Consider the following 106,381-nt stretch of genomic DNA (forward strand, 5'->3'; position numbering starts at 1 on the left):
GGCCGTCCTGCCGCCGCCGCGGCGGTCCTGCGCCGGGCGGCTGCGCCGTCCGCGGGAGGAGCCGGGGCTGCGCGGGGCGCGCTCCGAGACCGGGGCGGTGATGGTCACCGGCACGCCGGAGGGGACCTGGGCGCCCGTGACGCGGATCAGCTCGGCGTCGCCGGGGCGGACCGTCGCGGACTGCGGGGTGATCCCGGCGGCGGCCATGAGGCGCGTCATGTCCCGGCGCTGGTTCGGCGTGACCAGGGTGACGACGCTGCCCGACTCACCGGCGCGGGCGGTGCGCCCGCCGCGGTGCAGGTAGTCCTTGTGGTCGGTGGGCGGGTCGACGTTGACGACCAGGTCCAGGTTGTCCACGTGGATGCCGCGGGCGGCGACGTTCGTCGCGACCAGCACCGTCACGTGACCGGTCTTGAACTGGGCCAGGGTGCGGGTGCGCTGCGGCTGCGACTTGCCGCCGTGCAGGGCGGCCGCGCGGACGCCGCTCTGGAGCAGGTGCTCGGTCAGCCGGTCGACGGCGTGCTTGGTGTCCAGGAACATGATCACCCGGCCGTCGCGGGCCGCGATCTCCGTGGTCGTCGCGTGCTTGTCGGCGCCGTGGACGTGGAGCACGTGGTGCTCCATCGTCGTGACCGCACCGGCGGACGGGTCGACGGAGTGGACGACCGGGTCGGTGAGGTAGCGGCGCACCAGCAGGTCGACGTTGCGGTCGAGGGTGGCGGAGAACAGCATCCGCTGGCCCTCGGGGCGCACCTGGTCGAGCAGCGCGGTGACCTGGGGCATGAAGCCCATGTCGGCCATCTGGTCGGCCTCGTCCAGGACGGTGATGCCGACCTGGTTGAGCCGGCAGTCGCCGCGCTGGATGAGGTCCTTGAGGCGGCCCGGGGTCGCGATGACGACCTCGGCACCGGCGCGCAGCGCCCCGGCCTGGCGGTGGATCGGCATGCCGCCGACGACCGTGGCCAGGCGCAGCTTCAGGACGCGGGAGTACGGGGTGAGGGCGGCGGTGACCTGCTGCGCCAGCTCGCGCGTCGGTACGAGGATCAGCGCGAGCGGCTGGCCGGGCTCGGCGCGCTGGCCCGCCGTACGGGCGAGCAGGGCCAGGCCGAAGGCGAGGGTCTTGCCCGAGCCGGTGCGTCCGCGGCCCAGGACGTCGCGGCCCGCCAGCGTGTTGGGGAGGGTCGCGGCCTGGATCGGGAACGGCACGCTCATGCCCTCGGCGCCCAGGGCGGCCAGCAGCTGCGCCGGCATGTCGAGGTCCGCGAAGGACTCGACGGCCGGGAGCGCGGGGGTGAGGGTGACCGGCAGGGCGAACTCGCCCTGGACGGACGAGGGACGGCGGCCGAAACCACCCGGACGGCCCTGGCCGCCGGAGCGGGAGGGGGCGCCTGAGCGCCCGCCGGACGACGAGCCGAAGCGGCTGCCGCCACCACCCGAACCCGAGCGGGAACCGGCGAAGCCTTCGGAGCGGGAGCGGGAAGAACGGTCGGTACGGTCATTCCTGCGCGTGCTGCGGTTCATGCGAAACCTCCTCGATACGGCGCGCATCGAGGAATTCCCGGCAGCGGAAATCGAGCCGCACAAGGATTCACAAGAACGAGCCGAACAAAAGCGAATATGGCGCGGTCGGCGTATAGAGCGGACCGCATGCCAGGAAAAGTGCGCCACGCCGCGTGCCACCGGAAACGGGGATCGCGTGCGGGGAGTGGGGCCGAGGGAGACGTCCCGTCCGGCCGGTGTTCGACAGGGGTGCTGTCTCGTCGCTCACGCGGGCCGTCACGGCCGGCGGAGCGGGGGAAATGCAGCGAGCTGGGGCCCGCACCCCAAGGTGCGGGCCCCAGCTGCTCAGTACGCGTCAGCGTCAGGCGGTGACGATGTTCTCGGCGGTCGGGCCCTTCTGGCCCTGCGCGATGTCGAAGCTGACCTTCTGGCCTTCCTGCAGCTCGCGGAAGCCCTGCGAGGCAATGTTCGAGTAGTGGGCGAACACGTCAGGACCGCCACCCTCCTGCTCGATGAAGCCGAAGCCCTTTTCAGCGTTGAACCACTTCACGGTGCCATTAGCCATGTTAAATCTCCTTCGGGGCACAGCCCAGAGATCCGCACTGTGCGGATCTCGAGTTGCCACGATGATCGCCCCTACCGGAAACAACACCGGAAAAACAGAAACACTCACGGCCGACTCGTGAGAGTCAGGCCGGTGAGGCTCACAATTTTGGGAACCACAACTGCAACTGGAATGACAGTAGCACGCCGCAACCGGCCGGGCGCGGGGAATAATCGGGCCCCGGCCACCGCGCAAGAAATACTTACCCGGCCTTTCGTCGAATTCTGTCTCTGCCACCACAGGTTTGGGAAGGTGTGCGGCGAAGGGTTTCCGGGGTGGCCCGGACCGCTTGGCGGGCACGGCCCGGCCGTGCCAAGGGCACCGGCCCTCACGGCCCGCCCGCCGCCGAGTGGCGCAGCACCTCCCGCACCTCCGCGGTGATCGCGCTTTCGTTCCGCTCGAACTCCGTGTCGCTCAGGCGCGCCGGGTCGGCGGGCAGCCCCGTGAGCACCGGGGTGTGCAGGTGGCCGCCGGGCAGTCGGGGGTTCAGTTCCAGGCGGAGCCGGTTGGAGCGGTAGGCGACCTCGTTGGAGAGGTAGCCCCCGCCGCCGCCCGCCACGGCGCGGGAGCCGGGGCTCGGCCCGTCCTCGCGGTCCACCGTCTCCTCCTGGCCCGCGGGGATCTCGCTGACCTGGGTGTTCAGTCGCACCGGGTAGGGGCTCTGGACGGCCGTCATGGTGTCCGTGGGGAGGCTGGTGCGCAGGAATTGCGCCCCCGGGCCGAGGCCCGGCGCCGTGACGGGGTGCTCGTACGTGCCGCCCGAGAGGGCGTCGGCGTTGTCCGGGTAGGGGTCGGCCGACCGGGCCCGGCCGGCCCATGCCTCCAGCGTGAAGATCCCGGGGTAGCCCTGGCTGATGCTGGTGATCATGTCGGCGGCGCGCGGGCCGGGCGCGAGGCGGGGGCCGTACGCGCGCTCCACGATCCCGGCGTCGAAATCGGCGTAGCGGACGGGCAGGACGACGGCCCGGATCTCCGCGGGCGTGCCGTCGGCGAGGGTCACGCGGCGGCCGTTGAGCTGGAGGACCGCGGAGCCGGAGGGGTTGGCCCGGCGGGGCTCCGCGTCCAGGCCGAAGGGGTCGAACCCGCTGACGAACAGGCGCCGCACCCCCGCAGTGCCGCGGAAGTCGTTGGCGGTCAGGCCCCGGGAGGCGTCCTCGAAGCGGGTGCGCAGGGCCTGCCGGTCGACCGGGAACGCCGGTGTCCAGTCCGCGAGTTGGACGGTCATCCGCAGCCGGGTCCAGTAGAGCGGGCGGTCGTCGCCGGCGGCGAGGTCGCCGCCGGGGCGCAGGCCCTGGGCCCGGTTCACGGCGGCGCGCCAGAGCGCCTCGCCCCAGGCGTCGAGGAGCCGGCCTGCTTCGGCGGCGTCGCGCGCGGAGCAGAGGGCGGCCGGGAAGCGACGCACGAACTCGCCGAAGGCGGCCCGCTCCGTGAAGGCGGCGGTCCGCGGATCGGCGAGCCGGGCCTGCTCGGGGTCGGCGACGGACACGGCGAAGGAGGTGGCTGCGGGCCCGGCGGCGGCCTGGCCGGCCCGCCCGCACGCGGCCGGAGCGTCGGCGTGCGCGGCGGCGGGAGGGAGGACCGCGGTGACGCCGAGCAGGGCGGCGACGAGGGCCGTGCGGCGTAAGATCATCATGCCATGTGACATTACATAGAAGCGGAGTTGGTAGGTCAGTCGATTTCGGGGCATCCGTTGGGCATGGACAAGTCATCGCTCGACACGGAGCCGCAGCCCGCACCCGCGCGGGCGCGCCGCCCGCGGTGGTGGGGGCGGGTCATCGGCGCGCTCCTGGCGGCGGCGCTCGCGATCACCCTCGTCCTCGGGTTCGGCCTGGTCTCCGGGATCGGCGGATTCTTCGACGGCCTCTTCGGCACCGAGACCCACGACCGGTCGGGGCCCGTCCTCCTCAAGTCCATCCAGGACATGCACCGTTACGAGGGCGCGGTCGGCAACTTCCAGGTCGTCGCCGACCTGGAGAAGGACGCCCCCTACCTCCCGGACGCGATCCGCGGCACCCGGACCCTGTACGTCGGGGCGGGCACCGTCAGCGGTTACGTCGACCTCGGCGCGCTCGACGAGCGCGCCGTCACCGTGAACGAGGACCGCACCGAGGCGACGCTGCGCCTGCCGCACGCCGCGCTCGGCACGGTCACCCTCGACCTCGACCGTTCCTACGCCGTCAACCAGCAGCGCGGGATCCTGGACCGGCTCGGCGACTTGTTCTCCGACAACCCCGGCGGCCAGCAGGCCGTACAGCGCCTGGCCGTCCAGCACATCGCCGAGGCCGCGCGCGACAGCGGGCTCGCCGCGCGCGCCGAGAAGAACACCACCACCATGCTGGAGGGCCTGCTGCGGTCCCTCGGCTTCCGGCAGGTCACGGTCACCTACGCCTGACCCGGGAAGGCACCGCCCGCCCGGCCCCCTCCCGCGGGGAATGACCCGCGGGAGGGGGCTGCGGCTACGCGGAGAGCACCCGCTCGCGCACCGCCGCCGGGACGGGCGCGTACCCGGTGGGCCGGGAGGTGAAGGTCCCCCGGCCCTGGCTCCGGCCGCGCAGGCGCGACGCGTAGCCGAACAGCTCGGCGAGCGGGACGGCGGCCGTGACCGTCGTGGTCCCCGCCCGCGCCAGCGAGCCCGACACCCGGCCGCGCCGGGCCGCGATGTCACCGAGCACCCCGCCGACCGCCTCGTCGGGAACGGTGACCGCGACCTCGGCCACCGGCTCCAGCAGCTCCATGACGGCGGCGCGCAGCGCCTCGCGCAGCGCGAAGCGGCCCGCCGCCCGGAACGCCATCTCCGAGGAGTCCTTGGGGTGGGTCGCCCCGTCGGTCAGCGTGACGCGCAGCCCGGTCACCGGATGGCCGCCGAGGGGGCCCTCGGCCAGCGCGTCCCGGCACCCGGCCTCCACCGCGCGGACGTACTCCTGCGGCACCCGGCCGCCGACGACCGCCGAGCGGAAGACGAGCCCGGCGCCGCCGTCGCCGCGGGCCTCCTCGTCCAGGGGCTCGACGTCGATCACCACGTGGGCGAACTGGCCCGCACCGCCGTCCTGCTTCACGTGGCGGTAGACCAGCCCGGACACCCCGCGGGCGACCGTCTCGCGGTAGGCCACGCGGGGCCTGCCGACCTCGACGAGCAGGCCGTGGGCGCGCCGGAGCTTCTCCACCGCCACCTCCAGGTGCAGCTCCCCCAGGCCCGACAGCAGGGTCTGGCCGGTCTCCCGGTCCGTGCGGACGGTCAGCGAGGGGTCTTCCTCGACCAGGCGGCCGAGCGCCGCCGAGAGCCGTCCGGTGTCCCCGGCCGTGCGCGCCTCGCCCGCCACGGAGACCACGGGTACGGCGACCGCGGGCGGTTCGAGGAGGAGCGGCGCGTCCGGTGCGCACAGGGTGGCCCCGGCGCGGGTCGCCTTGAGGCCGACGACGGCCACGATGTCCCCGGCCACCGCCCGGTCCACCTCCGCGTGCCGGTCGGCCTGCACGCGCAGGATGCGCCCGATGCGCTCGGTCCGGCCCGCCGTCGTGTCCAGCACGGTGTCCCCCTTCCTCATCGTTCCCGAGTAGACGCGCAGGCAGGTCAGCCGCCCGGTCGCGGTCGCGTTCACCTTGAAGGCCAGCGCCGCGAAGGGCGCCGACGGGTCGGCGGCGCGTTCCTGCGGCTCCCCGTCGAGCGTGCCGCGCACGGGCGGTACGTCCGCCGGTGAGGGCAGGTAGGCGAGGACGGCGTCGAGCAGCGGCTCGACGGCCCGGTCGCGGTACGCCGATCCGCACAGCACGACCACGCCCTCCCCCGCGTGCGTCAGCTCGCGCAGGGCGCGGGCCAGCGTGGCGGGGGTGAGCGCCGCGGTGGCGCAGTACTCCTCCAGGGCGGCCGGGTGCAGCTCGGCCACCCGTTCCTCCAGCAGCCGGCGCCGCTGCCGCGCCTCCTCGCGCAGGTCCTCGGGGACGGCGCCGACCTCGACGGGGCGCGGGCCGGGGCCGCCGGTCCAGGTGAGGGCCCGCATCCGGACGAGGTCCACGACGCCGGTGAAGCCGTCCTCCCGGCCGATCGGCAGCTGGACCACGAGCGGGACGACGTGGAGCCGCTCGCGCAGCGAGGCGACGGCCGCGTCGAGGTCCGCGCCGACGCGGTCCATCTTGTTGACGAAGGCGATGCGCGGCACCTGGTGGCGGTCGGCCTGGCGCCAGACGGACTCGCTCTGCGGTTCCACGCCCGCGACGGCGTCGAAGACCGCGACCGCGCCGTCGAGAACCCGCAGGGAGCGCTCCACCTCGTCGGAGAAGTCGACGTGCCCCGGGGTGTCGATCAGGTTGATCCGGTGGCCGTCCCAGGTGCAGCTGACCGCCGCCGCGAAGATGGTGATCCCGCGGTCGCGTTCCTGCGGATCGAAGTCGGTGACGGTCGTGCCGTCGTGGACCTCGCCGCGTTTGTAGGTGGCGCCGGTGGCGTAGAGGACGCGTTCGGTGAGGGTGGTCTTCCCGGCGTCGACGTGCGCCAGGATGCCGATGTTGCGGACCGTCGCGTTCGTGGCGACGGCTGTGGCGGTGGTGGTGCCGGTCGTGCTCGCGTGCGGGGTGCGGTCGGTGCGCATGGCCCGGGGCCTTTCAGGGTGTACGGCGAGAGGGCGGCGCGATGACGGGCGGTACGGCGGCGGGCCGCTACGGCGGGCCACGGGGACCCGCGGGCACGCCGCGGGAACGGCTCGGCGGCCGCAGGGTCGGGAATTTCCGCGCCCTCGCCCGGACATCCGGTGACGGCCGCGCAGCGGTCACCGGGAGACGGAGGACACCAAGATCACGTCGTACCGCGACCGGGGGGCGCGGACGGCGGTGTGCTCACGCATGCCCGGCTCCCCTCGTTCGGTGGACCGGTGGCTCCGGTCGCTCGCTGCAGCGCGCACCGCGGTCCCGCGGCGGCGCACAGCAGCGAGTCTAGGGAGCCGGCCCGGCCACGGCACCGGATTTTCCGCCCCGCCGCGACGCGCACGCGTCGCCGGCCGCGGCGCCGGGGCCGCACCGGACGCCGCACCGGGCGACACGGGAAAGGCCGTCAGCCGTACCCCGGGAGCCCGGCAGTGCTACAAAGGGTTGGTGGCCCATCCTTGCAACCCGTACCGGGGACGTCGGTGCGGTCACTGAGCCGGAACCGCCCGCGCAGCGTCGCCCGACAGGTATTCGTCCTCCAGGTGGCGATCGTGGTGCTGCTCGCGGCCGGCGCGGTCCTGGCGCTCCTGCTCCAGTCCCGGCACGACGTCGACCGCGAGGCCCGCAACCGGTCGGTGGCGGTCGCCCAGACGTTCGCCCACTCGCCCGGCCTGCGCGCGGCGCTCCGCTCCCCCGATCCCTCGAAGATCCTCCAGCCCCTCACGGAGATCACCCGCCGGGATGCCGGGGTGGACTTCATCGTGGTGATGGACACCCGCGGGATCCGCTACACCCACCCCCTCCCCGACCGCATCGGCAAACGCTTCGTCGGGACGATCGAGCCCTCGCTGGCGGGCCGGGTGCGCACCGAGAGCGTCCGGGGGCCCCTCGGCAGGGAGATCCAGGCCATCGTGCCCGTCTTCGCCGAGGGCGACAGCGGCCCGGTCGTGGCGCTGGTGTCGGCCGGACTCACGGTGAACAACGTCACCGGCGTCTTCGACCGGCAGCTTCCCGTCATCCTCGGCGCGAGCGCGGCGGGCCTGGCCCTGGCCACGGCCGGCGCGGCGCTGATCAGCCGGCGCCTGCGGCGTCAGACGCACGGCCTCGGACCGCTCGAGATGACGCGCATGTACGAGCACCACGACGCGGTGCTCCACGCCGTCCGCGAGGGGGTGCTGATCACCGACGGCGGCGGACGGCTGCTGCTCGCGAACGACGAGGCGAAACGGCTGCTGCGGCTGCCCGCGGACGCCGAGGGGCAGCTCGTCGGGCAGCTGCCCCTGGACGACCACCTGGCGGCGCTGCTGCTGTCCGGCCGGGTCGCCACCGACGAGGTGCACGAGGCCGGCGAGCGGCTGCTGGTGATCAACCAGCGGCCCACCCGCCCCGGCGGCGGCCCCGAGGGCGCCGCGGTCACCATCCGGGACTCCACCGAGATGCAGGTGCTGAGCACCCGCGCCGAGGCGGCGCGCAGGCGCCTGAAGCTGCTGTACGACGCCGGAGTGGGCGTCGGCACCACCCTGGACGTCGAGCGGACCGCCCAGGAGCTGGCCGACGTCGCCGTGCCCCGGTTCGCCGACTTCGCGACGGTGGAACTGGTGGAGGCGGTCCTGCTCGGGGACGAGCCCACCAACGCCGCGCCGAACCTGCGCCGCACGGGATTCAGCGGCATCCGGGACGACGTCCCGCTCTACCCGCGCGGGAAGGTGATCGACTTCGCTCCGTCCACCCCGCAGGCCCGCGGCCTCGGGACGGGGCGGGCCGAGCTGATCCCCCGCCTCGCCGAGGCGTCCGGCTGGTACGCGCAGGACCCGGACCGGGCGCAGGCCATCCTCGACTACGGGGTCCACTCCCTGATCACGGCACCGCTCAAGGCGCGCGGCGTGGTCCTCGGCCTGGTGAACTTCTGGCGCTCCGAGAAGCCCGAACCCTTCGACGACGAGGATCTGTCGCTGGCGGAGGAACTCGTGGGCCGGGCGGGCATCACCGTGGACAACGCCCGCCGCTACACCCGGGAGCACGCCCTCGCGGTGACCCTCCAGCGCAGCCTGCTGCCGCGGGAGCTGCCCGAGCAGAGCGCCGTCGAGGTGGCCCACTTCTACCTGCCCGCGCAGTCCGGCGTGGGCGGCGACTGGTTCGACGTGATCCCGCTGCCCGGCAGCCGGGTGGCGCTGGTCGTCGGGGACGTCGTCGGGCACGGGCTGCACGCCGCGGCGGCCATGGGGCGGCTGCGCACGGCCGTGCTGAACTTCTCCTCCCTGGACCTGCCCCCCGACGAGCTCCTCTCCCGGCTCGACGACCTCGTCCAGTACATCGGCCAGGGCGGCGAGGGCGGAGCCGACACCGGGCTGCTGGGCGCGACCTGCCTGTACGCCGTCTACGACGCGGTGAACCAGCGGTGCACGGTGGCACGGGCGGGGCACATGCCGCCGGTGCTGGTGCGCCCGGACGGTTCCGTGGAGATCCCGGAGCTGCCGGCGGGGGCGCCGCTCGGGCTGGGCGGGTTCCCCTTCGAATCGACGGAGCTCCAGCTGGGCGAGGGCACCCGGCTGGTGCTCTACACCGACGGGCTCATCGAGGACCGGACCCGGGACATCGACGAGGGGCTGGCGCTGCTCCGCACCTCCCTGGCCGAGGCCGATCCCCAGGCGGGCCCGGAGGACACCTGCCGGTCGATCCTCAAGGCGCTGCTGCCGGAGCGGCCCCGGGACGACGTGGCGCTGCTGGTCGCCCGGACGTCGGCGCTGGCGGCCGAGCGCATCGCCGAGTGGGAGGTGCCGTTCCACGCGAGCGCGGTCGCGTCCATGCGGGCGCTGGCCGTGGCGCAGCTGGAGCACTGGGGCCTGTCGGAGCTGTCCTTCGGCACGGAGCTGGTGCTGAGCGAGCTGATCACCAACGCCATCCGGCACGGTGCGGAGCCGGTCCGGGTACGGCTCCTCTTCGACCGGGTGCTGACCTGCGAGGTGTTCGACGCGAGCAGCAGCTCGCCCCGGCTGCACTACGCCACCACGACCGACGAGGGCGGCCGCGGGCTGTTCCTGGTGGCGCAGATCAGCCGGCGGTGGGGAGCCCGGTACACGCCCGAGGGCAAGGTCATCTGGTCGGAGCAGCCGCTGCCGGGGCCGCCGGAGAGCGCGTGAGGCCAGGACGGCCGACGGCCGGGTGCCGGACGGGACGTCCCGTCCGGCACCCGGCACGGGCCGGGGGACCCTGTAATTCATCGCGCCGTTCTGTAATTCAATTCTGGATTACACCGGGGCGCCCGGGACGTTACTGGGGCTTGAACGAGCGGATCTGATAACTCCCCTGGAGGTTGCCGCTGCCGCCGGACGGGGTCGATCCCACGCGGTTGTTGTAATTGGTCCCGGTGTAGTACTGCTTCCGGTGGCCGGTGCTGTTGGCGACGGACCGGACGTTCTGGCCGTTGCGGATGAAGCTGCAGTTGTCGGCGGTGTTCGCGATCCGCTCGCTCTGCCACTGACAGCGGGTGCCGGTGCCGTCCCAGCCGCTGTAGATGCAGAACCAGCCGGTGGAGCAGTTGTAGGCGGTCGGGGCGGGCGGCGTGGCCGCCGAGGCGGCGGGGGCGGTGCCGAGGGCTGCCACCAGGGCCAATGACGCCATGACGAGGGGACGGACGATGCGCATGATGAGAATGCTCCCTCTTCCATTTCGCAGGAAATGTTCCGCGGATCGCCTGCATCATGGCGGCGCCCACGGCGCCGTGCCCAGGGCCCCTTTCGGGAAAGCGGTGAATTCGCGCCGCCCGCGGATCCTGCGGAAGAACCCCGGACCAGCCGCACAGCCGGTCCGGGGCATTCACATTCCGTCCAAAAACCTCTGCGCCATACGGGTTTCGCCCCCGTTTCGCGCGCCCCGCGGTCAGCCCGGCGTGCGCCGGGGAGCGCGGCGACGGGAGAGCGCCTCTGCGATGACCTTGCACAGCACGGTGGGGTGGAACAGCGAGGCGGGCGGGGCCACCATGTTGACCACGCCCACGAACCGGGTCCACACCCGCGGGTCGCGGACCGACACCGCGAAGAGGTGCGTGTTGTACCAGTGGGCGATCCGGGCCGCGAGCGGCTGGGCGTCCCGGTTCCACATCAGGTCGGAGTTGCTCGACAAGGTCCACGGGGCGACCAGCAGACGCGCCACCCGCCCCTGGTAGCACCGGCTCAGTCCGTCGAGGCCCCGCCCCTCGGACGGGGCACCCCCGCGTCGGCGAGCCGGCGGTCCAAGCCGCCGGCCCGTCCCGACGCGTCCACCACCAGGTCCGCGTCCAGGGTCACGAGCTCTCCCGCGCCCGCGGTTGCGGCCTCCGCGATACCGGAGAGCCGGTAGGTGACGCGGCCGACGCTGCCGGGGCGGCTCATCACCAGCCCCTCACACCGCGCCGAGGGCACCAGCCGCACCCCGGGCAGCGCCGTCACCCGCCGGCGCAGACGGCGTTCGAGTTCGGCCCGGGTGAACGACTGGACCCGTACGCCGGTCCGGCAGCGCGGGCCGAGTCCAGCGGGCAGCAGGAAGTCGATGCGCTCCCCGTAGTCGAAGACGGGCGCCCCGAGCTCCGCCGTCTCGGCGCGCAGGCCCGGGAAGAGCGCCTCCAGGACCTGCGACCCCCTGGCCGGGACGGCGTGCGCGTGGTGGCCCTGCAGGGCGTGCGGGTGGGCGCCGGTGTCCGCGTCCACCGCTCGCGCCTGCACCTGTGCGTGTCTCCATGACCCCCTCCCTCTTGACGAGGTGTTACCCGACGGTTACCGCACGCAACCTGACGGTGGTGCCCGGGGTCGGCTTTGCGGAGGGATTCGGTCAGTTACTGCCGTTTGCTTATGTCTGACATTCTTGTTTGGATTTGGCGGCGGGTCATAAGCGCGAGTTATGGACCCATAGATCGCCACCGGCTACCGGGGACCCGTCGAGCGAGCTTGTCTCGAACCATCCGTCCCCGTCGCCTGGAGGAACGTCTCCCCATGTCCCGCCCCATCCGCGTAGCGATCGTCGGCGCCGGTCCGGCCGGCATCTACGCCGCCGACGCCCTCCTGAAGTCCGACGCCGCCCAGGACCCGGGGGTCTCCATCGACCTGTTCGAGCGGATGCCCGCGCCGTTCGGGCTGATCCGCTACGGCGTGGCGCCGGACCACCCGCGGATCAAGGGCATCGTCACCGCCCTGCACCAGGTGCTCGACAAGCCGCAGATACGTTTGTTCGGCAACGTGGACTACCCCGGTGACTTCGGCCTGGACGAGCTGCACCGCTTCTACGACGCCGTGGTCTTCGCCACCGGCGCGACGGCCGACCGGGCCCTGGACCTCCCCGGCACCGAGCTGGAGGGGGCCTACGGCGCCGCGGACTTCGTCTCCTGGTACGACGGCCACCCGGACGTCCCGCGCGACTGGCCGCTGGAGGCCGAGAAGGTCGCCGTGCTCGGCGTGGGCAACGTGGCCCTGGACGTCGCCCGGATCCTGGCCAAGACCGCCGACGAGCTGCTGCCCACCGAGATCCCGCCGAACGTGCACGCCGGGCTGGGCCGCAACAAGGCCGTGGAGGTGCACGTCTTCGGCCGCCGCGGGCCGGCGCAGGCCAAGTTCAGCCCGATGGAGCTGCGCGAGCTGGACCACTCCCCCACCATCGAAGTCATCGTCAACCCCGAGGACATCGACTACGACGAGGGCTCGATCGCCACCCGCCGGGCCAACAAGCAGGCCAACATGGTCGCCTCCACCCTGGAGAACTGGGCCATCCGCGACCCCGGCACCCGGCCCCACAAGCTCTTCCTGCACTTCTTCGAGTCCCCCGAGGAGATCCTCGGCGCGGACGGACGCGTGGTGGGGCTGCGCACCGAGCGCACCGAACTCGACGGCACCGGGAACGTCCGCGGCACCGGCCGCTTCACCGACTGGGACGTCCAGGCCGTCTACCGGGCGATCGGCTACTACTCGGACGAGCTGCCCAAGCTGCCCTTCGACCCGCTGTCGGGCACGGTCCCGCACGAGGCGGGCCGGGTGCGCGCCGCCGACGGCGGCCACCAGAGCGCCGTGTACGTCACCGGCTGGATCAAGCGCGGCCCGGTGGGCCTCATCGGCCACACCAAGGGCGATGCCAACGAGACCGTCGCCTGCCTCCTCGACGACCACGCCGCGGGCCGCCTGCCCGGCGCGGCCGACCCGGAGCCGGACGCCGTGCCCGCCTTCCTCGAAGAGCGGGGGGTCCGCTACACCACCTGGGAGGGCTGGCACCGGCTCGACGCCCACGAGCGGGCCCTGGGCGCCGCGGAGGGCCGCGAGCGCGTCAAGGTCGTCGAGCGCGAGGACATGCTCCGCCACAGCGGCGCCTGATTCTGCGGCGCCGAGCGGCGCCGGACGACGTCAAACGGAATGCGCGCGACGACCGACCCGAGGCGGCGCGGGGGCCCGCCCGTCCCGTCAGGGGCGGGCCGCGCCGCCCGCGGCCGCGGCTCCCGCCGGGACGGCCCGCGCGTCCGGCCCCTCACCGGTCTCCACCACGCGGCCGTCGCGCATCTCCACGACCCGGTCGGCCAGGTCCATCAGGGCCGGGTCGTGGGTGGCGACCAGGACGGTCACGCCCTCGCTGCGCACGACGGCGCGCAGCAGCTCCATGATGGCGTGGCCGGTCTCGGAATCGAGCTGGCCGGTGGGCTCGTCGGCGATGATCAGGTCGGGGTCGTTGGCCAACGCGCGGGCGACGGAGACGCGTTGCTGCTGGCCGCCGGAGAGTTCCCCCGGCCGCTGCGCCGCGTGGTCGGAGAGGCCGACGAGCGCGAGCAGGGTGCGTACCCGCTCCTCCCGCTGCGCGGCGGGGACCTTGCGCAGCCGCATCGGCACGCCGACGTTCTCGGCCGCGGTCAGCACCGGTATGAGGCCGAAGGACTGGAACACGAAGCCGATGCGCTCGCGACGCAGGGCGAGCAGCCCGCTCTCGTCGAGCCCGGTCAGATCGGTGCCGTCGAGACGTATCGCACCGCGGGTCGGGGTGTCGAGTCCGCCGACCAGGTTCAGCAGGGTGGTCTTACCGGAACCGGAACGTCCCTTCAGTGCGGTCAGTTCACCACGGGGCAGCGTGAACGAGACGCCGCGCAGGGCGTGGACGGTCTGCTCGCCGGTCCCGAAGCTGCGGTGCACGTCCTCGACCACCACCATCGGCGTGGCATCGCTGCGGTCCTGCGCGGTCGTGGTCACGGCCATGGGTCCCCCAAGGTGGTTGTCGATATCCGCATTTGCTCATCCCTTTCCCCCGCACACAAGCCCCTTCCGCTGCACGTTCGAATCTGACAAGATCGCCCGCTATCCGGTACCTATGGTCCGGTAGTAGGAGGAATACCACGCATGTTCGGCTTCGTCATGCGTCGTCAGCGTGGGCGTGTACCCCTTGCTGCCGCCGTACTGTTCACCGTTCTGATCACTACGACCGTCCTCACCGCGCTCTTCGCCTTCACGCGGGGCGTGGGCGAGGCGGGACTGCGGCAGTCACTGCAGGGGCGGGACCACACCCGGTCCACCGTCCTGGTCACCGGCTACCACCCGGCGGCCGACCGGCCCAAGGACGACGCGGCCCTGCGGGGCTTCGGGCAGGGCCTGTTCGGTGCGCTGCCGTTCGCCGTCGACAGCGTGGCGCGCAGCCACGCCTACGGCCTGCCCCGAAGCGGCGCCGCGGCCGCGGAAGCGGACCTGACGCTGCTCGCCGCCTTCGACCGGGCCCGCACGGTGCTGGTCGCCGGGCAGTGGCCGCAGGCCGTCGGCAGCGGCGCCGTCGCCTCCCGCGTACCGGTGGCCGTGCCCGAGGCGGCCATGAACCGGCTGGGGCTGACGGCGGCGGGCCTGCCCGCCGAAGTGCGCCTGGACGACCGGTTCCAGGGGCCGCCGCTGACCGTGCTGGTCACCGGTGCTTACCGGCCCGCGGACCCCGCCGCGGCGTACTGGCGGCTCGACCCCGTCGCCGGCCGCGGGTTTCAGATCAGCACCTTCACCACGTACGGCCCGCTGCTCGTCGACGACTCCGCCTTCACCGTCGGCGGCGTGGCGCAGGACAGCCGCGTCACCCTCCTCACCCCCGACTTCGCGGGTGTCCACACCGCCGAGGCGGAAGCCGTCGGCGCGCGGAGCGCCGCGCTCACGGCGTCGCTCAAGACCTCCGCTGGACTCAACGCGAAGACCGAACTCCCGGAGTTGATGGCCGAGTTGCGCTCGGCGCGCACGGTCGCCCGGTCCACCCTGCTGATCGGCCAGCTCCAGCTCGTCACGCTCACCGCGGCGACCCTGCTGATCGTCGGGACCACCCTGATGAAGCATCAGGAGCCGGAGCGGAACCTGCTCCTGGCCCGCGGCGCCTCACGGCGCAGGCTGGGCCTGCTGACTGGGGTCGAGGCGCTGCTGCTGTCCTTGCCCGCCGTCCTCTTCGCGCCCCTGCTCGCCCCGCTGCTGCTGCGGTTCCTCGACGGCGACGGCGCCCGTGCGCGGGGAACCGCCGTGTCCGGCGCCTCCGGCGTGTGGTCGACCACATGGTCCCTGTGGCCGGTGGCGGCCGTGTGCGCGCTGGGCTGTGTGCTGCTGAGCACGCTGCCCGCCGTGGTGCGGGGCGCCTCGGCCGTCGTACAGCGGCACGGCGGCAAGCGGCAGGAACTGGTGGCGGGGGCCGCCCGTTCGGGCGCGGACCTCGCGCTGCTGGCGCTGGCCGCGCTCGCCTACCAGCAGCTGGACCGCTACGAAGGAGCGGGCCCGGGGGGCGACGGCGGCTCGTCCGGCGTCGACCCGGTGCTCGTCGCCGCGCCGACCCTGGCGCTGTGCGCGGGGGCGGTGCTCGTGCTGCGCGTGCTGCCCTTCGCGGCGCGGCTGGGCGGGCGGCTGGCGGCGCGCGGTTCCGGGCTCGGTCCGGCCCTGGTCGGCTGGCAGCTGGCGCGCCGGCCCCAGCGGGCGACCGGTCCGGTGGTGCTGCTCGTCCTCGCCGTCTCCTCCGGCGTACTGGCCCTCGGGCAGTACACCGGATGGTCGGACTCCCAGCGCGACCAGGCCTCGTACCGCACCGCGGGGGGCCTGCGGATCACCGGCAGCCAGCTGGCCGCCTTCGGCCAGGGCGGCCGGTACGCGGCGCTGCCGGGCGGGGACCGGGCGCTGCCGGTGCTCCGTGGGCAGCAGGCGCTGCCGGGCGGGCGCACGGCCGAACTGCTCGCGGTGGACGCGGCGGCCCTGGCGGAGCGGGTTCCGCTGCGTGCGGACCTCCGCAACGGGAAGCCGATGGACGAGGTGTTCTCCCCCCTCACCCCGGCCGCCGGGGCCGGGGCGACGGCCGGCATGACGCTGCCCGGCCGGGCCCGGCGGATCGAACTCGACCTGACGCTGCGCTCCACCGGCGCGCCGACGGGAGACCCCAATCTGAGGCTGCTGCTGCGCGACCGGTACGGCATGACCTACCGGACCCCCGTCATCCGGATGTCCGCCACCGAGGGGCGGACCACCGTCCCGGTGGATCTGGACGCGCTGGCCGATGCTCCGGTCGGACGGCCCTCGGGACCGCTGACGCTGCTGTCGGTGGTGTTCTCGTACGGCGCCCCGAACGGCGACGTGGCGCCGCCCCAGTGGGGCGGTGAGCTGACGGTCCACCGTCTCGCGGCCGTCGAAACGGCGGGCGGCCCCGCCGTCCCCGTCGCGCTGCCTGGATCCGGCGGCAACGGCTCCGACGGCTGGACCCTCTCGGCCCCGCCGAAGGGAACCGAGGCCGCGCTGCTCAAGGAGGCCCCGAAGGGCTCTCCGGCCGGGCCCGCGCTGCTGCGGCTGGCCTACGCGGGCCCGCCCCGCAGGGAAGAGACGAGCCTCGTGCTCACCGCGGGACCGGCGGGGCCCGTCGCAGAACTTCCCGGGGTCGCCACCCGCGGGTACCTCGCCGCCGTCGGCGCCAAGGCCGGCGACGTGGTGCCCGTCCCCTTCGGGCAGTCCACCGTCCGGGTGCGGATCACCCGCGTCGTCGGCGCGCTGCCCGTCGTCGGTGACACCGCGCTCGCGGTCGACCTGCCCGCCTTCGGGCGGCTGTCGGCCGCGGACGGCGCCCGCTCGCTGCCCGCGGTGACCGAGTGGTGGCTGCCCGGTTCCTCCGCGGGGGATCCCCTGCCGGGGCGGGCGGCCGCCGCGCTGCGGACCGGGCCCGGCGCCGGGAGCCAGGACGTGCTGCTGCGCGAGGAGGTGGCCGCCGGGCTGCTCGACGATCCGCTGAGCACCGCCCCGCAGCGGGCGCTGGTGGTCCTGGCCGTGGCCTGCGCGCTGCTGGCCGCGATCGGTTTCGCCGCCTCCGCCGCCGCGGGCGCGCGGGAGCGGTCCCGGGAGTCCGCGGTGCTGCTGGCGCTCGGCGCGCCCCGGCGCACGCTGGCCCGTACGGCCACGGCCGAGGGCGTGATCCTGACCGGACTCGGCAGCGCCGCCGGGGTGGGCATCGGCGTCGCCCTGGTCCACCTCGTGGTGCCGCTGATGGTGCGGACGCCCTCGGGCCACCGCCCGTTCCCCGCACTGCTGGTCGACCTCCCGGGCGGCTGGACGCTGCTGCTGACCGCCGCGATCGCCGTCGTACCCCTGCTCGCCGCCTCCCTCGGCGGCCGCCGCAACCGGAACACGGCCGCGCGACTGCGGCAGGTGGAGGAGTCATGATCCGCACGGCCCGTACGGCCTCCCGGGCCGCCCGTCCCGCGTCGTGGGTGCGCACGCGCCTGCGCGCCATGCCCTCGGCCGCCTTCCTGGCCGCCGTGCTCGCCTTCGCCGCCGTGTTCCTGAGCGCGGCCCTGCCCCGCGCGCTGGACCGGGGCGCCGACGAGGCCCTGCGCTCCTTCCTCGGCGACAAGGGGGTGGACCGGACGAGCGTGCAGGTGTCCGCCGACGCCGCGAAGGGGCCCCAGCTCCCGACGGACCTGGACCGGGTCCTGTCCCTGCTGGTGTTCCGGACCGGCGGTGACTTCGTCCTGGCCCCGGACGGCCCCGTGCACGGCACGCTGGGCAACGACCACCGCTCGCTGAGCACCCCGGGGCTCGCCCGGCCCGACGACGTGTCCCCGATGCTGAGCCTGGTGCATGTACGCGAAGCCTCCGCGCACGTGAAGCTGGTGGCGGGCCGCTGGCCGACCGGTGCCACCACCGAGGGGCCCGTGCCGATCGTCCTCTCCAAGCGGGCGGCCGACGCCGTCAACGCCCCGCTGGGCACGGTGCTGCGCACCGAACCGGACGGGCTCAAGGCGCCCACCGCCGACCAGGCCGTGGTGGTCGGGCTCTACACCGCCAACGACGAGGCCGACCGGGTGTGGACCGGCCTGCCCTGCCTCACCCACGCCTGTACCGCCTTCACCCGCGAGCGCGAGCCGCGCTCGTACTGGCAGACGGGGGCCCTGGTCGGCGCCGACGACCTGCCCCGGGTCGCGACCTGGGGCAAGGGGGCCACGGACTTCTGGCGGCTGCCGATGGACACCGCCCGGCTGCGCGCGGACCGGCTGCCCGAGACCGGCGCGCGGCTCGCCTCGTACGTGTCCGGGCCCACCGCCGCCGAGCTCCTCGACGGTTCGGGACGCCCCGACCTGACGATCACCTCCACCCTGCCCGGCCTGCTGACGGAGGCACGGGCCCGGCAGCAGGCCGCCGCCCCGGTCGGGGTGAGCGGTCCCGCCGGGGTCGCCGGGGTCGTCTTCGTCGTCCTGTGCCTGGCCGCCGCGCTCTCCGGGGAGCGGCGCGAATCGGAGCTGCGGCTGCTGCTGGCCCGCGGCGCCTCGCGCGGCGGGCTCGCCCGGAGGCTGCTGGCGGAGGGCGCGGTCCTGGTCCTGCCCGCCGCGCTGCTCGCCTCGGCACTGGCCTTCTTCCTGCTGCCGACGCCCCGCCTGCTGCCCTCGCTGATCGCGGCCCTGGTCACGACCCTGCTGGCCTGGCTGGCGTTCCCGGTGCGGGCGCTGATCCTGCTGGCGCCGCCGCGCCCGCGCAACCGGTGGCGGCGGCCGGTGGCGGAGCTGCTGGTGCTCCTGGTGACCGGCGCCGCCCTGCTGGAGGTGCGCGGGCGCGGGATCGCCCAGGCAGGCGCGGACGTCGATCCGCTGCTGATCGCCGCGCCGTTGCTGCTCGCGCTGTGCGGGGGGCTGCTGCTGGCCCGGATCCTGCCGCTGCTGGTCGCGCTGCCCGCCCGGATGGCGGCGCGGGGGAACGGGGTCATCGGCTTCCTGGGGCTGGCGCGCGCCGCGCGGGGCAACGGGGGCCGCGGCCGCACGCCGGTGCTGCCGCTGGTCGCGCTGCTGCTGGCGGTCACCACGAGCGGCTTCTGGACCACTGTGCTGAACGCCGCGGAGGCCGCGCGGGTGGCCGCGAACCGGGTGAGCATCGCGGCTGACGCGCAGGTCGCCGCGCCGGTCGGGCAGACCCTGTCGCCCGAGCTGGTCAAGGCGCTGGGGGCGCTGGACGGCGTACGGTCCTCCGTCAGCCTGTGGACCGAGGACGACGCGTTCCTGGACGCTCCGGCGCAGCGGTTCACCACCCAGGTCAGCGTGGTCGTGGTCGAGCCGAAGGCCTACGCGGAACTGTCCCGGTCGGTCCGGATCGGGCCGTTCGACCCGGCGCTGCTGGCCGACGGCGGCACGGGTACGCCCGAGGCGCCGCTGCCGGTGCTGTTCAGCAGCGGGCTGGCCGAGCTGGCGCCCGGCGGGACCTTCCGGCTGCGGTTCGGCGACGGCTCCCTCCAGGTCGCCTCGCGGGGCGTGGTCGACGGCACGCCGGTCCGGCCGGGCGCCGCCGGGGCGACGGTGATCGTGCCCGCGGGGGCGGCCACCGCCGCACTGCCGGAGACCCGGCAGCCCAACCGCTGGTACGGGATCGGCCGTCCCGCCGAGGACCGGCTGCGCGTGCTGGTCCGCTCCCTCGTACCGGCGGCCTCGGCCGCCGAGTACCGGGTGCGGACCAGCGCCGGGGTGGGAGACGAACTACGGCCCGACCCGCTCCAGGAGGCCGCGGTCCGGCTGTTCCGGGCCTCGGTCGTCGGGGCGGCGGGCTTCGCGCTGCTGGCTGTGCTGCTGTCGCTCGTCAGGGCCGCCCCCGAGCGGGCCGCGCTGCTGGCACGGATGCGCACCATGGGGCTGCGGCCCCGGCAGGGCGTGCTGCTGATGCTGGCCGAATCGCTGCCGCAGGCGCTGGCGGCGGCGCTCGGCGGGGCCCTGACCGCTACGGCGGCGGTGCTCCTACTGGGACCGGCCGTGGACCTGTCCGCGCTGGTCGGCGCGCCCGTGGCGGGCGGGCTGCGGTTCGGCGCGCGGCCCGTCCTGGTCCAGGCGCTGGGTCTGGCCGCCCTGGTGGCGGTGGCCGTACTGGCGGAGGCGGCGGTATCGGGACGACGCCAGATCACCACCGAGTTGAGAGCGGGAGACCAGCGATGATCGGCGAGCGGACGAGCGGCCCGGCGGGCCGGGGGGCGGTGGCCCAGGCGGCGGACGGCCGGGGACCGGACGGCCGGGAGGGGTCGGCCGACGGGCCCAGCTACGAGGAACTGCGGCGGCGTGCGGCGGCCGCCATGGCGCCCCCGCCGCCCGAGGCGGGGACGGCCATCGTGTGCGACCGCCTGGTGCGGGTGTTCAGCGGGGACGGGATCGAGGTACAGGCGCTCCAAGGGCTGGAGTTGACCGTGGCGCAGGGGGACCTGGTCGCCCTGGTCGGGGCCTCCGGCAGCGGCAAGTCGACGCTGCTGAACATCCTGGCGGGCCAGGACCGGCCCACCGCGGGCACGGCCCGGGTGGCGGGGTACGACCTGCTGGAGATGACCTCGCGGGACCGGCTGCGCTACCGGCGCGAGGCGGTCGGCTTCGTCTGGCAGCAGACCGCGCGCAACCTGCTGCCGTTCCTGACGACCACCCAGAACATTGCGCTGCCCCTCCAGTTGACGGGCGGCGGCGGGCGCGGGTCGGCCAAGCGGCACGCGGCCCGGACGGCGGAGCTGATCGACGCCCTGGACCTGGGGCCGCTCGCGGGCCGCCGCCCGGCCGAACTCTCCGGCGGGCAGCAGCAGCGGGTGGCCGTCGCGGTGGCGATGGCGGGCGCCCCGAAGGTCCTGCTGGCCGACGAACCGACCGGGGAGCTGGACTCGGAGACCGGCGCGGCGGTCTTCGAGGCCTTCCGGACGGTCAACCGGGAGCTGGGCGCCACGGTGGTCGTCGTCACCCACGACCCGATGGTCGCGGGCGAGGTGCGGCGCACCGTGGCCATCCGCGACGGCCGCACCAGCAGCGAGGTACTGCGCCGCACCGTCACCGACGAGCACGGCGCGGAATCGGTCAGCGAGCGCGAGTACGTGATGCTGGACCGCAGCGGCCGGGTCCAACTGCCGCGCACCTTCCTGGAAGCGCTCGGGATGGAACACCGGGTCGCCGTCGACCTGGCCCCCGACCACATCGAGATCCGGCCGGATTCCGCGGGGTAGTGCCGGGACCGCCGCGCAGCCCCGGGGCCGTGCGCCCCGGGGCGGCCTCCGGTCAGCGGGTTGCGGGGCCGCCGGGACCGGGCGACTCCTCACCGGCCGCGAGGCGGCCGATCTCCTCTGCGGCCGCGCCGGCCTGCGCCCGCCGCTCCATCCGGTCCAGCTGCTCCCGGTACACCGCGAGCGAGTCGATCAGCAGACCGACCCGACCGGGCTGCCGCGCGTACAACTCCCGTGCGACGGAGACGGATTCGGCGAGCAGGGCCAGGTGGACCGCGGGCCGGTGCGCGAACTCCCGCCGCCCGTACTTCCGCAGCGCCACCGCCAGCAGCGGCAGGTAGGCGAGCGGGCTCACCGCGGCGAGCACCCGGTAGGCGGCGACCCGCTCCGCGAGCGGTGGTTTCGCCGACCCGAGGAGGGCCACTCTGGCTCGAAGGACCGCGTCGTGACTGATGTGCGCCGAGTTCGTCATGACGGTGATTCTCAGAGCCGGACAGGGGCTCGAACAAGGGTGATCGGCTGTGCCCTTGGTCCTACGAAAACGGCCTCTGACCTGTCATGATGGATACGTATTCACCCTTGGGCCCTGGACTGACGCACCATCAGGCGGTGTCAGCGGTGCGCCGGGCGCGCAGGCCGAGGCCGATCAGGAGTCCCGCCGCGAGCAGGATCGCCGCGTCGATCGCCAGGACCGTGCGGACCCCGTCGAAGAGCGCGCCCCCCGTGGTCGCCAGCACGCCGAGCAGCGGGATGCCGATGGTGAGTCCGACCTGTTGGGTCGTGGTCACCAGGCCGGTGGCGAGGCCCTGTTCGCCGTCCGGCACGCCGCTCGTCACGGTGACGCCGTACGAGATGATCGCGCCGAGGTGGAACATGCTGGCCACCGACACGGCCACCGTGGCCAGGAGGGCGCCGGAGCCGGATCCGACGGCGAGCAGGAGCGCGGTGAACACGCCCTGGCCCAGCAGCGAGCCGACCAGGGTGCGCCGGGCGCCGATCAGGCCGATCACCCGGGAGGCGTACGTACCGGCGAGGGCCGACATCACTCCCTGGACGCCGAAGACCAGCCCCGTCCGGAAGGACGAGAGGTGCAGCGTCTCCTGGAGGTAGAGGGTCAGCACGAAGACGACGGTCGACATCATCGAGAAGGTCACCAGGCCGCCGATGTTGCCCCAGGCGACCGTGGACCGCCGCAGCATCGGCAGCGAGACCAGCGGGGCCGGGGACCTCGTCTCCACCACGACGAACGCGGCGAGCAGGGCGACCGCGACGGTCAGCGTGCCCCAGACCTCCACACCGCCGAAGCCCTGCTGGGCGGCGGTCGACAGGGAGTAGATCAGCGCGAGCAGGCCACCGGTGACGGTCACGGCGCCCGGTACGTCCAGCCGCGGGCGTTCGGGGGTGCGCGACTCGGGCAGCAGCCCGGGGGCGAGGACCAGCACGATCAGCGCGGCGGCGGTGAGCAGTCCCATCGTGGAGCGCCAGCCGAGCGTGTCCGTCATGACGCCGCCGAGCACCATGCCCACGGTGAAGCCGAGGGAGAGCAGGGTTCCGGAGATGCCGAGCGCCTTGTCGCGCAGCGGACCCTCGGGGAACGTCGTGGTCAGCAGGGACATCCCGGTGGGCACGATGACGGCCGCTCCGAGGCCCTGGAGGGCGCGGCCGGCCAGGAAGGACGCCGGGTCCCAGGCGAAGGTGGCGAGGGTGGAGGCGACGGCGAAGAGGGCGAGGCCCGTCACGAACAGCCGCTTGCGGCCGTACAGGTCGGCGATCCGCCCGAAGAGGAGCAGGAAGCCGCCGGAGGGCAGGGCGAAGGCGGTGACGGCCCACTGGAGCGCGGACCGGCCGAGGCCCAGGTCCTTGCCGAGCACGGGCAGGGCGACGTTCAGTACCGAGAAGTCCAGGGCCACCATGAACTGGGCGGCGCACAGGACGAAGAGGACCAGTGCGGCGCGTCCGGTGAGCCGGTCGCCGCCGGGCCGCGCGCTCCTGCCCGGGTCCTGGGGCGTCGTGGTGGGAGGCGTCGTGGCCGGGGACGTCGTGGCCGGGGACGGGGTCCGGCCGGCCGGTACCGCGGTGTCGGGGGCTTGCTCCGGGCGGGCGGAGGAGGTGGGTGTGTCGGTCGTCATGGCCCCACCCTCGCCGTCCCGCGCGGCCCGTGGAGAGTGGGAACTTATGCTGGTGGTGGCACCACCAGGCAGCCAGTAGGGGGATATCCGTGGCCACACCGATCGACCAGCACCGGCGTTCCGAGCTGCGCGAATTCCTGATGAGCAGACGGGCGAGGATCACCCCTCGCGAGGCGGGCCTGCCGGACGGCGGCGCCCGCCGCCGCACGCCGGGCCTGCGCCGGGAAGAGGTCGCCGTGCTCGCCGGGGTGGGGGTGTCCTGGTACCAGTGGCTGGAGCAGGGCCGCGACATCACGGTGTCCCCGCAGGTCCTCGACGCGGTGGGCCGGGTCCTGAAGCTGACCAGCGCCGAGCAGCGGCACCTGTACGTCCTGGCGGGGCTCAACCCGCCGGCGCCGAAGGTCGCCCCCTCCGCGCGCACCATGTGTGACGGACTCAAGCGGCTGATCGACGCGTGGATGCCCTTTCCCGCGCACATCATGGACGTCTACTGGAACACCGTGATGTACAACGACGCGGCGGCGATGGTGCTCGGCATGCGGCCCGAAATCGTGCAGAACTGCCTGATCGCCTTCTTCACCGACCCCCTCTACCAGGCGCGCAGCACGCACTGGGAGGAGATCGCGGCCAGCGTGGTGGCGCAGTTCCGGGCCGCGTGCTCGGAGTCGCCCGACGACGACGGGTTCCGTGCGGTCGTCGAGGAGGCCAAGGAGCGCAGCCCGCTCTTCGCGTCCTTGTGGGAGCGTCGGGACATCGAGCCGGGCGGTCAGATGCAGAAGGAGTTCGAGCACCCCGCGGTGGGCACCCTGTTCGTCGAGTCCACGCAGCTGCGCGTGCCGGCCCGCCCGGATCTGGCCATCATCCTGCACACTCCCCTGCCGGGCACGGACACCGCCGAGAAGCTGGAGTGGCTGACCTCGCCGGAGGGCCGCCGCGGGTCCATGTACCCGCTCGCGGGATGAGGCGCTACGCCGGCGCCGGTGCCCCGGGGCGCGTCCTGGGGAACGGACCGGGGGCCGGGCGGGCCGCCGGGCACCGCCCGGCATGCGCGTCGGGCGCCATGGCTCCCATCCCCTGCATGGGAGCCGTGGCGGCCCGACGCGGAACACCCGGCTGCCAGGAGACTCCCACCGCCCGCCAACGTCGTCCTAACGCACCGCTAACGCGGCGCGGGACGCGCGGCAGATAGCAGGCCGGCCGGTGGAGGGGAGCCGATTGGCCGGGTACTCACTCATGTCCCGAAATGGTCCGACGTATGCTCGGCCCGGGGCTCACAACGCTGAACAGGGTGGCGATTCAATGGAGTTCCGCGTGCTGGGGCCCGTGGCCGTGGTGACGGAGCACGGGGAGCCGCTCCCCCTCGGCCCGGCCAAACGCCGCAGTCTGCTGGCCGTGCTGGTGCGCTGCGCCAACGCGGCCGTCGCCGTCGACCGGCTGACCGAGGCGCTGTGGCACGAAAAACCGCCGCGGCACTCCCGCACCGTGGTGCAGGGCCACGTCTCCCAGCTGCGGTCCCTGCTGGCCGCGCACGGAGCGGCCGGGTACGGCGTCGAACTCCGCACGCACGGGGCGGCGTACCTGCTGCGGGTGCCCGAAACACTGGTGGACTCGCACCGCTTCGAGGAGCTGCTCCGGCTCGCGCGGGCCGCGGACGCGCCGCGCGAGGCCGTGCCGCTGCTCCGGGAGGCGCTGGCGCTGTGGCAGGGGCCCGCGCTCTCCGGGACGGTGCACAGCCCGCTGCTGGAACACGCCGCGAACGCCCTGGAGGAGCTGCGGCTCACTGCGGTGGAGGAGCTGGCCGCGGCGCACGCGCTCCTCGGGGAGCACGCCACGGCGGCGGCCGTCCTGGGCGCCGAGGCCGTCGCGCACCCGTTGCGGGAGCCGCTGATCGCCGCGCTGATGCGGGCCCTGGGGGCGGCGGGGCGGCAGGCGGACGCGCTGGACTGGTTCCAGCGCACCCGACGGTTGCTCGCCGATCAGCTCGGGGTCGACCCCGGAGCAGTGCTCACCGACGCGTACACCGCTCTGCTGCGCGCCGATCCCCCGCCGCCCGCCGCGGTCGCGGTCCCGGCCACCGCCACCGTGACCGCGGCTGCCCCCGATGCGCACCCCGTACCGGTACCAGTACCCACCACGACCGCGGCGGCAGGGGCCGTCCCGTGCCCCCAGCTCCTGCCCCGCCGCCCCCGCGCCTTCACCGGGCGCGAGAGCGAGCTGGCGGCGCTCGACCGGGCCGCGGCGGCCGCCCCCGGCGCCGTCGCCCTCATCACGGGCAGCGCCGGGGTCGGAAAGACCGCGCTGGCCCTGCACTGGGCGCACCAGCGGGGCGCGGACTTCCCCGACGGCCGGCTCTTCGTCGACCTGCACGGCTACAGCACCCTCCCGACCCGCGGGGCGAGCGCCGTGCTCCGCGAGTTCCTGCTCGCCCTCGGCCTGCCCGCCGAGCAGATGCCCGACTCCCCCGAGGCCCTGGGCGCCCGTTACCGCGAACTGACCGCCGCCCGGCGGATGCTGATCGTCCTGGACAACGCACACGCGTCCGGGCAGATCCGTCCGCTGCTGCCCGGCGGGGAGCGCTGCGTCACCGTCGTCACGAGCCGGGACCGGCTCGGCGGCCTCGTGGCCTCGGACGCTGCGCGTCCGGTCCCGCTCACCGCGCTGCGCACCGCGCAGTCCACCGCGCTCCTCGCGGCCGTCCTGGGCCGGGACGCCGTCGCCGCCGAACCCGAGGCCGCGACGCGGCTCGCCGCGCTCTGCGACGGCCTGCCGCTGGCCCTGCGGGTGGCGGCGGCCCGGCTCGCCACCCGCCCGCACCAGGGCCTGGCCGCCTTCGCGCGGGAACTCTCCGACGAGCACCGCAGGCTGGAGCTGCTCAACGTCGAGGACACCGGGGTCGGCGCGGCCCTCGGCCTGACCGTGCGGCAGCTTCCCGAACCGGCCCGGCGGATGTTCCGGCGGCTCGGCCCGCACACCGGCGCCACCCTCGACACCTGTACGGCCGCCGTGCTCGCCGACTGTCCGCCCGCTGAGGCCGCCGTGGCGCTGGACCAGCTGGCCGCCGCCCAGCTGGTCGTCGAGGCGGGTCCGCGGGGGTACGTCCTGCACGACCTGGTCCGCCTCTACGCCCGCAGTCTGACACCCGGACACGACGCCGAGGGGCTGCTGCGGCTCCTCGACCACTGGCTGCACACGCTCCTCGCCGCGAGCGCCGCCGCGGAGCCCGGCAGCGAGCCGTGCTGCCCGCTGCCCGCCGACGCGCGGCCCGCCGGCGTGATCCGGGCGTTCGCGGACCGTACGAGCGCGCTCGCCTGGTACTCCGCCGAGCGGGACACCCTGCGCGGGGCGGTCGACGCGGCCGCCGCGGCGGGCCTGCACGACCGTGCCTGGCGCCTGGTCCTCCTGCAGTGGCCGCTGATCGTGTGGCAGGTCCGCGACGGCTGGCTGCCGCTCCTCGAACAGGGCCTGGCCTGCGCCGAACGCGACGGCGACCCCGCCGCACAGTCGCGCGCCCGGTCCCTGCTGGGCTGGGTGCTCGCCGAGGAGGGCAGGTCCGAGGAGGCCCTGGGCCACCTCGAACGCGCCCCCGGCCTCGCGGCGCGGGCCGGTGACCGGGCCGGGGAGGCCGTCGCCCGGATCAACCTCGCCGTCGCGCTCACCCGGCGCGGTACCCCGGAGCGGGCCCGGGAGCTGCTCGTGCGGGGTCTGGCCCTGGCCGAGGAGGCCGGGCGGACCGAGACGGTCACCCTGGCCCACCAGCACCTCACCCAGCACCTCATCGCCGCGGGCGAGCCCGACGAGGCCGCCCGCCACGCGGCCCGGGGCCTGGCCCTGGCCGCACCGCCGCTCTCCGCTCCGCGGCGCGTGGTGCTGCGCACCCTGTACGGGGAGGCGCTGGCCGCGACGGGCCGTACGGCCGAGGCGCTGCGCCAGCTGGACGACGCGATCAGCGAGGCGCGGGCACACGCCTACGAGGAGGGCGAGATCGCGGCGCGCGCGGTGCTGGCGGGGCTGGTGCGGGGCTGAGGCGGGTCGTCGGTCTCCCGCCGGGGTCACCCGGCTGCCCCGTCCGGCGCGCGCATCGCACCCGGACGGCCCACCGTGGAGCGCACACGCCGCTTCGGGCACGCGGACGCGGCCCCGACGCCCAGGAGGCTGCATGGACGGCATGGCCGCGGACGGGACCGGAGACCGGGTGACGGGGTTCGTCCAGACCTACAACAAGGACCGCGGGTACGGGTTCCTCGTGCCCTGCGGCTCCCAGGACACCGTCTACGTCGAACGCGCCGACATCGCGTCCGAGCCGCGCACCCTGTCCGAGGAGCAACAGGTCACCTTCGCGATCGAGTTCGCCGACGGCCGCTTCGTCGCCCGGCACGTCCTGCCCTGAGCGGGGAGGCGCGGCGCCGGGACGACGCACCGTGACGTCGCCTACCGGCGGCGGAGGTTGTCGGCGATGGTCAGGAAGACGAGGAGGTTCGGCACCTTCTGGGCCTGCGGAGCGCTCCACGCCTTGCTCTGGCCGGTGCGCCAGACGCAGACCATGCCGCCGCGGACGGCGATCTCGCTGACCTCGCTCCAGGGCAGCAACCCCTGGGATGCGTAAACAACTCCGCTGCCGGACAGCTGCAACGGCCCGAAGCCGACCGTCCCGCCCTCCCGCACGAGCTTCCACACCTTCTCCACCTGGGCCCGGGCGACGGCCTCCGCGATCAGCGGCGCCCAGGTGGCCGATCCCCCGTAGACGTCCGTGATCTGTACCCGGTCCCCGCCCGGCGCCACGAGAAGGGAGACGTGCGAGCTCCGGAACGGCGTTTGCGTGCCCTTGTAGTTGATCACTTCCTGGACGGTCTCCTGGTAGAGCACGGCCCGTTCCCAGCGCACCGCGAACAGGGAGCGGCCGGTGGAGTTCACGATCAGCCCGTGCTCGTAGAGGTGCAGGCACTTGGACGCCAGGTCCCGGCGGAAGAGCGGGCTGCGCAGGGCCGCCCCGGCGGCCAGCAGGCCGATCCACAACGGGAATATCGCGAGCCCCCAGTGCACCTTCACCCATAACAGCGCCCCGCCGCCCAGCAGCGCGGCGATGCCCACCAGGGAGCCGATGACGAACCAGATCCGGTACTTCTCGTGGACGCCGAGTTCGGTCGCGGGGCGGAAGGTGTGTTCCAGCGCGCCCAGGCGGTGGCGGGCGGCCAGGGCGTCCGCAGCGGGGGAGGTCGGTGCGGGCACGGTCATGCGCGGCCTCGGCTTCAAGGTCACGGCGTGCCCGGGTAAGGCCGCCTGAACGGTACGGAATTCACCGGGTGACGCGGCGTCAGCGGCATCCCGCGGCCCCAGCAGCCAACACCACGATCACCACGCGGGCAACCCCCCTGGGCGGCCCCCGGCCCGCCCGTGCGACGGTGGCCGCGTGCGCGATCGTGCGTGCAACCAGGTGGTTTCGAGCATCTATTGACATGGACGCGGCGCTGCGCTGCACTGTGCCCGCACCCCGCATTCCGCTTCCCTCCCACCGCTTGGGGACTCACGATGCGCCTGCTCCGCCTGTTGACCGCCGCCGCCTTGGCCGCCGCCGCCCTCTCCCTGCCCGGCGCCACCGCCACGCCCGCGCAGGCCGCCGCGGGGCCGCCCCAGACCGTTCCGGCACTGCGGCAGTGGACGGCCGGCACCGGCGCGTACACCTTCACCGCCGGCAGCCGGATCGTCGTCGACCCGGCCGCCTCGGCGCAGCTCGCCGACGAGGCGGCGACGCTGGCGGAGGACCTGGGGGCGCTCGCCGGCCGTCCGGTGGCCGTCGTGACCGGCAGCGCCTCCCCCGGCGACATCGCGCTGGCCCTCGGAGACACCACCCTGCCCGCCGAGGGGTACCGGATGACCGTCGCGGCGGCCCTCTCGGTCCGGGCCGGGACCGACACCGGAGCCTTCTACGGCACGCGCAGCGTCCTCCAGCTCCTGCACCAGTCCTCCTCGATCCCTGCCGGGACCGCCGTGGACTGGCCGGCCAAGGCCGAGCGCGGGCTGATGATCGACCAGGGGCGGAAGTTCTTCACCGTCGACTGGGTCAAGCAGCACATCAGGGAACTGGCCTACCTCAAGCTCAACTACTTCCACTTCCACCTGTCGGACACCTTCGGTTTCCGGCTGGAGAGCGCCACGCACCCCGAGATCGTCTCCGCCGACCACTACACCAAGCAGGACATCGCGGACCTGGTCGCGCTCGGGCAGAAGTACCACGTCACGATCGTGCCGGAGATCGACACCCCCGGACACATGAACCCGGTTCTGGCCGCGCACCCCGAGCTGAAGCTCAAGAGCTCCTCGGGCGCCGTCAGCGCCGACTTCATCGACCTGTCACTGCCCGCTTCGTACGCCCTGATCAAGGACCTGGTCACCGAGTACCTGCCGCTCTTCCCGGCCGCGTACTGGCACATCGGCGCCGACGAATACGTCACCGACTACGCCCAGTACCCCCAACTGCTCGGCTACGCCCGCGCCCACTACGGCGCGAACGCCACCGCCAAGGACACCTACTACGGCTTCGTGAACTGGGCCGACGACCTGGTCCGGGCGGGCGGCAAGACCACCCGGATGTGGAACGACGGCATCAAGTCCGGTGACGGCACCCTCACCCCGCACGCGGGGATCCTCGTCGAGTACTGGTACAGCTACGGCCTCACGCCCCAGCAGCTGGCCTCGGCCGGGCACAAGGTCGCCAACGAGTCCTGGACACCCACCTATTACGTGCTCGGCGGCGCCAAGCCCGACACCAAGTGGATGTACGAGACCTGGACGCCCGACCGCTTCGAAGGCGGCGCGACCCTCACCGACCCGGCGGTGAACCCGGGCTCGCTCCTCCACGTGTGGTGCGACAACCCCGGCGCCGAGACCGAGGCGCAGATCGCCGCGGGCATCATGAGCCCGCTGCGGGCGCTCGCCCAGCAGACCTGGGGTTCCCCGAAGCCGGTAAGCTCCTACGCCGCCTTCACCACGCTCACGACCGCGATCGGGCACAACCCCGCCTGGCCGGGGCTCGCCCAGCCGGGTAACCTCGCCCGCAACCGCCCGACCACCGCCTCCAGCACCGAGACGACCGGCTTCCCGGCGGCCGCGGCGACGGACGGTGACCCCGCCACCCGCTGGTCGAGCGCCTACGCCGACCCGCAGTGGCTCCAGGTCGACCTCGGCTCCACCCAGGCGGTCAGCCGCGTGGTGCTGCGCTGGGAGGCGGCGTACGGCAAGGCCTTCCAGATCCAGCTCTCGGACGACGGCGCCGCTTGGCGCACCGTGTACACGACCACGACGGGAACCGGCGGGGTCCAGGACCTGACGGGCCTCTCCGGATCCGGGCGCCACATCCGGCTGTCCGCGACCCAGCGGGGCACCGCCTACGGCTACTCCCTCTACGAGTTCGAGGTGTACGGCGGCGCGCTCACCGGCACCCGGACCCTCACCACCGGAGGAAAGGCGCTCGACGACCCGGGGAGTTCCACCGCCTCCGGAACCCAGTTGATCACCTGGAGCCCGCACGGCGGCCCGAACCAGCAATGGCGGTTCGATCTCACCGCCGACGGCAGCTACACGCTGACCAACGCCGCCTCGCACCTCTGCGCGGACGTGTCCGGCGGCTCCTCCACGGCGGGCGCGGCCGTCGTCCAGGCCACCTGCACCGGCGGCGACAGCCAGCGCTGGCTGCTCACCGCACGCGGCGGCGGCGACTACTCCGTGGCCGGCAAGAAGAGCGGGCTGCTGCTCACGACGGCCTCCGCGGCGGACGGCTCCCCCGTCACACAGCAGCCGTCGGGCGCTCCCGGCGGCCAGCTGTGGCAGATCAGCTGACTGACCGCCCATCAACGATCGTTTCCCCCGACGAACCTGTGGACGACCGCCTCGGCCCTGCCGGATGAAACCCTTCAGTAGGTCAAGTGCCTGACCAGCGGCGGTTTCAGAGGGACAGCCACGCGAATCCACCCCTAGCGGACGAGGAGCTACCGGGAGCTGCCACTCAAGGATCGTTTCACTTGCGCAATCGATCATCCATCTGTTCTAGTGGCACAGAAGCCCGGGGAGGAAGCTCTCCGGCAGGAGACGGCTGGCGTTGCGGCACCGGTATATCGGGGGTGTGCCGCAGCGCTGCCGCTTCGCGGAAGGACCGCACGACGTCCGTGGACAGCGCCCGGGACATCCGCACCAGCCCGGAGGGGTCGTCGGGCGAGACGAGGACGGAGCGGTGGTTCTGGCGCAGCGGGTCGGCGCCGTCGGGCAAGGGGACGCGCCATGCCCACGCGACCACCGCGTGCGCGAGCGCGGCCGCGTCCGCGACGGCCGCTGCTTCCTCGGGGCACCCGACCGTCTCCCGCGCCCGGGCCAGGGCCCGTTGCCGTACACAGGCGTCCAGGTACGGGCTCACGGTGAGGATCCCGTCGTGTATGTCGGCTTCCAGCTGGGTCACGCGCAGCTCGATGGAGGCCCGCGGACCCTCGGCGAGTTCCCTCGTGTGCCGGGTCGCCGCGCTCAACTCCCTCCACAGGGGACGCAGTCGGCGCAGCCTCCGCCACAGGTCGAGGTGGTTGGTGAACCGCTGGGAGACCAGGGGCAGTACGAAGCCGCCACCGATGAGGACCACCGACATCGAGGCGACGACGGGCGCCAGGCCTGCGCTGAGGTAGTCCCGGTCGTGACCGAGCCAGCGGGATCCGATCGCGACGAACTTCAGCCCGTCGTAGACCAGGTTGAACTGGTGCCCGATGCAGATCAGGATCAGCCCGCCGCGCAGGGCGCCGTGCACCTGCCTGGCCCACACCCAGCACAGGCACGTGACGATGATCCCGTTCGCCGTGTGGGCCAGCAGGTAGAGCAGGAGCATCTCGCGGATGTAGGGCGTGTTCGCGTAGTAGGTGTCCATGTCCACGAGCCGCTCCACCGGCGCGTCGCCCAGCACGAACAGGACGTTGATCGCGGCGATGACCACCCCGGTGACCAGGTAGCAGCGCCGCGCCCACCGGGCCGACCACGCGGCTTTCTCCGGACCGCTGTTCCACCGGATGATCAGCACGATGCTCGCACCGCAGAAGGCGGTCAGGAACGAGTAGACGAGCGGCGCGGCGGCGTTCGGCACGCCGGTGAAGCGGTTGATCGCGACGAGCGAGGGCATGGCGGTGGCGAAGTCCACGCACACCGCGAGGGCCAGCACCGCGCAGACGGACCGCAGCAGTTCGTTGCGCGGGTCCCGCCAGAGGGCCGGGAGCCGCAGGCACAGGATGACGACCAGGAAGGCACCCGGTATGTAGAAATCGAGGCCTTGTGAGCGGTTCATCGTGCGACCTTCCGTGCGGGTACGGCGAGCCGGGCGGGCCCGGTGGTCACCGTCCGGCGGGAGGAGAGCACCCCATAGTGCCGCGCGACCCGGGCGATCGCGGCGCCGCCCCCCGCGAGCAGCAGGGAGACGGCCTCGAACCCGGCGGCCCGCTCGCCCTCGTCGACGGCCTCCGCCCCCTGCGCCCGGGCCGCGACCACGGCGATCGCCTCGGCGATCATGGCGGCCGCTCCGGCGCACCGGGCCTGCTCCGGCTCCATCCCCGCACGCAACGCGCTGTCCTGCCGCTCCGTCATGAGGACGGGGTCGCAGGCGGGCGCGAGGGCGATCAGCTGGTCGTGGACGTCCGTCTCGCGGTACGCGAGGCGCTCGTCCAGCGACGGCCTGCGCAGCGCCAGCGTCAGGTCGGGCTGGGGGGCGATCGCCCGCAGCGCGCGCCAGAGCGGGCCCAGCTCCCGGTAGCGCCGCCAGGTACCCAGGAGGGCGGCGGCGCGCTCCCCCTGGGGGAGGAGGAAACCGGCCGCGCAGAGCAGCGATCCGATGCCCGCCGCGGGTGGGGCGAGTTCGGTGCTCAGGAAGTCGAGGTCGACTCCCGACCAACGGGCCCCGAGCGCGACGCCCTTGGCCACCCCGAAGCAGGCGCCGAGTCCGAAACCGGCGACGAGGCAGCCCAGACCGGTCCGGAGCCACCCCCCGGTCTCCCCCAGCCACTTGAGGCACATGAGGGTGAGCGCGGCGTGGATCGCGGTGTGCCAGAGCAGGTAGAGGACGATCATCTCCCGGATGCCCGGGGTGGTGGCGTAGAAGGTGTCCATGTCGCGCACCCGCTCGCTCGGCGCGTCCCCGGAGGCGAAGAGCACCGCGATCGACACGATGACGAGCGCTCCGCCCCACAGCCAGCCGCGGACCTGCCGCCGCACCGTCTCACCGAAGCCGCTGCGCCAGTAGGTCAGGAGCACCATGGCGAGGGTGCTGCACCCGCTGAGGATCGAGTAGACGAGGGGGCCGGAGAAGTTGTCGACGCCGGTGGTCCGGTTCACGTACCCGATGGTGGGCGGCGCGGCGAAGAAGAAGCCCGAGCCGATCAGGAGGATCAGCCCGGCGACCCCCCGGACCATCGGGTTGTGCCAGGTGCGGAGCAGTGCGGGCGCTTTGACGAGGAAGACGAGGGCGAGCACCGCCGCCGGAACGTAGTAGTGCGCGCTGCGCATCAGTCCTCCGAGCCCCCGAGGGAGGACTGGATCCGCTGTCCGGGGCCGTTCAGGGGGCGGTGGCCGGGGTGGTGTTCCACGTGCCGGCGCAGCCTGCTGCCGAAGCGCCGGCCGAACGCCTCGGCCTCGGCCTCGTCGCCGGGCACCGCGTGCGTGCGCGCGGCGACGCTGAGAATGGCCTGGTCGAGCGGTCCCGGGCCCAGTACGTCCACCAGCAGCCGGGTCGCGGCCTGCGAGCCGTGTTCGTGGGTGCCGCAGTGCCCGCGGACCATGTGCCAGATCTCGTGCCCGAGGATGACCAGGGAGTGGAAGGGGCTCGTGCTCCGCACCACGACGATCACGTCCTCGTGCTCGCGGTCCAGCCACAGCCCGGACAGGCCCGGCGGGAAGTTGCGGCGCAGCACCCGGACCGGGCGGCCGCGCAGCCCGGTCAGATGGGCGGCCACCCTGGCGAACAGCTCGTCCACATCGGCCGGAGCAGGCCCGCGCAATGCGGCGTCCAGCTCGCCGCACAGCTTCGCCATCTCCTCTTCCAACTGGTGCTGCTGTCGCCTCTTGCCGAAGATCCCCACCCGCGAAACCCCTTGAAAAGCACACCGCTCGTCGGCGGTGTGCGGTGTGTCCTCCCGTGCTCGTGCCGATCGGCCGAGCCCACCTCACGCGTCGTGTGCGCCGCGCCTCACGCGTCCTGCTGGTCCTCTTCGATCGAGTCGATCAGGGCCTGCATCACGGCGCGCGTCTTGGGCGAGGTACCGCGCAGGGCGAAGCCGTTGAGCTGGTTCCTGCGCTTGAAGTCCTGGAGTTCGGCCAGCTGCCGCGCCCGTTCCTCCTCCAGTCTCTCCCGGAGCGCCCGGTCCAGGGCCTGCGAGGGGGTGGCCGTCAGGAACCCGCGCGGCACCTGGAAGAAGTCCTCGATCCGGGCCGCGTGCTCCAGCGAGGGCGCCTTCTCCCCGCGCAGGAACCTGCCGAACCACTGCGGCGTCAGCCCGGCTCCGTGCGCTATCTCGGCCTGCGTGTACGGCCGGCCCGTCGGGCCCATCCGGGTGCGCCGCAGGAATTCCAGCCGCTGGGTGACCTGTTGGAGGAAGTCGGTCTCGGGCAGCGGCCGCCGGTGCAGGCCCGCCACGACCACCGACTCGGGCAGGCCGGTACTGCGCGAGAGGGGCTGCGGGTCGAGGGTCACGGCCCAGTCCAGCTCCGCTTCCTCGATCAGTCCCTCGAGAAGCGCCAGGCTCTTCAGATGAGGGCTTTCCTCGTCGCTCACGTTCACTCCTGGCTGACTTGTCCCGTAAGCGGCCCACGGGGCCGCGCCCGTGCCGCCTCGTCACTGAATCAGATCAGCGATCGGTTCTACAACCGAAACGATCGTTGAATACTGCTCTCCACTCATCCTCATCACTCCTCATTTTCCTTTCCAGTCCCATTTCAAGGTTGTTTACGGTACGTTCCAGTCTCATGGAGAGTGATGAACGCGAGCTGTATTCGGTGGGCGAGGTCGCCGAGCGCCTGGGGCTCCACGTGCGGACCGTCCGGAACTACGTGCGCGACGGCCGGCTCAAGGCCGTCCGGATCGGCAAGCAGTACCGGATCAGCCGAGCGGACTTCGAGGCGCTGACCAGGCTGTCGCCCTCCGGCGCGGAAGCGGCCCCGTCGGCCGCCGCCACCGCGCGCGGGCACGTGGAGGTGTCCTCCATCGTGCAGCTCGACCCGGTCGGCCCGGAGGCGGCGAGCCGGCTGGGCACCCTCATCACGGCCGCCGCGCAGGGGCCGCGGGAGACGCCCCAAGCCCTGCGCGTCCAGACCGTCTACGACAAGGAGCGGGCCCGCATGAAGATCGTGATCCTCGGCAACGTCGCCGACACCGCCGACCTGCTCCACCTGATCGACGGGGTCCTCGGGCCGGAGAACGGCCTGTTCCCGTCGCCGAACGCCGCCGTGCGGTCCGACGCCCGGCAGGAGGCGCCCCGTGCCTGACGCCGTCGTCGAACACCACGGGGTACCGGTCCTGGTCTGCGACGCCGACGGCGCGCCGATCGCCACCGCGCAGGACGCGCTCGACCAGCTGATCGGCGGCGCCTTCTACCGGGCGGAGGTGGTCGCGGTCCCCGCGGAGCGGTTCGACGCGCGCTTCTTCGACCTCAGCACCGGGCTCGCGGGCGAGATCCTGCAGAAGTTCGTGAGCTACCGGGTCCGCCTGGTCGTGGTCGGCGACATCACGCACCACCTGCGGGCGAGCAAGGCGCTGCCGGACCTCGTGCGCGAGGCGAACCGGGGCCGCGACGCCTGGTTCGTGGACGACCTGGAGGCGCTCGCGGCCCGCCTCGCGTAGGAGCGCGGCGCGCACCCGCCGGACTCCGTCCCGCGATTGCCGCGCGCCGGGACGGAACCGGTCCTCCGCTTCCGTCCTCCTCCTCCACGACGACGGCACACCAACGACGGTGCGCGCCCCGGGGCGCGCATCGTGTGACGGGGGATCACATGACCAGGTTCAACAGGCGTACGGCGGCAGCCGCGTTCACCGCTTCCGTGCTCGCCGTGGCAGGTCTCGCGGCCACCGCGACCCCGGCCGCGGCCATCCACGGCGGGCGCAACGCCACGGCGGCGGACCATCCGTACGCGATGCTCATCGAGACGGCGGACGGGCGGCAGTTCTGCGGCGGCACCCTCGTCGCGCCCACGAAGGTCCTGACGGCGGCGCACTGCATCGAGGACGCTCCCGAACCCCGCGACCTGCTGGTGATCGGCGGCCGCACGGCCCTCGCGAGCACCAAGGGGACGGTCCGGCACGTCGCTTCGGTGAAGGTCCACCCGAAGTTCGAACGGAGCACGCTGACCTACGACGCGGCGGTGATCACCCTCTCGGCGCCGATGCCCTACGCTCCGCTGCCCGTGGCCGGCCCGAAGGACGGCGCCCTCTACGCCGCCGGCCGGGCGGCGCAGACGGCGGGCTGGGGGCGCACCGCCACCGGCACCGACGCCACCCGGCTGAAGTCGGCCACCTTGACGCTGGCACCGCTCACGGCGTGCGCGCCGTACGCCGAACCATGGGAACCGGGCGCCCTCAAGGCGTGCGGGGTCCCCGGCGCCGGCCGGCACGACAGCATCTGCCCCGGCGACTCCGGCGGGCCGCTGATCGCGGGCGGCAAGGTGATCGGCATCGTCTCCACCGGCAACAAGTACTGCGACGACCAGTACCCCGTCTCGCTCTATACGCGGGCCGACGCGGTCGCCGCGGGGCTGGGCCTGCCGGTCTGAGGTGCCGGCCTGAGGGCACCGGCCTGACGGGCCGCCGGCTCACGGGCGGCGGCCCGCCTCCGGCGCGTGCCAGCTACCCTTGCCGCATGCCGATGCCCAAGACCGTCCCCGTGAGTGTCGACGCGATGCTCGAAGACCTGCGGACACTCGTCGAGACCGAGTCCCCCTCGCGCGATCTCGACGCCTTGAGCGCCTCGGCGAAGGTCGTCGCCGCCGTCATCGAGAGCCGCCTCGGCGGGCAGGCCGTACTCGTCGAGACGGGGGCCGGTCCACACGTCCACTGGTCCGCCGGTGGCGACCCCAAGGTACTGATCCTCGGCCATCACGACACGGTGTTCCCGCTCGGCACCCTGGAACGCCGCCCGTTCACGGTGGCCGACGGCCGCGCGACCGGTCCCGGCGTCTTCGACATGCTGGGCGGCCTGGTGCAGGCGATCCACGGGCTCGCGGCCCTGGACGACCGGTCGGGGGTCGAGATCCTGGTGACCGCCGACGAAGAGGTCGGCTCCCACTCCTCCCGCTCCCTGATCGAGGAGCGCGCCCTCGCCTGCGGCGCCGTCCTCGTCTTCGAGGGCTCCGCCGACGGCGGGGCGCTGAAGACCGGCCGCAAGGGCTGCGGCACCTTCGAGGTGTCCATCACGGGCAGGGCGTCCCACGCGGGACTGGAGCCCGAGGCCGGAGTGAACGCCCTGATCGAAGCCGCACACCAGGTGCTGGACATCGCGGCCCTCGGCCGGCCGCGGCTCGGCACCACCGTCACCCCCACGGTCGCGTCGGCGGGCACCTTGGACAACGTCGTCCCCGCCGCGGCGACCGTGACCGTGGACGTGCGCGTCGAGTCCGCCGAGGAGAAGGAGCGGGTCGAGTCCGCCTTCGCGGCGCTGACCCCGCGGTTGGAGGGGGCGCAGCTCTCGGTGCGCGGATCAGTGGGCCGCCCCCCGATGCCCGAGTCCGCGTCGGCGCCGCTCTTCGCGGTGGCCCGGCGGCTGCTGCCGCACCTCGAAGGCAAGGCGGTCGGCGGCGGGAGCGACGGCAACTTCACGGCGGCGATCGGCGTGCCGACGCTCGACGGCCTCGGCGCCGTCGGCGGCGGCGCCCACGCGGACCACGAGTACCTGGTGATCGACGCCATGACCGAGCGGGCGAACCTGGTGGCCGGTCTGGTGCGGGCGATCCGGGGCGCGTAGGGCGCGTCTGCGGTGCAGGCGGGCACCCACCCGTAACCCCGCGGCCGCGGGGTCGTTGAACCTGCTGGTCAAGCGAAGTGTACGAAGTCCCGGGCCCCAGGGTCCGGGACTTCGTGCTGTCCGCGCCGGTCTCTGCCCGGGCGGCCGTCGGTGGCCGGCTCAGGTCGCGGCGTCGGCCGGGGCCGCGGCGGCGCAGTCCGCGTGGCCCCAGCGGGCACCGAGCTTGGCGATCATGTCCCCGGCCGCGTAGGGCTTCCCGCACGGGCAGCTGCCGGGGAACTTGGCCTTGATGGCCCGCGCCGCCCTGCCGGGCGCCGACCCGGAGGACGGCGCCGCCGTCCGCTTCACCGGGGCGCCGGCCTTCTGCCGCGCCGGGCCACTGCGGACCGGAGCCGGGACCGGCATGGCCTCGCTGCCGAAAGCCGTTCCGGCGGCCTGCTGCGTCACCGCGGCGTCGCTGGCGGCCTGGTCGGCGATGGCGTTGAGGTGGTCGCCGTCCTCCCGGTGGGCCGGGACGTAGCGGAACTCCACGTCGCGTTCCGCCAGCAGTCCGTCGATGCTCTCGACCAGTTCGCGGTTGGCCACCGGCTTTCCGGCCGCCGTCTTCCAGCCGTTGCGCTTCCAGGCCGGGAGCCACTGGGTCACGGCCTTCATCGCGTACTGGGAGTCCATCCGCACCTCGATGGAGGTCCCCGGCACCACGGCCTCCAGGAGCCGCTGGAGCGCGGTGAGTTCACCGACGTTGTTGGTGGCGCGGCCGAGCGCGCCGGACTCCCAGCGTTCCGGCCGGCCCGCGGCGTCCGCGATGACCCAGGCCCACCCGGCAGGCCCGGGATTCCCCTTCGCCGCCCCGTCGCAGGCGGCAATGATGCGATCAGACATCCCCCGATCATGCCGCACGGGCCGCGATATCACGGCATCGGCGGAGGACGGCGGGACGCGGGGGTGGCACTACTGCCACCGCCGATCGGGGTGGCAGTGGGATCGAAGCGAGGGCGGCCCGCGGGCGAGGATCGGACGACCGAGAACGTCCGACGGGGAGAGACGGGGAGAGACCACATGCATGTGTTCACGAAGAGGAAGCGGCCCGTACGCCGGGCCGCGGCGGCCGTCCTGTGCGGGCTGCTCGCGGCCGCCGCACTGCCGGCCGCCGCGGCCGGCGCGGCGGCCGCGGCGCCCGCGGCCGCTTCCGGGACGGCCCGCGCCGAGGCGCCTCCCGTCCCCGAGCGCTACCGCGCCCAGCGGCTCGACTGGCACCCCTGCGCCCCGGGCCCGCTGGAGTGCGCGTCGATGGCCGTGCCGCGGGACTGGTACCACCCGGACGCCGGGCCGGACCTGCGCGTGGAGGTCTCCCGCCACCGCGCCACGGACCCCGCGCGGCGGCGCGGGGTCCTGATGACCGCGGCAGGCGGGCCGGGCTCGCCGGGGACCGGCCGCGCGGCGACCCTGGCCGCCTACGGGCCCGAACTGGCGGCCGCCTACGACATCGTCAGCTTCGACCAGCGGGGCGTGGGGGCCAGTACCCGGGTGGTCTGCTCCGATCAGGACGGGGTCGACGCGCTCTTCTCCAGCGGCGACCTGCGCGACCGGTCCCCGCGGGCCCTCGCCGCCGCGGTGGGGCGCGCCCGTGACTTCGTGCGGGACTGCGAGCGCAACTCCGGCGGACTGCTGCCGTACATCACCACCGATCAGGCCGCGCACGACATGGACCTCTACCGCGGGCTGCTGGGCGCGGACACGCTCTCCTACTTCGGGGCGTCGTACGCGACCTTCCTCGGTGCGTACTACGCGACGGAGTTCCCGAGCCGGGTGGAGCGGCTCGTGCTCGACAGCAACGTCGACTTCACCAGCACCTGGCAGTCGTTCCAGCTGGGCCAGCCGATGAGCTTCCAGCGCCGCTACGAACAGGACTTCCTGCCGTGGCTCGCGGCGAACGACGCCACCTACCACCAGGGGAACACGCCCACCGCGGCGCGGGCGTCCTACGAGCGGCTGCGCGCCGCCCTGAGCGCGCACCCGCTCGTCGTCGAGGGCACCGCGGTCACCGCCAACCACCTCGACGTGGCCACGAGCGACGCGATGTACAACGGGCAGCGCTTCACGTCCTTCGCCTCCGTCCTCGGTGTGCTGGAACACCCGGAGCAGGCGTCCGCCGCGGACCGGACGGCGGTCGCCGCCCGGTTCAAGCACCTGATGAGCGCCGGTTTCGTCGCCGACTACTTCGCCGTCACCTGCGCGGACACCCCGTGGAACAGGAGCGGACGGTTCTGGCTGGAGCAGAGCGGCAAGGAGACCCGCGAGCATCCCGTCGTCGGCGCCCGCGCGCTTACCTTCGCCTCGATCTGCGCGAACTGGCCGCGCCTGGCGACCCCGCGCGTCGAGGTCACCGGGGCCGGGCTGACTCCGGCGCTGATGCTCAACTCGACGAAGGACCCGGCGACGTACTACGAGGCGGCCGTGCGCGCCCACCGGGCGCTGCCCGGATCCCGGCTGGTGACGGTCGACGGCGGCGACCACGGGCAGTACCAGAACGGCAACCCGTGCGTCGACGCGCACGTCGAGGCGTACCTGCTGGACGGCGTCCTGCCCGCCGGGGACACCCGCTGCCCGGCGACCGCCCTCCCCGCGCCCGCCCCGCGCGGCTGATCCGGGCGGGGTGACGGCCCCGGAGCACGGCCCGGCACCGCCCCGGCACCGCCGACCGCGGTGCCGGGCCCGCCCGTCAGAGGGAGTCGTCCAGCAGGGCGATCGCCCGTTCGCGCATCTCGACCTTGCGGATCTTGCCGGTGACCGTCATGGGGAACTCCTCCATCACGTGGACGTAGCGCGGGATCTTGTAGTGGGCCAGGCGGCCCGCGCAGTACGCGCGCACGGCGGCCGGGGTCAGCGGCTCGGCCCCCTCGCGCATGCGGACCCAGGCCATCAGCTCCTCGCCGTACTTCGCGTCGGGCACGCCGATGACCTGGACGTCCAGCACGTCGGGGTGGGTGTGGAGGAACTCCTCGATCTCGCGCGGGTAGACGTTCTCGCCGCCCCGGATCACCATGTCCTTGATCCGGCCGGTGATGCTCAGGTACCCCTCGTCGTCCATGACGGCCAGGTCGCCCGTGTGCATCCAGCGGGCGGCGTCGATGGCCTCGGCGGTCCGCTCGGGCTCGGCCCAGTAGCCGAGCATGACCGAGTAGCCGCGGGTGCACAGTTCGCCGGGCTCGCCCCGGGGCAGGGTGCGGCCGGAGTGCGGATCGACCACCTTGACCTCCAGGTGCGGGCCCACCCGGCCCACGGTGGAGACCCGGCGCTCCACCGAGTCGTCGGCGCGGGTCTGGGTGGACACCGGTGAGGTCTCGGTCATGCCGTAGCAGATGGACACCTCGGCCATCCCCATGCGGGCGATGACCGCCCGCATCACCTCGACCGGGCACGGCGATCCGGCCATGATCCCCGTGCGCAGGCTCGACAGGTCGTAGGTGGAGAAGGCGGGGTCCGCCAGTTCGGCGATGAACATGGTCGGGACGCCGTAGAGCGACGTGCACGCCTCCGCCTGGACGGCCGCCAGGGTGGCGGCCGGCTCGAAGGACGGGGCGGGGATCACCATCGCGGCGCCGTGGCTGGTGCAGGCGAGGTTGCCCATCACCATGCCGAAACAGTGGTAGAAGGGGACCGGGATGCAGACCCGGTCCTCCTCGGTGTAGTGGCACAACTCGCCCACGAAGAAACCGTTGTTGAGGATGTTGTGGTGCGAGAGGGTCGCCCCTTTGGGGAAGCCCGTGGTGCCCGAGGTGTACTGGATGTTGATGGGGTCGTCCGGGCTCAGGGAGGCCTGAACGCGGGCCAGTTCGGCGCGGTCGCCGCCCCGCCCGCGCTCCAGCAGGGAGGACCACGAGGGTCCGTCCAGCAGGACCACGGTCTCCAGGTCGGGGCAGCGCGGCCGGACTTCCTCGATCATGCCCGCGTAGTCGGAGGTCTTGAAGCGATCGGCCGCGGCGAGCAGCCGGATCCCGGACTGCCGCAGGACGTACTCCAGCTCGTGCGAGCGGTAGGCGGGGTTGACCGTGACGAGGATCGCGCCGATCTTGGCCGTGGCGTACTGCACCAGGGTCCACTCTGCCCGGTTCGGGGCCCAGATGCCGACGCGGTCGCCCGTGGTGATGCCGAGGTCCATGAGTCCGAGCGCGACGGCGTCGACATCGGCGGCCAGCTCCGCGTACGTCCACCGGCGGCCGGTGGCCATGTCGACGAGGGCGTCGCGGCCGGGGAACCTGCGCACGGTGCGGTCGAGGTTCTCCCCGATGGTGTCGCCCAGCAGCGGTACTTCGCCGGTTCCGGACGCATAGCTCGACGCGGCAGACACACGTACCTCCAGGCGGGGCGGCAGGCGCGGGCCCGGGCGGGCCCGCGCGCCTTCATGATCCCCGGCACCCGCGCGGGCGTCCATCGGCGCGCGGGTGCCGGGGATCACGGCGGGGCGGCGGGCGGTCAGCCGGCGGCCCGTTCCGCGACCGGGCGGCGGCGCCGGGCGAGGTCCGTCAATGCGGGCGAGCGCCAGGCGCCGTCCGGGTGGTAGAGGTTGGTGCCGGGCGGGACGATCTCGTCGATGCGGTCGAGCGCGGCGTCGTCCAGGGTCAGCGAGGCTCCCTTGAGCAGGGAGCGCAGCTGGTCCATCGTGCGCGGTCCGATGATCACGGAGGTGACCGCCGGGTGAACGGCCGGGAAGGCCACGGCCAGTTCGGGCAGGGTGGCCCCGATGTCCGCCGCCAGCTCGATCAGCCGCCCCGCCGCCTCCAGCTTCGCCGCGTTCCCGGGGAGCGCGGGATCGAAGCGGGCGGGGGTCAGCGCGGCGCGGCCCGAGGTGAGGTCGACGGGGGTGCCGGTGCGGTACCTGCCGCTGAGGAATCCGGAGGCCAGCGGGCTCCAGGTCAGTACGCCCATGCCGTAGCGGAGGGCGGTGGGCAGGACGTCGCGTTCGATGCCGCGTGCCAGGATCGAGTACGGGGGCTGCTCGGTCCGCAGCCGCGGCAGCGCCCGCCGCTCGGAGACGTGATGGGCCTCGGCGATCTCCTCGGCCGGGAAGGTGGAGCAGCCGAAGGCCCTGATCTTGCCCTCCCGCACCAGGTCGCCCAGGACGGACAGGGTCTCCTCGATGTCGGTCGTGTGGTCGGGCCGGTGCACCTGGTAGAGGTCGATCCAGTCCGTGTTCAGCCGCCGGAGGCTGTCCTCCACGGCCCGGACGATCCAACGCCGGGAGTTCCCGCTCCGGTTGGGCCCATCCCCCATCGGGAAGTGGACCTTGGTCGCGAGGACGACGTCGTCCCGGCGGCCGCCCGCCAGGGCCTTGCCGACGATCTCCTCGGACTCCCCCGCGGAGTACATGTCGGCGGTGTCGACGAAGTTGACGCCCTCGTCGAGCGCGGCGTGGATGATCCGCACGCAGTCGTCGTGGTCCTGGTTGCCCACGGCTCCGAACATCATGGTGCCGAGGCAGTGCACGCTCACCTGGATGCCGGTCCGGCCGAGGCTGCGGTAGGTCATGGTCATGACGGTGCACTGTAGGAGTTGGAGCGCACTCCAGTGCAAGCCCCTTCCACCCGGCACCTGTTAGCCTGCGGGCATGTCTCTCCTCTGTGCGTAGGGCCCCGCACCGACCGCCCGCCCGGGCGGTCCTCCGGCGTCCCCGTACGTGCGCGGCGCCCTGGTGCGCGCCGCCTTCCAGAGGAATACCTCCGTGCCGTTCGCTTCCTATCGCGCTGTCCTGCGCGCTCCTCACGCCTGCCGTACCTTCGGCGCCGCCCTGCTCGGGCGGCTGTCGTACGGCATGGTCTCCCTCTCCCTGCTGCTCGCCGTGAAGGACGCCACCGGGTCGTACCGCGCGGCGGGCGCGGTCACGGCCCTGTTCGGCGTGGCGAGCGTGTCCCTCTCCCCCGTCCGTGCGCGCCTGGTCGACCGGTACGGGCCGCGGCGGGCCCTGGTGCCGATGGCGGGCGCGTACGCGGCGCTGCTGGCGGCCCTGGCCGGGCTGACCTGGAGCCCAGGCGCCGGGGCGACCGCCCTCGGGGCCCTGGCGATGGCCGCCGGGTGCTGCACTCCGCCGCTCGGGCCGGTGATGCGCGCCCTGTGGAGCACGCTGGTGCCCGACCGCCTGATGCTCCAGCGCGCGTACAGCCTGGACGGGGTCGCCGAGGAACTGCTCTTCGTGAGCGGTCCGCTGCTCGTCGGTCTGCTGCTGCCGGTTGCCGGGGCGGCCTCGGGGCTGGCGGCCAGTGGGGCGCTGATCCTGGTGGGGACCCTCGCGCTCGTCTCCTCCCCCGTCGCACGGTCGGCGCGCGGGTCCGCCGGAACGGGGACGGCCGGAGAACCGTCCGGGGCCGGGCAACCCGCGCGCGGGCGGGGTGGGTTGTGGTCCTCGGGGCTGCTCGGTGTGGTCGTCGTCTCGGCCGGTGTGGGGATCGGGCTGGGCGCCCTGGACCTGCTCGTGGTGGCCTTCGCCGATCAGCGGCACCGGTCCGGGGCGGTGCCGTGGGTGCTGGCCGCCCTGTCTACGGGCAGCGCGCTCGGGGGGCTGGCGTACGGCGCCGTGGCGTGGCGGATGCCCGGACGGCGGCGCCTGCCGCTGATCGCGGCGGCGCTGGCGGTGGCCTTGACCGCGGCGGGTCTGGCACCGGACGTGTACGTGCTCCTCCTACTGGCGGCGCTCGCGGGCGTGTTCATCGCACCCGCCCTCACGACGGCCTACCTGGTCGCCGACGAGTCGGCCGATCCGGCCCACCGCGTCCGGGCGGGCGCCTGGGTCAACACCGCGCTCAACGCCGGCACGGCGGCCGGCAGCGCCGCCGTCGGCCTGCTCGTGGGCCGGCTGCCCGTGGCATGGTGCTTCGCGCTGGTGGCCGCCCCGGTCCTGCTGTCGGCGGCAGCGGTCGGCGTCAGGGGCCCGGGGCGGGGGTGGTCCCGCCCCCGGCGCGGGGCGCGGACCGGGGCGCCGCCGCGGACGGCGGCGGGCCCGGAAACGGAGGTGGCGCGCACCTGATCGCTTTGGCAGGATGCCGTGATGATCTCCCCCGAGCCGATACCTCCGGTCGTTCCCGCAGGCCGGATGGCCCACACCGATCAGCCCGTACTCGACCTGCCCGACGGCGGCGCGCTGCGCCCCTGGCGGCCGGACGACGCGGACGCACTGGTGGCCGCCGGTCTCGATCCGTCGGTCCGGCTGTGGAACATGCTGGGGACCTGGACGCCCGAGGAGGCGCGCGGGCGGATCGAGGGCATGCGGCGGCGCTGGGAGGCCGAGTCGGGTGCGCTGTGGGCGATCGTCCCCCGCGGCGGCGGCGCGCCCGTCGGGCTGGCCGGGTGGAACGACATCGACCTCGCGGCCGGCACCGCCGAGATCCTCTACTGGATCCTGCCCGCCGCCCGCGGAGGCGGTGTCGCCGCGGCGGCCGCCCGGCGCGTCAGCCGCTGGGCACTGGACGAACTGGGGCTCCACCGAGTCGAGTTGCTGCACGCGGTGGACAACCCGGCGTCCTGCCGCGTGGCGGACAAGGCCGGTTTCGCCCTGGAGGGCACGATGCGCAGCGCCGTGCTCCACGCGGACGGATGGCACGACATGCACCTGCACGCCCTGGTGCAGGGTGACATCTGAAATGGCTCCGTCCCCCACTGCCGACCTGCTTCGGAACAAGAGGTTCCGTACGCTGCTGATCGCGAGCCTCGTCTCGGCGAGCGGCTCGGCCATGGCGCCGGTCGCCCTCGCCTTCACCGTGCTCGGCTTCGACGGCCGCCCCGGCTCGCTGGCCGTCGTCCTCGCGGGCAGTACGGCTCCGCAGCTGATCCTGCTCCTCGTCGGCGGGGTCGCCGCGGACCGGTTCTCCCGCCGCCGGCTGATCGTGATCGGCAACCTCGTACCGGCCGTGACCCAGGCGACGGTCGCCCTGCTCGTGTTCCAGGGGGCGGCCACCACGGCCCGCGTCGCGGTGTTCGCGGCCGTCGCCAGCGGCGCCTCCGCTCTGGCCTCGCCCGCCATGAACAGTCTGCTGCCACAGTTCGTCGAGGCGTCCCGGCTCCAGCAGGCGAACGCCCTGGTGCGCCTGCCCACGAACCTGGTCCGCATCCTGGCGCCCGCGGTGGGCGGCGTCCTGGTCGCGCTGGTCGGGCCGCAGCTCACCCTCGCCTGGGACGCGGCGAGTTTCGCCGTCGCCGCGCTGCTGTACGGGCGGCTGCGGATCGCCGGTCCGGTCCCGGCGCGGGGGTCCGCACTACGCGACTTCCGTACCGGCTGGAGCGAGTTCCGCGGCCGGTTCTGGCTCTGGTCCTACACCCTGTCCGGCACCTTCGTCGTGGCGTTCTGGCTGGGCGGGTACGGGCTGCTGGGTCCGGTCGTCGCCCACGACACGGACCTCGGCGCGGCCGGGTGGGGCATCGTGCAGGGCTCCTTCGCGGTCGGGCTGGTGCTCGGCGGAGTGCTCTCGCTGCGCTGGAAACCGTCCCGCATCATGATCGCGTGCGTGGCCGCCAACCTGCCCCTGGCGCTTCCCCTGCTGGCGCTGGCCGTCCGCGCACCCCTGCCGGCCATCGCGGTCGCCGCGGCCCTGGCGGGGGTGGGGGTGGACATCTCGATCGTGTGCTGGAACACCGTGATGCAGCAGCAGCTCCCGGACGAACTGCTGGGACGGCTGGGTTCGTTCAGCTCGATCGGCGAACGGCTGGCCGTCCCGCTGGGCTACCTCCTCGTCGGCGCCGCCGCGGCTTCCTGGGGGACGGCGACCGTCCTGTCGCTGGCGGCGGCGGCGATGACCCTGGCCACGGTGGTGCTGTTCGCCGCACCGAGCCTGTGGACGATGCGCAGGGCACCCGCGGCCGAGAAAGCCACCGCGCCCGCCTGAGGCCCCGAGCCCCCGGTCGCGAACGGACCTTCGGGGCCGGGGTGGGCGCGGGGGCGCCTGGCGGGGTGGGTACTCTGCGGTGCCCTCGAAGCCCGGGGGCGTTCGACCCCGCTCAGGAGGAACCATGGCCGTCAAGAAGGCCACCATCACGCAGCAGGTGGCGCAGGCCATCGCCGAGGTGAACCCGGCCGACCGCCCCGTCGTCACCATCCAGGCCATCGCGGGCCCCAGCGTGTGGCTCATGAGCATGCTCGGCCTGATCGGCCAGGCGTTCCTCACGTACTACTTCATCACGGTCACCGAGCAGGCCGTGGTGATACACAAGGCCGGCCGGATGAGCAACCGGCCGCAGGAGATCGCCTTCGTGATCCCCGCCGAGCAGGCCGCCGGCATCGTCTCCGGCATCGACCGCAACGCGGTGTGGAGTTCGTTCCGCATCCAGCTGCCCCGACAGCAGAAGCCGACCCGGATGAACGTGCACCGGATGTGGCGCACCGAGATGGACCAGCTGCTGGGCCGGCTGACTGGACAGCTCACCGTCTGACGGGGCGTGGCGGCCGCGGTGCGCAGCGCCCGCGGCCGGCGCGATGCCCGCAGGTCAGGAGGCGGTCTTCGCCCGGTTCCTGCGTCCCGCGAGCTGGCCCTGCACGTAGGGGTCCGTATCCGGGGCGTACGGGCCGCCGTGGGCGGACAGCACGTCGGTGATCCGCTCCCACTCGGCGAGGGTGGCGCGGGTCCGCACGTCGGGATCGTCCGGGTCCCCCGCGGCCTCCGCGGCCTTCTCCGCTTCTTCGAGCGCCTGGGCACTCTCGTGGTGGGACATTCCGGTGGCGAGGCGCCGGACCTCGTCGCAGGCCTCGCGCTCCGCCGACGTGGGGCCGTCCTGCACGAACTGCGGATCGTCTGCCTCTGCCATGGGGTTCCCTTCCTCGCATCCTGGGCCGCGGTACCGGGGCCGCGGCCCGCAGTGCGCATTATGCGCGGGCCGCGCACCGCGCCGTCACGGGGGCCGGGGTCCCGCCGTACCGGCGGCCCGTCCGCGTCAGGCCGCGTGGCCCAGGGGGCGTCGGCACGCGGGGGCGCCCGGATCGGCGCCGGGGGCGTGGTTCTCGACGAACTCGGCCGCGGCGTCCTCCCGTTCGAGGCGGGCCAACAGCTCCTTTCCGCTCCGCGTGCGACGCGGGGCAGGCAGCTGGCAGCACTGCGACGGGCGTCGCCCCGTCACGCGTCGTCATCGGCGGCCGCCTCGATCACACCGCTGCCACCGGGCAGCCGGGTCACCCGCAGGGGCGTGAGGCCCGCCCGCTCCAGCAGGTCGGCGTTCTCCTCCCGGGTGCGCTCCCGGCCCCCCCGTCGAAGAGGGACATCATGTAGAGGTCCATCAGGCCGCCCCACCGGCCGCCGGACCCCCCGTCCGCGTCGTCCGCCGGGTCAGCGGCCGCGAGGTGGTCGATGAGGACCAGCCGGGCGCCCGGTCCCATCGCGGCGCGGCAGTTGCGCAGGATGGCGACACAGGACTCGTCGTCCCAGTCGTGCAGGACGTGGCGCAGGACGTAGCGGTCCGCACCGGCCGGTAGGTCCTCGAAGAAGTCGCCCTCGCGCAGCTCGCAGCGGTCCGCGAGGCCCGCGCCGGTCAGCCGCAGGGCGGCGGGCGGGAGGGCGGCCGCGAGGTCGCCGAGCTGATCCAGAGCAGCCGGCGGTGCCCGATGCGCAGGACCTGCCAGACCCGGCCGGGAAGGTTGCGGCTGTCCTCGGCGAGGTCGGTGTAGGCGTTGTAGGTGTTGGCCAGCAGCCCGTACACCAGGGAGACGGCCAGCCCGGCGAAGAACGGCCCGGTGACCCCGCCGCCCGCCACCGTCCAGCCGAGCGCGAAGGTCAGCATCCCGGGGACACAGGTCCGCGGCCGCCCCAGGAGCAGGGTGATCCGCGCGGTCTCGCCCCAGCCGGAGCTGCCGGGGGTGCGGCGCACCGCGTCCTCGCGCCGCTGCGGGCTGAGCGCGGCGAACTCCTCGGGTCCGGGCAGGGGCGCCGGCGATACGGGTCATCGGGCGGCGTTCACGCTCACGGGGGTCGTCCTCCATCCGCCGGGCCCGGCCCGCGCTGCTCTCGCGGGGCCCGGCCGTGCCTCACGGTTCGGTGGTCCGACCATGGCGGCGATCACTTGACGGCCACTCAGATGTCGCTCGAGACCCTGTCCGGAACCGGTCCGGAAGCCCTCCGGGCGCGCTGGAGGAGCGCCGTGGTGAGGCGGGCCGGGAAACTCGCGTAGAGTGGGGTTTACCGACGCGGGGTGGAGCAGCTCGGTAGCTCGCTGGGCTCATAACCCAGAGGTCGCAGGTTCAAATCCTGTCCCCGCTACTCATGGATGAGGCCCCCTCGACGTTCACGTCGAGGGGGCCTCATCACGTTGCCGGGCCGGACGCCGCTACGGGCCCGCGCCGGTCAGCCGTGCAGCAGGTCCGGGCCGATAGCACCGAGGGCGGGGGCCCCGGCCAGCGCCATCCGCAGCGAGAGCTGCTCCCGGTAGGAGTCGAACAGGGCGGCCACGCCGTCGGCGCCGCCCACGGACAGGGCCCACAGGACCGGGCGGCCCACCAGGACCGCGCGGGCCCCCAGCGCGAGCGCGACCAGGACGTCCGTCCCCGTCAGAACGCCCCCGTCGACCAGGACCGGCACCCTGCCCCCCACCGCGCGGACGATCTCCGGCAGCACCTCGGCGGTCGCGGCCGCGCGGTCGAGCTGGCGGCCGCCGTGGTTGGAGACGATCACCCCGGCCGCCCCGGCGGCCACGCACGCCGCCGCGTCGTCGGCCCGCAGCACGCCCTTGACCAGCACGGGCAGGCCGGAGAGCCGGTGGAGCTCGCCGATCACCTCGGGCCCGATCGAGGGGTCCTGTTCCCAGCCGGGCGTCCGGGTGCCCAGTCCGACCGAACGGCACAGCTCGTCGTCCTGGGGCAGCGGCAGCGCCAGACCCGCCGTGGCCTTCGGCGGGACGTAGGGCGCGTCCACGGTGAGGACCAGGGCCCGGGCCCCGGCCGCGGTGGCCCGTTCGACCTGGCGGCGGGTGATGTCCCGGTCCCGCAGGCAGTACACCTGGTACCACCAGGGCCCGGCGGCCGCCGCGACGTCCTCCGGGTGACGGGTGGCGCGGGAGGAGAGCACCATCAGGGAGCCGGCGGCCCGGACGCCCGCGGCCGTGGCCACCTCTCCCTCGTCGTGCGCCATCCGGTGGAAGGCGGTCGGCGCCGCCAGGACCGGCGCGGAGAGCGTGCTGCCGAACAGCTCCACGGAGGTGTCCACCGCGGACACGTCCCGCAATACGCGCGGGGCGAACCGCCGGGCCCGCCAGGCCGCCGCCGCCTCGCCCGTGCTGAGCTGCTCGTCGGAGCCCGCCGCGTAGAAGTCGTAGGCCGCCGCGGGAAGCACCGCCCGGGCGCGTTCCGCGAGCCCCGGACCCGCCGTGATGTCGTTCACCGGTGCCGCCTCAGACCCACTCGCCGGAGCCGGCCCGGTCGCCGCCGACGACCCGGACGGCGAACTCCAGCCCGGCGACCGCCTGCTGGGCGCGGGCGACCGCCTCCGCGGCGTCCGCGCCGCGGGCGCGCACGAAGGCGGCGCGGGACTCGGAGCTGTCGAGTTCGCCGATCGTGTCCCCCGCGTCCAGGAGGGCCTCGGCGACGACGACGTCCGGCAGGGCGGCCGCCTCGGCCAGCCCGTTGATGGCGGTGAGGGTGCCGCGCGCGTGGGGCACGGCGAACCAGATGGCCTCGGGGCGGCGGTCCACCGTGGGGTCCGCGAGGGTCTTGCGGATGTCGGCCAGCACAGGCTGCCCCAGGGTCTGGCGGACCACGCAGTCGACGAGGTCGACCCCGGTGACGTCCTGGACCAGGTAGGGGATCTCGTCCCCGGCGAGCCGGACGTGGGTCTCGATGACGCGCGGCCCGGCGTCGGTGAGCACCACCTCGGTGTGGGTGACGCCGTAGGTGATGCCGAGGGCGTCGAGCAGACGGCGCACGTAGGCGTGCACCGAACCGGTCCGCTCGTCGTCGAGTTCGGCGGGGACGACGTGGCCGACCTCGACGAAGCCGACCGGATCGGAGTACTTGCGGGTGATCGCCAGGATCTCGTGCTCGCCGTCCTCCGAGAAGGCCTCGACGCTGAACTGCGGCCCGACGTGGAAGCGTTCGACGAGCACGCCCGCGTCGGGGATCACCTCGAAGTCGCGCGCGGCGCGGGCGAAGGCCGCCTCCGCCTCCTCGGCGTCGCGGACGACGGAGACGCCGAAACTACCCGCCCCCTGGGCCGGTTTGACCACGCAGGGCGTGCCGTGTTCGGCGAGGAAGGCGCGGAGCTGCGCCGCGTCGGCGACGCGGGCGACCGGGGTGTCGTCGACGCCGGTCTCCGCGAGCCTGCGACGCATCGCGTGCTTGTCGTGGACGTAGGTGATGGTCTGCGGGCTGTGGCAGGGCAGGCCGAGCGCCGCGGCGACGGCGGCGGCGCGGTCCTGGTCGCGTTCGCCGAAGGTGCCGACCCGGGTGAAGGGGTGTCGGGCGTGGACGGCGGCCGCCAGGGCGATCCATTCCTCGTCGGGGGCCTCGCTGCGCAGGGCGAGCACCCGGTCGTGCTGACCGGGCTTGCGGATCTTGGGCACGAAGTCCATCCGGCACAGGATGGTGGTGGCCACCTCCGGACCGCCCGCCTCACGGATCAGTCCGGGGACCTCGCGGCCGCCGCCGACGATGAGTACGTGCTCGGTCATGTGGTCACCTCGGTGGTTGCGGGGGCGGGCGGGGTGGCGGGCAGCTTCCCGGGGGCGTCGGCAGGAGCGTCCTTCGGGCCGCCGGTGGCCCGTACGACGACTGCGGCCACCGCGAAGATCCCGGCGAGCAGCGCCCAGCCTATGCTGCCGAGCGGGAGCATGACCGAGGTCATCAGGACCGGGCCGACGATCTGCTGGCCGGTCACGCCCAGGCTGAAGGTGGCCAGGTAGCGGGAGCGGGCCGGGGCCGGGGACATCTCGTACGACAGGTTCCAGACGGCGACCGAGTGCAGGTTCTCGCCGACCGTGAGGAGCACCACCGCGAGCACGGCGCAGGCCGCGGCGGGCCAGACGGAGACGTGCTCGGCGCCCGCGAAGAGGCCGCAGGACAGCAGCAGCGGCAGCAGGGCGACCCAGACGAGCTTGAGGGCGCGCGCGGTGGTCTCGGCGAACTTGGAGACGTACACCTGGAGCAGCACGGTGAGGACGGTGTTCACGGCGAGGAGCACCGAGACGGCCGAGGCGGGTGCGCTGGTGGCGGTGGTGAGCCACAGCGGCAGCAGCACGAAGAGCACCGAGTCGTGCAGGGACAGGACGCCGTTGGAGAGGGTGAACAGCAGGAACCGCAGGTCCCGGAAGGGACTGCGGACGGACTGCCCGGACGCGGGCACGGCGGTTTCGGGCTGCGGAGCGAGCGCCGCCGCGGCGGCCGGTGGAGCGGTCTTCGGCGCGGCGGCCCCGGGGGCGGCGCGGCGGCGCAGCCGCTCCACGACGACGGCGATGACGAAGAAGGTCAGCGCGTTGCCGAGGAAGAGGGCGACGAAGGCGGCCCGGCTCTCGACCGCCAGCACGGCGCCGGCCAGCAGGAACCCGGCGGTCAGCCCGATGTTGCGGACCGAGCGGATCGAAGCCATCGTGCGGGTCTGGTTCTCGCCGCCCTCGATCAGCCCGACCACGACCTGCTGGAGCGGTGAGCAGCCCCGGTCCAGCGCGGTGAGGACGCAGGTCAGCAGCGCGTACGGCCAGAAGTCGTGGACCAGCGCGAAGCCCGCGTAGCCGATGCCGCGGGCCGCGAGCAGGGCGACGTAGACCCGGGCGGGGCCGACCCGGTCGGCGAGCCGCCCGAGCGGGACCGGGCTGAGCAGGCCGACGACGCTCGCGACGGCGAGCACCAGGCCGACCCGCTCGGCCGGGAAGCCGACGACGGTGACGAAGTACAGGGTCGACGCGGCGAGGAACATGCCGGAGCCGACCGAGTCCACGGCGGCGCCCGCGGCGAGCTTGCGCCCAGCGGGGGTCCTGGGCAGGATCGCGACCAGGAACCGGGCGAGCCGACCGGTGAGCGGGGACGGCGCGGCCGGGCCCGGCGCGGGGGTCCGCGGGCCGCTCATGCGCCACGCCCCGGGACGGCCGCGGGCGGGGCCCCGCGCAGCCACGCGGTGAGTTCACCGGTGCGCCGGACGTGGACCTCGGTGGCCGCCTCGGGCGGCGGCTGGCGCAGCCAGTTCCAGGTGTACCGGCGGACCGCGTTGACGTGCCGCTGCGCCTCCAGCGGGTCCGGCTGCCCTGCCGCCGCGGCCAGCAGCGCGGTGGCCAGCTGGATCCGGCCCAGGCGCTCGACCAGGACCCAGCCGCCCGCGGCGGTGAACGCGGGGTCCGCGCCCACCCATTCCTCCCGGGTCACGCCGAGGCCGCGCACGGCCTCGTCCACGAGGTCCCAGGCCGCGGCGGCCCGGCCGGCCGGGCGCGGCCCGAGCGCCGCGCGCAGCCGGGCGAGGGCGCCGTCGTAGTAGGCGGGGCGGGCCGCGAAGGTGACCACCGAGGTGACCAGGCGGTGCGCGGCGTCGGCGCTCTGCCCCTCGCGCACGGGCATCATGTCGGCGACGTAGGTGTCGACCCGGGAGCGGGTCCGTACGACGTCCTCCCCCACCACCCAGCGGACGCAGGCGTGCATCATCTCGTCGAGGTCGTCCAGGTCGTCCGTGCCGTCGGCGGCGGGGCCTGGCGCGGCGGCGCGCAGCCACGCCCGGGCCGCCGCCAGGTCGATCAGCCGGTCGCAGACCTCCTCGCCCCACGAGACGTCGCCGCCGGGCCCGGCCGCGGTGACCGGGACGTCCGGCAGGGCGAGGGCGGCCGCCTCCAGCCGGGCCACCGCCTCGCCCACTGCGGCCCGGGCCCGGCCGAGCCCCTGGCCCGGACGGGCCGGGGCGTGCTCGCCGCTCACACGCGCTCCAGCCAGTGCTCGTACGCCGCGTTGCGGCCGCGCACGACCTCCTGGAAGAGCCCGCGCAGGTCCTTGGTGACGGCGCCGACCCGGCCGTTGCCGACCGGGCGCTCGTCGACGGAGGCGACCGGCACGATCTCGGCCGCGGTCCCGGTCAGGAACGCCTCGTCGGCCATGTACACCTCGCTGCGCGGGATGCTGCGCTCGACGACGGTGAAGCCGAGGTCGCGGGCGAAGGTGATCGCGCAGTCGCGGGTGATGCCGGGCAGGATGCCGTCGCTGACCGGCGGGGTGACCAGCTCGCCGCCCCGGAGCATGAAGAGGTTGGCGGCCGACGCCTCGGCGATGTGCCCGTTGGCAGTCAGCATCAGCGCGTCGTCGTACCCGGCGCGCTGGGCGCCGACCTTGGCGAGGGCGCTGTTGACGTACGCGCCGGTGGCCTTGGCCAGCGGCGGCACGGTCTGGTTCGAGTTGCGCTGCCAGTTGCTGACGATGAGGCGGCAGCCCTCGTTCTCCGCCTTGTCGCCGAGGTAGGAGCCCCAGGGCCAGACGGCGATGGACATGCGGACGGCGTCGAGGTTCGGGGCCACGCCCATTTCGCCGTAGCCGAGGTAGGCGATCGGGCGGATGTAGCAGGAGGGCTGGCCGTTGACGCGGACGAGGTCGAGGACCGCCTGGACCAACTCCTCGTCGGTCCAGGGCAGTTCCATCAGGTAGACGCGGGCGGAGTCGCGCAGCCGGGCGATGTGCTCGCGCAGCCGGAACACGGCGGGGCCGGTCTCGGTCTCGTAGGCGCGGACGCCCTCGTAGACGCCCCAGCCGTAGTGCAGGCTCGGGGTGAGCACGTGCACCTGGGCCTCGTCCCAGGGGACCAGTTCGCCGTCCATCCAGATGAAGGGGGTCGGGGTCAGTGGCATGTCGGCTCAGTCTCCTTGTGGGGTGGTGCTGTTCGGGCCGAGGCTGCGCAGCCGGCCGTGTTCGCCGTCCCCCTGGAGGCGGACGGTCTCGGTGAGGACCTGGTGGCCCTCGCCGGTGAAGTGGAACCAGCCGTGGCGTGCTTCGAGGTCGCAGCCCCGCAGTCTCTTGGCGTCGTAGGCGGCGAGGCCGTACCAGATGTCGCGGACTCCGTTGGCCAGCGACCAGCGGATGGTCTCGTGGTAGGTGAGGGCGAAGTAGACGCCCTTGGCCCGGTCGTCGTCGAAACCGGCGGTGCGCCCGAAGAGGGCGTCGCCGGAGCGGAGGTAGAGGACGAAGCCGAGGGTCTCGCCGTCGCGTTCGGCACTGAGGACGAGGGCGCTGTCGCCGACGGTCTCGCGGATCGCCGCGAAGTCACGCTCGACGCGCGGACGGCCTCCCGGCAGGCCGTACTTGGCGCGCAGGGCGACCTGGAGGTCGACGACCGGCCCGGTGAGCGCGTCGGCTCCCTCGCGGACCACGGTGGTGAATCCGGCCTCGGCGTACTCGCGCAGTTCGCGGTTGGCGCGCTTGCGCTTGCGGCTGACCAGGGAGGCGAGGTAGGCGTCCCAGTCCGGGGCGTCGAGGCGCAGGACGGATTCGGCGCCGAGGACGGCCGGGACGTGGCCCCGCTCCGCCGCCGCCGGGCCGAGGATCCCGGCCTGTTCGTCGGTGGCGTAGAGCAGGGCGTGGCTGGCGCACCCGAGGGAGCGGGCCGCGTCGTCGAGCAGCCCGGGCAGGGCGGCGAGGACCTCCCGGCGCTCGCTCTCGCCGCGGTCGGCGGCGTGGACGATGCCGTGGTGGGAGCCGAAGACGGAGAGCGCCACCGAGGGGTACTGGGCGCGGCGGGCCTCGGGGAGGGCGGCCGCCAGCTCGTCCCAGCGGGCCCGCTCGGCCCCGGTGAGGTGCTCGGGGTCGCCGAAGGCGCCGAGGTCGCCGGTCATCTTGGGCGCGTCGTAGAAGAGCAGGCCGCCGCCGTCGCGGGTCAGGAGCAGCGGGGCGAGGGCGGCCAGGGAGCCGTCGGGGCCGTGGACGGCGAGGTAGTGGGTCTCGTGGAGGTCGGTGCGTTCGGTGAAGCGCCACCAGCGGTCGTCGTCCCATATGACCGGGGGCCGCTCCAGGGCCGGGAACTCCCGGGCGGTGGGTCGGCTCGCGGGGTCCAGGACCGTGGCCGTGTACGTCATCGCGCCTCCCCGGCCGTTCCGGTGACCAGGTCCCAGCCGAAGGCCGCTTCGGTGTCGGCCTCGGTCTTGGCGATCAGGGCAAGCAGTTCGCCCTCGGTCGTGGCGGTGACCAGCCAGGTGGCGATGAAGTCGCCGGACTTGCGCCCGGTGTAGCGGGCGCCGCTCCAGTCCTCACCGGGCTCGGCGAGGACGGCGAAGTCCCGGGTGCCGTCGGGGGCTTCGAGGGGGACCCGAGTGATCCGCCCGTTGCGCGGCGGGAGGCCGAAGTTGGCGACGAGGGGGGCGCTGCGCGCGTGCGCGCGGACGGCGTCGAGGTCCACGGGCAGCTCGCATTCGATGCGGGACCACAAGTGCCGTGGATCGAGGCCGAGTACGGCCTCCAGCATGGCCGGGATCGGGGTTCCGCCGACCCGGCCCGCGATCTCGCACAGCACGATCTCGTCGGCGTCGGTCACGAAGAACTCGGCGTGCACGAAGAGCGCGGGCGCCGCGGGCAGGGCGTCCACCAGCCGCCAGGTCTCCTCCACCAGCCGCCGGTGCAGAGGGTCTTCGCGCTCCAGGGTCCAGCTGCCGTTGCCGGAGTCGGTCCAGTGCGAGAGGCAGCCGCCGTCGGTGTAGAGCGAGGGCACGGCCACGACGGGCCCGCCGTCCGCGTGCAGGGCGTCGACGTGGAAGAAGCGGCCCGCGACGAACTCCTCGACCTCGTGCCCGCCGGAGCGGATCCGGTCGGCGACGGCGGGCAGGTCGTCGGGGGTGTCCAGGACGGCCACGCCGGTGGAGCCGGAGCCGCCGCGCGGCTTGACGACGACCGGGCCGGGGTGGGCGGCCATGAAGGCGAGGACGTCGGCCGACGAGTCGGCCGGGGCGAAGGCGGGGACGCGGATCCCGCCCGCGGCGGCGAGTTCCTTCATCCGGACCTTGTCGCGGTAGGCGCGGGCGCTCTCGGGGCGCTGGCCGGGCAGGGCGTACTCCTCGCGCAGGGCGGCGGCGCGTTCCACGTCGACCTCGGCGAGGGCGAGGACGCGGGTGACCCCGTACCGCGCGCACAGGCGGCGCGCGGCGTCCCGTACGGCGGTGTCGTCGAAGTAGTCGGCGACGGTTTCGACGGCGAGGAAGCCGGGGCCGGGGTCGACGCCGGCAGCGGTGACGGCCAGCAGTCGGCCGGACTCTTCGCCGAGCCACTCGGCGAAGGGCAGTCCGGCGTTGCGCGGGCTGAGCAGGACCAGGATCATGCGCCCGCTCCGGTTCCGTGCTGGGCGGCGAGCGCGGCGAAGGCGCTCGCGGTGTGCGGGTCGAGGGGGATGCCGTCGGTGGCGCGCCGTTCGGCGGTGCGGCGCTGCGGGTCGCCGGGGACCTGGACGGGCTGGGTCGCCTCGACGCCGGGCCGGGTGCCGCGGGTGGTGGTGACCAGGTCGGCGAATCCGGCGGCGAACCCTTCGGCCCCGCCGAAGGCGGCCGGGTCCAGGCAGATCAGGAAGTGGCCCACCTGGCGGCTGCGGCCGGGGGCGGATTCGCCGATGTGCTCCAGGTGCCAGTCCGCGGGCGAGCCGGTGAGGACGGCGCCGAGGAGGGTGGCGACCATGGCGAGGCCCTGGCCCTTGTACCCGCCGAGCGGGGAGAGGGCGTACGCGTCCTCGGGATCGGTGGCGGGGCGGCCGTCGGCGTCGGTGGCCCAGCCCGCGTCGAGGGCGCGTCCGTGCTTGCGCCGCTCCTTGATCTCGCCGAAGCAGACCTGGCTGGTGGCCATGTCGAGGGCGAACTCGTCGCCGTCGTCGGCGGCGGCCACGCTGAGCGGGTTGGTCCCGTACAGCGGGGTCGTTCCGGAGAACGGTGCGACGCGCGAGGCGGCGGAGGTGGTGACGATGCCGACCAGGCCCTGGGCCGCGAGGTGGCGGCTGTAGACGGAGGCGGCGCCGAAGTGGTTGGAGTTGCGGACGCCGACGGCCGCCACGCCGTGGGTGCGTGCGCGCTCGGCGGCGATCCGGGCGGCGGCCAGGCCCGCGACGACGCCGAGGGCGCCGTCGGCGTCGAGCATGACGGCGGCGCCGGAGTCCCGCAGCACGGTGATGTCGGGGCGCGCGGTGGCGATGCCCTGGTCGAGTTCGGCGAGGTACTGCGGGAGCAGCCGCAGTCCGTGGGTGTCGATGCCGCGCAGGGAGGTCTCGGTGAGGGCGGCGGCCACGTCGCGGGCGTCGTCGTCCGGGACGCCCGCGGCCCGGAGCGCGGCGAGCGCGGTGGCGGTGGCGGAGGCGGCCGTCACCAGGGCGGGCGCCCCGGCGGCGCCGCTGCGGGCGGCGGGCACGCCGTCGGCCGGCGCGGCGGGGGCCGGGGATGCGGGGACGCTGGTCATGCGGGTGCCTTCCAGACCAAGAGGGATGCGTCGGCGTCGTCGGCGGGCGTCGCGGCGAAGCCGGTGGCGCGGGCCGCTTCGCCGAGCGCGGCGACGGTGGCGTCGGGGCGGGTCCAGACGGTGTCGGCGCCGTCGGCGACGGCGCGGGTGACGGCGGTGCGCAGCAGGGCGGCCAGTTCCGCCGCGCTCGCCCGGTCCTCGACGGACAGTTCCGTCAGCCGGCGCACGGTGTCGCTCGGCTCGCGGCCGGGCAGCGGCCGGCGGCGTTCGGCGAGCGAGGCGACCGGGGCGGCGTCGCGGTAGGCGGCGATCCGCCCGCCGTCCCAGCCGGCCCGCCCGGCCAGCACGGGCCGGACGGTGAAGGCGGGCCCGTCGAAGTCGGGGACGAAGCCGGTGCCGGGAGCGTCCGGCAGGGTGATCCGGCCCTGCTCGTCGAGCAGCACCCCGGTGCCCGTGTCCACCGCGAGCAGCGCGATGGAGTCCGCGTCGAGGTGGTCGACGTACGGTCCGAGGTGGGCGGTGGCCGAGACGCCGGCGCTGGATTCGGGCATGCAGCCGAGCATCGTACCGAGGCCCGCGGCGCGGGCCCGGCGCAGCATGCGCAGCGCCGGGGTGATCCCGCCCGCCTTCATCAGCTTGAGGTTGACCCCGTGGAAGGCCTCGGCGCAGGCGTCGAGGTCGTCGGGGCCCGTGATGCTCTCGTCGGCGTACACCGGGATCGGGGAAGCCTCCTTGAGCGTGCGGGCGTCGTCCCACCGCTCGCGCGGGAAGGGCTGTTCCAGGAGTTCCACGCCGAGTTCGCGCATCGCGTCCAGGGCGCCGAGCGTACCGGCCAGGTCCCAGCCGCAGTTGCCGTCGACGAAGAACGGGGCGTCGGTGTGCTCGCGCAGGGCGCGCAGGACGTGCAGGTCGCCGGGGGCGGCGAGTTTGACCTTGTAGGCGGGCCAGCCCGGCCGTTCCCGGAGTTTGCGCACCATCACCGCGGGCTCGTCCAGGCCGATGCTGTAGCTGGAGTGCAGGACGCCGGGCGCCTCGCCGCCCAGGTGGCGCCAGAGCGGTACGTCCGCCAGCCGGGCCGCGAGGTCGTGCGCGGCGACGTCCAGCGCGGCCAGCAGGAACGGCGAACCGGCGAGCAGGGGGGCCAGTACGGCCCAGGCGCCCTCGGGATCGTCCCCGGGCAGCGCGCGCACGGTGGCCGCGACCCGGCGCAGGTCGTCGTGCATGGCCGCGAGGGAGGAGTTGTAGCGGTCGGTCATGAAGGCCGAGGCCTCGCCGAACCCCGAACGCCCGCCCGCGGACAGCTCGATGAGCAGGCCCGGCTGGACCGGTATGGCCTCGCGCGCGCTGCGCCAGACGTCGTGGTCGGTCAGCCGGATCTCGTGGACCGCGAGCCTCATGCGGAGAACTCCGGGAACGGCGGGAAGGAGGTCCCGGAGGCGGAGAGCGGCTTGAGGTCGTCGTACCACTGGGCGTGTTCGTCGTAGGCGGCGAAGAAGGGGCGGCCGACCCATTCGGGGCGGCGGGCCTGCAGGAAGCTGAGGACGAAGGCGCGTTCGCCGCCGACCTCCGCGGTGCCGTGGATCATCACCTTGCCGGGTCCGGCCGACATGACCGGGCCGCGGGCGGTGCGGGCCAGGCCCGAGACCCCGCGCAGGGCTTCGGTGTAGATGTCCAGGGCCCGGACCAGCGGCAGGCCGAAGTAGTTGCGCGCTCCGGTGTCCCGCTCGACGAACATGTAGTAGGGGACCATGCCGAGGTCGACCTGCATCTGCCACATGCGGGCCCAGGCGGCCGCGTCGTCGTTGACGTGGGCCACGAGGGGCGCCTGGGCGCGGATCACCGCGCCGGTGGACCGGATCCGGGCGACGGCTTCCCGTACCGCCTCGGTCTCCAGCTCCCGCGGGTGCGAGAAGTGCGCCATGACGGCCACGTGCTTGCCCGCCGCGACCGACTGCTCGAAGAGGCGCAGCAGGTCGTCGGCGTCGTCGCCGGTGGTGAAGCGGGCCGGCCAGTACGAGAGCGCCTTGGTGCCGAACCGCAGGGTGCGCACCGCGTTCGCGCCCGGTGCGAGCAGGGGTTCGACCCAGCGGCGGATCACCTCGGTGCGCATGATCATCGGGTCGCCGCCGGTGAAGAGCACGTCGGTGACCTCGGGGTGTCCGGCAAGGTAGCCGGTCAGGTCGGCCGGGTCGCGCAGTGCCTGGCGCAGCTCCGCCTGGCTGACGAACTGGGCCCAGCGGAAGCAGTATCCGCAGTACGAGTGGCAGGTCTGGCCCTGGGAGGGGAAGACCAGCACGGTTTCGGCGTACTTGTGCTGGAGGCCGTCCAGGCGGCGGCCGTCCAGCTCGGGGACGTTGGCCTCCAACTGGCCGCCCGGGTGCGGGTTGAGTTCGAGCTGCGCGGCCGCGGCGGCCAGGCGCAGTTCGCCGCGCGGGGCGCCGTTGTCGAGCAGCGCGGCCATCCGGTCGAAGACGGGCGCCGGGAGCATGTCGCGGTGCGGGAAGGTCAGCCGGAAGATCGGGTCGTCCGGCGCGGCCGACCAGTCGATCAGCTCGTCGGCGACGTACTCGTTGACCTTGAACGGCAGCACGCTGCCGACCACGCGCAGGTCACGCACGTACTCAGCGGGCATGCCGCGGTCCTGCGCGAGCTGAGCGAGGCGCTCATTGGCGTAGTGTTTCACCGGAAGTCTCGATTCCTCTTCTGCTGCGGCTGCTGCGGCGACTGCTCGTGCGGCGACTGCATCGGCGGGGCGTCAGCGGGCGACGTGGGACTTCGACCAGTCGAACTCGACGAGGTCCTGTACACCCATCCGCTCGATGAGGGTGTGCAGTCCGGTGTAGTCGCGCACGAGGCGCTTGCGGCTCGTCTCGGCCTGGCAGTCGGCCAGCATCGCGTGACCGCCCTGCACCTCGGCGAGGTCCATGATCCGGTGCCAGGTGGTGTAGTCGGTGGCGACGAACGCCTCCAGCCCCTCGAAGAGCATGTCCCGGAAGAACGCGCCCTGTTCGGCATCGAGCTTGTCGTGCACCATCTCGGCCAGGACGGCGGAGATCGACGCGTGGCAGTACTCGTCGCGGTTGTGGAGCTTGGCGGTGCTGCTGTTGACCGGCTGGATGTGCGGGTCGTCGGCCAGCAGGTCGAGGTAGGCGTTGATCGAGATCTCGGACACGGTCGCGAAGGCGAGCGTGGTCAGCGACTTCTGCCAGCGGTGCGCGGCCCCTTCGCGCAGCCGCAGGTGCTCGCGGGCCGTGTGCGAGATGGGCAGCTCGTTGTCGGGCATGGGCCGGCCGCGCCGACGGCGGGTCAGCGCGCTGGCGTTGAGGTGCATGAGCGTGTGGTACTGCTCGTCGACCATGGCCTGCGCCAGCGAGATGTTCAGCGCCTCGTCCTGGAGCATGGGGTACTCCCCCTCCATCACGAGGGCGAACGCCGGGTTGGCCACCTTCTGTTCGGCCATGATCGTGTGGCGGTTGTACGCGATCCACGCCCAGCTCATCAGCTCCGACTTCTTCGCCGGGTCCAGCGCCTGGTAGGTGGGGTGGTCGTGGAAGGGCAGGATGCCCTCGGGGTAGTCGGGCCGGTCCATCTCGAAGAGGTCGTCGAGGTCCGGCTCGTCGCGCTTCACCGTGGCCCGGCGGTGCCAGTTGTTGACCAGGCGGCGGATCACGGCGGTCTCGACCTGGTCGTCCGGGTTGTGGCGGGGCACGCCCTCGGGCAGTCCGCGCAGCTCCTCCGGCAGACCGGTGGGGAACTCCTCGGTGAACTCCTGCGGGGACCCGTCGTGCTGGTCCGGGAGCGGAACGTTCTGGGCGATGGTGGTCATGGTCCAGCCTTAGGGATCGGTGTTCCTGGATGCGCGACGCGCGGGCGTTGCGCGGCGCGGCGGCCGTACCGGTGCGGGGCGGGTCGGCCTGCCGGCCGGGGCGCCGGGACGGGGTGGGGGCCGCCGCATCCGGGTCCCGCCGCCGGGCCGCCTCCGGCCGGGCCGCGCGGCCCGGGGGCGCGCGGGGCGGACCGGTGCGGATGGCCCGGCGGACGGGGCCCGGCGGTGGGCGTGGTCCGGCGGGGTACGGGCGGTCAGGGCGCGGTGGCGGTCAGTGCGGGATGGCTGCCATCGCGCGGGGGCCGCCGGTGCGCGGCGGCGGTCAGTGCGGTGCCGCGATCCAGTAGCGGGTCAGGTGCCGCTTGGCGTCGCGGTACGCGGAACGGGCGTGCACCATGCGCTGGTTGTCCCAGACGAGGACCGCGTCCTCGGGGATGAGGACGGACCGCTTCTGCTCCCGGAAGAACGCCTCGGCCTGCTCGGCGAGGTGGATTCCGAAGCTGCCGAGGGGCAGCTCCGCGGGGTCGACGGTCGCGTCGACCGGCGGGTCGTACTGCCCGGTGGTGAGCAGGTTGTAGCTGAAGCGGACGATCTCCCGGCCGCCTTCGGTGCGTTCGATCACGGGCCGGCGTACGCCTTCGGTCCCGACGCCACCGGTGTTGTGACCGACCCAGTCGACGTCGCGCTCGTAGAGGGCGGCCCGCTCCTGGGCGGGGAGCGAGTCCACGAACCGGCGCATGTCGGCCAGTTCGGTGTGCCCGCTGCCGCAGGTCGCCTGGACCCGGCAGTGCAGGGCCAGGTAGCTGGGCGTGGGGTTCCAGCCCGGGGCTTCCGTGTGGACGAGGATGGTGTTGACGCTCTTGGAGTAACGGCGCTCCTCGAACCCGGGAGCCGCCTTCACCTGGTACCGCAGCGAGCCGTCGTACTGCGGGACGAGTTCACCGAAGGCGCTGAGCACTTCGGCGGCCTGCTCGTCCGTTTCAATGCCTGTGAGCAGAGTGCAACCCTGTTCCGCAAGTTCCCATGCGTGAAGATCAAGGGCCGTGGTCATGACGAACTCCCCCGAGAATCATTGACTTTGAGTTGCCTGGCGATCGGATCGCGATCGCGCCGGACTGCATCCCGGGTCGATATTCGGGCAGTGCGGCAAGCCTGGCAACGTTTCGCACAGTGAGATGGGTCACCGCCGCCACCTGCAACCGAAACGGCCATCACCGGCCCCGCAGCCTGCGATTGGCGCCCTTCGGACACTACGGTTCGTATACGGGACTGTCCGGATTACGGCGATCGAATGTCAGATTCCGCACCGCCGCGCGAGCCCGGCCGGCCGTCGCCGGATGCCGCGACGGCGGAGTCGTGGACGGCGCGGCGGCAGCGGGCGGGACGCGCGATGCGGCGCGCCGCGCCTTTGCCGTAGCGGAACGGTTGCAAACGGACGCCGGGATCGACCGCGGAGCCGGGGCCGTGGGGCGACGGGGCGGTGATCCACGGCTCGGGGGCGCCGCGCGCCCGGGTCGGCCCCCTGCAGGCCCCAACGGCCTCGTGCGCCTCTCTCTGTCCGGATCTCGCCGTTCCACTTGGTCCCATGGGCTTGACCCGGCCACTCCCGCACCGTCCGCCCCGACGGCGCGGCCACCCCCTGCATACGCCCCCGCCCCGGTACTCCGTGGCGAAGGTCACCGCCCCCCGGCGCCGAAGCCGGCCGAAGCGGAGGCGGGGCACCCGAAGCGGAGGGAAGGGCCGGAGCGGGGTGCGCATGCGTGTGGGCCCCCGGCCGGGATCGGCTGGGGGCCCACGAACGGCCGAAGCGGTGCGGGACTACCTCAGGCGCAACAGCTTGGTCGTGAAGGAGGGCTCCGTGAGGTTCTCCTTGAGGGCCAGGGGAACCGTCGTCGCCCCGGGGCCGTCACCGAGCACCAGTTCGCCGACCGGCGTTCCCGCCTTGGCCGCGCGCGGCAGCGCCTTGCCGCCCTCGGTGAGCGTCAGCCGTACGCTCTGGCCCGGGACGCCCGCCAGCTGGACGTCCCGGGTGGCCACGAGCGCGGTGCGCTTGCCGAGCCCGTCGTCCACGTAGCCGACGACCTGCCCCTTCTTGACGGCCGCGGCGGCCGTCAGGGCGCCCCGTACCGACTCGATGATCTTCTTGCTGTTCTCCTTGACCAGGGCCAGGCTGTTGACGGCGTCCTTGTCGGGTGCGGGGGCGCGCTGCTCCAGGGTGGCCCCGAGGACCAACTGGTCCTTGCCGCCGACCGACTTGTACGCCGCCCACATCAGCGCGCCGCCCGCGGGCGTGCTGGACCCGGTCTTGATGCCCTTGATGTTGAGTCCGGACTGCAGCAGGCTGGCGTTGTTGTTCAGGAGCGCTGCCGGCAGGCCCGGGACAGGGGCGGTCGGCAGCGCCACGATCGCCCGGAACGCGTCGAACCGCATGACCGCCTCCGCCAGTTTGACCTGGTCCTCCGCCGTGCTCTTGGTACCGGCGTCCAGCCCGCTGGGGTCGGTGTAGGTGGTGTTCGTCATGCCGAGCGTCCGGGCGGCGGCGTTCATCTTCTCGACGAACGGGGCCTCCGAGTCGCTCCGGGCGTCCCAACGGGCCAGGAGGCGGGCCGCGTTGTTCGCCGACGGAACCATCAGCATCTTCAGCACGTCCTGCTCGCTGAACTTGGTTCCGACGCGCAGGCCCTCGACGCGCGACTCGTCCTCGGCCGCGCCGTCCGCGACCGCCTTGGCGTCGATCTCGATCGGCGGGCCGGCCTCGTCCTTCTTCAACGGGTGCCCCGTGAGGATGACGTACGCCGTCATCACCTTGGCCACGCTGGCGATCGGGACGGGCTTCTGCTCCCCGAACGTGCCGACGGCGCCGGTCCCGACGACGCGGATCGCGCCCTGGCCGGCGGCGGGCCACGGGGCCGTGTAGCTCCCGTCGAAGGCGAAGGAGACCACGGCGTCCCCGGTGGCCAGACGCGTCGGCGGCACCGGCCGCACGGTCTGCGCGACGACGGCCGCGCCGACCAGCACGAGCAGCACGGGCGTCCAGATCTTGAACCGCCGCGCGACGGTACGCGCGGCCGTCCCGGTCGGCGCGGGCGTGTTGGTGAGCTCCGCGAGCAGATCGAGGGCCGACCGCTCGGGGAGGGGGGTGGGAGCGGGGGCGGGGGTGGGTACCGGTGCTGGGGCGGGGGGTGCGGCCTTGGCCGGGGGTGCCGCCTTGGCCGGGGTGCGGGGGCTCGGTGCCGGGGGTGCCGTGGCCGCGGGGGTGCCCTCGTCGGCCGCGGGTGCCGACGCCTTGTCCCCATCCTTGGTGCGGGCCGGGAGCGCGGCTCGCGCGGGGGCGCCCTGTTCCTTGGTCCCGGCCTTGGTCTCGGCACGGGGTGCGGGCTCCACCGGGGCGCGGGGGGCCTGCGCTTCGGCCGTAGACGCGTCCGGCTCGTCGTCCGGTGCGTCGTCCGGCGTGGTCGGCACGGTGGGCGCGTTCTTGGCCCAGGTCGGCCTGGAGGCCGCTGCCGGGGGCTTCGCCCAGCTCGGGGCGGTGCGGGCCGCCGGTGCGTCGGCCGTTGCCGCGTCCGCCTCCGGCGGCGCCTTGCGGGCGGGCCCGTCCCCCGACGCCGGTCCGCCATCGCGCGACGGCTTCTCGTCCGTCGCGTCCGGTACGGACGTACCCCCGGCGGGAGCGCCCTCCTCGGCCCGCGCGAGCGACGCGCTGGGCTCCGGCTGGGGCTCGGCCTCAACCTCGGGCTCGGGCTCGGCCTCAACCTCGGGCACGGGCTCGGCCTCGGGCTCCGGCACGGGCTCGGGCTCGGGCTCCGGCACGGGCTCGGCCTCGGGCTCGGGCTCGGGCTCGGGCTCGGGCATCGGCTCCGGCTCCGGCTCCGGCTCCGGCACAGCCTCGGGCTCGGGCTCGGGCTCGGGCTCGGGCTCGGGCTCGGGCTCGGGCTGCGGCACGGGCTCCGGCTCCGGCACGGCGGCGGAACGTTTCCGCGCGCCCGCATCCGCATCCGCATCCGCCTCGGCACCCGACGGGGAGGCAGGATCCGGCTCGGGCTCCGGCCCCCGCGACGGAGCCGCCTGGGCAACTACCCTCGGGTCGACGGCAGTCCGAACCGCCGCAGCGCCGGTTGCCGACCTGGGGCCGTCAACGGACCGCGGGCCGACCGAAGCCCGTACGCCCGCCGAGCCGTCGGCGGACCGGGGGTCGGCCGGAGCGGATGCCGCCGCCTCATCCTCGTCAGCGGCGGACCCGGAGTCGGCAGGCACGGACTCCGCCCCCGCATCGCCCTCGCCCTCCGTATCCGCATCCGCATCCGCATCATCGGACGCAATGTCGGTCGAGACAGCTTCGGACCGAGCCGGGTCCGGTTCCGAGGCCGGGTCGGGCTCAGGCTCAGGGTCCGAGGCCGCGGCCGAGGTCGGCGCCGGGTCGGGGGCCGGGGTGGCCGCCGCTTTCGCGGCCGGGTCCTGCTCGCTCTTGGGCGTGTCGGGCGACTCGCCCGCCACTGGTACCGCCTTCATCCGTCGTGCCACCTAGCTTGTACCGGCCGGGACACCCGCCCGCCCTCTGTCTCGTGGTGTGGGTGGCGCCCCCGCGGAGGGCCACTCGATCATGTAGAGACCCCGGGGCTCCCAATGGTTCCCCGGAAAAGGGCACTGATGTCCGGTGTCCGGCTTTCTCCGGGCAGTGGCGGTCGGCCTACGACGGCCCCGTCCCCAGCCCCGGTACGAAGAGGTGGGCGGCGCGGTGCTCCGCCGCCAGCCAGGACGCCCCCGCGCCCAGCAGACCGGACGCCGTGGCGCGCTCCAGGGCCGCCCGGTGGTCGGAGCACGGTGCGCAGCCGGGGGTCCAGCGCGGGATGTGCTCCAGGTGCATGTTGGCGAGGTGCCGGGCCAGCCGGGTGCGCGAGACCCCGGCCGCCGCACCGGTTCCGGCCCCGTCCCGGGCCCCGTCGGCCGCCGCGTGCACGCGCTGCACGGCCCCGTAGAGCCGCACGCATTCGGCGCAGTCGGACATCCAGGCCGGGGTCGGCGGCCACTGGGTTGCGGGGCTGACGCCGTGGGCACTCATGGGCCCACCTTAGTTGCAGGTCACGGCCGGGCCGGTCGATGACCGGCACTCCCACCCCGCTGGCCTACGGCGTCCGGGGTGACGGCCCCGGCCCGGAGGCGCGCGATCGGGCCGCTCAGGCGTCGTACTCGGTCAGGTCGATGGTGTGGACCTGGAGGAGGTGGCCGTAAACGGGGTGGTTCGCGTCGCGCTCCGAGACCATGCCCAGCTTGCGGATCACGTTCTCGGACTCGTCGTTGCCCGCCCGGTTGATGGCGATGACCCGGTCGAGGCCCCGGTCCTGGAGCGCGAACTCCAGCGTGGCGTGCGCGGCCTCGGAGGCGTAGCCCTGGCCCCAGAAGGGCCGGCCGAGCCGCCACGTGATCTCCACCTCGTGCGCGAACTCGGGCAGCGCGTCCGGGACGGTCAGCCCGACGGCGCCGATCAGCTCTCCCGAGGCCAGCAGCTCGACGGCGAACAGGCCGAAGCCCTCGTCGTCCCACTCCTCCTCCCAGCGCTCGATGTCACCGGCGGTCTCGTCCAGGTCGCGGACGGACCCGTCGCCGATCCAGCGCATCACCTCCGGGTCGGCGTTGATCTCCGACAGCGGAACGAGGTCGTCGTCGTTCCAGCGGCGGAGGAGGAGTCGGGGGGTGCGGATCTCGGTCATGCCCTCATCCTGCCGAACGTCGCCGGTCAGGGGTAATCGGCCCCCCTGCGACGCGTCGCCCTCGGCAGCCCCCGCTTCAGCGGGAACGGCCCCGGCCGACCGGCTCGTCGCGCAGGACGTGTGCCGGTCGGCCGGGGCCGCGAGGGGGCGGGGGCGGATCCCCGCGGGCGGGTGCGCGCGCCTCGCCCCCCGCTCAGGGAACGGCGCGGGCACCCCCGCTCAGTGCGCGGCGACCGCCGCCTTGCCGCCGATCTGCGGGTTCTCCTTCAGCCAGGCGCGCACGGCTTCCTGCTCCTTGCCCTTGCCCGTCTGCTGGATCTTCGCCTCCAGGCCGGTGAGCTGCGGCTCCGTCAGCTTGAAATCGCGCAGCCACGAGGCCACCTCGGGCTCGTCGGCGGCGAAGCCCTTGCGGGCGAGGCTGTGGATGCCGTCGCCCTTGCCCCAGGCACCCTGGGGGTCCTCGAGCTTGGTCAGGTCGTACGAGGCGTAGGCCCAGTGCGGCGACCAGAGCACGACCGCGACGGGCTCCTTCTTGTCGTAGGCCCGCTTGAGTTCGGCCAGCATGCCGGGGGTGGAGCCGTCGACGACCTGGTACTCGCCGTCGAGGCCGTACTCCTTGAGGATCTTGCTCTTGAGCAGTCCCATCGCGCCCGCGCTGGGCTCGATGCCGATGATGCGGCCCTTGAACCGGTCCCCCTTGCCCTTGAGGTCGGCGAGGGACCGGACGTCCTTCATGTACGAGGGAACGGACAGTTCCAGGGAGGTCGGCCCGTACCAGGAGCCGAGGTCGTCGAGCTTGTTGCCGTACTTCGCCCAGTACTCGGCCTGGGTGACCGGCAGCCAGCCGTCGGTCTGGAAGTCGACCTGGCCGCCCGCGAGGCCGGTGAAGAGCGCGCCCAGTTCGAGCTGGCGGGCCTCGACCTCGAAGCCGCGGCGCTCCAGGAGCTCCTTCCACAGGAACGTGGAGGCGATGCCCTCGTCCCACGGGATGTAGCCGATGCTCACCTTGCGGCCCTTGCCGACATCGTCGGCCGCGGCGACGGTGGTCTCCCCCGGGCTGCCGAAGGCGTTCAGACCGCCCGCGACCAGGGCCAGGACGACCGCACCGGTGAGGGCGTAGGCGGGCTGGGGACGGTGGTTCCAGACCCGCTTCGGGCCGGTCGCCAGGGCGCGGGCCTTCGCCAGCGTGCGGCGGCCGAGCGGCGAGACGTGCCGGCCGAGCGCGCCGGTCATCCGGTCGAGGTACATGGCGAGGATGACGATGGAGATGCCCGCCTCGAAGCCGAGGCCGATGTCGATGTTGCCGATGGCGCGGTAGACGGCGCCGCCCAGGCCGCCGCCGCCGACCATGCCCGCGATCACGACCATGGACAGGCTCAGCATGATCACCTGGTTGATGCCCGCCATGATCGTGGGCAGCGCGAGGGGCAGCTGCACCTTGATCAGGGTGTTGCGCGGGGTGGTGCCGAAGGCGTCGGCGGCCTCGACGAGTTCGCCGTCGACCTGGCGGATGCCGAGTTCGGTCATCCGGACGCCGGGCGGCAGGGAGAAGACGATGGTGGCGATGATGCCGGGGACCACGCCGACACCGAAGAAGATGATGCCGGGGATCAGGTAGACCATGGCGGGCATGGTCTGCATGAAGTCCAGGACCGGGCGCAGGACGCCGCTCACGCGCGCGGAGCGCGAGGCCCAGATGCCCAGCGGGACCGCGATGACGAGGGTCACCAGGGTCGCGACGAGCACCAGGGACAGGGTGGACATCGCTTCGTCCCACAGCTCGACGGAGTCGATGAGCGCGAGGCCGGCGAAGGCGAGCAGCGCGGCGAGCAAGCCGCGCAGCCACCACGCGCCGACGGCCAGGATGCCGGCGAAGAGCAGCGGGTGCGGGAAGGACAGTACGGCGTCGAAGCCGTCGTAGAGGCCGGTGACGACGGTGGCGATCGCGTCGAACAGCCAGGAGAGGTGGCTCTGGAGGAAGTCGACCGCGTGGTCGACCCACACACCGAGGTGGAGGCGGGGCATCAGAGCGCCACCTCCTGCTTCTGGCGCGGGACGGCCGTACGGTCGCACCGCAGCGGCGCGCGCTGCTCGTCGCCGATGAAGGCGACCAGGCGGGACTGCGGTACGCGCCCCACCACGGCGCCGTCGGCGCCGGTGACGGCCACGGGGTGCGGCACCCGGGCACTGACCGCGCACAGCTCGGCGAGCGGGGTGTCGGCGCTGACGGTGGGGCAGTCGCAGGCGCGGTCCTCGGCGCCGCCGGGGCGGCCGGGGGCGGTCATCACGGCGTCCGCGGTGAGCACGCGGGAGCGGTCCACGTCCTGGATGAACGAGGCGACGTAGTCGTCGGCGGGCCGCATGAGGATGTCCTCCGCGGTGCCGAGCTGGACAATCCGTCCGTTGCGCATCACGGCTATGGAGTCGCCGAGGCGCATCGCTTCGTTCAGGTCGTGGGTGATGAAGACGATGGTCTTCTTCAGCCGGGTCTGGATCTCCAGCAGCTGGTCCTGCATGTCGCGGCGGATCAGCGGGTCGAGCGCGCTGAAGGACTCGTCCATCAGCAGCAGGTCGGCGTCGGTGGCCAGGGCGCGGGCCAGGCCGACGCGCTGCTGCATGCCGCCGGAGAGTTCGTCGGGCCAGGAGCGCTCCCAGCCGGCCAAGCCGCACAGCTCCAGGGCCTCGGTGGCCCGGCGCTCGCGCTCGGCCCGGGGCACGCCCTGGACTTCGAGGCCGTAGGCGGCGTTCTCCAGGACGTCGCGGTGCGGGAACAGCGCGAAGTGCTGGAAGACCATGCTGATCTTGGTGGAGCGGACGTGGCGCAGGTCACCCGGGCTGAGCGCCGTGAGGTCCTGGCCGTCGTAGAGGACGCGTCCCGCGGTCGGTTCGAGGAGCCCGTTCAGCATCCGCAGCAAGGTGGACTTTCCGGATCCGGAGAGGCCCATGACGACGAAGATCTGGCCCGGCTCGACGCTGAAGGAGGCGTCGATCACCGCTGCCGTCGTTCCGTCGGCGCGCAGGTCGTCGCGGTCGGCGCCGGCCTCGAGGGACCGCACCGCCTCCTCGGGTCGTCTGCCGAACACCTTGTAGACGTGCTCGGTCTGGAGCCTGGACACATGTACCTCGCGGGTCGCAGTGAGCACGGCGCGGCGGTCCGGGGACCGGCGGCCGTGGAGCGATGCGGGATCCGCCCGCGTCGTCCCGGGCGGCAGACGGCACCGCCCGGGGTTCGCTCAAGGGGCGCAAATGCCCCGTCGGGGAATGAGCAAACACAAAGGTGATCCAGTTCACGTTTCGGGCGCGCGCCGGTCCGGGTCCGCGTCAACCGCGGCGCCAGGGGTAGGAGGGCGCCATGACACTGACCAGGAAGTGGAGTTGGGGCGGGAAGCCCCCGGCGGAAGTGCCCGAGGAGCCGCGCCGTCGCTCGACCCGGCATCTCATCATGCGGACAGCGTTGGTGTTGCTGGCTTTTGCGGCGATGGTCGCCTTCAGCGTGGTACTGGCCCGGCTCACCCTGGAGCCCTCGGCCGCCTCGGAGGGGCTGACGTACAGCAATGTCCACCCCGGCCGCTCGATCCGCGCGTACATCGACCGGGGCACGGTGCGCGAGGCGGCGCGCCAGCTCGGGGGGAACCTCCTCCTCGGTGTCCCGTTCGGCGTGCTGCTGCCCGTCCTGGTGCCGCGGGCCCGGGGGCTGGCGCGGGTCGCGGTCGCGACCGCGGCCGTCATGATCCTGGTGGAGCTGATCCAGGGCGCCCTGGTCACGGGCCGCGCCTTCGACATCGACGACGTGATCCTGAACACGTCCGGCGCGCTGCTCGGCTACCTGCTGCTCGGGCGCCGCCTCGGCCGGGCCGTCCACCCGCGCCGGCGGCACTGGTGGCACCGCTGGTACCCGCGGCCCGCCGAGGAGGCCGCGCTCAGCCCGCGGGATCCGAGGTAAGGACGATCTCCCCCACCCGCTCGGCGATGGCCGCGGCCTCGTCGGGCGGGAGTGCATCGGTGACCAGGACGTCGATCTGGTCGAGGGTGGCGAAGGTGGTCAGCCCGACCATCGTCCACTTGGTGCGGTCGGCGAGCAGTACGGTCCGGCGCGCCGAGCGCAGGAAGGTCCGGTTGGTCTCGGCCTCGGCGAGGTTCGGGGTGGTCAGTCCGGTCGCGGTGCCGAGCCCGTGGCAGCCGACGAAGAGCAGGTCCACGTGCAGGGAGCGGATGGCGCGGTCGGCCACGGGCCCGACCAGCGCGTCCGAGGGCGTGCGGATGCCACCGGTGAGCAGCACCGTGGTGGCGCTCGCACCGCCGCCGAGCCGCGCGGCCTCGAAGACCTCCGCGGTCCGGATCGAGTTGGTGACCACGGTGAGTCCGGGGATCTCGGACAGTTCCCGGGCCAGGGCGTGCGTCGTGGTCCCCGCGCAGAGCGCGACGGCCGATCCGGGAGCCACCAGCGCGGCCGCCGCCTTCGCGATGGAGTCCTTCGCCGCCCGCTCCCACTGCGACTTCGCGTCGAACCCGGGTTCGTGACTGCTGGGTTCACCGCCGAGCACCGCACCGCCGTGCACCTTCAGCAGCAGGCCCTCGCGGGCGAGGGCGTCCAGGTCGCGCCGGACGGTCATGTCCGAGACGTGCAGGGAGCGAGTCAGTTCGTTCACCCGGACCCCGCCCCGGCGGCGTACCTCCTCCAAGATGTGCGCGCGGCGCTGATGGGCCAGCAGACTGCCGGGATCGGCCATCCTGCGGCTCCTCTCCCCCGGGGCGCGGCGCCCCGGTCCCCCGAGCATCGTGACGGCACGCTCCAGCGTCAACACGTTCCAACAAAGCGGCACGCGCCGGGTGTTGACCGCATGCGCACGCCTTATTGACATGCTCACGAAACGGCAGTGTGATGTGGGCCGTCCGGTTGGATTCCGTTCGATCCTGATGACTTGGCCCCCGGGAACGCTCGGCACCTCCCGGTCGGCAGGGCCGTTTCCGCACATCTCGGCACGCCCCGCCACGTACTGGCACGTCTTCGCACACCTTCGCGCACCTCTCGCCCCCAGGAGCCGTCCGTGCACTCGTCGCCTACGCCGCCCTCCGCGCACTCGTCACGCCCCCCGCGCTCATTACGCCCCTTGCGCTCGTTACGTTCCGCACGCACCCCGCGCCCGTTGCGCGGCCGTACCCTCCGGCGCCTGACCGCGGCCCTCTCGGCCCTGCCGCTCCTGCTGCCCGCGGCGGGCGCAGCCGCGCTCGCCGGAGCCGTGGTGGTCACCACCGCGACGCCCGCCGCCGCCCTGCCCGACGGCCAGGCGCTCGTCCCGCCCATGGGCTTCAACAACTGGAACTCCACCCACTGCCGGGCCGAGTTCAACGAGAGCATGGTCAAGGGCATAGCCGACCTGTTCGTCTCCAAAGGGCTGAAGGCCGCCGGCTACCAGTACGTCAACCTCGACGACTGCTGGGCGCTGCCCAACCGCAACGCCCAGGGCAACCTGGTCCCCGACCCGGTCCGCTTCCCGAACGGCATCAAGGCCCTCGCCGACTACGTCCACGGCAAGGGGCTCAAGTTCGGCGTCTACACCAGCGCCGGCACCAAGACCTGCGACACGGCGGGCTTCCCGGGCGGCCTGGGCCACGAGCAGCAGGACGCCAACCTCTTCGCTTCCTTCGGCGTCGACTACCTCAAGTACGACAACTGCAACAACCAGGGCGTGGACGCCAAGAAGCGGTACACCGCCATGCGGGACGCGCTCAGGAACACGGGACGGCCCATCGTGTTCTCGCTGTGCGAATGGGGCCAGAACCAGCCCTGGAACTGGGGTGCCGACGTCGGCCACCTGTGGCGCACCACCGGCGACATCAGCGACAGCTGGACCTCGATGATCGGCATCGCGCACGCCAACCAGGGTCTCGCGCCGTACGCCGGACCCGGCCACTGGAACGACCCCGACATGCTGGAGGTCGGCAACGGCGGCATGACCGCCACCGAGTACCGGACCCACTTCAGCCTCTGGTCGATGATGGCCGCCCCCCTCCTCATCGGCAGCGACCTGCGCACGGCCGGAGCGGAGACCCTCTCGATCCTCTCCAACACCGACGTCATCGCCGTCGACCAGGACCCGCTCGGGCGGCAGGGCACGGTGGTCTCCGCCAACGGCGGCCTGGTGGTCATGGTCAAGGAACTGCAGAACGGCGACCGGGCCGTGTCCCTGACCAACGAGACCGGCTCCACGGCCACGGTGTCCACCACCCTGGACGCGCTGGGCATCGGCGGCCGCGCGCCGTACGCGCTCAAGGACCTGTGGACCAAGGCCACGTCGACGAGCAACGGCCCGGGCCTGAGCGCCTCGGTCGCCCCGCACGCCACCACGGTCCTGCGGATCACCCCCGGCGCCCTCCCGCTCCCTCCCGCGGGCACCTCTCAGCTCTCCGACCTGTCCTGGACCGGCGCCACCAGCGGGTGGGGGCCGGTGGAGAAGGACCGCAGCAACGGCGAGCAGGCCGCCGGTGACGGCCGCACGCTCACCATCGGCGCAGTGACGTACGCCAAGGGTCTGGGCGTGCACGCGGCCAGCACCGTCACCTACCACCTGGGCGGCCGGTGCAGCACGCTCACCGTGAACGTGGGCGTCGACGACGAGAAGAGCAGCAACGGCTCGGTGGTCTTCCAGATCTACCGGGACGGCGTCAAGGCCGCCGACAGCGGTCTGCTCACCACGGCCGACGCACCGCGCGGGCTGAGCGCCGATCTCAGCGGCGGCCAGACGCTGAAGCTCGTCGTGACCGACGGCGGCAACGGCATCAACTCCGACCACGCGGACTGGGCCGCTCCCCGGCTCACCTGCAACTGACCCTCGCCGCAAGGGAGTCCATAGGCATGCGCACCCGCCCCTCGCCCCGCACGATCCCGTCCCGCACACCCGCGTTCCGTACGGTCCACCGCGCCGCGGCGCTGACCGTCGCCCTCGCGCTCACGCTCAGCGTGGGCGCCTGCTCGTCCGGCAAGCCGTCCGGCGGCGGCGGGGGGAAGGGCCCGGCCGACGGCCCGCTGTCCATCGCCTACCTCCAGAAGCAGGGAGACCAGGAGTACTTCGTCTCCGAGGCCGCCGGCGCGCGGCGCAGGGCCGACGAACTGGGCATCAGGCTCCGGGTGGTCAACCTCGGCAACGACGCGTCCAAGACCATCACAGAGGTGAAGTCGGCGGCCGCGCAGAAGAACCAGGGCATCATCATCGTGGTGCCGGAGTCGGCGGTCGGGCCGCAGGTGGTCGCCGAGGCGAGGAACGCCGGTATCGCGCTGCTCACTTCGGACGACCAGGTGTGCGCGAACGGCCCCCGGCCCGCGGACTGCGACAAGGCGAACCTGGTGCCGAGGGTGGGCTTCTCCGGCGTCCAGATGGGCAACGAGGTCGGCAAACGGGCCGCCGCCGAGTTCTTGAAGGCGGGCTGGAGCGCCGCGGACACCCGGATCGTCTACGCCTGGAAGCAGGACACCACCGTCTGCACCGACCGGGTCAACGGCGCCAAAGCCGCGTGGAAGGAGGCCGGCGGCCCGGAGGTGCGGGCCGTCGAGGTCGGCACGGACAACACCCCGGCGGGCGCGCAGGCCAAGGTCGAGGCCACCGTGACCGCCAACCAGGGCGTACGGCACTGGGTGGTCATGGGCTGCAACGACGAGAACGTCTCGGGCGGGGTCAAGGGCCTCAACAACGCCGGGGTGAAGGGCGCCGACATCATCGGCATCGGCCTCGGCGCCTATCTGGCCTGCAAGGACTGGCAGGCGGGCGCCGACAACGGCATGAAGGCGGCGCTGTACATCCCCGGCGACGAGGTCGGGAAGCTGGCCGTCCAGGCCATGTACGACAAGCTCAAGAACGGCAAGGAGTTCGCCCCGGAGTCCTTCGCACCGACCCGGATGGTCGACGCGGAGCACTGGAAAGACGCCGGGTTGAGCTGCGCATGAGCGGCGTCGACAAGGACGGGGCGGACGGGCTGCGCGTGACGGGCCTCGCCAAGAGTTACGGCGGCGGCGCGGTACGGGCGCTGCTCGGGGTGGACCTGGACTTCCCCGCGGGCACCGTCACCGCCCTGATGGGTGAGAACGGCGCGGGCAAGTCCACCCTGCTCAAGATCGTCTGCGGCGACCAGGCCGCCGACTCCGGCACGGTGGCACTCGACGGCGTCCCGCTGCACCTGCACTCCCCCGCCGCCGCCCGCGCGGCCGGGATCCGGCTCATCCCGCAGGAGCCGGAGATCGTCCCGCACCTCAGCGTCGCCGAGAACGTCTATCTCGGCGCCCTGCCGACCCGGACCGGGCGTCGCTTCGACCGGGCGGGGCTGCGCCGGCGCCTGCGGGCGGACCTGCTGCGGATCGGCTTCGCCGAGGTGCTCGACGCCGACACACCCGGCGCCGATCTGACCGCCGCCCAGCGGCAGTTGGTGGAGATCCTGCGGGCCCTGACCGGAGAGGCGAGGGTCATCGCCTTCGACGAACCGACCTCCTCCCTGTCGGAGCACGAGGTGGCGGCCCTGTTCGCACTCATCCGCCGGCTCCGCGCGGACGGCCTGGCCGTGGTGTACGTGTCGCACCGGATGCGGGAGATCTTCCAACTCGCCGACCGGGTCGCGGTATTGCGCGACGGTGCGCTGGTCGGCGTACGGGACGCGGCGGCCACCGACGAGAGCGAGATCGTCCGGATGATGGTCGGCCGGGACCTCTCGGCCCTCTTCGCCCGCTCGCACGTGGCCACGGACCGGGTCGTCCTGGACGTCCGGGACGTGTGCACCGAGGACGTGAGCGGGGTCAGCCTGCGGGTCCGGGCCGGGGAGGTGGTGGCGCTCGCCGGGCTCGTCGGCGCCGGACGCTCCGAACTCGCCCGGGCCCTGGTCGGCGACCTCCCGCTGCGCGGCGGGACGGTCGCGGTCGACGGCCGCGCCGTGCGGCTGCGCCGCCCCTCCGACGCCGTGCGCGCCGGGATCGGCCTGGCTCCCGAGGAGCGCAAGGCGCAGGCGCTCTTCATGGACCGCTCGGTCCGGGACAACACCACGCTGGTGATGCTGGGGCGGCTCAGCCGCCTGCGGTTCGTCCGCCGGGGCGCGGAGCGGCGCCTCGCGCGGGAGTTCACCGACCGGCTGCGGGTGCGCGCGCCCTCCATCGAACACGAGGTGCGCGGGCTCTCCGGCGGCAATCAGCAGAAGGTGGTGCTCGCCCGCTGGCTGGCGCGCCGCCCGAAGGTCCTCATCCTCGACGAACCGACGCGCGGCATCGACGTCGGTGCGAAGGCCGAGATCTACCGGATCATCGCGGACCTCGCCGGAGCCGGGGTGGCGCTGCTGGTGATCTCCTCCGAGCTGCCGGAGGTGCTGGGCCTGGCGGACCGGGTGCTGGTCATGCAGGGAGGCAGGATCACGGGCGAGCTGAGCCGCTCCGAAGCCACCGAGGAGCGGGTCCTCGCGCTGGCCATGGCCGACGACCTGACCCCGGGCGACGGCGCGCACGACCGTACGCACGACAGCGGAGGACGGACATGAGGACGAGGACGGCTCCCCCCGAGGAACCGGGGAACCCGAACGGACCCCGGGCAGCCGCGGACCCCGAGAACCTTGAGAACCCCGAAGGCCCCGGGACCGCCGAGGCCCCTGGGACTCCCGGGGCCCGGCAGCCGGGCCGCGCGGCGGCCCGGCTCCGCGCCGTCGGGGGCCAGAACGCCGGGCTGATCGGCGGCCTGATCCTCGTGACGGCCCTCTTCGGATCGCTCAACCCGGCCTACCTCACCTGGGCCAACATCAAGGTGATCGGCGACGCGGTGACCATCTCGGGGCTGCTGGCGCTGGTGCAGACGGTGGTGATCATCTGCGGCGCCCTGGACATCTCCGTCGGCTCGCAGGTCGGCGTCGCCTCCGTCGTCTCCGCCATGGTGTTCACCTCGACCGGCTCGCACGCACTGCTCGGCATCGCCGCGGCGCTCGGCGTGGGCCTGCTCGCCGGTCTCCTCAACGGTGCGGTGATCGTCTACGGCCGGATCAACCCGGTGATCGCCACGCTGGCCACCCTGGCCGTGTACAAGGGCGTCGCGCAGCTCCTGTCGAAGGGTGCGGCGCAGGGCTACGTCAGCAACGACGACGTCTTCGTGTTCCTGGCCAACGGCGCCATCGCCGGCGTGCCCGTGCTGCTGTGGGTGCTCGCCGCGGTGACCGCGTGCATCCACCTGCTGCTGAAGTACACGGACATCGGCCGCAACATCTACGCGATCGGCGGCAACGACACGGCGGCCCGGCTGGCCGGGATCCACATCAACAAGTACCTCATCGCGGTCTACGGCCTGGCCGGGGTCGTCGCCGCCGTCGCCGGGATCCTGCTGACCGCCCGCACCGGCTTCGGCCACCCCGTCTCGGGCAGCGAGGGCCTGGAGCTGAAGGCGATCACCGCCGCCGCCCTGGGCGGCTGCCTGCTCACCGGCGGCCGCGGCGGGGTCGGCGGCACCCTGCTGGCGATCACCCTGCTGGGAGCCCTGGACAACGGCCTGACCGTCGAGGGCGTCAACCCCTTCTGGCAGAACGTCGCCCAGGGCACCTTGCTGGTCGCGGCCGTCGTCATCCAGAAGCGCCGCACGCACGAACGCCGCGTGGGCCTTCCCACCTGACGCCGCAGCCCATACCGGCTACCAGATCTGGGCGACCCATTCCGGGTGGTCGACGAACGGGTTGCGGTTGTGCTGGTAGGTGTCGAATATGACCTGGTTGCGGCGCTGTTCGAAGGCGTCCGGCGGGTCCTGCTGGCTCCACTGCTTCAGTACGCTGATCCGGCCGATCGCGGGGGCCGAGCCGTTGTTGACCAGGTCGTTGACTTCCAGGTTCGCGAAGCCGTCGCCGCCGTCGTAGCGGACCGCCATGTAGAGCAGCATCCGCGCGACGTCGCCCTTGACGGCGTCGCGCGGTTCGAAGGAGTCCGAGTCGGTGAAGCTGCCCGGGGCCTCGGCGACCGGGCTGCCGCCCTTGTCGAAGTCCTTGTTGCCGCGGGTGCTGTTGACCGTGACGTCCTCGGGGCGCAGGTGGTGCAGGTCGGTGCCCGGACCGGTGGCGGTGCCGAAGTCGCCGTGGCTCTTGGCCCACACGTGCTCGCGGTTCCAGTCGTTGGAGCCGCCGCCGTTGGTGGCCTTGGACTGCGAGCGGCCCGAGTAGACCAGGATCACGTTGTTGTGGTTGGCCGGGTCCTCGTCCGTCACCTTCAGGGCGTTCCACACCTGGTCGTAGGTGACCTTGGACTGGACCTTGATGATCTCGTGGAGCGCGCTCTTGAGCGCGGGGCCGGTCTTGCCCTCGGCGGAGGCGTAGTACGCGTCCACCGCGGTCGAACCCGCGAGGGACACGGAGGCGGGAGCCGCCGGGGCGGGCCCCTGGCCCGCGGAAGCGGGGACGGGGGCGAACAGCAAGGCGGTCGCCGCGAGGCCTGCGGCCAGGGGCGCCAGGCGCGAGAGTCTCATCACGTGGGGGGTACCTCTCCACACGCACCGCTCCCGCCCGGGGAATTGGCGGGACATCAGGTGGCAGAGCGAGGTTCACATTGTCATGTGCCCAACAGATTAAGAACACATGTCGGGAGCCTGGACCTTGCCCGCGCCGCTCCGGGGCGGCGCGGGCGGGCCGCCGTCCGGGTGACGCCCTCTTGGCAGAACCCCGCCGCACGGGCACGGTGGCTCTGGCCCCCTCGGGGCCCCAGTCCGTGACAGCCCCACCAGGAGCAGCCCATGGCAGTGAAGATCCTCATCGTGACCGGCGACGCGGCGGAGTCACTGGAAGTCATCTATCCCTACCAGCGCCTGCGCGAGGAGGGGCACGAGGTGCACGTCGCGGCCCCCAGCCGCAAGCAACTCCGGTTCGTCGTACACGACTTCGAAGAGGGCTTCGACACCTACACGGAGAAGCCCGGCTACTCCTGGCCGGCCGACCTCGCCTTCTCCGAGGTGGATCCGCAGGAGTACGCCGCCCTGGTCATCCCGGGCGGCCGGGCACCGGAGTACCTGCGCAACGACCCCGAGGTCCAGCGGATCGTGGCGGCCTTCACCGGCACCGACCGGCCGATCGCCCAGATCTGCCACGGCCCGCTGATCACCGCGGTCGGCGGCGGGCTCACGGGCCGCAGGGTGACCGCCTATCCGGCGCTGGCCCCGGACATGGCGGCCGCCGGAGCCGCCTTCGAGGACTCCGAGGCCGTCGTGGACGGCACCCTGGTCTCCGCCCGGGCGTGGCCCGACCACTCCGCGTGGATGCGGGAGTTCCTCACCGTGCTGCGCGGCAAGGCCCCCCTGGCCTGAGCCGCGCCGGGGGCTCCGTCACGCCCGAGCCGGTACGCCGTCCCGCGCGCGGCGGCGTCGGCGGCGCAGCCGCAGGGCCACCGCGCCCGCCGCCACGAGGGCGGCCACCGCTGTCCCGACGGTCAGCAACCACACGGGGATGCCGTCGCCCACCGTCAGCAGCCGGTCCCGGTAGATCACCCGTTGGTAGGGGGTGTCGGCGGCGGCCGCCCGCAGCTCGTGATCGCCCTCGATCCGGGCGGGCTGCGGGAACCGCTGCTCGATGGCGGTCAGGAACACCGGCTTGCCTTCGGTCAGTTCGGCCAGAGCGTGGTTCACCGCCCCGGCCTTCGGGTCGAGACGGCCCGCGAAGGTCACCTCGGGGGCGGCGCCGCCGATCGAGGAGCGGGGTTCCATCCGGTGGTCGGCCAGGACGTACAGGCCGAGGGACTGGGCGGTCTTCGCCAGCCGGGACAGGCGCATCGGATACACCAGCCGGTCGCTGGCGAAGCGGATCCGCAGCGGGTCCAGGTCTCCGCGCAGCGTCCGGCCCGGCTCCTTGGGCGCGAGCCGCACCGCCACGTACTCCCACTGCTGGTCGACGTACGGCTTCAGTTCGGTGGCGAGGCCCTCGGGGAGTTCGAAACCGTTGTCCCGCAGCCAGCCGCGCAGCGCCTGCGGGTCGGTCGCCGTGAGGCGCGCGACGTCGAAGTCGCCGAGCTGTTCACGGCCGACCACCCCGACCTCGGGCGCCCCGGCGGAGGGCGCGGCGCCGGCGCCGTCCGCCCGCCCGGAGCCGAACGGCCAGTCGCGGTCCCGGGGCCAGAAATAGCCGCGCGTCCGGTGTTCGGGCCGGGTCAGCTCGGCCAGGTCGGCGAAGAGGTCGGGGTCGCCCAGCTCCACCGTCGCCCGGCCGGGCACCGGCATGACCCAGGCGGCCCGGTGCGCGTCCCCGCTGACGCTGAAGCGCATCACGATCTGTTCCGTGGCGCCGTCCCAGCGCACCACGGAACTCTCCCGGCCGACCCCGATCCGGGAGCGCGCGTCGGGGATCATGGCCCCGCAACCGCAGGCGTAGGCCGGGCTGATCAGCGAGCCGAGCTGGGTCGCGAGCAGGGCGAGCAGCACCGCGAGAATTCTTCGTTTCCTCCACACGGGGTCTCAGACGGCGCCCGGCGCGATCCGGTTCCGGCCCGGCCGCACCGGCTACACCCCCGGGCTCCGCGGGGTCACCGGGACGGCCACCGCGAGCAGTCCCGCCCCCGGGAAGTACAGGCGGTCCAGGAGCCCGCGCCGCGGCCACCGGGCAGCCCGGTGGAAGCACAGGTCGCTGGGGGTCGGCGAATCCCGCAGGTCGGCGGCGTGCGCACCCTCCGCAAGGGTGGTCACGGCGGCGCGCAGGGGGTCCCCCGAGCCCGCCCATTCCGCGACCGGGACGGGGCGGGTCCAGGCCTCCCCCGAGTTGGGGAACATCCAGTGCGCGGCCTGGGCCAGGTGCCGGGCGGCGTCCGCGCTCGCGGCGGCCCGGCGCGCCAGCCGGGCCAGGGTCAGTAGGAACACCGGCAACGACTCGGCCAGGAAGGTGAGTTCGGGATACGTCCGCAACTGGCCGGGATCGGTGGGAACGGAGACGACCGCGCCCCAGGCGCCGCTCTCCTGGTCGACGCGGACCTGTGCGAGGGCGGAGCTGCGGGCGTAGTCGACGCGCGCCAGGGGCCGGTAGGAACCGTCACCGCCCATCATCCGGTGCGTTTCGGGGTCGACGGCGTGCGCCTCGTCGGCCTCGGCGCCGGGCAGCAGGCGCAGCGGCGCCAGCCCGGCCATCCGTACGCCGCCGATCGCGCGCAGCACCGTACGGATCTCCTCCGGCACCGGCACCTCCCACGCGTCCATCGCGGCGTCGGTACAGCCCTCGTCGAGCCGCACGACCTCCGGAAACTCGACCGCCAGGGACCGCAGTTCACGGACGGCCCGGCTCGCGGCGTCGGCGGGCACCGCGTGGCGGCGGACGGGGCGGCCCAGGAAGTCGCCGCTCACCACGCTGCGCAGCAGCAGGGCGCGGCCGTTCCCGGCGAGGCGGTACTGGACCTCGCTGCTCCCGGTGTCGGCGGTGTTGAAGAGGGTGGAGAAGTACGGCTCCCAGCCGATCCCGCACGGGTAGCCGGGGAGGTCGCGCAGGTCGGCGACATCGGTGAGCGAGTCGCCGCGGCCGACGAGCGCGGCGAGTTCCGCGTCGGGGCCCTCGGCCGCCTCGACGGTGGGCCGGGCGGGGACGAAGAAGGGGGGCTCGGGCCGGTCGTCCGGGTCCGCGCCGTCGGCGAGGCGGGTGGCCAGGTCGGTCAGCCAGCCGGTGAAGCCGGGCGCCTCGACGGTGATCTCCTGCTCGCCCCAGGTGTGGACGGCGAGCACCGGACCCCAGTCGGCGTGATCTGCCGCCTCCCCCTCGGGCACGCCGACGATCAACGATCCCTCTCCGACGTCCAGTTCACCGATGGTCCAGTATCCGTCCGTGAAATGCGGTGTGCCGCGCGGGCCGAACTCGAAGCGTTCACCGTCCACTTCGAGTCCACCCGTCTCCCGCAGGACGGTCCGGACCGCCTCGGGAACCGGCACGGGCCAGGCATCGACATCGGCGTCCCGGAAACCGTCGAGCAGGACCACCTCGCCGGGGCGTGCATCGGCCAGCGCGCGCAGCGCCGCGAGCGCGGCGTGTCCGTCCGCGGGCGCGGCACCCGCCTCCGCTCCCGCGATCACCGTCGTCCCCCGTACCGCGCCCTGCCCGTCGTCCGCCATGGCCCCGCCTCGCTCCCGCCGTCACCCGTGGTCGGGTGATCGTCCGCGCGGCCGAGCCTACCCAAGGGCCTTTCCCGGGAGGGCCGCGCGGTCAGCCGCCCCGCACACCATGAACTCGGACCGGCCCAGCTCACCGGCCACCTCGCGGGCCAGCCGGACGAGCCCGGGCGGGTCGTCGCCGGCCGGTCCGGACACGGTCCACACGACGGCCCCCGCGGTCCCCGCCGGCGCTGCGGGCCGGGCCGCGACGTCGGCGAACCGGGCCCGGATGTCCGCCTCGGCGGTCGCGGCGCGGCCCAGGTGCAGCGGTTCGTAGCGCACGGGGGCCGTGTCGACGTCGCTCGCGGTCAGGGCGCCCCCGCCGATCAGCAGCTCGGTGTAGCCGCGGCCGCCGTGCTCGGCGGGGCCGCGCCCGTGCACGTTGCCCGGGTACACCGCGAAGACACCGGGGGCGGGCCTCATCCGGTGGTGCACGTGTCCCAGGGCCCAGTAGTCGTAGCCCGCGTCCGCCAGCGTCCGTACGGTGGTCGGGGCGCACCTCCTGCGGCTCCACGCGCCGTGCAGACTGGTGTGCAGCACGCCGACGTTGACCAGCCCCCGGACGGGTCGCGGATAGCCGGCCGCGATGTCGCGCAGGTCGTCCGCCTCCGCGATGGACTGGCCGTGGACGGCGATCCCGAGGTGCTCCCAGCGCACGGTTTCCGGCGCGTCCGGGCCCGGCCAGCGCACCGAGGGCGGCAGGTGCAGTTTCTCCGGCAGCGGTGACGCGGCGTCGTGGTTGCCGGAGACGACGACGGTCACCAGGCCTTCGTCGTGGAAGCGCCCCAGCGCGTCCTGGAAGGCGCTCAGCGCGGCGGCGTCGCCGTGGTGCCGGTCGAAGACGTCCCCGGCGACGAGGACGCCGTCGTAGCGGCCCTCGGCTATGCGGCGCACCATCGCGCGCAAGGCGTCGTACGGGGCCTGCGCGGGGTCGATCGCCGGGGCGCCGGGGTGGTGCTCCAGCCCGCGCAGGGGCGATCCGATGTGCAGGTCGGCGAGGTGCGCCAGCCGTATGCCGCCCGGCGGGACGCCCGCAGGAGCGGCCGCCTCCCGCGGGGACGGCGCCGCTCGCGGCCCCACGACGCGGCCCGCACCCGGCGGACCGGCGGTGTCTTCCGCGCGTCCCGCGACCGGAAGGGACCCTGACCGGGCGGGGGCCGGCACGAACCGGGATGTCATGTTCACCAGCATGCCGAAACGGGCGGCCCGGCGTCAGCCCCGCGGTCGGATCCAGGACACCGGGAGGGCGGCCCCGCGGCGCACCGCGACGCCGGCCGCCGCCCCGGCCGGGCGTACGGCGGGCGGGCCCGGACGACCCGCCCGCACGCGCGGCTCCGGCAGACCCGGCAGGTGGGGCGGGGCGGACGGCCGTCCGCCGGATCCCCGGGCGCGCCCCCGCGCTGCGACACCGGGTCACCGGCCCCGGTGGTGGCGGCCCAGGACGAGGTCCGTCTTGAACGCGTTGCGCTCCAGCAGCCAGCCCTCGTCGCGCAGTGCGCCCATCAGGTCGGCGCGCAGCCGCACGGCCTCCACGAAGGTCTCGGCCTTGGCGGTGACCTCGGTGAACCAGGTCTCCCGCCCGTGCGCGTCGCGGAGCGGGGTGACCTGCATCTCCAGGGTGTGGCCGAGGATCTCGCCGGGGTAGTTGGTCTGCCGGACCGGCCCGTGGATCAGCGGGTCGGCCGCGACTGCCTCCGCCCAGCCGGCGGGTTTCGCGGGCCACTTCCGCATTTTGCCGGGCAGCCGGTCGAGGGCGATGGCCCGGCAGGCGACCGGATCGGGCAGCGCGCCGGGGGCGAGGCCCGGGGCGGGCTCGCGCTTCTTGTTGGAGAAGTCGAGCGTGGCGCGCGAATAGCTGAGGTTGACCTGCGGGTCGTAGTTGGTGTCGCGGCAGTCGAAGCTGTGCGCGTTGGCCAGGTCGAGGGCCGCTTCGACCGCGGCGCGGTCGGTTCCGTCGCCCGCGATGGCGAAACGGGTCTTGTAGGTCAGCCGCAGCCGGTCCTCGGCGCCGTCGTGCCGGAACCGGATGATCCAGCCCTGCCCGGCGAAGCTCAGCTCCGCGTCGTCCATGTACTGGGTGACCTCGAAGCCGCTGGAGCGCCCGAGGCCGAGCGCGCCGGCGGCCCGCTCCAGCGGCACGCCGTCGGCTCCCAGGATCCGGCAGGGGTCGACCAGCAGCTTGACCTGGTAGGTCGGTGCGGCATTGGGCGCGGTCGTCACCAACGGCGCCCACACTGCTGTCCCCACCACCGACCCCCTCGCACCCGCACCCTCGCCCGGACCCGCGTCCCGGCCCGCAAACGTCGTCCGACCTTACGGGGTCCCCGGAGCGGACGCACACGACATCGCTCCGGATCCGCTCAAGGCGCCGGCGCGGGGATGAAGCCGGAGGCGTGGAAGTAGCCGATGCACGCGTCGAGGAAGGCCGCGTCCACGGGCGGGCAGCTCAGCCCGCTGCCCAGCAGGTCGGCGTCGATCCGCTCGCGGCCGAGGGCCGGGAAGTGATCGGTCGTGCAGAGTTCCTCCAGCGTGAGGTCGCTCCCGGCGGCCAGGGTGGTGAACCGGGGCGCGAAGGGGGCGAAGGAGTGCCCCGGCCGCTGGGCCAGGTGCGCCTGCATCGCCTCGGTCCAGCGGTGGTAGCCCACGGTCTCGATCCGGTGGCCGTGGGCGCGCAGCCGCTCGACGAGGTCCTCCAGGAGCGCCTCGCGCGGGTTGACGTGGTGGTACGTCTGCCCCTGGGCCTCGCGGTGCGCGGCGAGGTGGGCGATGGAGGCGGCGACGTGGTCCACGGGGACGAAGTTCAGGGCCACGGGCAGATCGGGCGCGAGGCCCAGCTCGGTGATGACCTTGAACAGTTCGCACAGGGCGGCCCCGCTGTCCCAGGTGTGGCTGAGGGAGTCGCCGGTGATCTCGTGCGGGCGGTGGACGGCGACGGGCAGCCCCGCCCGCGCGGCCTTGCGCAGGAGTTCCTCGGCGACCCACTTGCTTTCCGTGTAGCCCATGGAGAGCAGTTCGACGTGGTCGAGCGGGGTGTCCTCGGTGACCTCGCGCACCCCGGCCGCGCCGAACCCGTGCACCACACCGATGGTGGAGACGTAGTGCAGCGGTACGCCCCGGCGCGCCGCGAGCGCGATCAGCTCCCCGGTGCCGTCGACGTTGGCCGGGCGCAACTGCTCGTACGGGTAAAGGAAGTTGACGTCGGCCCCGCAGTGGTGAATGACGTCCGCGCGGGCGGCCTGCTCGTCGAACTCGGCGGTCGTCAGCCCTAGTCGTGGCTGCCCGAGGTCGCCGAGCAGCGGGTGGATCCGCGCGACGGGCAGCGGCCGGGTGATGCCGTGGCGGCGTTGCGCGCGGGCGATCCTGCGGTGGGCGTGCGCGAGGTCCCGGGCGCGGACGAGCAGGTGCAGTTCGGCGTCGGTGCGGTCGAGCAGCGCGCGCAGCAGGTGGGCGCCGAGGAAGCCGCTGGCTCCGGTGAGCAGGACGTGCCGGGGCACCCGCCAGTCGGGGCGGTCGTGCGCGGTGATCGGCACGGGGGTGACGCGCGGGACCGGCCGCTCCAGGTCGGCGAGCCAGCGGCGCGCGAGGGGCGCGCCGCGCGGGGTGGGCCGGTCGTGGACGGTGGCTTCGACGGCGACGATGAAGGCCTTGAGGGTGGGCTGGTTCAGCAGATCGCCCACCAGCCGGTAGCTGTGCGCGCCCCCGATGCGCAGGGCGGCCTGGACGGTGTTGACGAGTTGGGCGGCGATCAGGGAGTTCCCGCCGCGGACGAAGAAGTCGTCGTCGGGGGCGTGCACGACGCCCTGCGGCAGGGTCTGTTCCCAGATCCGGGTGACGAGGGCGGCGAGGCTCTCCTCGGGCGCGCCGGCCCCGGTGCCCGGGTCCTGCGCTCCGGCGCCGTTTCCCTCACAGGCTCCGGCGACCGGGTCGGCGGACGCCCCGGCGGGCGCCGCCGAAGCGTCCGCGGCCGGGGTCAGCGCGAGCAGGGCGGCCCGGTCGACCTTGCCGTTCGCGGCCAGCGGGAGCCGGTCCAGCACCGTGATCGTCGCCGGGACCATGAAGGCGGGCAGCCGCTCGGCGAGGTGGGCGCGCAGCTCCCGTACCCCGGGGTGGCGGCCCGGGCGGGTCGCGGCGGCGTAGAGCGCGAGGTGGCGGGTGGCGCCGTCCTCGCGGGCGAGGACCACGGAGTCGGTGATCTGCGGGTGGGTGGCGACCGCGTCGCGGATCTCGTCGGGTTCGATCCGGAAACCGCGCACCTTGACCTGGTCGTCCCGGCGGCCGCGGAACTCCATGACCCCGTCCGCGCGGCGGCGTACGAAGTCACCGGTGCGGTAGTGGGTCCCGGATGCGGCGGCCCCCTCGGGGGTCAGGAAGCGGCGGGCGCTCTCGGCCGGGTTGTTGAGGTAGCCCGCGGCGACGGCAGGGCCGCCGATCCACAGCTCGCCCTCCTCCCCCGGCCCGGCGGGCGTGCCGTCGTCCCGCAGCACCAGGCAGTCGGTGTCGGCGATCGGGCGGCCGATGGGGATGCCGGTGGCGCCCCCGGGGACGGACTCCACCGTATGGGCGAGCGCGACGCAGGCGGTCTCGGTGGGGCCGTACGCGTTGATCAGCCGCTCCGGCCGCCCGTGTGCCAGCACGCGGCGGGCCGCGTCCGGACGCAGCGCCTCGCCGCCGGTGAGGACGTAGCGCAGGCCTGCGAAGGTCTCCGGGCGTTCGTGCGCGATGTGGTGGAACACGCTGGTGGTGGCGAAGAGCACGGTGATGCGTTGCTCGCGCAGGAAGGCGGCGAGGGCGTACGGGGCGAGCAGCAGGGTGGAATCGGCGGGGACCAGGCAGGCCCCGTTCAGGAGGGCGGGCCACATCTCCAGGACGGAGGCGTCGAAGGAGAGCGTCGCCGCGTGCAGCACCCGGTCGGTGGACCGGACGTCCAGGAATCCGTTGTCGACGGCGAGCCGGACCAGCCCGCGCTGCGGCACGGCCACGGCCTTGGGGCGCCCGGTGGTGCCGGAGGTGAACATGACGTACGCGGGCACGTCGGCCGAGGGCTCGAACGGGGCCGGGGGCGCCGCCCGTCCGGCGGCCAGGATCCGCCCGTAGTCCCAGGTGGGCGCGGTCTCCGGAGGCACCGAGCCGGCGCCGGGCAGCCGGACCACGGCGACGGCCGCCGCGTCCTGCAGCATGCCGGTCACCCGGGCTTCGGGCAGCGTCGGGTCGAGCGGCAGGTAGGTGGCCCCGGCGCACACCACGCCCAGCAGCGCCACGCAGGCCTGCGGGCCGCGCGAGCCCGCCACCGCGACCACCGCCCCGGAGGTGACTCCGAGGGCGCGCAGGCCGGACGCGAACTCAGCCACCAGGGAGGCGAGTTCGCCGTACGTGTAGCGCGTGCCGCCGGGCTCGTCCACCGCCGGGCGCTCCGCGAACCGCCGGGCCCGCTCGAAGAACAGCTCCGCCACCGGCCGTGCGTGGACGCCCTCGTCCGCCCGGCCCGCCGGGTCCACCGCTGTCTCGGTCATCGACGCTCCCCCTCTTCCTCAGGGACGAAAACGTATCCGTCGCTCGGTTTCGGGGAAGCGGGCCGACGACATCCGGCCATCGGGGAGGGTCAACACGGCGCGAACGCACCGGATCAGCGGAACATCTAAGCCAAGTCCCTGTCCCGGGCGGCCTCGACGATCCCGCACTCGTAGGCGGCGATGACCGCTTGCGCACGGTCCCGCACACCGAGTTTGCCGAAGATGTTGGTGATGTGGTTCTTGACGGTCGAACCGCTGATGTCCATCTCCCCGGCGATCTCGGCGTTGTCGAGCCCGGTGGCCATCAGCCGCCACACCTCGGCCTCGCGGGGCGTGAGGTCACCGACGTCCGGCGCCGGAACGGCCGGCCGCGCGGGCCGGACGGGGGCGGTGACGTAGGCGGAGAGCAGCCGGGTGAGCAGTCTCGGGGCGACGACGGCCTCGCCCGTGTGCACGGTGCGGACCGCGGCGAGCAGTTCCTCAGGGGACACGTCCTTGGGCAGGAACCCGCAGGCACCGGCGCGCAGGGCGGCGACCACGTACTCGTCCAGGTCGAAGGTGCTCAGGGCGAGGACCCGGCAGCCGGGCAGTTCGGCGGCGATCCGCCCGGTGGCGCCGACGCCGTCGAGCACCGGCATTCGGATGTCCATCACGATGACGTCGGGGCGGTGGCGGTGGGCGAGGTCCACGGCCTCCTCGCCGTCGCCCGCCTCGGCGACGACCTCGACGTCGGGGTCGGGGCCGAGGATGAGCGCCAGACCGCGCCGGACGAGGGGCTGGTCGTCGGCGATCAGGACCCGGATCGGGGCGGGTACCGGCGTCGGCGGCCGGCCCGTTGCGGCGTGGGCCGGCGTGCCCGGCCCTCCGCTCGGGTCCCCGCCCGTCTCCGCGCCCGGCCCTTCGTTCGTCCCCGCGCTCATCGGCGCGCCTCCTCTCGTACGGGCGCGCCCGAGGCGTCCCGCTCCACGGGCAGGTCCGCCGCCACCCGGAACCCGCCCTCGTCGAGCGTCCCCGCCTCCAGCGTGCCGCCTTGGAGCGCGACGCGTTCGCGCATGCCGATCAGGCCGTAGCCGGAGCCGGGCCGCCCCGGCCGGCCCGGGCGCTCCGCCGGCGGCGTACCCGCGGAGCCGGGCGCGCCCGCGCCGTCGTCGCGCACTTCGACGGTGATCCGGTCCGGGTGGTAGGCCAGCCGTACGGAGGCCCGCGCGTCCCCCGCGTGCTTGCGCGCGTTGGTGAGGCCCTCCTGGACGAGCCGGAACACGGTGAGGCCGACGGTCGGCGGCAGCGGGTACGGCTCGCCCCCCACGCTCAGTTCGGTGGGTAGCCCGGCCTGCCGGGACTCGGCGACGAGCCGCTCCAGGTCCTCGGCTCCGGGCTGCGGCGCCTCGGGGGCGTCCGCGCGGGCCGACGCGCCGGGCGGGTTCCGCCGCGCGTCCTGCGGCGGGTCGTCGGCCCGCAGGACGTCCAGGAGCTGGCGCATCTCGCTCAGGGCGAGCCGGCCGGAGTCCTCCAGGGTCACCAGGGCCTCGCGGGCCGCGTCGGGCGCGTGGGCGAGGTTGGCCCGGGCGCCGCCCGCCATCAGCTGCATGACGGTGATGTGGTGGGCCACGATGTCGTGCAACTCCCGTGCGATGCGGCGCCGTTCCTCGGCGACGGCCCGGTCGGCCAGCAGCCGGCGGTTGACGTCGACCTCCCGTTGCCAGCGGTTCACCAGCAGCGCGGCCGTGACGACGAGCACGGTGGAGGTCGTGTAGCCCAGCGCCGACCACGCCAGCGGCAGGCCGCCCACCGGGCCGAGCAGGGCCAGCGCCACGGTCGCCAGGCTCACTGCGACCGTGACCGCCCGGCGTCCCGCCCGGACGACCGTGAACAGGGCCACGACGAGGCTGGTGTTGAGGCCCGGCGCGACCGGGACGCCCACCCGCAGCACGGCTTCGAAGGCCATGACCACCGCGAAGACGACGACCGGGTAGCGGCGCCGCACGAGCAGCGGAAGCGCGGACGCCACGAGGAGCAGCATGCCGCCCGCCGTGGCGGGCCAGTCACCGGACTGCCGCGCCATGCCGTAGCCGATCAGGTCCGCCGCCACCACGCCGATGGTGACGAGCGCGTCCTCCCGCGTCCACGGCGGTGCGGCGGCCCGCGGGTCCGCCCCGCCCGCGCCGTCCCCACGGCCTGCGCCGCCCGCGCGGTCCGTGCGGCGTTCCCCGCTCCTATGGGCCTTCATCCGGTCCTCTCCCGGGGCCGCCGCCCACTCCTTCGATCCCGTGCCGGTGCGCCGCGACCACGCCGAGATCCCATTCTCGCACCGGGCCCGACCAGCGGACTCGGACCGTGGGGGGAGACGCGGACCAGGACCAGGGTCCTGGTCCACGGGCGCGGCCCGACCACGGTCCCCGTCCGCTTCTCATCCCGCGCCCCGACGACCCGCCCCCTCTCTCCTGATGGTCTGGATACGGCCCGGGAACCACCCCGGAGCCCCCGCTTCCCGCAGTACCGGAGGACTTCGTGATCCGCGCCCTGACCGGCTTCTCCACCAGGAACCCATGGAAGGTGATCGCCGTCTGGGCGGTGCTGGGCATCGCCCTCACCTTCCTGAACCAAGCCCTGGTCTACCGGGTCACCGGGGCCCAGCCGGGGGACTTCCTGCCCTCCACCTACGACTCGGCCGCCGCCCTGAAGGTCGCCGAGGAGCACTTCGGGGTGAAACCGGACGCGAACACCGTGACCGTGCTGGTCGCCCGCACCGACGGCGCGCCCCTGACCGGCGCGGACGAGCAGCGCATCGGCGCCGCCGCACAGGAGCTGGGGCGGCGCCGGGTGGCCATGCCCCCGCCCGAGGACGACGCTCCGTCCTTCCTGCTCATCGACCACTCGCAGACCCCCGTGGTCGCGCCGGCGATGACCGCCCCGGACCGGAGCTTCCAGCTGCTCTCCGTCCGGCTGACCGGAAACTCGATGGACCCTGGCCTGCTGGACGTCTTCCGCGCCTTCCGCGCGGACGCCCGGGCCGCGTTCGCCGACGCGGGCATGCGCACCGGCTTCACCGGCGGCATCGCGTCGGCCACCGACACCACCGACGCGGGTGAGACGCGGACCAAGGTCGTTGGCGGCCTGACCACGGCGCTGATCGTGCTGCTCAATGTGCTGGTGTTCCGCAGCGTCCTGGCGGCCGTCCTGCCGCTGCTCGCGATCACCTTCATCGGCGGCGCGGCGGGCGGCGCCGTCACGGGCACCGCGATGCTGACCGGGATCAAGCTCGACGGATCGACCCCCAGCCTGATCGGGGTGGTGCTGCTGGGCATCGGGATCGACTACTTCCTGTTCCTGCTCTTCCGCTACCGCGAGCGGCTGCGCGAGCAGCCGGAGCGCGACGCCCGCGCCGTGGCCGCCGAGGTCTCCGGCCGCGTCGGTACGGCGATCACCTCGGCGGCGCTGACCATCGTGGCCGCGTTCGCCACCCTCGGGATCGCCTCCTTCGGGCAGTTCCGGGTGCTCGGGCCGGCCATCGCCGTGTCGGTCCTGGTGATGCTCCTCGGCAGCCTGACGCTGATGCCGGCCATGCTGGCGATGGCGGGCCGGAAGATGTTCTGGCCCTCCCGGGCCCTGAAGCGCGCGCCGCGCGCGGGTACGGCCGGGCGGCTCGGCGATCTGGTGGCGCGGCGTCCGGTGGCCCTCGCCCTCGCCTCCGTGGCCCTGCTGGGCACGCTGGCGACCGGTCTCGCCGGGATCGCCATGGACTACGGCCAGGGCGGCGGCGGCGAGAAGACCGCGGCCACCGCCACCGCGGACGAGATCGGCCGGGCGCTTCCGGCGGACGCGTGGGAACCGACCACCGTGTACGTCACCGCGGGGGACGGCGGAGCCCTCGCCACCCAGCGGCTCGACGGCCTCTCCCGGGCGCTCGGCGCGGTCAAGGGCGTCGGCCGGGTCGGGCCGGTCACGCTGAACAAGGACCAGCGGGCCGCCCGCATCGATTTGTACCTGACCTCCGACCCGCAGACGCAGGCGGCCCGCGAGCTGGTCGCCGGGCCGGTGCGCGGCGCGGTCGCCGCGCACGCCCCCGAGGGGACCGTGGCCCATGTGGGCGGCACGGCCGCCGTGTTCGTGGACGTGGCCGAGGCCGTGGACCAGGACCTGCGGATCGTCTTCCCGGTGGCGGCCGCGCTGATCGCCCTGATCCTGGTCGTCCTGCTGCGCAGCCTGCTCGCGCCGGTGATCCTGATGATCTCCGTCGGACTCGGGTTCGCGGCGACGCTCGGCGCCTCCGCGCTGGTCTTCCAGCACGTGCTGGGCAAGCCCGGTGTCGCCTTCACCCTCCCGCTGGTGCTGTTCCTGTTCGTCGTCGCCCTCGGCACCGACTACAACATCCTGATCAGCGACCGGATCCGCGAGGAGATGGAGCGGCCCGGCCCGGCCCGGGCGGCGGTGGCGCGCGCCGTGCGGAGCACCGCGCCCGCGATCACCACGGCGGGCCTGGTCCTGGCGGGGTCCTTCGGCAGCCTCGCGGCCGCCCCCGACCCGGGCTCCCGCCAGGTCGGCTTCGCCACGGCCCTCGGCATCCTGCTCTCGGCGTCCGTCCTGTCCCTGGTCCTGGTGCCCGCGCTGGCGGCGCTCCTCGGCCGGGGCACCTGGTGGCCCGTACGGCCCGGGCGCACGAGGCGTCGTACGCAGGCGGCGGCCGACCCGTGGACCGCGCAGGAGCCGCCCCGCGTCCCGGTCTCCTGACCCCGGCACCCCCGCGCCCCGCGCGGGCCGCACCGGTCCGGCCCTCCCGGGCCGGGCCGGTTCGGCCGGGTGCACGACCGGTCCGCTACGCGCGGAGGTTCAACTGCCAGGAGACGCCGAAGCGGTCGTTCACCCAGCCGAACCGGGCGCTGAATCCGTAGGAGCCCAGCGGCATCAGCTCCGTGCCCTGCTCGGCCAGGGCCGCGTAGAGGCGGTCCAGCTCCGCCTCGTCGTCGCACTCGACGAAGAGCGACATCGCCGGAGTGAAGCCGAACTCGTGCTTCACATGGCTGTCGATGCACATGAGCCGCTGTCCGGTGAGGGCGAAGGTGGCGTGCAGGACCGTGCCCTCCTCCCCGGGACCGTCCGCGCCGTAGCGGGTGATGTCGATGACTTCGGAGTCCTCGAACAGGGAGACGTAGAAGGTGAGGGCCTCTTCCGCCCTGCCCTCGAACATCAGGAACGTGGTGATCTTCTGCTGCGTCGAGGCCATGGCGCGCCGTCCTCCGGTACAGGGGTGAGCCCTTCGAGCCCTTCGGCACCGAGGCTAGAACAAGCCTGTGACACCGGCCTCCGGCGAAACGCCCTCCGGGGGGTGCCGGTGCGGGAGGGCGGAGGGGGTCACTTCCCGTCGGTGATGTAGTAGTCGTTCTTGAGGTACTCCAGGGTGTAGCTGCCGAGGTCCTCCTCGGTGAAGGTGGCGGAGGACCTGACCGCTTCGAGCGGCATCTCGACCCGCTCGGGGCCGCGCACGACCACGCGGTCCGGATCGACCGTCGCGGTGCGCAGGGCCGTCTTCTGCTCGGGCGAGATCATCTGGAACACGAGGACGTACGTCGACGTGCACGGCCCGAATCCCTTCTCCTCCGCCTTCTTCGCGCCGGGTCCGGCCACCTCGCAGACCGTGGCGAGGTCCTCGCGGCCGAGGGCGTGCAGGTATTGCTCGTAGCGCGCGATCGCGCGCTCCTTCGTCGCCGGGGCGGGCTGACTGCCGGTCGAGGCGGCCGACGGCTTCCCGGCGTCGGCCGACGCGGACGGCGTTGCCGTCGGCGTCTGTACGGGCGCGGAGGCGGACGCGGAGGATTGCGACGGCTTCGCCCCCGCCTCCCCCTTCGCCTTGTCCGGCCCGCACGCCCCGGCCGTCAGCACCACGCAGACCGATACGGCCGCGGCCGCCATCGCACTCGTCTTCATCAGGTTCCCTCCACCAGCCGACTACGACATCCAGGGTTCACGCAGGATCCGGAGGAACGGTTCCCGTCCTCCCGGTGCGCTTCAGGGGCGGCGGACCCGCCACAGCCAGGTGGCCGTGCCGGCCAGCAGGGCGAGCGTCACCAGGTTGGCCACGAGAGCGGGGGCGTCGCCCGCCGGGCCGCCGTCGGACAGGTTCCAGGCGGCGATGACGGCGCTCGGCAGGACTGCGGTGAGCAGGACGCCGGTGGTCTTCTGTACGGCGACCCAGTGCACCGAAGTACACAGGAGCACGGCGCCGACGACGCGGAAGAGGACGCCGATCAGCGGCCCGGGCTGGTCGGGGAAGACCATCAGGAAGGGCAGCGAGAGGATCAGCAGCAGGAGGGGCACGAGGGGGTGCACCTTTCCGCGCCGGGCGGGCGCGGGCACGCCGTACCCCGCCGGGACCGGCGGGATCGCGGGGGCCGCGAAGGCGCCGGGTTCTGCGATTCCCGCCTCGGCCAGCGCGGTGGCCGCGTTCGTACGGGGGTCGCCCAGCTCCTCCAGCACCTGGCCGATCGCGGCATCGGGCCGCTCGGCGCACGTCACCTCGATGTGCTCCGCGAGGTCGGCGAGGAGTTCCTGGCGGCGGTCGGCGGGCAGGACGCGGGCCTCGCGCTCGACGGCGCGGAGGTAGTCGCGGACGCGGTCGTCGGAAGTCTTCATGCGGGGTCTCCGGTGGAGGCGTGGGGGACGGCGGTCAGGCGGTCAGGAAGGCGTCGACGGCGTCGCGGAAGCCGGGCCATACACGGGTGAACTCCTCCAGCGCGGCCCGGCCGCTGTCGGTGAGCGCGTAGTAGCGGCGGGGCGGACCCGAGGCGGACTCCTGCCAGGTGGTGGTGACCAGGTCGTCGCGGCGCAGCCGGGACAGCAGCGGGTAGACCGTGCCCTGGCTGGTGGCCAGAGCGCCGGAGGCCTCCAGCGCGTGGAGGAGTTCCACGCCGTAGCGGGGGCGGTCCCGCATGAGGGCGAGGACGCAGTACTCCAGGACGCCCTTGCGCAGTTGGGCGGCGGCCCGGGCCTGCTTGGTCGAATCACCTGGTTCCATGCGATGCAAGATACCTGGCGCGACAAGACCGGCGGGCAGGGGGGTCCCGGGGCGGGTCCCGGGTATAGGGAGGTCCATGGACGGCAAAGACTGGCTCATCCTGGCCGCGGTGGTCGCCGCGGCTCTCGCCATCGGTGCGGCGGTACTGCTCGTCAGGGTCTTCGCGGCGAGGCGGCTCCTGATCGACGCCGGAGTCCCCCTGCGCGACAAGGCGCTGTTCTGGTTCGCCGTGGTGTACACCGTCTCCCCCGTCGACCTCATCCCCGATCCGGTCTACCTGGACGACATCGGGGTGCTGCTCCTGGCCCTTCGCTCCTTGTCCGCGGCCGCCGCGCGCCTGCCCGGCGGGGCGAAGGGGGCCGATCGCGGCGCGAACTCCTGAACCGGAGTCAGCGCCGTCCTTTACCGAATCAAAACGCTCCGGAGCGCGTCAGAATCCCGCACAAAGCGGGCAATCGGGGATAGCTTGACCGTCGTCGAGATTCGTTACGCAGCCAATGCGGAGGTATCACGATTGCGCCTCACAGAAATGCGATTCCAGGAGCCGGCCAAAGCCCGACGATCCAGACGACCCGTCCACCGCCTTTCCCCGCCCGCCGTCGCCCTCGCCCTCATAATGTCGCTCGCCACCATGACGAGCCAGGCCCCACCCGCCCGGGCGGCATCGTCCTACGGCGCCAAAGCCGTCAAGATCGCGGCATCGAAGCGGGGCGCCCCCTACGCCTACGGGGCGACGGGCCCCAAGAGGTTCGACTGCTCCGGCCTCACCCTCTATGCCTTCCGCAAAGCCGGCCGCACGCTCCCCCGCACGGCCGAGCAGCAGTACGAGAGCACCCGGCGCATCTCCCGGTCCCAGCGCACGCCGGGCGACCTGGTCTTCTTCCCCGCCGGGGCCACCATGGGACACGTCGGCATCTACGCGGGCGACAACCACATCTGGCACGCCCCCCGCCCGGGCACGCGCGTCCGCCTGGAGCGGATCTGGCGCGAGGACGTCCGCTACACCCGCGCCAACTGAGCCGCGGCGCACCGTCGGCCCGCGCCCCCTTTCCGCGCCTTTCCGCGCCGCAGGTCAAGGATCTCCGCGCCGACGGCACACCCCCGCACCCCACCCCTTCCTAGGCTCGACGCGTCCGGGGCCCGCCGCGGGCAAGGACGACAGTCCGTTCATACAAATGTATTGAACAAGCGTCATAGACGATTGTATGGTTGCGCTGTCAGCCCGCACCGACCGAGGGGAACCCCCGATGTCCGTCCAGCCCGCCCGCAACGCCCTGACCCTCGACGGCCGCGTCCTGTCCTACCTCGACTTCGGCGGGACCGGCCGTCCGCTGCTCGCGCTGCACGGGCACCTATCCGAGGGCTCCTCCTTCACGGACCTGGCCGCGGCCCTCGGCCCCGACTGGCGTGTCATCGCTCCCGACCAGCGCGGGCACGGCGACTCCGACCGCGCCGGGGACTACACGCGGGACGGCTACCTCGCCGACCTCATAGCCCTGCTGGCCCACCTCGGCACCGAGCGGACCGTCGTGCTCGGCCATTCCCTCGGCGGGGTCAACGCCTTCCACCTGGCCGCCGAACACCCCTCCCTGGTCGAGGCGTTCATCAATGTCGACGCTCCCGCGGACCTCCCCGACCACGGCGCCAGTCCGCTCGCCTTCGTGCTGGGCTTCCCCTATACGGCCGCGACCCGCGACGAACTCCTCGCCGCCTGCGGCCCCATGGCCCCCGCCGTCGCCCCGGGCCTGCGGCCGCTCGCCGACGGCACCGGCTGGCGGCTGCCGTTCCACCCGCAGGACACCGTCGACTCCGAGACCCTCGTCCACGGCGACCACTGGAAGCAGTGGCTCACCAGCACCTGCCCCGCCCTGCTCCTGCACGGCCTGCGCAGCCAGGCGCTGCCCACGCCGCAGGCCCTCGCCATGGCCGAGCGCCGCCCCACAACGGCCTACCGCGCCCTGGACACCGATCACTTCGTCCTCCAGGCCGACCCGCAGGGCAGCGCGGCCCTCGTCCGGGAGTTCCTCGCGGGCCTGTGAGCCGCGCCCCTCGCGGAGCTGCCGCCCGCCCGGGGCTTTCGGGCGGGCGGACCGTCGTGGGTCAGGTACAGGTGACCAGGACGACGGAGAGCGCGGTGCAGGTGACGGCCGCGGTGTCATTGGCGGGGCGGGTGTCGGCGGGAGCGGAGGCCGTGCGGGCCGCGGTGACCTTGACCGGGCCGAGGGTCAGCAGGTGCAGGGGAACGCGGAACGTCCTGGTCTCGCTCGCGCCGTTCGCGAGGCTCCCGTACGCGCAGGTGACCGTGGCGGCCGCGCTCGTGCATCCGGCGGAGAGGCTGGTGGCGGAGGCTCCCGGCGGGAGCGTCGCCGTCAGGGTCGCGGAGGTGACCGCGCCAGGGCCGGTGTTGTGGGCGGTGAGGGTGTAGGTCAGGTAGGGCACCAGGATGCCGAGGTGCGGCTGGGCGGCGAGGCCGACGCCGATGTCGGCGAGCGGCGCGAGGTAGGTGTACCGGGCGGCCGCGCTCGCCGCACTGGTACCGCCGGACGTGGTGACCCGCACGTCCACGGTGCCGGACGGCTGGGCGGGGGCGGTGACGGTGCACGCGGTGGCGGTGCAGCTGACGCCGGTGGCCGGGGTGGCGCCGAAGGTGACGGCGGTGGCGCCGGTCAGGTGGGTACCGGTGAGCGTGACGGAGTTGCCGCCGCCCGCCGGGCCGGAGGCCGGGCTGATCGCGCTCACGGTCGGGGCCGCCTCCGCCACGCGCAGCACGTCGAGGGTCTCGCTGCCGTAGTTGACGACGTAGGCGAGGGTGCCGTCCGGGCTGAGGCCCGCGTCGACGGGGCCGCCGCCCACCGAGGTGGCGCCGGTGACGGTGCGGGACGCCGTGTCGAGGGCCGACAGGGTGTTGCTGCCGGCGTTGGGGACGTACGCGGTCCTCCCGTCGGGGCTGACCGCCGCGCCCCCGGGGTTGCCCCCGGTGGTGATCGTCCCGGTGACGGTGAGCGTGGCCGGGTCCACCACGGACACGAAGTCGTCGTTGCCGTGACTGACGTACACCGCTCCGGTGACGGGATTGACCGTGACCGCGAACGGCTGGTCGCTCAGCGGCACGTTGGCGGTCACGGTCAGGCTCGCGGTGTCGATGACGCCCAGCGTGTTGTCGCCGAGGTTGGTGACGTACGCGCGCGCGCCGTCGGGGCTGAAGGCGACGTCGCGCGCGTACGGGCCGACGGTGACCGACGCGGCGACGGTGTTGGTGGCGGTGTCCAGGACGCGGACCGACCCGTTGGGGTAGGCGGAGTCGACGACGTAGGCCCGCGTGCCCGCGGGGTTCACCGCCACCGTGAGCGGATCGTGGATCCCGGCGACGGTGGCCGTCACCATGCCCGTGGCGGTGTCCACGACGCTGACCGTGGCGGCGCCGCGGTTGACGACGTACAGGTGCGCGCTGTCGGGCGTGACCGCGAGCCCGGCCGGGCCGTTGCCGACGCCGATGGCGGGGCCGGTGGTGTTGGTCGCGGTGTCCAGCACGGTGACGGTGTTGCCGGGCGTGCCCATGAAGACGCCGGAGTTGCTGACGTAGACGTGGCGGCCGTCCGGTGCCACGGCCACGTTCTCGGGGCCCGCGCCGAGCGGCACGCTCGCGATCACGGTCGGGGTGACGGCGGACGCCGGTGCGGTGACGACCAGCGGGGCGGCCGCGACCGCGGGGGCGGCCGTCAGGCCGCCCAGAGCGGTCACCGCGAGGACGAACGCGGTCGTCACCGCCGCTCCGCGGCGCCGTCTGCGGATGGGGACGCGGATCGCGAGCGGGCGTAGCCGGTGGATCGAGGACGACACGATGGACCCCCCTACAGGAGCCGCGCACGACGGCGGAAGCGGAGGCCCCAGGAAACCGGCGGTGGCGCGGTCGCACAGGACGTCCCGCGCCGGTCGGCGTCAACCGCCGTTCGCGGACCACGGGCGCGTCCCTCGCACACCGTCGCGGCGCCCGGTGGACGGGCCCGCGACAGCCTTCCGATCCCGCCCGGCGACCGGGCCCGGCGAGTCCCCCACATGGTTCCAGCGGACGCTCCGCACCGTGCGGAACTTTCGTAGTTGTCCGTTTCGGATCAGGTGATGACCGGTTCGGTACGGACATGGGCGGCGCCGCCAGCGTGAGCCCGGGTCAGCCCCTCGCGGACCTCAGTCGGCCCACTCCGTCGGCGGCGGCCCGAACGCGCGACGACCGGCCCGCACGGCCAGTGCGGCGATCGCGGCGTTGGCTCCCCCGCCGATGACCGCGCCGATGCCGAAGGGGGCCACCCGCCCGAGCACGATGATGCCCTGCTTGGTCCCGTACTTCGTGACAAAGTTCCGCCCCAGGATCGCGTTGATCCGCCGCAGCGTCTCGACGGGCACCTTCGCGACCACCTGTCGCCCCCAGTGCTGCCCGGTGCGCTCGGCGACACCGGCGATGGTGGCGGAGCCGGAGCCGCCGAGCATGATCCCCATGACGATGGTCCGGCGCCGCTCGATCTCGTCGATGGCGACTCCGTGGACTTCGGCGAGCGAGAGCGCGAAGAGGGCGCTCAGCTCCAAGGACGAGAGCACCTCGCCCGCCGACAGGGCGAGGGCGACGGTCGTGCCCACCCCGGGCGCGGCCGCGCTGCCTCCCACCGCGGCGCCCGTCCCGGTCAGGGCGCTGACGTACATCCGCTCCAGCGTGCGGATGACCTGCTCCGGCGTCGCCTGCGGGTCGCGCTGGCGGGCCCGGGCGATGTTCTTGCGCACGAGCGGGGTCTGGAGGCCGATCGCCTTGTCCAGAACGTCCAGGACCCGCTGCCCGCGTCCCGCTGCCGCCGGTATCGGTCCGTCGTGGGCGTCCGTCGCCATGCAGTGCTCCCGAGGTCGTCGCAATGCCCCAACTGGGGGCTCCATTCGACCAGTCGAACGCACCCCGCGTCCGATGAATCCGCAAGCCGGGGCCGCCGGACCTGCGGGGCGGCGCGGGGCGGCGCGGCCCGGCGTCGGACCGCGGTCCGCGGTCCGCGGGTGACGCATGGCCGGACCGGCTCCGGGCAGGCGCCGTTCAGACCGAAGCCCTGACCGAAGCGGAGACCGAGCATGTCCCGTCCACCCGGTGGTTACGAATCGTATTGGATGCGCACGACCGGAACCCCCCATCCCTCGCTCTCCGGCGACATCACCGTGGACGTCGCCGTGGTGGGCGCGGGAATCGCGGGGATCAGCACGGCCTGGGAGCTGGCCCGCAGCGGACTGTCGGTCGCCCTCGTCGAGGCGGACCGCGTCGCCGCGGGCGTCACGGGCTACACCACGGCGAAGCTCTCCAGCCAGCACGGCATGCTCTACGCGCAGCTGCGGAAGTCCTTCGGCGCCGAGGGAGCCCGGCTGTACGCCCGCTCGCAACAGGAGGCCGTCGAGCAGGTCGCCCGGGTCGCGGAAGAGCTGGGGATCGACTGCGACCTCGAACACCGGCCCAGCCACGTGTACGCCCGGTCCCCCGAGGCGGTCGACGACCTCCGGGCGGAGGCCGAGGCGGCCCGGGACGCGGGGCTGCCCGCGGCGTTCGTGACCGGTACGGACCTGCCCTATCCGGTGGCCGGCGCCGTCAGGATGGAGCGGCAGGCGCAGTTCCACCCCCGCAAGTACCTCCTGGGTCTGGTCGCCGACCTGACCGCCCTCGGCGCGCAGGTCTACGAGCGCACCCGCGTGGTCTCCCTCGACGAAGGCACACCGTGCCGCCTCACCACGGAGGCGGGGCACGAGATCACCGCCCGGGACGTGGTCGTGGCCACCCACTACCCGGTCTTCGACCGGGCCCTGCTCTTCTCCCGGCTCGAACCCCACCGCGAGCTGGTCGTCGCGGCCGAGATCCCGGCGGACCGGGACCCGCAGGGCACCTACGTCACCTCCGAGGACAAGACCCGCTCGGTGCGGACCGCCCCCTACGGCGAAGGCCGCCGCCTGCTCATCGTCACGGGCGAGAAGTTCAAGCCGGGCGCCGCGGACGTGACGCAGCGGTACGACACGCTCGCCGCCTGGACCCGGGAGCACTTCCCGGAGGCCCGGTTCACCCACCGGTGGGCGGCCCAGGACAACACCACCACGGACCGGGTGCCGTACGTGGGCCGCTTCCACCCCGGCGCGGAGCACGTCTACGTGGCGACCGGCTTCGGGGGCTGGGGCATGAGCGGCGGTGTGATGTCCGGGCGGCTGCTGGCCGCGCACGTCACGGGGCAGGAGCTGCCCTGGACCGGCCTGTACGACCCCCGGCGCCTGCACCCGCGCGAGGCCGGCTCCCTGCTCAAGATCCAGGCATCGGCCGTCAAACACTTCGTCGGTGACCGCCTGAAGCCCTCGCACGTCGACGGCGTCGACGAGATCCGGCCCGGCACGGGCGCCGTGACGCGGATCGAGGGCCGCCGGTGCGCGGTCTACCGGGACGAGGCCGGAAAGGTCCACTCGGTCTCCGCCCGGTGCACCCACCTCGGCTGCCTCGTCCACTTCAACGACGCCGAGACCGCCTGGGAGTGCCCCTGCCACGGCTCCCGCTTCGCCCCCGACGGCGCCGTGCTCCAGGGCCCGGCCACCCGGCCCCTCGAACCCCGCCCGCTGCCCGAAGCCGACGACTGACCGCCGGCCCCCGCCCTCGCGGGCGGGGGCCGTCTCCGGCCGCGGATCGGGGGTATGACGAGGCGGGCCGCGGGCAGGCGGACCGTATGGCCCTCTTCGTCGGTACGTCGGGATGGCAGTACCGGGACTGGTCCGGCGTGTTCTACCCGCCGGACCGGCCCCAGCGGCTGTGGCTGGAGGAGTACGCGCGGCACTTCACCACGGTGGAGGTCAACAACGCCTTCTACCGGCTGCCGTCGCCCGAGACCTTCGCCCAGTGGCGGGCCCGTACTCCGCCCGGTTTCGTCATCGCCGTGAAGGCGAGCCGCTTCCTGACCCACGTCAAACGCCTGCGCGAGCCGGCGGAGCCGGTGCTGCGGCTGATGACGCACGCCGCGTCCCTGGGCGACCGGCTGGGCCCGGTGCTCCTCCAGCTGCCGCCGACCCTGCGGGCGGACCCGGCCGCGCTGGACGCGTGCCTGGCCTGCTTCCCCGCGGGCACGCGCGTCGCCGTCGAGCCGCGCCACGCGTCGTGGTGGACCGAGGAGGTCCGCTCGGTGCTCACGGCCCGGGGCGCGGCCCTGTGCTGGGCCGACCGCGGTTCGCGCCCGCTGACCCCGCTGTGGCGGACCGCGGACTGGGCGTACGTGCGCTTCCACGAGGGCGCAGCCCGTCCGTGGCCACGCTACGGGCGGACGGCGCTGCGCAGCTGGGCGGACCGCATCGGGGACACCTGGCCGCGGGAGGCGGACGTCTACGCCTACTTCAACAACGACCCCGGCGGCGCGGCGGTCGTCGACGCCCGGGCCTTCCTCCGGCTCGTGCCGGGCCGGGTGAGCGGATGACCGGCGGGGCGGGGGTCGCCGTCTGAGGCGTCAGCGCCGCGGGGGCAGGGGGTGCAGCGTCACGTCCCGGACCTGCCCGTCCGCGACCGTCAGCGTCATGAACGTGCAGTAGGGCTGACGCCTGCGGTCCGTGGGCGAGCCCGGATTGAGCAGGCGCAGGCTGCCCGCGGTGGTGTCCCACGGGATGTGGCTGTGGCCGAACACCAGGACGTCCGCGTCCGGGAACCGCTCCGCACACCGCCGCTCCCTCCCCGTGGCCGCCCCCGTCTCGTGCACGACCGCGAAGCGCACCCCTTCCAGCTCCGCGCGCGCGACTTCCGGAAGCCTGCCGCGCAGCCCGGGGCCGTCGTTGTTCCCGTACACGCCGATCAGCCGCCGGGACCGCGAGCCCAGCAGGTCGAGCGTGGCTTCGTCGACCCAGTCCCCGGCGTGGATGACGGCGTCGGCGTCGTCGACAGCAGCCAGGAGGGCGTCCGGGAGGGCCTTGGCGCGGGTGGGCAGGTGGGTGTCCGAAGTCAGCAGGAGCCACATGCGGTTCACGGTAGGGCGCCGCGCCCGCGTGCGCCGCGAGGGGCGCGGCCGTCTGCGCTGCGGCGCTACACGGACCGCGGCAGGCGCCTGCGGCGCACGGTAAGGACCGTGGGCAGGTGGCGCCGCAGGGCCGCCCTGGCCGCGTTGGCGCCGGGTGCGCCGTGCACGCCGCCGCCCGGGTGCGCGGAGGCCGAGGCGAGGAAGAGGCCCTTGACGGGCGTTTCGGGACGTCCGTTGCCCGGGACGGGCCGGAAGACGAGCTGCTGGTGCAGCGCGGCCGTGCCGCCGTTGATGGCCCCGTCGCGCAGATTGGCGTCCATGGCCTCCATCGTGGGAGGGGCCAGCAGCCGGCGGCCCACGATGCGCGCGCGGAAGCCGGGGGCGTAGCGCTCGACGACCTCCTCCATGCGGTCGGCCATCGCCTCGCACTCGCCGGCCGTCCAGCGCCCGGTCAGGCCCTGGCCGCCCGCGTCGCCCTTGATCCGGTGCGGCAGGTGCGTGTAGGCCCAGGCGGATTCCGTGCCCGCCGGGGACCGGGTCGCGTCGGCGGCGGTCATCTGGCCCACGATGAGGAAGGGGTCCTCGGGTACGAGTCCCGTGGCGATCCGGGCGGCGGACGCGGTCAGGCCGTCGACGCCGTCGGCCAGGTGGACCGTGCCGGCGGTCGCCGCTTCCGGGGCCGTCCACGGCACGCGGGAGTCCAGGGCCCAGTCCACCTTGAAGGTGGCGAAGTCCCACTGGAAGCGGCGCAGGTCCTTCAGGACGCTGTCGGGGAGGTGCTCCTCGCCGACCAGCGAGCCGTACAGGGCGGGCGCCGACACGTCGGCCAGGACGGCCCGCCGGGCCGGAACGCCCTCCCCCGTGGCCGTCCGGACGCCGACGGCCCTGCCGCCCCGTACGACGACCTCGACGACCGGCGTGCCGCAGCGGACCGCGCCGCCCCGGCGCTCCAGGCGCCGGACCAGGGCGGCCGTGAGCTGCCCGGCGCCGCCGGCCGGGACGGGGAAGCCGTGGTGCTGGCCGAGCATCGACATGAGCCATCCGTACCCGCCGCTGCCCGCCGCCTCGGGGGGCAGGTCCGCGTGCAGGGCGTTGCCCGCGAGGAGGAGGCCGCCCGCCTCGGCCCGGAAGTCCTCCTCGCCCAGCCGGCGCACGGGCAGCAGGAGCTTCCGTACGAGCGCCAGCCCGCCGGCCCGCCGTACGCCGTCCAGGAGCCGGGCGGCGGGCACCACGGGCGGGAAGGGCGTGAACAGGGCCCGGATGATGTCGGGGCCGAGCCGGTCCCAGACGGCGCACAGGTCCGTCCACGCGTCGCCGTCCCCGGCCGCGAACCGGTCCAGTCCCGCGGCCGTGTCGTGCGGCAGCCGGTCGAGCACCGCGCACCGGCCGTCGGCCAGCGGGTGGGCGAGCACGCGGGGAGCGTGGCTCCAGGCGAGGCCCTCGCGGTCCAGGCCCAGGGAGGCGATGACGGGCGAGGCGGCGGCCAGCGGATAGAAGGCGCTGAACACGTCGCTGACGTAGTCGGGGTGCACACCGCGGTCACTGCGGACGGCTCCTCCCGGCTCGGGCTGTGCTTCGAGGACCTCCACGCTCCAGCCGGCGTCGGCGAGCAGATTGGCGGCGACCAGGCCGTTGGGCCCGGCTCCGATCACGATGGCGTCGGGCATCGCCTCTCCCCTCGTCCTCAGGTCCGTACGTGCGCGCCCGCTCCGGCGCGGTCCTCGACGACGCGGGCGAGCCGCTTGAGCATGTCGCGGTGGCGCAGCTGGATCAGCGCGTCGAGCGCGGCGTTGTGCAGGGCGCCACCCAGCCCGCGCAGGGGGTGCTCGTCCACGATGACCAGGGACTCCGTGCCCCAGGGCCGGACCTCGATGGCCACCCGGGCGGTGCCGACGGGTCCGCTGTCGACCTCCAGCTCCAGTTCGTAAGGGGCGTCCACCCGCCGGACGGCCGTGGTGCCCGACAGCTTCCACGGTCCGATCCTGACCGTGTACTCGAGGTCCGAACCGAGCTCGGGCCAGTGGCCGCGGCCGACCCGGGACTCGCTGGTGCCGACGACCCACGCGGCGTAGCTGGAGGGGTCGGCGAGGACGTCCCACACCTCGTGCGGGGCGGCGTGGATGAGGCGGTGTCGTACGGCCATGGTCACTCCCGGGGCGCAGGGACGGGTCAAGGTCGGGGCCGGTGCGTCATGCGGGGCGTCTGCCCGGCCGGGCCGCACCTACACCGCCGACGCCCACGCGGCCGGGGCGCGGCCCGGTCCATGGGGCAGCAGGTACTCCGGGCTGCGTCAAGTCCCGAATGTCCGGAACGTGACCGGGGTGGTAGTGGCGGGGCTTACTGGTGACACGGAAAGAGACGGAAAACCTCCCCGGAGGAACTCCTCCTCACCGGATAACCGAAAAGCTTTCAAGGCCACCGGAATATCCGGGGCCGGAATTCCTTCCTTTACACCCCTTCACTTCATTCGCTTGATTCGCCTTAGGAGCAGGTCATGAACCGTAAGACGCGTACCAACAACATTGTCCGTTCGAACCGTCGTGGTTTCCGTGTGGCGACGCTGGTCGCTTCGGCGGCGATGGTGTCGGGAGGGCTGCTGATTCCGGCGTCGATGGCTTCGGCGGCTCC

General features: G+C 73.8%; 87 protein-coding genes and 1 tRNA gene. 32 read left to right on the plus strand and 56 right to left on the minus strand.

Annotated features, from left to right (window positions below):
* The 3 genes from ABZY31_RS16290 to ABZY31_RS16300 form a co-directional block, all read right to left on the minus strand.
* Positions 1-1,521, minus strand: a 1,521-nt coding sequence (locus ABZY31_RS16290) for a DEAD/DEAH box helicase (protein ID WP_356410310.1), incomplete at its 3' end; no start/stop codon positions are given.
* Between the two features lie 340 nt (positions 1,522-1,861).
* Positions 1,862-2,065: a cold-shock protein gene (locus ABZY31_RS16295; protein WP_053678014.1), complete on the minus strand. Its 204-nt coding sequence runs from the start codon at positions 2,063-2,065 to the stop codon at positions 1,862-1,864.
* 367 nt (positions 2,066-2,432) lie between these two features.
* Positions 2,433-3,737: a pyroglutamyl peptidase gene (locus ABZY31_RS16300; RefSeq protein WP_356410312.1), complete on the minus strand. Its 1,305-nt coding sequence runs from the start codon at positions 3,735-3,737 to the stop codon at positions 2,433-2,435.
* 63 nt (positions 3,738-3,800) lie between these two features.
* On the opposite strand from ABZY31_RS16300, the gene ABZY31_RS16305 reads away from it, so the two are divergent.
* Positions 3,801-4,496 (plus strand): DUF4230 domain-containing protein, encoded by a 696-nt coding sequence (locus ABZY31_RS16305; protein ID WP_356410315.1) that lies wholly within the window; start codon positions 3,801-3,803, stop codon positions 4,494-4,496.
* A 64-nt stretch (positions 4,497-4,560) separates the two neighbouring features.
* Here the strand turns inward: ABZY31_RS16305 and fusA are convergent, their stop codons facing one another.
* Positions 4,561-6,690 carry an elongation factor G gene (gene fusA / locus ABZY31_RS16310; protein WP_356410318.1) on the minus strand — a complete coding sequence of 710 codons (2,130 nt, stop codon included), beginning with the start codon at positions 6,688-6,690 and terminating at the stop codon, positions 4,561-4,563.
* A gap of 534 nt (positions 6,691-7,224) precedes the next feature.
* Between fusA and ABZY31_RS16315 the strand changes: the two genes are divergently transcribed.
* Complete coding sequence (locus ABZY31_RS16315) at positions 7,225-9,882, plus strand: SpoIIE family protein phosphatase (RefSeq protein ID WP_356410321.1); 2,658 nt, start codon at positions 7,225-7,227, stop codon at positions 9,880-9,882.
* Positions 9,883-10,012: 130 nt separating this feature from the next.
* Here ABZY31_RS16315 and ABZY31_RS16320 read toward each other — a convergent pair whose 3' ends face one another.
* The 3 genes from ABZY31_RS16320 to ABZY31_RS16330 all read right to left on the minus strand — a co-directional run bounded on the left by ABZY31_RS16320 (position 10,013) and on the right by ABZY31_RS16330 (position 11,442).
* Positions 10,013-10,387 (minus strand): peptidase inhibitor family I36 protein, encoded by a 375-nt coding sequence (locus ABZY31_RS16320; RefSeq protein ID WP_356410324.1) that lies wholly within the window; start codon positions 10,385-10,387, stop codon positions 10,013-10,015.
* Between the two features lie 234 nt (positions 10,388-10,621).
* Positions 10,622-10,894 (minus strand): hypothetical protein, encoded by a 273-nt coding sequence (locus tag ABZY31_RS16325; protein ID WP_356410326.1) that lies wholly within the window; start codon positions 10,892-10,894, stop codon positions 10,622-10,624.
* A 20-nt stretch (positions 10,895-10,914) separates the two neighbouring features.
* Entirely contained in the window at positions 10,915-11,442 is a 528-nt protein-coding gene (locus ABZY31_RS16330) for a hypothetical protein (protein ID WP_356410328.1), read from the minus strand.
* 267 nt (positions 11,443-11,709) lie between these two features.
* Here ABZY31_RS16330 and ABZY31_RS16335 point away from each other — a divergent pair, with 267 nt between their 5' ends.
* Positions 11,710-13,074: an FAD-dependent oxidoreductase gene (locus tag ABZY31_RS16335; RefSeq protein WP_356410331.1), complete on the plus strand. Its 1,365-nt coding sequence runs from the start codon at positions 11,710-11,712 to the stop codon at positions 13,072-13,074.
* A gap of 87 nt (positions 13,075-13,161) precedes the next feature.
* Here the strand turns inward: ABZY31_RS16335 and ABZY31_RS16340 are convergent, their stop codons facing one another.
* Positions 13,162-13,941, minus strand: a complete 780-nt coding sequence (locus tag ABZY31_RS16340) for an ABC transporter ATP-binding protein (protein WP_356410334.1) — start codon at positions 13,939-13,941, stop codon at positions 13,162-13,164.
* Between the two features lie 141 nt (positions 13,942-14,082).
* Here ABZY31_RS16340 and ABZY31_RS16345 point away from each other — a divergent pair, with 141 nt between their 5' ends.
* The 3 genes from ABZY31_RS16345 to ABZY31_RS16355 all read left to right on the plus strand — a co-directional run bounded on the left by ABZY31_RS16345 (position 14,083) and on the right by ABZY31_RS16355 (position 21,172).
* A complete protein-coding gene (locus ABZY31_RS16345; protein WP_356410337.1) occupies positions 14,083-17,388 on the plus strand; it encodes an ABC transporter permease in 3,306 nt (1,101 codons plus the stop codon).
* Positions 17,385-20,135, plus strand: coding sequence for a hypothetical protein (locus ABZY31_RS16350; protein ID WP_356410340.1), 2,751 nt, complete (start codon positions 17,385-17,387; stop codon positions 20,133-20,135). Before ABZY31_RS16345 ends, ABZY31_RS16350 begins: the two co-directional genes overlap by 4 nt.
* A gap of 134 nt (positions 20,136-20,269) precedes the next feature.
* Positions 20,270-21,172: an ABC transporter ATP-binding protein gene (locus ABZY31_RS16355; protein ID WP_356410532.1), complete on the plus strand. Its 903-nt coding sequence runs from the start codon at positions 20,270-20,272 to the stop codon at positions 21,170-21,172.
* A 52-nt stretch (positions 21,173-21,224) separates the two neighbouring features.
* Here ABZY31_RS16355 and ABZY31_RS16360 read toward each other — a convergent pair whose 3' ends face one another.
* Entirely contained in the window at positions 21,225-21,641 is a 417-nt protein-coding gene (locus ABZY31_RS16360; RefSeq protein ID WP_356410343.1) for a hypothetical protein, read from the minus strand.
* 130 nt (positions 21,642-21,771) lie between these two features.
* Entirely contained in the window at positions 21,772-23,298 is a 1,527-nt protein-coding gene (locus tag ABZY31_RS16365) for an MFS transporter (protein ID WP_356410346.1), read from the minus strand.
* A gap of 140 nt (positions 23,299-23,438) precedes the next feature.
* Between ABZY31_RS16365 and ABZY31_RS16370 the strand changes: the two genes are divergently transcribed.
* From ABZY31_RS16370 to ABZY31_RS16380, 3 genes are all read left to right on the plus strand, one after another.
* On the plus strand, positions 23,439-24,260 hold the full coding sequence (locus ABZY31_RS16370; protein WP_356410535.1) for a helix-turn-helix transcriptional regulator: 822 nt from the start codon (positions 23,439-23,441) through the stop codon (positions 24,258-24,260).
* Between the two features lie 337 nt (positions 24,261-24,597).
* Complete coding sequence (locus tag ABZY31_RS16375; protein WP_356410349.1) at positions 24,598-27,321, plus strand: BTAD domain-containing putative transcriptional regulator; 2,724 nt, start codon at positions 24,598-24,600, stop codon at positions 27,319-27,321.
* Between the two features lie 133 nt (positions 27,322-27,454).
* Positions 27,455-27,685 carry a cold shock domain-containing protein gene (locus tag ABZY31_RS16380; RefSeq protein ID WP_356410352.1) on the plus strand — a complete coding sequence of 77 codons (231 nt, stop codon included), beginning with the start codon at positions 27,455-27,457 and terminating at the stop codon, positions 27,683-27,685.
* 41 nt (positions 27,686-27,726) lie between these two features.
* Here ABZY31_RS16380 and ABZY31_RS16385 read toward each other — a convergent pair whose 3' ends face one another.
* Positions 27,727-28,530, minus strand: a complete 804-nt coding sequence (locus ABZY31_RS16385; protein ID WP_356410355.1) for a DUF6585 family protein — start codon at positions 28,528-28,530, stop codon at positions 27,727-27,729.
* 294 nt (positions 28,531-28,824) lie between these two features.
* On the opposite strand from ABZY31_RS16385, the gene ABZY31_RS16390 reads away from it, so the two are divergent.
* Entirely contained in the window at positions 28,825-31,131 is a 2,307-nt protein-coding gene (locus ABZY31_RS16390; RefSeq protein WP_356410358.1) for a family 20 glycosylhydrolase, read from the plus strand.
* Positions 31,132-31,309: 178 nt separating this feature from the next.
* Here ABZY31_RS16390 and ABZY31_RS16395 read toward each other — a convergent pair whose 3' ends face one another.
* From ABZY31_RS16395 to ABZY31_RS16410, 4 genes are all read right to left on the minus strand, one after another.
* Positions 31,310-32,608, minus strand: a complete 1,299-nt coding sequence (locus tag ABZY31_RS16395) for an MAB_1171c family putative transporter (protein ID WP_356410361.1) — start codon at positions 32,606-32,608, stop codon at positions 31,310-31,312.
* Positions 32,605-33,819, minus strand: coding sequence for an MAB_1171c family putative transporter (locus ABZY31_RS16400; protein ID WP_356410364.1), 1,215 nt, complete (start codon positions 33,817-33,819; stop codon positions 32,605-32,607). Before ABZY31_RS16400 ends, ABZY31_RS16395 begins: the two co-directional genes overlap by 4 nt.
* A complete protein-coding gene (locus tag ABZY31_RS16405) occupies positions 33,819-34,391 on the minus strand; it encodes a toxin-antitoxin system, toxin component (RefSeq protein ID WP_356410367.1) in 573 nt (190 codons plus the stop codon). Before ABZY31_RS16405 ends, ABZY31_RS16400 begins: the two co-directional genes overlap by 1 nt.
* A 107-nt stretch (positions 34,392-34,498) precedes the next feature.
* On the minus strand, positions 34,499-35,083 hold the full coding sequence (locus tag ABZY31_RS16410; RefSeq protein ID WP_356410370.1) for a helix-turn-helix transcriptional regulator: 585 nt from the start codon (positions 35,081-35,083) through the stop codon (positions 34,499-34,501).
* A gap of 191 nt (positions 35,084-35,274) precedes the next feature.
* Here ABZY31_RS16410 and ABZY31_RS16415 point away from each other — a divergent pair, with 191 nt between their 5' ends.
* From ABZY31_RS16415 to ABZY31_RS16430, 4 genes are all read left to right on the plus strand, one after another.
* Positions 35,275-35,793 (plus strand): helix-turn-helix domain-containing protein, encoded by a 519-nt coding sequence (locus tag ABZY31_RS16415; RefSeq protein WP_356410373.1) that lies wholly within the window; start codon positions 35,275-35,277, stop codon positions 35,791-35,793.
* Positions 35,786-36,148, plus strand: a complete 363-nt coding sequence (locus ABZY31_RS16420) for a DUF4180 domain-containing protein (RefSeq protein WP_356410376.1) — start codon at positions 35,786-35,788, stop codon at positions 36,146-36,148. The genes ABZY31_RS16415 and ABZY31_RS16420 overlap by 8 nt, the downstream gene beginning before the upstream one ends.
* 149 nt (positions 36,149-36,297) lie before the next feature.
* Positions 36,298-37,074 carry a serine protease gene (locus ABZY31_RS16425; RefSeq protein WP_356410379.1) on the plus strand — a complete coding sequence of 259 codons (777 nt, stop codon included), beginning with the start codon at positions 36,298-36,300 and terminating at the stop codon, positions 37,072-37,074.
* An 86-nt stretch (positions 37,075-37,160) separates the two neighbouring features.
* Positions 37,161-38,261, plus strand: coding sequence for a M20 family metallopeptidase (locus ABZY31_RS16430; RefSeq protein ID WP_356410382.1), 1,101 nt, complete (start codon positions 37,161-37,163; stop codon positions 38,259-38,261).
* A 159-nt stretch (positions 38,262-38,420) separates the two neighbouring features.
* Here the strand turns inward: ABZY31_RS16430 and ABZY31_RS16435 are convergent, their stop codons facing one another.
* Complete coding sequence (locus tag ABZY31_RS16435; protein ID WP_356410385.1) at positions 38,421-39,143, minus strand: ribonuclease H; 723 nt, start codon at positions 39,141-39,143, stop codon at positions 38,421-38,423.
* A gap of 177 nt (positions 39,144-39,320) precedes the next feature.
* Here ABZY31_RS16435 and ABZY31_RS16440 point away from each other — a divergent pair, with 177 nt between their 5' ends.
* Complete coding sequence (locus tag ABZY31_RS16440; RefSeq protein ID WP_356410388.1) at positions 39,321-40,907, plus strand: alpha/beta hydrolase; 1,587 nt, start codon at positions 39,321-39,323, stop codon at positions 40,905-40,907.
* A 76-nt stretch (positions 40,908-40,983) separates the two neighbouring features.
* On the opposite strand, the gene ABZY31_RS16445 is transcribed toward ABZY31_RS16440, so the two are convergent.
* Both ABZY31_RS16445 and ABZY31_RS16450 read right to left on the minus strand, forming a co-directional pair.
* Complete coding sequence (locus ABZY31_RS16445; protein WP_356410538.1) at positions 40,984-42,624, minus strand: AMP-binding protein; 1,641 nt, start codon at positions 42,622-42,624, stop codon at positions 40,984-40,986.
* Positions 42,625-42,737: 113 nt separating this feature from the next.
* Positions 42,738-43,790: an aldo/keto reductase gene (locus tag ABZY31_RS16450; RefSeq protein WP_356410540.1), complete on the minus strand. Its 1,053-nt coding sequence runs from the start codon at positions 43,788-43,790 to the stop codon at positions 42,738-42,740.
* A 193-nt stretch (positions 43,791-43,983) separates the two neighbouring features.
* On the opposite strand from ABZY31_RS16450, the gene ABZY31_RS16455 reads away from it, so the two are divergent.
* The 4 genes from ABZY31_RS16455 (at position 43,984) to ABZY31_RS16470 (ending at position 47,678) form a co-directional block, all read left to right on the plus strand.
* Positions 43,984-45,282 carry an MFS transporter gene (locus ABZY31_RS16455; protein ID WP_356410391.1) on the plus strand — a complete coding sequence of 433 codons (1,299 nt, stop codon included), beginning with the start codon at positions 43,984-43,986 and terminating at the stop codon, positions 45,280-45,282.
* A 21-nt stretch (positions 45,283-45,303) separates the two neighbouring features.
* Entirely contained in the window at positions 45,304-45,894 is a 591-nt protein-coding gene (locus ABZY31_RS16460) for a GNAT family protein (protein ID WP_356410394.1), read from the plus strand.
* A 1-nt stretch (position 45,895) separates the two neighbouring features.
* Positions 45,896-47,134 carry an MFS transporter gene (locus ABZY31_RS16465; protein ID WP_356410397.1) on the plus strand — a complete coding sequence of 413 codons (1,239 nt, stop codon included), beginning with the start codon at positions 45,896-45,898 and terminating at the stop codon, positions 47,132-47,134.
* A gap of 124 nt (positions 47,135-47,258) precedes the next feature.
* A complete protein-coding gene (locus tag ABZY31_RS16470; RefSeq protein WP_356410400.1) occupies positions 47,259-47,678 on the plus strand; it encodes a hypothetical protein in 420 nt (139 codons plus the stop codon).
* Between the two features lie 54 nt (positions 47,679-47,732).
* Here ABZY31_RS16470 and ABZY31_RS16475 read toward each other — a convergent pair whose 3' ends face one another.
* The 3 genes from ABZY31_RS16475 to ABZY31_RS16485 form a co-directional block, all read right to left on the minus strand.
* A complete protein-coding gene (locus tag ABZY31_RS16475) occupies positions 47,733-48,050 on the minus strand; it encodes a hypothetical protein (RefSeq protein WP_356410403.1) in 318 nt (105 codons plus the stop codon).
* Positions 48,051-48,411: 361 nt separating this feature from the next.
* Entirely contained in the window at positions 48,412-48,858 is a 447-nt protein-coding gene (locus tag ABZY31_RS16480; RefSeq protein ID WP_356410543.1) for a methyltransferase, read from the minus strand.
* Positions 48,768-49,103 carry a hypothetical protein gene (locus tag ABZY31_RS16485; RefSeq protein ID WP_356410551.1) on the minus strand — a complete coding sequence of 112 codons (336 nt, stop codon included), beginning with the start codon at positions 49,101-49,103 and terminating at the stop codon, positions 48,768-48,770. The genes ABZY31_RS16480 and ABZY31_RS16485 overlap by 91 nt, the downstream gene beginning before the upstream one ends.
* 315 nt (positions 49,104-49,418) lie before the next feature.
* Between ABZY31_RS16485 and ABZY31_RS16490 the strand changes: the two genes are divergently transcribed.
* A tRNA-Met gene (locus ABZY31_RS16490) sits at positions 49,419-49,492 on the plus strand.
* 84 nt (positions 49,493-49,576) lie between these two features.
* Here the strand turns inward: ABZY31_RS16490 and ABZY31_RS16495 are convergent.
* The 17 genes from ABZY31_RS16495 to ABZY31_RS16575 form a co-directional block, all read right to left on the minus strand.
* Entirely contained in the window at positions 49,577-50,608 is a 1,032-nt protein-coding gene (locus tag ABZY31_RS16495) for an alpha-hydroxy acid oxidase (RefSeq protein ID WP_356410405.1), read from the minus strand.
* Positions 50,609-50,618: 10 nt separating this feature from the next.
* Positions 50,619-51,893: an ATP-grasp domain-containing protein gene (locus ABZY31_RS16500; RefSeq protein ID WP_356410407.1), complete on the minus strand. Its 1,275-nt coding sequence runs from the start codon at positions 51,891-51,893 to the stop codon at positions 50,619-50,621.
* Positions 51,890-53,284, minus strand: a complete 1,395-nt coding sequence (locus ABZY31_RS16505) for an MFS transporter (protein ID WP_356410410.1) — start codon at positions 53,282-53,284, stop codon at positions 51,890-51,892. The genes ABZY31_RS16500 and ABZY31_RS16505 overlap by 4 nt, the downstream gene beginning before the upstream one ends.
* Positions 53,281-54,117 (minus strand): hypothetical protein, encoded by an 837-nt coding sequence (locus tag ABZY31_RS16510; protein ID WP_356410413.1) that lies wholly within the window; start codon positions 54,115-54,117, stop codon positions 53,281-53,283. The genes ABZY31_RS16505 and ABZY31_RS16510 overlap by 4 nt, the downstream gene beginning before the upstream one ends.
* Positions 54,114-55,034 carry a branched-chain amino acid transaminase gene (locus ABZY31_RS16515; RefSeq protein ID WP_356410416.1) on the minus strand — a complete coding sequence of 307 codons (921 nt, stop codon included), beginning with the start codon at positions 55,032-55,034 and terminating at the stop codon, positions 54,114-54,116. The genes ABZY31_RS16510 and ABZY31_RS16515 overlap by 4 nt, the downstream gene beginning before the upstream one ends.
* Positions 55,035-55,040: 6 nt before the next feature.
* Positions 55,041-56,255, minus strand: coding sequence for a GNAT family N-acetyltransferase (locus tag ABZY31_RS16520; protein ID WP_356410418.1), 1,215 nt, complete (start codon positions 56,253-56,255; stop codon positions 55,041-55,043).
* The gene (locus ABZY31_RS16525) at positions 56,252-57,487 is read right to left on the minus strand and encodes a hypothetical protein (protein ID WP_356410421.1); all 1,236 of its coding nucleotides are present in this window, start codon (positions 57,485-57,487) and stop codon (positions 56,252-56,254) included. The genes ABZY31_RS16520 and ABZY31_RS16525 overlap by 4 nt, the downstream gene beginning before the upstream one ends.
* Entirely contained in the window at positions 57,484-58,605 is a 1,122-nt protein-coding gene (locus ABZY31_RS16530; protein ID WP_356410424.1) for an Ldh family oxidoreductase, read from the minus strand. The genes ABZY31_RS16525 and ABZY31_RS16530 overlap by 4 nt, the downstream gene beginning before the upstream one ends.
* Entirely contained in the window at positions 58,602-60,002 is a 1,401-nt protein-coding gene (locus ABZY31_RS16535) for a dipeptide epimerase (protein WP_356410427.1), read from the minus strand. The genes ABZY31_RS16530 and ABZY31_RS16535 overlap by 4 nt, the downstream gene beginning before the upstream one ends.
* The gene (locus tag ABZY31_RS16540) at positions 59,999-61,237 is read right to left on the minus strand and encodes a lysine 2,3-aminomutase (protein ID WP_356410430.1); all 1,239 of its coding nucleotides are present in this window, start codon (positions 61,235-61,237) and stop codon (positions 59,999-60,001) included. Before ABZY31_RS16540 ends, ABZY31_RS16535 begins: the two co-directional genes overlap by 4 nt.
* A 123-nt stretch (positions 61,238-61,360) precedes the next feature.
* The gene (locus ABZY31_RS16545) at positions 61,361-62,431 is read right to left on the minus strand and encodes a diiron oxygenase (RefSeq protein WP_356410433.1); all 1,071 of its coding nucleotides are present in this window, start codon (positions 62,429-62,431) and stop codon (positions 61,361-61,363) included.
* Positions 62,432-62,753: 322 nt separating this feature from the next.
* Positions 62,754-63,482, minus strand: a complete 729-nt coding sequence (locus ABZY31_RS16550) for a TauD/TfdA family dioxygenase (protein ID WP_356410436.1) — start codon at positions 63,480-63,482, stop codon at positions 62,754-62,756.
* 767 nt (positions 63,483-64,249) lie between these two features.
* Entirely contained in the window at positions 64,250-66,373 is a 2,124-nt protein-coding gene (locus tag ABZY31_RS16555; protein WP_356410439.1) for a serine hydrolase, read from the minus strand.
* Between the two features lie 745 nt (positions 66,374-67,118).
* Complete coding sequence (locus ABZY31_RS16560; RefSeq protein ID WP_356410442.1) at positions 67,119-67,490, minus strand: hypothetical protein; 372 nt, start codon at positions 67,488-67,490, stop codon at positions 67,119-67,121.
* A gap of 115 nt (positions 67,491-67,605) precedes the next feature.
* Positions 67,606-68,139 (minus strand): GNAT family N-acetyltransferase, encoded by a 534-nt coding sequence (locus ABZY31_RS16565; protein WP_356410445.1) that lies wholly within the window; start codon positions 68,137-68,139, stop codon positions 67,606-67,608.
* A gap of 219 nt (positions 68,140-68,358) precedes the next feature.
* Positions 68,359-70,164, minus strand: a complete 1,806-nt coding sequence (locus ABZY31_RS16570; protein ID WP_356410448.1) for an ABC transporter permease/substrate binding protein — start codon at positions 70,162-70,164, stop codon at positions 68,359-68,361.
* Positions 70,164-71,255 carry a betaine/proline/choline family ABC transporter ATP-binding protein gene (locus tag ABZY31_RS16575; protein ID WP_356410451.1) on the minus strand — a complete coding sequence of 364 codons (1,092 nt, stop codon included), beginning with the start codon at positions 71,253-71,255 and terminating at the stop codon, positions 70,164-70,166. The genes ABZY31_RS16570 and ABZY31_RS16575 overlap by 1 nt, the downstream gene beginning before the upstream one ends.
* Before the next feature lie 236 nt (positions 71,256-71,491).
* Here ABZY31_RS16575 and ABZY31_RS16580 point away from each other — a divergent pair, with 236 nt between their 5' ends.
* Positions 71,492-72,082, plus strand: a complete 591-nt coding sequence (locus ABZY31_RS16580; protein ID WP_356410454.1) for a VanZ family protein — start codon at positions 71,492-71,494, stop codon at positions 72,080-72,082.
* Here the strand turns inward: ABZY31_RS16580 and ABZY31_RS16585 are convergent.
* On the minus strand, positions 72,060-72,869 hold the full coding sequence (locus ABZY31_RS16585; RefSeq protein ID WP_356410457.1) for a DeoR/GlpR family DNA-binding transcription regulator: 810 nt from the start codon (positions 72,867-72,869) through the stop codon (positions 72,060-72,062). The genes ABZY31_RS16580 and ABZY31_RS16585 overlap by 23 nt on opposite strands.
* 573 nt (positions 72,870-73,442) lie before the next feature.
* Here ABZY31_RS16585 and ABZY31_RS16590 point away from each other — a divergent pair.
* The 4 genes from ABZY31_RS16590 to ABZY31_RS16605 are packed head-to-tail and all read left to right on the plus strand — an operon-like array spanning position 73,443 to position 78,761.
* Positions 73,443-74,969, plus strand: coding sequence for an NPCBM/NEW2 domain-containing protein (locus ABZY31_RS16590; protein WP_356410546.1), 1,527 nt, complete (start codon positions 73,443-73,445; stop codon positions 74,967-74,969).
* A 26-nt stretch (positions 74,970-74,995) separates the two neighbouring features.
* A complete protein-coding gene (locus ABZY31_RS16595; RefSeq protein WP_356410459.1) occupies positions 74,996-76,081 on the plus strand; it encodes a substrate-binding domain-containing protein in 1,086 nt (361 codons plus the stop codon).
* A complete protein-coding gene (locus ABZY31_RS16600) occupies positions 76,078-77,649 on the plus strand; it encodes a sugar ABC transporter ATP-binding protein (protein WP_356410462.1) in 1,572 nt (523 codons plus the stop codon). The genes ABZY31_RS16595 and ABZY31_RS16600 overlap by 4 nt, the downstream gene beginning before the upstream one ends.
* Entirely contained in the window at positions 77,646-78,761 is a 1,116-nt protein-coding gene (locus ABZY31_RS16605) for an ABC transporter permease (RefSeq protein ID WP_356410465.1), read from the plus strand. The genes ABZY31_RS16600 and ABZY31_RS16605 overlap by 4 nt, the downstream gene beginning before the upstream one ends.
* Positions 78,762-78,779: 18 nt before the next feature.
* On the opposite strand, the gene ABZY31_RS16610 is transcribed toward ABZY31_RS16605, so the two are convergent.
* Positions 78,780-79,601, minus strand: a complete 822-nt coding sequence (locus ABZY31_RS16610) for an endonuclease (RefSeq protein ID WP_356410468.1) — start codon at positions 79,599-79,601, stop codon at positions 78,780-78,782.
* A gap of 264 nt (positions 79,602-79,865) precedes the next feature.
* Between ABZY31_RS16610 and ABZY31_RS16615 the strand changes: the two genes are divergently transcribed.
* Positions 79,866-80,432 carry a DJ-1/PfpI family protein gene (locus ABZY31_RS16615; RefSeq protein ID WP_356410471.1) on the plus strand — a complete coding sequence of 189 codons (567 nt, stop codon included), beginning with the start codon at positions 79,866-79,868 and terminating at the stop codon, positions 80,430-80,432.
* Between the two features lie 18 nt (positions 80,433-80,450).
* Here ABZY31_RS16615 and ABZY31_RS16620 read toward each other — a convergent pair whose 3' ends face one another.
* The 7 genes from ABZY31_RS16620 to ABZY31_RS16650 all read right to left on the minus strand — a co-directional run bounded on the left by ABZY31_RS16620 (position 80,451) and on the right by ABZY31_RS16650 (position 90,980).
* Complete coding sequence (locus ABZY31_RS16620; RefSeq protein ID WP_356410548.1) at positions 80,451-81,536, minus strand: DUF2330 domain-containing protein; 1,086 nt, start codon at positions 81,534-81,536, stop codon at positions 80,451-80,453.
* Between the two features lie 81 nt (positions 81,537-81,617).
* Positions 81,618-83,204, minus strand: coding sequence for a hypothetical protein (locus ABZY31_RS16625; RefSeq protein WP_356410473.1), 1,587 nt, complete (start codon positions 83,202-83,204; stop codon positions 81,618-81,620).
* A 57-nt stretch (positions 83,205-83,261) separates the two neighbouring features.
* Positions 83,262-84,323 (minus strand): DNA repair exonuclease, encoded by a 1,062-nt coding sequence (locus tag ABZY31_RS16630; RefSeq protein WP_356410476.1) that lies wholly within the window; start codon positions 84,321-84,323, stop codon positions 83,262-83,264.
* A 333-nt stretch (positions 84,324-84,656) separates the two neighbouring features.
* Entirely contained in the window at positions 84,657-85,490 is an 834-nt protein-coding gene (locus ABZY31_RS16635) for a hypothetical protein (RefSeq protein ID WP_356410478.1), read from the minus strand.
* A gap of 113 nt (positions 85,491-85,603) precedes the next feature.
* Positions 85,604-88,753 (minus strand): amino acid adenylation domain-containing protein, encoded by a 3,150-nt coding sequence (locus ABZY31_RS16640; protein ID WP_356410480.1) that lies wholly within the window; start codon positions 88,751-88,753, stop codon positions 85,604-85,606.
* 125 nt (positions 88,754-88,878) lie between these two features.
* Positions 88,879-89,673, minus strand: a complete 795-nt coding sequence (locus tag ABZY31_RS16645; RefSeq protein ID WP_356410483.1) for a response regulator transcription factor — start codon at positions 89,671-89,673, stop codon at positions 88,879-88,881.
* The gene (locus ABZY31_RS16650; RefSeq protein ID WP_356410486.1) at positions 89,670-90,980 is read right to left on the minus strand and encodes a sensor histidine kinase; all 1,311 of its coding nucleotides are present in this window, start codon (positions 90,978-90,980) and stop codon (positions 89,670-89,672) included. The genes ABZY31_RS16645 and ABZY31_RS16650 overlap by 4 nt, the downstream gene beginning before the upstream one ends.
* A gap of 281 nt (positions 90,981-91,261) precedes the next feature.
* Between ABZY31_RS16650 and ABZY31_RS16655 the strand changes: the two genes are divergently transcribed.
* Positions 91,262-93,481, plus strand: coding sequence for an MMPL family transporter (locus ABZY31_RS16655; RefSeq protein WP_356410489.1), 2,220 nt, complete (start codon positions 91,262-91,264; stop codon positions 93,479-93,481).
* A gap of 85 nt (positions 93,482-93,566) precedes the next feature.
* Here ABZY31_RS16655 and ABZY31_RS16660 read toward each other — a convergent pair whose 3' ends face one another.
* From ABZY31_RS16660 to ABZY31_RS16675, 4 genes are all read right to left on the minus strand, one after another.
* The gene (locus ABZY31_RS16660; protein WP_356410492.1) at positions 93,567-93,974 is read right to left on the minus strand and encodes a VOC family protein; all 408 of its coding nucleotides are present in this window, start codon (positions 93,972-93,974) and stop codon (positions 93,567-93,569) included.
* Positions 93,975-94,102: 128 nt separating this feature from the next.
* Entirely contained in the window at positions 94,103-94,675 is a 573-nt protein-coding gene (locus ABZY31_RS16665) for a hypothetical protein (RefSeq protein ID WP_356410495.1), read from the minus strand.
* Positions 94,676-94,756: 81 nt separating this feature from the next.
* Entirely contained in the window at positions 94,757-95,380 is a 624-nt protein-coding gene (locus ABZY31_RS16670) for a hypothetical protein (protein ID WP_356410498.1), read from the minus strand.
* A 34-nt stretch (positions 95,381-95,414) separates the two neighbouring features.
* Positions 95,415-95,762 carry a PadR family transcriptional regulator gene (locus ABZY31_RS16675; RefSeq protein ID WP_356410501.1) on the minus strand — a complete coding sequence of 116 codons (348 nt, stop codon included), beginning with the start codon at positions 95,760-95,762 and terminating at the stop codon, positions 95,415-95,417.
* 76 nt (positions 95,763-95,838) lie between these two features.
* Between ABZY31_RS16675 and ABZY31_RS16680 the strand changes: the two genes are divergently transcribed.
* From ABZY31_RS16680 to ABZY31_RS16690, 3 genes are all read left to right on the plus strand, one after another.
* Complete coding sequence (locus ABZY31_RS16680; protein ID WP_356410504.1) at positions 95,839-96,144, plus strand: YkvA family protein; 306 nt, start codon at positions 95,839-95,841, stop codon at positions 96,142-96,144.
* Between the two features lie 249 nt (positions 96,145-96,393).
* Positions 96,394-96,780: an NlpC/P60 family protein gene (locus ABZY31_RS16685; RefSeq protein ID WP_356410506.1), complete on the plus strand. Its 387-nt coding sequence runs from the start codon at positions 96,394-96,396 to the stop codon at positions 96,778-96,780.
* A gap of 229 nt (positions 96,781-97,009) precedes the next feature.
* Positions 97,010-97,801, plus strand: a complete 792-nt coding sequence (locus ABZY31_RS16690) for an alpha/beta hydrolase (protein ID WP_356410509.1) — start codon at positions 97,010-97,012, stop codon at positions 97,799-97,801.
* A gap of 61 nt (positions 97,802-97,862) precedes the next feature.
* Here the strand turns inward: ABZY31_RS16690 and ABZY31_RS16695 are convergent, their stop codons facing one another.
* On the minus strand, positions 97,863-99,527 hold the full coding sequence (locus ABZY31_RS16695; protein WP_356410512.1) for a beta-propeller fold lactonase family protein: 1,665 nt from the start codon (positions 99,525-99,527) through the stop codon (positions 97,863-97,865).
* Between the two features lie 420 nt (positions 99,528-99,947).
* The gene (locus ABZY31_RS16700; protein ID WP_356410515.1) at positions 99,948-100,637 is read right to left on the minus strand and encodes a hypothetical protein; all 690 of its coding nucleotides are present in this window, start codon (positions 100,635-100,637) and stop codon (positions 99,948-99,950) included.
* Between the two features lie 231 nt (positions 100,638-100,868).
* On the opposite strand from ABZY31_RS16700, the gene ABZY31_RS16705 reads away from it, so the two are divergent.
* Positions 100,869-102,398, plus strand: a complete 1,530-nt coding sequence (locus tag ABZY31_RS16705; protein WP_356410518.1) for an FAD-dependent oxidoreductase — start codon at positions 100,869-100,871, stop codon at positions 102,396-102,398.
* An 86-nt stretch (positions 102,399-102,484) separates the two neighbouring features.
* A complete protein-coding gene (locus ABZY31_RS16710; protein WP_356410521.1) occupies positions 102,485-103,222 on the plus strand; it encodes a DUF72 domain-containing protein in 738 nt (245 codons plus the stop codon).
* 30 nt (positions 103,223-103,252) lie between these two features.
* On the opposite strand, the gene ABZY31_RS16715 is transcribed toward ABZY31_RS16710, so the two are convergent.
* From ABZY31_RS16715 to ABZY31_RS16725, 3 genes are all read right to left on the minus strand, one after another.
* Positions 103,253-103,753 (minus strand): metallophosphoesterase, encoded by a 501-nt coding sequence (locus ABZY31_RS16715; protein ID WP_356410524.1) that lies wholly within the window; start codon positions 103,751-103,753, stop codon positions 103,253-103,255.
* 65 nt (positions 103,754-103,818) lie between these two features.
* A complete protein-coding gene (locus ABZY31_RS16720; protein WP_356410527.1) occupies positions 103,819-105,420 on the minus strand; it encodes an NAD(P)/FAD-dependent oxidoreductase in 1,602 nt (533 codons plus the stop codon).
* 17 nt (positions 105,421-105,437) lie between these two features.
* Entirely contained in the window at positions 105,438-105,896 is a 459-nt protein-coding gene (locus ABZY31_RS16725) for an SRPBCC family protein (RefSeq protein ID WP_356410529.1), read from the minus strand.
* Positions 105,897-106,381 lie beyond the last annotated feature (485 nt).

Origin of the sequence: Streptomyces sp. NPDC006529 (genome assembly GCF_040611795.1) — a bacterium.
Lineage (GTDB): Bacteria > Actinomycetota > Actinomycetes > Streptomycetales > Streptomycetaceae > Streptomyces.

Excerpts from the sequence above, each read along its gene's own strand:
- ABZY31_RS16295 (WP_053678014.1), bottom strand. The coding sequence starts at position 2,065 with ATGGCTAATGGCACCGTGAAGTGGTTCAACGCTGAAAAGGGCTTCGGC.
- ABZY31_RS16300 (WP_356410312.1), bottom strand. The coding sequence starts at position 3,737 with ATGATGATCTTACGCCGCACGGCCCTCGTCGCCGCCCTGCTCGGCGTC.
- ABZY31_RS16305 (WP_356410315.1), top strand. The coding sequence starts at position 3,801 with ATGGACAAGTCATCGCTCGACACGGAGCCGCAGCCCGCACCCGCGCGG.
- fusA (WP_356410318.1), bottom strand. The coding sequence starts at position 6,690 with ATGCGCACCGACCGCACCCCGCACGCGAGCACGACCGGCACCACCACC.
- ABZY31_RS16320 (WP_356410324.1), bottom strand. The coding sequence starts at position 10,387 with ATGCGCATCGTCCGTCCCCTCGTCATGGCGTCATTGGCCCTGGTGGCA.
- ABZY31_RS16335 (WP_356410331.1), top strand. The coding sequence starts at position 11,710 with ATGTCCCGCCCCATCCGCGTAGCGATCGTCGGCGCCGGTCCGGCCGGC.
- ABZY31_RS16340 (WP_356410334.1), bottom strand. The coding sequence starts at position 13,941 with ATGGCCGTGACCACGACCGCGCAGGACCGCAGCGATGCCACGCCGATG.
- ABZY31_RS16345 (WP_356410337.1), top strand. The coding sequence starts at position 14,083 with ATGTTCGGCTTCGTCATGCGTCGTCAGCGTGGGCGTGTACCCCTTGCT.
- ABZY31_RS16350 (WP_356410340.1), top strand. The coding sequence starts at position 17,385 with ATGATCCGCACGGCCCGTACGGCCTCCCGGGCCGCCCGTCCCGCGTCG.
- ABZY31_RS16355 (WP_356410532.1), top strand. The coding sequence starts at position 20,270 with ATGGCGCCCCCGCCGCCCGAGGCGGGGACGGCCATCGTGTGCGACCGC.
- ABZY31_RS16360 (WP_356410343.1), bottom strand. The coding sequence starts at position 21,641 with ATGACGAACTCGGCGCACATCAGTCACGACGCGGTCCTTCGAGCCAGA.
- ABZY31_RS16365 (WP_356410346.1), bottom strand. The coding sequence starts at position 23,298 with ATGACGACCGACACACCCACCTCCTCCGCCCGCCCGGAGCAAGCCCCC.
- ABZY31_RS16370 (WP_356410535.1), top strand. The coding sequence starts at position 23,439 with ATGAGCAGACGGGCGAGGATCACCCCTCGCGAGGCGGGCCTGCCGGAC.
- ABZY31_RS16375 (WP_356410349.1), top strand. The coding sequence starts at position 24,598 with ATGGAGTTCCGCGTGCTGGGGCCCGTGGCCGTGGTGACGGAGCACGGG.
- ABZY31_RS16380 (WP_356410352.1), top strand. The coding sequence starts at position 27,455 with ATGGACGGCATGGCCGCGGACGGGACCGGAGACCGGGTGACGGGGTTC.
- ABZY31_RS16385 (WP_356410355.1), bottom strand. The coding sequence starts at position 28,530 with ATGACCGTGCCCGCACCGACCTCCCCCGCTGCGGACGCCCTGGCCGCC.
- ABZY31_RS16390 (WP_356410358.1), top strand. The coding sequence starts at position 28,825 with ATGCGCCTGCTCCGCCTGTTGACCGCCGCCGCCTTGGCCGCCGCCGCC.
- ABZY31_RS16395 (WP_356410361.1), bottom strand. The coding sequence starts at position 32,608 with ATGAACCGCTCACAAGGCCTCGATTTCTACATACCGGGTGCCTTCCTG.
- ABZY31_RS16400 (WP_356410364.1), bottom strand. The coding sequence starts at position 33,819 with ATGCGCAGCGCGCACTACTACGTTCCGGCGGCGGTGCTCGCCCTCGTC.
- ABZY31_RS16415 (WP_356410373.1), top strand. The coding sequence starts at position 35,275 with ATGGAGAGTGATGAACGCGAGCTGTATTCGGTGGGCGAGGTCGCCGAG.
- ABZY31_RS16425 (WP_356410379.1), top strand. The coding sequence starts at position 36,298 with ATGACCAGGTTCAACAGGCGTACGGCGGCAGCCGCGTTCACCGCTTCC.
- ABZY31_RS16430 (WP_356410382.1), top strand. The coding sequence starts at position 37,161 with ATGCCGATGCCCAAGACCGTCCCCGTGAGTGTCGACGCGATGCTCGAA.
- ABZY31_RS16435 (WP_356410385.1), bottom strand. The coding sequence starts at position 39,143 with ATGTCTGATCGCATCATTGCCGCCTGCGACGGGGCGGCGAAGGGGAAT.
- ABZY31_RS16440 (WP_356410388.1), top strand. The coding sequence starts at position 39,321 with ATGCATGTGTTCACGAAGAGGAAGCGGCCCGTACGCCGGGCCGCGGCG.
- ABZY31_RS16450 (WP_356410540.1), bottom strand. The coding sequence starts at position 43,790 with ATGACCTACCGCAGCCTCGGCCGGACCGGCATCCAGGTGAGCGTGCAC.
- ABZY31_RS16460 (WP_356410394.1), top strand. The coding sequence starts at position 45,304 with ATGATCTCCCCCGAGCCGATACCTCCGGTCGTTCCCGCAGGCCGGATG.
- ABZY31_RS16465 (WP_356410397.1), top strand. The coding sequence starts at position 45,896 with ATGGCTCCGTCCCCCACTGCCGACCTGCTTCGGAACAAGAGGTTCCGT.
- ABZY31_RS16470 (WP_356410400.1), top strand. The coding sequence starts at position 47,259 with ATGGCCGTCAAGAAGGCCACCATCACGCAGCAGGTGGCGCAGGCCATC.
- ABZY31_RS16475 (WP_356410403.1), bottom strand. The coding sequence starts at position 48,050 with ATGGCAGAGGCAGACGATCCGCAGTTCGTGCAGGACGGCCCCACGTCG.
- ABZY31_RS16500 (WP_356410407.1), bottom strand. The coding sequence starts at position 51,893 with ATGACCGAGCACGTACTCATCGTCGGCGGCGGCCGCGAGGTCCCCGGA.
- ABZY31_RS16505 (WP_356410410.1), bottom strand. The coding sequence starts at position 53,284 with ATGAGCGGCCCGCGGACCCCCGCGCCGGGCCCGGCCGCGCCGTCCCCG.
- ABZY31_RS16515 (WP_356410416.1), bottom strand. The coding sequence starts at position 55,034 with ATGCCACTGACCCCGACCCCCTTCATCTGGATGGACGGCGAACTGGTC.
- ABZY31_RS16520 (WP_356410418.1), bottom strand. The coding sequence starts at position 56,255 with ATGACGTACACGGCCACGGTCCTGGACCCCGCGAGCCGACCCACCGCC.
- ABZY31_RS16525 (WP_356410421.1), bottom strand. The coding sequence starts at position 57,487 with ATGATCCTGGTCCTGCTCAGCCCGCGCAACGCCGGACTGCCCTTCGCC.
- ABZY31_RS16530 (WP_356410424.1), bottom strand. The coding sequence starts at position 58,605 with ATGACCAGCGTCCCCGCATCCCCGGCCCCCGCCGCGCCGGCCGACGGC.
- ABZY31_RS16535 (WP_356410427.1), bottom strand. The coding sequence starts at position 60,002 with ATGAGGCTCGCGGTCCACGAGATCCGGCTGACCGACCACGACGTCTGG.
- ABZY31_RS16540 (WP_356410430.1), bottom strand. The coding sequence starts at position 61,237 with ATGCCCGCTGAGTACGTGCGTGACCTGCGCGTGGTCGGCAGCGTGCTG.
- ABZY31_RS16545 (WP_356410433.1), bottom strand. The coding sequence starts at position 62,431 with ATGACCACCATCGCCCAGAACGTTCCGCTCCCGGACCAGCACGACGGG.
- ABZY31_RS16550 (WP_356410436.1), bottom strand. The coding sequence starts at position 63,482 with ATGACCACGGCCCTTGATCTTCACGCATGGGAACTTGCGGAACAGGGT.
- ABZY31_RS16560 (WP_356410442.1), bottom strand. The coding sequence starts at position 67,490 with ATGAGTGCCCACGGCGTCAGCCCCGCAACCCAGTGGCCGCCGACCCCG.
- ABZY31_RS16565 (WP_356410445.1), bottom strand. The coding sequence starts at position 68,139 with ATGACCGAGATCCGCACCCCCCGACTCCTCCTCCGCCGCTGGAACGAC.
- ABZY31_RS16570 (WP_356410448.1), bottom strand. The coding sequence starts at position 70,164 with ATGCCCCGCCTCCACCTCGGTGTGTGGGTCGACCACGCGGTCGACTTC.
- ABZY31_RS16580 (WP_356410454.1), top strand. The coding sequence starts at position 71,492 with ATGACACTGACCAGGAAGTGGAGTTGGGGCGGGAAGCCCCCGGCGGAA.
- ABZY31_RS16585 (WP_356410457.1), bottom strand. The coding sequence starts at position 72,869 with ATGGCCGATCCCGGCAGTCTGCTGGCCCATCAGCGCCGCGCGCACATC.
- ABZY31_RS16590 (WP_356410546.1), top strand. The coding sequence starts at position 73,443 with ATGGGCTTCAACAACTGGAACTCCACCCACTGCCGGGCCGAGTTCAAC.
- ABZY31_RS16595 (WP_356410459.1), top strand. The coding sequence starts at position 74,996 with ATGCGCACCCGCCCCTCGCCCCGCACGATCCCGTCCCGCACACCCGCG.
- ABZY31_RS16600 (WP_356410462.1), top strand. The coding sequence starts at position 76,078 with ATGAGCGGCGTCGACAAGGACGGGGCGGACGGGCTGCGCGTGACGGGC.
- ABZY31_RS16605 (WP_356410465.1), top strand. The coding sequence starts at position 77,646 with ATGAGGACGAGGACGGCTCCCCCCGAGGAACCGGGGAACCCGAACGGA.
- ABZY31_RS16610 (WP_356410468.1), bottom strand. The coding sequence starts at position 79,601 with ATGAGACTCTCGCGCCTGGCGCCCCTGGCCGCAGGCCTCGCGGCGACC.
- ABZY31_RS16615 (WP_356410471.1), top strand. The coding sequence starts at position 79,866 with ATGGCAGTGAAGATCCTCATCGTGACCGGCGACGCGGCGGAGTCACTG.
- ABZY31_RS16625 (WP_356410473.1), bottom strand. The coding sequence starts at position 83,204 with ATGGCGGACGACGGGCAGGGCGCGGTACGGGGGACGACGGTGATCGCG.
- ABZY31_RS16640 (WP_356410480.1), bottom strand. The coding sequence starts at position 88,753 with ATGACCGAGACAGCGGTGGACCCGGCGGGCCGGGCGGACGAGGGCGTC.
- ABZY31_RS16645 (WP_356410483.1), bottom strand. The coding sequence starts at position 89,673 with ATGAGCGCGGGGACGAACGAAGGGCCGGGCGCGGAGACGGGCGGGGAC.
- ABZY31_RS16650 (WP_356410486.1), bottom strand. The coding sequence starts at position 90,980 with ATGAAGGCCCATAGGAGCGGGGAACGCCGCACGGACCGCGCGGGCGGC.
- ABZY31_RS16660 (WP_356410492.1), bottom strand. The coding sequence starts at position 93,974 with ATGGCCTCGACGCAGCAGAAGATCACCACGTTCCTGATGTTCGAGGGC.
- ABZY31_RS16665 (WP_356410495.1), bottom strand. The coding sequence starts at position 94,675 with ATGAAGACGAGTGCGATGGCGGCCGCGGCCGTATCGGTCTGCGTGGTG.
- ABZY31_RS16670 (WP_356410498.1), bottom strand. The coding sequence starts at position 95,380 with ATGAAGACTTCCGACGACCGCGTCCGCGACTACCTCCGCGCCGTCGAG.
- ABZY31_RS16675 (WP_356410501.1), bottom strand. The coding sequence starts at position 95,762 with ATGGAACCAGGTGATTCGACCAAGCAGGCCCGGGCCGCCGCCCAACTG.
- ABZY31_RS16680 (WP_356410504.1), top strand. The coding sequence starts at position 95,839 with ATGGACGGCAAAGACTGGCTCATCCTGGCCGCGGTGGTCGCCGCGGCT.
- ABZY31_RS16685 (WP_356410506.1), top strand. The coding sequence starts at position 96,394 with ATGACGAGCCAGGCCCCACCCGCCCGGGCGGCATCGTCCTACGGCGCC.
- ABZY31_RS16690 (WP_356410509.1), top strand. The coding sequence starts at position 97,010 with ATGTCCGTCCAGCCCGCCCGCAACGCCCTGACCCTCGACGGCCGCGTC.
- ABZY31_RS16700 (WP_356410515.1), bottom strand. The coding sequence starts at position 100,637 with ATGGCGACGGACGCCCACGACGGACCGATACCGGCGGCAGCGGGACGC.
- ABZY31_RS16705 (WP_356410518.1), top strand. The coding sequence starts at position 100,869 with ATGTCCCGTCCACCCGGTGGTTACGAATCGTATTGGATGCGCACGACC.
- ABZY31_RS16710 (WP_356410521.1), top strand. The coding sequence starts at position 102,485 with ATGGCCCTCTTCGTCGGTACGTCGGGATGGCAGTACCGGGACTGGTCC.
- ABZY31_RS16715 (WP_356410524.1), bottom strand. The coding sequence starts at position 103,753 with ATGTGGCTCCTGCTGACTTCGGACACCCACCTGCCCACCCGCGCCAAG.
- ABZY31_RS16720 (WP_356410527.1), bottom strand. The coding sequence starts at position 105,420 with ATGCCCGACGCCATCGTGATCGGAGCCGGGCCCAACGGCCTGGTCGCC.
- ABZY31_RS16725 (WP_356410529.1), bottom strand. The coding sequence starts at position 105,896 with ATGGCCGTACGACACCGCCTCATCCACGCCGCCCCGCACGAGGTGTGG.